Here is a 114,232-nt window from a genome sequence, read left to right on the forward strand (position 1 = left end):
GAACCAAGTTCAGGAGGAGCGTTTCGAATAGCGTTGTGCCTTGTGGGATGAACAGGGCCGCACCCGCAACAGGGGCGGCCGGCCCCGAAGTTACACCGAGGCGTTTTATCAGCCCTCCGGGCGCAAAAGCTTGGTGTACAAGCAGGGCGACCACGGCTTCCACGGGGGAGGCTGAGGGAGGGTGTTCGTCGAAGGTGTGGTCGAAGAGCGTGGGGTTGTTCCCGCTCGCCAGCTCCGGAAGCAGCTTGGTCCACGGGGATGGTTCGTGGTCGGGCAGGTCTGGCACCTGGTAGAACGGTGTAGTTGCTGAGAAGAGGTCGAACCGGCCCGCCCACCGCTGAAAGTAGGAGTCGAGGGCGTCCCGCGGAAAGCGGCCAACCTTGTGGAGGTCCAGGATGGCATCGGGCGCAGCGGGGCCGCTGAGGGCCCGGTGAAGTACCGCAAGCAGGAGCCGGTGAAGCGCGGCCTCAGCCAGAGGACTCGCAGGGCCGATGCGCTCGAGCTCGTGTGCACGTAAGAGCGCTTCGCGGATCCCTACATGCCCCCGGCCTCCAGCGTATGTGACCGGGATCCACTCCTGGTTGAGCAGGTCGAAGGACGGCACACATCCCACCTGCCCGCTCAAACGTTCGACGCGTTCAGTTTAGCACGAGTCACCAGCGCTTTCGTAGACCACTCCCAGCTCCGGGTCCAGCCGCAGAACCAGGGAGCCCACGGCCGCCTGGCCATTTTGCAGCGCCAAGGGCCTTAGGTTACGCAACAGAGGGTGGCTCTGCCAAGCCGGGGGGATCTGCAGGGCGCGAAGAGCACGGTAGACCCGCCAGCCGCTCAGCCGCACCGATCTCATAAAGATCCGCTCGGCCCACGCGTCCGTCGGAGTGCGCTCCAAGTCCAGGAAGTCGCCGTCGGGATTGAGCGCGAACCGGTCCCCCACTCGGTGAAGCAGGACGACCCCTACAGAGGGCTCTCCGTAGCGTGTTAGGGGGAACTGGGTGTCTTGTTCCTCTTCGTCCTCCAGCTTCATCGCTCCCAAGCGATCCTGGGGGGTTCCGAGCAGGGACATACCGTCCCGGACCGCTAACCCATGAGCCCATTGTCTTTGTTTCTCGATCTCTCGCTTGAAGTCCCTGCGGGCCAGTTCCATCTCTGACGCCACCTGGGTTGGGCAGTCCAAAGGGCCATCGCCGTAGACCAGCTCCACCAGGCGCTCGATCTCCGTGGGCAGCGCCAACGAGGATCTCCCTTTCAGCAGTACCCAGGTGCGCAACAACAGGTAGCGTGAGTACACCCGGTCCCAGCTTTCCAAGTCTGGAGAAGCCTCTGCCAGTCCGGCCACGTAGAGCCGAGGCACCTGGTGCGGCTCGGGGCGGCGCCGCTCCCCGGCCTTCACAGGATCGAACCGGTGCAGCCGGCCCGCCCGCTGTAGGACCAGATCCACGGGAGCCAGGTCGGTGAGCATTGCGTCGAAGTCAAGGTCCAGACTTTGCTCCACCACCTGGGTTGCGATCAGGATCGCCCTACGGGGCCTGGACAGCTGCCGGTACCCCTCCCTGCCGAAGAGCCGGAGAACCAGCGCCTCCCGCGCCTGCCGCTCCTCGGACGGATACCGGGCGTGGAAGAGGTACACTTCAAGGCTTCCGACGCGCTTGCCCACGGGTACGTTCCCCGCCCAGATGGGTTCTCCATGGCCCACAAACTCGTAGGCGCGCTGCGCTCGATCCACCGTGTTGACGACGCACGCTACGCAGCCGCCCATCCCCGCAAGCCGCTCGGCCGCGGAGACCACACAGTCGATTCCTTTGGGGATTCCGCGAACCTCCACTGTCCGCTCCCAGTCGCTGGCGGGGATCGCTACGGCCCTGGCCACTTCGCGGGGCCGGGCCACCAGAATGCGAGGATACGGCGCCTCCACTTCCGGAACTTCAGCTCCGTATGCCCGAACCAGGGCCGCCCGCCGGTCCCTAGGCAGGGTGGCGCTCATGAGGATGACGGACGACGCCTGGCGCCCGAGCCAACCCAAGAGAGTTTCGATCAGGGAGGAGGTGTACGTGTCGTACGCGTGGACCTCGTCCAGAACCACCGTACGGTTGCCCAGGCCGAAGAGCCGGACGAAGTGGTGCCGGACCTTGAGCACACCCAGGAGCGCTTGGTCCACGGTCCCCACCCCGTACTCGGACAGCATGGCGCGCTTTTTGTGGGTGAACCACTCCGCGGCGTAGATTCCCTCTTCCGGCGCCTCGGCGACGCGTTCAGGGCGCAGCGCTTGGTACTCCCGACTCAAGAGCGCGGTGCCGTGCTGCAGTTGGAGATCCAGGGGGCGCCCACCGAAGCACCGAAGGAATTCCAGCACCCGTGGGAACATCCCGTTGCCCGTCGCCATGGTAGGCAGCGCCACGTACATGCCGCGGTGCCCCGATGCTCTCTGAAGGAGAAGGTGCGCATAAAAGGCCGCTTCTGTCTTGCCCGAGCCCATGGGCGCCTCCACCACGATGAGCGCGGGGCCAGAAACGCCAGTAAGCGCATCTATCACGGCTTGTTGTACAGAGTTCGGGCGAAAGCCAAAGAGAGATTCGAAGGAGACGGTACCCTGAGTGAGAGGGGTTCTAGATGTCCAACCGATGTCGTCCAGGGCTAACCGGGCCAGCGACCGGGATTGCTTGAGATAGGCCCGCAAATCCGATAGGTCCCTGCCGTAGGGGAAGTGTGTGGGGCTGGAAGCGATCCAGTCGCTGAGACTGGTGAGAGCCATGAGGGCAAGCGCGGCCTCTTCCGGGAAAAAGGAGAGTGCTGCGGGAACTTCCGCGTCCAATGCCGTGAAGAGATCGCCAAGCAATGCGTTGCGGGCGTCTTCCCAGTCGTGATCGCCGACAACCTGGGGGTCCTGCACTTGCGCGATGTGTTCCTCCTCCGGGACGAATCCGTGGTGGGCACCGATGGCTCGCCCGACAGCTTCACTTACCCGGTTGTCTACGCCGCAACGTCGGAGCCAGGTGGCTAGCAATGCAAGACTTAGGGCCCCATGCGGGACATCCGGGCTTTCCCGAGGGAACCTGAGCCCGCCTTTAGCTACCCGTTCTCGACCCGCAGCCCACTTGGACTGAAACGTAGGTGTAGCCTTCCCTAGATCGTGGCTCGCTGCGAGCGCCGCGGTGAACGTCACCGCGTTTCCCTCATCCAAACCGAGAGCCCGCGCAAGCCGCCAGCGGGTGGTTGGTGGCTCCCGTTGCAGCACCTCCAGGACTACCCCTGCGACATCCAACATATGGCCGATTAGAGAATGAGGGGGATCGCCGCTCTTGGCCCACAACAAGTAGTGATAACGACCCGTTACCATCTACCCCAGTGTAAGCAGGCATAGGCAGGAACACCTGCTCGGGACACTAAAGCAATATGGCCGACCGCAGCTTGCACTCCTACCGAATACCCCCAAACCTCGGTTGGATCCAAGCTGAAACCTCCTTAGGAGCCGACAATCTTATTGGTCAATCCGAGCTCTTAGACTCGTCGCTAGACCTCTCCTTCCAGTTCGTCTGTCTCCCGTAAGCACAGACGTAACCCGGGTACTTGGTAGCCGCTCCGTACGAGCCACCACCGGCCCTCGCGCACCACGCAGGCTGCCGCGCCGCTCACGCCGATGGCCTCCATGCCGAGCACGCAGCAGACCGCCTCCGCGCTCAGTTCCCTGACGAGCCTGCGCGGCGCGGCCGTCCCGGGGAGCAGGGCGGTCGCCCCCGAGTTTGGCTGTAGTCTGGGCCGTATTCGGGTTGTCCGGCAGGCGAAGACAGGCACAGAAGCACGGGCTGAAACCCGCTCACACGCGCGCCGTACCCGCGCCCGCCCCCCGTGGACCGTGCGCCGCCCGCAGGGGGCTCCAGGCCCCCGCGCGTCGGGGGGAAGGGGAGTGCCATGCGCTGCCCTCCCCGGGTACCGTCGCTCGGGGCTCCTGGCGGCGGGGGTTGGGGGGGACCCCAAACACACCGGCCGCGGGACCCCCGGGTGCGCTGCCTGGAACCCGAGGACTTCAAGCGCGCCCTGGCCGCGCTGGAAGATCAGCCCAAGGTCCTCCACGCCGTGCTGTTCGCCGCCCTGACGGGCCTCCGCTGGGGCGAGCAGGTCGCCCTCCGCATCGAGGAGGACGTGGATTTCCGCCGCAACCGGCTGCGCATCAGCCGGGCCCTGTACCGCCGCACAGCACAGACCCCCAAGACCCCAGCAAGCGTCGGCGACGTGGAGATGTGCCCGACCGTGCGGCGGCTGCTCCAGGCGGTACCCTGGCGCGAGGGCTACGTCTTCTCCCCCGACGGGCGGACCCCCATCGGGGACGGGTCGTGGATCAAGCGCCAGTGGCGGAAGGCCCAGATCCGGGCTGGCATTCGCAGGCCCATTTCGTGGCACGACCTGCGGCACCAGTTCGTCAGCCTCCTCATCGCCAGCGGCCGCCACCCCAAGTACATCGCCAAGCAGGCCCGGCACGCCTCAGCGGGGTTCACCCTGGACCGCTACGGCGAGCTGTTCGAGACCATCCCGATCACCTCGGTCGAGTGGTGGGATGACCTGCTCTGGCCCCAGGGCTGCCCGTACGTCCCGTGGACACAATTTGGACACACCGACGACGCGGTGGGGGCGGAAACCCGCGTCCTGTCTGCATCAGCGCTGGTGGAGGCGGCGGGAATCGAACCCGCGTCCTGAGTGAATGAGGGCCAGGCGTCTACGAGCGTAGTCTGCGTTCTGGCTCTCGCGGCCGCCGGCTCCCGCAGACCGGATCCGCCGGCCGCCAGCCCGTTGTGATTCCCGACACGCGCCCCGGGCCAGGGCCCGTGCCGGTAGCCGGCTGGTGGCGCCTCACCCGGGCCGCCGGCGGTCCCGGGGAGACGTCGTCGCTACTTAAGCGGCGAGAGCGTACTGATGGTTGGCGTTTATCGCCATGCCAGTTGATTAACGAGGACCTGGCACCTCGGCTCGCAGCCTCGCTTCTTCCCACCCAGTCGAGACCGTTCGCCCCCAACGTCGGTCCTACGACCATCTCCAAGTATACCACAGGGGGAGCCCCGGAACCCCGGCCCACACCGCACCCATCATGCCATCACACCATCACAGGGCCCTGGCAGCGTGCACGTACCGCAGGCCCCACTCAGGCAGGGCGGGTGCGCAGCACGCAAAACGGACGAGCGGGACGTCGCCAGGACCACGGGACCCAGTCGCGCCCTCCGGGTGCCCACGCGGCGCAGGATGTGCCACGGTGGGGAGAGAAGCTGCGCTGACATGACGCAGGGACCGCCGCCACCATCTGCCGGCCGGCGACGTTCCCATGAGGACACCGGGGGCCACGGCAACACGGCACACCGGCCGCCCGCGCCGCCCAGCGGGGAACCCGCCCTCGGTGGACGCGCCCTCCAGCGCGCCCTCCAGGAAGTCGCCGCGCTGTTCCTGCGCCTGGGCGCCACCGCGTTCGGCGGCCCGGCCGCCCACATCGCCATGATGCGCGACGAGGTGGTGCGGCGCCGCCGGTGGCTGTCCGACCAGGAGTTCCTCGACCTGCTGGGGGCGACGAACCTGATCCCCGGGCCCAACTCGACGGAGATGGCGATCCACCTGGGCTACCGCCGGGCAGGCTGGCCGGGGCTGATCGTCGGCGGCGCGGCGTTCATCGCGCCGGCGATGCTGATCGTCATGGCGCTGGCCGCAGTCTACGTCCGGTACGGGGCCACGCCGCAGGCGACCTGGCTGTTGTATGGCGTCAAGCCGGTGATCATCGCCATCGTCGTGCAGGCCATCGCGGGCCTCGCGCGGACGGCGGTGCGGGAGCCGCTGCTGGCAGGAGCGGGCGCGGCGGCCCTTGCGCTCTACTTCGTCGGGATCGACGAGATCGCGTTGCTGGTCCTTGTGGGCCTGGCCGTGATGCTCTGGAGGAACGTCGGTCGCAGCGCGGTCCGCAGGCTGGTCTTGGGGATGGTGGCCGGGCTGGCGGTGCTGGCGGTCGGGGCGGCCGCCCTGGCGCCGACGGCGCTGGCTGCGGCGTCAGGGGCCGCGTCGTCGGTGCCGTTTACGGTCGGGCGTCTCGTCCTGGTGTTCCTCAAGATCGGCTCGGTCCTCTACGGCAGCGGGTACGTGCTCCTGGCCTTCCTGCGCGCGGACTTCGTCGAGCGGCTGGGCTGGCTGACCGACCAGCAGGTGCTGGAAGCGATCGCCGTGGGGCAGGTCACGCCGGGGCCCGTCTTCACCACGGCGACGTTCGTCGGCTACGTGCTGGGAGGCGTACCGGCCGCGGTCGCGGCCACGGTGGCGATCTTCCTCCCGGGCTTTGTGTTCGTCGCCGCCAGCCATCCCCTCATTCCCCGGCTGCGGCGCTCGCCCTGGGCCGGCGCGCTGCTGGACGGCGTGAACGTGGCGTCGCTGGCCCTGATGGCGGGCGTGGCATGGACTTTGGGGCGTGCTGCGATCACCGACGGCCTGACCGTTGCGCTTTCGGCCGCGTCGCTCGTGCTGCTGGGGCGCTCCCGCGTCAACGCGGCGTGGCTGGTTGCGGGAGGTGCGGCAGTAGGAGTTCTGAGCGGGCTTGGCAGGTAGGTGCGATGAGGTGTACCGGCCTGCGCGCACGGTGCAACGCGGGTCACGGCGACCAGCGCGGGGACCCCGAGCGTCCCGCGACGCGTGCGGCAACGGAGTTACCCTGCGCTCCCCGCTGCCCGGCGCAGGCGGTCCATCACCGCCCGCCCCAGCCCGCGCTCCTCGATCGCTTCGACCACGATGGCGTCGAGGCCGGCCTCGTCCAGCTCGCGCAGCTGCGCGAAGAGCCTGGCGGCCACGACGGCGGGATCGGCGCGCGGCCCCATCACGCGCACGACGGCGCCGGACGGGACGGCCGCCGCGTGTTCCTCGGTGACCATGACACCGACGCGCAGCCCGCGGTTCCACAGGTCGCGCACCGCCTCGGCCACCGCGTCCCCGAGCCGGTCGGGCGACGCGTCCACCAGCACGACGCGCGTACGAGGCGCGTAGTGCCGGTAGCGCGTGCCCGGCGCGCGCGCGAGCACCGGGGCGCCCGGCGGTGGCAGCGCCACCGGCCCGAGGAGATCGCGCAGGGTCTCGACGGCCACGCCGCCCGGCCGCAGCACCGACGGCGGCGAGGTCGTCAGGTCGAGCACCGTGGACTCCACGCCGACGGGTGTCGGGCCCCCGTCCAGCACGAGCTCGATCGCCTCGCCCAGGTCGGCCAGCACGTGCTGGGCCGTGGTGGGGCTGGGCCGGCCCGACCGGTTCGCGCTGGGCGCCGCGATGGGACAGCCGGCGGCGCGGATCAGGGCCAGCGCCACAGGGTGGGCGGGCATGCGCACGGCCACGGTCCCAAGGCCCCCGCGCGTCACCAGCGGCACCTGGGGCGCGGCCGGCAGCACCAGGGCGAGCGGCCCCGGCCACAATCGCGCCATCAGCAGGCGCGCCGCATCGGGGAGCGCGGCCGCCAGCCCCTCCACCTCGGCGGGATCGGCCACGTGCACGATCAGGGGGTTGTCGGCAGGCCGCCCCTTGGCGGCGAAGATCCGCTGCACCGCCTCGGGGTTCAGGGCATCGGCGCCCAGGCCGTAGACGGTCTCGGTGGGGAACGCCACCAGGCCGCCGGTGACGATCACCTCGGCGGCTTCGGCGATCGCGCCGGGGTCGGGTGCAGCGGGATCGACCGGCAGCAGCCGTGCCGGCATGGGTGCTACGCCGGGGCCCAGCGCAGTGCCGCCGCGGCGGCGCGCGCGCGCTCCAGGGCGTCGGCGGCGGAGGTCCCCAGCGCGGTGACGTGCCCCAGCTTGCGCCGCGGCCAGGACTCGGCTTTGCCGTAGAGGTGCAGGCTGACCAACGGATCGGCCAGGGCGTCCTCGACCCCGGTCAGGCGCACACGCCCGCGGTGCTCGCCCAGCAGGTTGACCATGGCGGCCGGCCGCAGCAGGTCGGGCGCCCCCAGCGGCAGACCACACACGGCGCGCACGTGCTGGGCGAACTGCGAGGTCGCGCACGCCTCGATGGTGTAGTGGCCCGAGTTGTGGGGCCGCGGCGCGAGCTCGTTGACCAGCACCTCGCCGCGTTCGAGCAGGAACAGCTCGACGGCCAGCACCCCGACCAGGTCCAGTGCGCTGGCGATCGACTCGGCCAGCCCCCGCGCGCGCGCGGCGACCGCCTCGGGCACGTCGGCGGGCACGCTCACCTCGTGGAGGATGCCGTCGCGGTGCACGGTGCGCGCCACGGGATACGTCACGACGGCACCGTCGGCATCCCGCGCCACGAGGACCGCCAGCTCGGCAACGAAGGGCACGACCCGTTCGACGACCAGCGGGCCCCGGGCGAACCCGAGCGCACCGGCTGCGCGCAGATCGTCCGGCTGCGCGATGCGCACCTGGCCGCGACCGTCGTAGCCCGCGTAGGGGATCTTCACCAGGCACGGCAGCCCCAGGGCGCCGATCGCCTCCTCGAGGGCAGCGGGCGACGCGGCCTCCCGCCAGGGCGCCACAGGGAACCCGTGGCGCGTCAGGAACGCCTTCTCGCGGCTGCGGTCCTGGCAGACGGCGAGCGTCGTCACGTCGGGCCGCACCGGACAACGCGCGGCGACGGCGCGCGCGGCGTCGAGTCCGACGTGCTCGACCTCGAACGTCACGACGTCGGCGCGCGCGGCGAGCGCCGCGTGCGCGTCGAGGTCGTCGAACGTGGCCACGAGGTGGTCGTCGGCGACCGCCGCAGCCGGCGCGTCGGGCGCGGGATCGAGCACCACCACGCGGTAGCCCATGCGGCGCGCATCCAGCGCCAGCATGCGCCCGAGCTGGCCACCGCCGACGATACCGAGCGTCGCCCCCGGGCCCAGGACGCCCTTCGCGGTCCGCGCGGCATCGTGCGCAGGGGCGCGGGTCATGCCCGGTCGGCCTCCCGGACCGCCTGCGCCTGTGCCCGGGCGTGCTCGCGCAGCCGTTCGCGCACCGTCGCGTCGCTGACGCCGAGGATGCGCGCGGCGAGCAGGGCGGCGTTGACGGCACCGGCCCGCCCGATGGCCACCGTGGCCACCGGGACGCCCCCGGGCATCTGCACGATGGAGAGCAGCGAGTCCAGGCCCTTGAGGTGCTCCGAGGGCACGGGGACCCCGATCACCGGCAGCACGGTCTTGGCAGCCGTCATACCGGGCAGGTGCGCCGCCCCGCCGGCGCCGGCGATGATGACCTTGAGCCCGCGTGCCTCGGCGGTCTGCGCGTACTCGAACATCCAGTCCGGGGTGCGGTGGGCGGAGACGATGCGCATCTCGTACGGGATCCCCAGCGCGGCGAGCACCTCCGCGGCGGCCTCCATCACCGGCCGGTCGGAGACACTGCCCATGATGATACCCACCTGGGGCGCGCCGGCCGGTGCGCTCATCGCGTCGCCCCGGCCGAGCGCCGCAGCGCCCGCTCGGCTTCGCGGCGGGCCTCGCGCGCGGCGACGGCCTCACGGCGGTCGTGGAGCTTCTTGCCGCGGGCGACAGCCAGCTCCACCTTGGCCAGGCCGCGGCGGAAGTACAGGCGCAACGGCACCAGCGTGTAGCCGCGTTCGGCGACCTTCGCGCGCAGGCGCGCGATCTCCCGACGGTGCAGCAGGAGCTTGCGCGGCCGCCGCGGCTCGTGGTTGAAGATGTTGCCGGCCTCGTAGGGAGGAATGTGCAGGTGGTGCAGCCAGACCTCTCCCTCCTGTACCCGCGCGAACGCCTCCTGCAAGGACACGCGCCCGGCGCGCAGCGACTTCACCTCGGTGCCCGTGAGCACCAGCCCGGCCTCCAGGGTCTCCTCGATGTGGTAGTCGTGACGGGCCCGCCGGTTGGTGGCGATCACCTGCTCGTCGCGCGGTTCAGGCATCGTGGGACACCCGCATCAGGGTGGCTTCGGCCTCGGCGACCACCGTCCCGTCGGCGGCCAACAACACCGCCCGGCCCTGGCGTACGCTGCCGCGGCGGCCCGTCTCCTCGGCCTCGACGCGCAGCGGCTGACCCGGCCGGGCCGGCCGGCGGTAGCGCACCTGCAGCCGCGCGGTGACCGTCGGGTCGCCCTCGGTGTAGCCCAGGGCGGCCATGGCGTCGTCCAGCACCGCGGCCAGGATACCGCCGTGGACCACGCCTGCGAACCCCACGTGCAGATCGCCCGGCGTGAACTCCCCCACGACCCGGGCGCCGGCTCGTGCGAACCGGACGCGCAGCCCGATGGGGTTGGCCGACCCGCAGACGAAGCACCGCGACGCATCCCGCATGGCGTCCACAGCATACCAGGCCGGCGCTGACGGCTGCCACCCATCGCGCCGCTGGCACCGCCGGCCCGCCGGTGGGCTGCGGCATCGGAGCCGACACCCTACAGCGGCCGTTCGAGGTAGAGGAACGCGCGCTCGAGGCCAAAGCCCAACCGCCGGAGGAATGCCCCGGCCACAGGGTCCAGCGCCCAGGCGGTCGCGTACGGCACGACCCCGCGCGCTGCCAGGGCGCTCAGCACCGAGGCGGCCAGCGCGCGCCCCACGCCCCGGCGCCGGTGCGTCTCGCGGACACCCACGGTCCACGCGGCGCGTCCTGCACCGACGTCGACCGCAGCAACGCCCACCACCATCCCGTCGCGCTCGGCCACGAAGGCGCGGCCCTCGCGCGCTGCCAGGGCTCTGTCGACGGTGGCGGCCTGCGCGCGGTCGTCGAAGAGCTCGGCGCACAGCCGCACCACGCGCTGTCGATCCTCAGGGGATGCCCGGCGCACCTGGTAGCCAGCGGGTGGGGCGACCGCCGGCCGCCGGGGGCCCCGGTAGCGGTAGACCAGCAGGGCGTTGGCGAAGCCCGCCTGGAGGGCCTGGGCTACGGCAAGGCCGACCGCGTTGTCCTCGGCGGCCCGCAGCAGCACCGTGTCCTGGCGCCCTGCTTGGAACCGGGCGACGAGAAGCGCGGCCAGCCGCGCCACCAGGCGCTCGCGGCGGGATGGCGGCATCTCGGCGAAGGTGGGCGCCAGCAACTCCTCGGCCAGCCACTGCCCGCGGGTGCGGCCGACGATGAGCAGGCCGGCCGGCTGTCGGTCGACTTCGACGACGCACACGTCCTTCTCCGCGTGGACGAACCAGACGTCCTGGGGGGCGGGCGGACCGTCGCGATCGAACGTGGGCAGGTAGCCGCTGGGGTACGCGACCTCGAGGAACGCGGCCAGCGCGGTGGCGTCGGCGGCGGTGGCAGGGCGCAGGGCCACGAGCACGGCCGGCTACTCCTTCCAGGGTACCTCGGGCGCGTCGCCCCACAGGCGCTCGAGGCGGTAGAAGGCGCGCGTCTCGGGCCCGAACACGTGGACGACCACGTCCCCGTAGTCGAGCAACACCCACTGCGACTCCTCATCGCCTTCGCGCATGGGCAGGCCCGGGACGTCCAGCGCCTCGACGATGGCGTCCACGATGGCCCGCAGCTGCACCCGGCTGGTGCCGGTGCAGATCACGAAGTAGTCCGTCACCAGCGTCTGCCCGCGCAGGTCGAGGATGACGATGTCCTCGGCGCGCTTGGCGTCGGCCGCCGCCGCCGCGCGGCGAGCCCGGGTGAGCGCCTGGTCTCCCTGGGGGCGACGGGCAGCCCGCCTAGCCACCAGCCGGGCTCCGGGGGATGGTGGGGCGCACGTACAGCTGGCGCTTGCGGATGTAGGCCTCGACGGCCTCGGGGACCAGGTAGGCGATCGGCCGTCCCTCCCGCACCCGGGCCCGGATGTCCGTGGACGAGATCGCCAGGGCGGGGATCTCCATCACCAGCACGTTGTCCAGCGTGCGGCCGGTGTTGTTGCTGCGCCGCAGGGTCTCCAGGTCGAGCGAGTAGCCGGGCCGGGTGGCGGCGATGAACCGGCACATTCCCAGCAGCTCCTCCGACTGCGCCCACTCACCCCGGAGGATCTGCAGGATGGCGTCGGCGCCCGTGATGTAGTAGATGTCGGCGTCGGGGTAGCGGGCCGCCAGCCCGCGGATCGTGTCGATGGTGTACGAGGCGCCGGGGCGGTCGATCTCGATCCGCGACGCGCTGAACGCCGGGTTCGAGACCGTCGCCAGGAAGGTCATCAGGTAGCGGTCCTCGGGATCGGTGACGTCGCGGGGGTCCTTGTGCGGCGGGTGCCGGTTGGGGACGAAGAGCACCTGATCGAGGCCGAACTGCACACGCGCTTCTTCGGCGGTCACCAGGTGCCCGTAGTGAATCGGGTCGAAGGTGCCGCCCATGACGCCGAGTTTGCTCACGCCGACCGGTCACACCTCCCCGCACGTCGCAGGCGCGCTTCACTTCTGGACCCCTGCAGGGGTCTCCTCCCGCCGCGCCGCGTCCAGCAGCGCTGCCGCAGCCTCCACGAGCGCCGGCACGCCCTCGCCCGTCGCGCCGGAGACCGGCAGCCCGTGCACCCCACGGGCCGCCAGCGCGGCGACCGCATCGTCGGCCCGCGCGCGTGCCTGGGGCAGGTCCACCTTGTTGAGGGCGACGATGGCCGGGCGCTGCGCCAGGCCGGGGTCGTACTGCGCCAACTCCCGCCGCACGGTCGCCAGCGCGTCCAGCGGATCCTCCGGCGCGGCCAGATCGACGACGTAGATGAGCACCCGCGTGCGGGCGACGTGCCGGAGGAACTGGATCCCGAGGCCCGCCCCCGCGTGGGCGCCCTCGATGAGACCGGGCAGGTCCGCGGCGACGAACCGTCGGCCGTCGGACAGCTCCACCACGCCCAGCACCGGCTGGAGGGTCGTGAACGGGTAGTCGCCCACCGCGGGCCTGGCCGCGGAGATCCTGCGCAGGAGCGTGGACTTGCCGGCGTTGGGCAGGCCCACCAGCCCCACGTCGGCCAGCAAGCGCAGTTCCAGCTCGACCCACCGCTCCTCGCCGGGCTCGCCGGGTTCGGCGATGCGGGGCGCGCGCCGCGTCGGCGTGGCGAACCGGGCGTTGCCGCGGCCGCCGCGGCCGCCGCGGGCCAGCACGGCCCGCTGGCCGTGCGCGACCAGATCGGCCAGCACCTCACCCGTCCGGGCATCGCGGACGATGGTGCCCACGGGGACACGGACCACCAGATCGGCGCCGCGGCGCCCCGTGCGACGGCCGCCTTCCCCGTGGCCGCCGTCGCCGGCGCGCAGATGCTGGCGGTACTTGAAGTCGACGAGCGTCGTCAACCCTTCATCGGCCACGGCGACGACGTCACCGCCCGCGCCGCCGTCGCCGCCATCGGGCCCGCCCTTGGGCACGAACTTCTCCCGCCGGAAGGCCACGCAGCCGCGGCCGCCGTCACCGCCTTTGACGTAGATCCGGGCCTGGTCGACCAGCACGGCGACGTGTCCACCTCACAAGCAAACGGCCCGGGCCGCACGGCCCGGGCCGGACGGATCCCCCACACGCGCGTCAGGCCGGGACAGGGTAGACGCTGACCTGTCGCCCGTCGCGGCCGCGGCGCTCGAACGCCACCACCCCGTCGACCAGCGCGAACAGCGTGTCGTCGCGCCCGCGGCCGACGTTGGCGCCCGGCCAGACCTTCGTGCCGCGCTGCCGGACCAGCACATGCCCGGCCCGCACCAGCTGGCCCGCGAACCGCTTGACCCCCAGACGCTTACTGTGGGAGTCGCGGCCGTTACGACTGCTGCCGGCACCCTTCTTCGATGCCATGGTGCTCCCTCCGTCCCGCCGTCAACGTGCGCGAGGTGGCGCGCCCTCCACCCCGGGCGGGCTACCCCGCGATCTTCTCGATGCGCACCTCCGTGAACGCCTGCCGGTGGCCGATCGTCCGCCGGTAGTGCGACTTGGCCTTGAACTTCACCACCGTGATCTTGGGCCCGCGCCCCTGCCGCACGACCCGGGCCTCGACCCGCGCACCGGCCACCACAGGCGTCCCGACGCGCACGGGCGGGCCGCCGATCAGCAGCACGCGGTCGAAGGTGACCATGGCGCCGGGCGCCGCGTCCAACCGCTCGACCCGCACCACGTCCCCTTCGCGCACGGTCAGCTGCTTGCCCCCTGTCTCGATGACCGCGTACACCTCGCACCTCCCGCGCCCACGCGCGCCGACACGCGGTCAGGCCCACTACCCCGCCAGGGACGGGAGCGGGCCTGACCGCCGTCATGGTAGCACGGGCGATCGCCGCCCGCAACCCGCGCTTCCTAGGAGCCGTTCCGCCCCAGGAACCGCCGCAGCACGCGGGCCACGAGCCCGTCCCGCCGGGGCGCGTGCTCTGCCGGGGTCGGCGCGGGTCCGGCGGCGCTGGCTGCGGCCAGCGCGCGCTCGTAGGCCGGGTCGCGCTCGGCCAGCGAGAGCACCTCGCCCGGCTCGCGGTCCATCCAGAACTGCATCCGCCGTGCGGCAGCCCCGGCCTCCAGGTCCTCGAGCCGGTCGCCCTCCAGCACGTTGAGGCGCTCGATGTGCAGCCCCTCGCGGCCCTTGACGCGCAGGCGGCGGCCGTGGGCTTCCTCCAGGGCCCGCAGCCAGCCCGCACCGTCGCGGAACAGCGCGCCGGCGACCTGGGGGTGGACCTCCACCAGGATCGCGGAGGCCGTACTGGTGCGGGCGAGCCGGCGCAGTTCGCGGCGGACCCGCATCGCCATCGTGTCGGGCGAGAGCACCCGGCCCCGGCCCTCGCAGTAGGGGCAGGGCATACGCATGATCTCCTCCAGGTCCTGGTAGACGCGCTTGCGGGTGATCTCCACCAGGCCCAGGGCGGTGAGGTCGATGACGTGCAGCTTGGCCCGGTCGCGCTGCGCGGCCGCCTGCAGGGCGTCGAGCACCTTCTGGCGGTGCTCTTCCTTCTCCATGTCGATGAAGTCGACCAGGATGATGCCGCCGATGTCGCGCAGCGCGATCTGGCGGACGATCTCGTCGACCGCCTCGAGGTTCGTCTTCAGGATGGTGCTGGCCAGGTCGGTCTTGCCCACGTACTTGCCCGTGTTCACGTCGATGACCGTCAGGGCCTCGGTGCGGTCGAAGACGATGGTGCCGCCGGACTTCAACCAGACCCGCCGTCGTAGCGCCCGGTCGATCTCCCGCTCGATGCCGAACTTCTCGAACACCCCCTCGGGCTCACGGTAGAGGACCAGCCGGTCCTTCAGGTGCGGGGCGAAGGAGCCCAGGAGGTCGGCGATGCGCGCGTACTCCTCGGCCGAGTCGACCACGAAGCGGTCGACCTCGTCGGTGAACAGGTCGCGCACGACCCGCCGGATGAGCCGCAGATCCTGGTAGATCAGGGCGGGCGCACGCTGCGTCCGTGCCCGCTCCAGCACCCGCTGCCACAGCTGCTGGAGGAACGCCACGTCGTCGGCCAGCATCTTCTCGGTGGCTCCCTCGGCGGCGGTGCGCACGATCACGCCCATGCCCTCGGGCCGCACGCGCTCGGCGAGCTGGCGCAGGCGCTTGCGCTCGGCCTCGCTGGTGATGCGCCGGCTGACGCCGACGTAGTTGACGGTGGGCATGAGCACCAGGTAGTGGGCGGGCAGGGCGAGGTACGTCGTCACCCGCGCGCCCTTGCTCCCCATGGGCTCCTTGGTCACCTGGACCAGGAGCTCCTGGCCCGGCCGCAGCCGCTCGGTGATCACCCCTTTGCCCAGCGGCGCCTCGAGCTCTTCCCCGTCGAGCCGCTGCGCGCGGATGTCGTCGACGTGCAGGAAGGCGTTGCGCTCGAGCCCGATGTCGATGAAGGCGGCCTCCATGCCGGGTAGGACGTTGGTCACCCTGCCCTTGTAGATGTTGCCGGCCACGGGCTCCGACCGTTCGATGAACAGGTTGACCAGCACGCCGTCCTCCAGGACGGCCACACGCACCTCGGCGTCCTCGATGTTGGCGATGATCTCCTTCATGCTCGACTCCTCACGGTCCCCGCCGGCAGCCTCCTGCCTGCCGGCGATCGTCATCCGCGCGCACCCCATGCCCGGGCCCGAATGCCCAGCAGCAGCCCCGTGGCGGCGAGCGTCGCGAGCAGCGAGGTGCCCCCGTAGCTGAGCAGCGGCAACGGGATCCCCGTGACCGGCAGCAGCCCCACCGTCATCCCGATGTTCACCACCACGTGAAAGCCCATCATGGCCCCGATGCCCGTCGCCATCAGCCCGCCCAGCCGGTCGCGCGCCCCGGCGGCGATGGCGAGCGCCCGCCAGATCCACACCCCGTAGAGCCCCAGCAGCACCGTGGCCCCGACGAACCCCAGCTCCTCGCCGACGACGGTGAAGATGAAGTCGGTGTGCTGCTCGGGGATGAAGCGCAGCACGTTCTGCGTGCCGGCGAACAGCCCCTTACCGAAGAGCTGGCCCGATCCCACCGCGATCTTGGCCTGAATGATCGCGTACCCGGCCCCGAGCGGGTCAGCGTACGGGTCGAGGAACGCCAGCAGCCGACGGCGCTGGTAGTCGTGCAACGCGCCCCAGAGCAGGGGCAGCAGCGCGGCGCCCCCGGCGGCGGCCGCGGCCAGATCGACGGGGCGCGCGCCAGCCACGTAGAGCATCGCGGCCAGGATGGCGAGCAGCACCAGGGCGGTACCCAGGTCGGGCTGGCGCACGATCAGCAGCGCGGGGACCGCCACGTGGACCGCATAGGGCACGAGCGCCCGCAGGCGCGGGAGGGTGCGCGCGGCGTCCAGGTGGCGGGCCAGCGTGACGATCACCACGAGCTTCGCCAGCTCCGACGGCTGGACGCTGCCGACCGGCCCCAGGGCGATCCAGCGCTGCGCGCCCAGGCGGCTGTCGCCCACCACGAGCACCGCCCCCAGCGCCAGCAGGGCCCCTGCGTACAGCAGGGGGGCCGCAGCCGCCAGCCGCCGGTAGTCGAGCCGCGCGGCCACCAGCAGCGCCACCGTCCCCACCGCCAGGTGCAGCGCCCGGCCCCGCACGAGCGCCGCCGCGCCCGGCGCGCCGTGCGTGGCCGACACGAGGACCACCACGCCGTAGGCCGCAAGCAGCACCGTCGCGGCGACCAGCGGCCAGTCGACGTCGCGCGTCCATGCCGCCCTCACGGCCGCGAGACCTCCCCCGTGGCCGCCAGGAGCGTCGGGGCTGCCGCAGCGAAGACGGCACGGGCGATGGGCGCGGCGGCGGCACCGCCGCGGCGGCCGTGCTCGACAAAGACCACCACCACCAGCGCCGGGCGATCGGCGGGCGCATATCCGGCAAACCACGCGTGGGGCAGGCCGCGGGGGTTCTCGGCGCTCCCGGTCTTGCCGGCGATCGCCAGACCGGGCACGGCCGCCGCCGCGCCCGTCCCGCCGTCCACGACCGCGCGCAACCCCTCGCGCAGCGTGCGCACCGCTGCCGCAGGCAGCGCGAGGCGCCCATCGATCCGCGGCGCGGGCTCGGCCAGCACCCGCCCGTCGGGGGCCACGATACGGCGCACCAGCCGCGGGCGCACCAGCACGCCGTCCGTGGCGACCGCCGCCATCATGCGCGCCACCTGGAGGGGCGTCACGAGCACCCACCCCTGGCCGATGCTCATGTTCAAGGTGTCGCCCGGATACCAGGGCTCCTTCCACACGCGCTGCTTCCACGCGGCGTTGGGCACCAGACCCGCGGCCTCGGCGGGCAGGTCGATGCCGGTCGGCTGGCCCAGGCCCAGCATGGTGGCGTACCGGTACAGCCGCGCCTCCCCGACGGCCTGGCCGAGCGTCCAGAACATCACGTTGCACGACACGGCGGTGCCGCGGATGAAGTTGACCGTGCCGTAGGCGGCCAGGTCGCGGAAGACCCACCGTCCCAGCCGCAGCGCGCCGGTGCAGTGGAAGACGGTGTCGCGCGTGGCCAGCCCCTCGGCCAGCGCGGCGAGCCCGGTGACGACCTTGAACACGGACCCTGGCTCGTAGGTGCCCTCGGTCGCCCGGTTCAGCAGCGGCAGCGCGCGGTCGGCAATCAGCCGGCGCCAGTTGGCCGCACTGATGCCCCCGGCGAACAGCGCCGGCGCGTAGGCCGGGTGACTGGCCAGGGCCAGCACGTCGCCGGTGCGCGGGTCCATGGCGACGACGGCGCCCGCCTGCGTCCCCAGCGCCTGTTCTGCCACCGCCTGGAGGTCGGCGTCGATGGCCAGGACCAGCGACTGCCCGGGCCGCGCCGCCTCGCGACCGAGCACGCGCACCGGCCGGCCCGCTGCGTCGACCTCCACCCGCAACCGGCCCGCGTGCCCGCGCAGCACGGCGTCGTACGTGCGCTCGATGCCGGTCTTGCCGATGAGGTCACCGGGGCGGTAGCCCGGACGGGTGCGCAGCTCTTCCTCGGTGATCTCCCCGAGGTACCCGACGAGGTGAGCGGCGTGCGTGCCCAGCGGGTAGTGGCGCACCGGCTCGGCCTGCACCACGACCCCGGGCAGGTCCAGGCGTTGCTCTTCGATCGTGATGACCGCGGCCTTGTCGGCGTCGCGCCGCAGCGGCACGGGCTCGAACGGCCGCTGCCGGCCGGCGGCGATGCGCGCTGTGATCTCCTGGGGCTCCAGCCCGACCAGCGGCGCGAGCCGCTCGGCCAGGCGCGCCGGCTCCCTGACCTCCATGGGGAGCACGCTGATGGTGAAGGCCGCCCGGCTCGTCACCAGCGGACGGCCCTTGCGGTCGTAGAGGACGCCGCGGGGCGCCGGTACCACGTAGTCGCGCAGCCGGTTCTGCTCCGACAGGCGAAGGTAGGCCGGCCCCTGAACGGCCTGCATCACCCACAGGCGCCCTTCAATGAGCAGCAGCAGCGCCAGGACCACGATGGTCAGACGCGCGGCACGCTGGCTCCACAGCGGCGGCGTCATCGCACTCCCCGAAACGGCAGCGCGCGGAGCGGGTAGCGGCGCCGACCAACGCGCTCGGCCCACTGCAGCACCGCATCCGCCGGCCGCACGAGCAGCGCGTTCGCTGCGGCGCCGGCGGACAGCTGCCAGGCGAGCTGCGACCACGGCAGCGGTCCGAGGCCGGCCGCCAGGACGACGCCAGCCCCCACGACCGTGCCCAGCACGGTCGCCCCACCGGCGGTCACCAGCAGCCCGGTCGGGTGGTCGACGTCGAGACCGGCCATCACGGACCCGGCGGCTGCCCCCACGACCAGGTAGACCACCACGTAGACGCCCAGCGGCCCGCCGGCCACCAGATCCCGCAGGTAGCCGGCCGCCGCGCCCACCACCGCCCCCTGCGCGACGCCGCGACGCACGCCCAGCGCGACGACCAACACCAGCAGCAGGTCCGGGGACGCGGGCAGCGGGAGTCGCGACAGCCACGCGCCATCGACCACGGTGGCCAGCGCCAGCAACCCGCCGAGCAGCAGCACCCGCATGCCCGCTACCGGTCGGGACCGCCCTCGACCAGGATGAGCACTTCCTCCACGTGATCCAGACGCACCGCCGGTTGGATCAGCGCCTCCTGGTACAGCGCCGCCTGCTCCCTGACCACGGAGACCACGGTACCCACCGGAATCCCGCGCGGGTACAGCCCGCCCTGTCCCGACGTCACGACGGTCTCGCCGAGCGGAATCTCCCGCTCGCGGGACACGTACTTGAGCCGAAGCAGCCCGTGCCCCTGGCCCTCCACCACCCCGGCCTCCCGCGACTGCTGCAGGATGACGCCCACGGCGCTGCGCGGGTCCGAGATGAGCAGCACCTGCGCGGTGCCGGACGTCACGGTCAGCACCCGGCCGACCAGGCCCTCGGCCGCCACCACCGGGTCGTTGCGACGCACGCCGTCCCGCGCGCCGCGGTCCACGAGCAGCACGGCGAACCACGCCCGGCTGTCACGGCCGATCACCCGCGCGCCCAACGCCCGTCCGGGCAGCTGCTGCCGAAACGCCAGCAGGCGCTCGAGCCGCCGCGTCGCCTGGGCCTGCTCGCGCAAGCGGCCCACCTCGCCGGAGAGCCGTTCGACCTCCTCCCGCAAGCGCGTGTTCTCTGCCCGCAGGCGGCCGATCTCCGTGTAGAGGCGCCAGAACCGCGCCACCGCGTCGGCCCCTCGGGCGAACACGCCCTGCACGGGCGCCAGCACGCCGAGCACGAGCGTGCCCAGGGGCCCGACGACGCGGCGGTCGGGCCGGCGGACCTGCGAGGTGAGCAGCACGATCGCCCCCAGCAGCAGCACGCCCACGACGAGCCAGCGCCGCCGCACGTCGTGCGCGCGCGTCAGGGTCGTGCGGTGCACCGTGGACGCCATGCGCCCCTCCGCCGCACTCCTCACCTGTCGTGGCTCACGACCGTTTGGAGGCGACCAGGACCTTCTTCAACACCTCGATCTCCTCCAGCGCGCGCCCGGTCCCCATCACGACCGCCGCCAGGGGGTCGTCGGTCACGGTCACGGGCATGCCCGTCTCCTCGGCCAGGAGCCGGTCCATCCCCCGCAGCAGCGCTCCGCCGCCGGCCAGCACGATGCCGCGCTCGAAGATGTCGGCGGCCAGTTCGGGCGGCGTTCGCTCCAGCGTCTGCTTGACGGCGTCGACGATCTGCTGCACGGGCTCGGCCATGGCCTCTCGGATCTCGGCGCTGGTCAGGCGCACGGTCCGCGGCAGGCCGGAGACGAGGTCGCGCCCCCGGATGTCTACGGCGCGCTCGTCGCGGTCGGGGAACGCCGAGCCGATGGCGATCTTGATCTCCTCGGCGGAGCGCTCACCGATGAGCAGGTTGTAGGCCCGCCGCGCGTACTGGATGATGGCCTCGTCCATCTCGTCGCCGCCCACGCGGATCGACCGGCTCGTCACGATGCCCCCCAGGGCGATCACCGCCACCTCGGTGGTCCCGCCGCCGATGTCGACCACCATGCTGCCCACCGGCTCGGAGACCGGCAGCCCGGCGCCGATGGCCGCGGCCATAGGTTCTTCGATCAGGTAGGCGTCGCGCGCGCCGGCCTGGATGGTGGCGTCGATCACCGCGCGCTTCTCGACCTCGGTGCACCCGGAGGGGATGCCCACCACGACCCGCGGGCGGATCCACATCCGGCCGTTGGCCGCGCGCCGGATGAAGTACGCCAGCATGGCGGCGGTGGTGTCGAAGTCGGCGATGACGCCGTCGCGCAATGGCCGGGTGGCCACGATATCGCCCGGCGTGCGGCCGAGCATGCGCTTGGCCTCTTCGCCCACGGCCAGCACCTGTCCGTCGTCCACCCGTTTGGCCACCACCGACGGCTCCCGCAGCACGATCCCCTGCCGGCGCACGTAGACCAGGGTGTTGGCCGTCCCCAGGTCCACCCCCATGTCCCGTCCGAACCTGCCCAGCAGCGCGTCCAGCATCCCCGCTCGCCTCCTGGCCGGTCACGCCGGCTCCATGCCGGCGCTGCGGCCCCTCAACCTCACCGTACCCAACTCGTGTCCGCCAGCACACCGCGCTCGCGCAGGCTGACGAAACGGCCGTCGCCGATGATGACGTGGTCGAGCACCGCGATCCCCACCACCTGGCCTGCCCGCTGCAGCCGGACCGTGATGCGCAGGTCGTCGTCGCTGGGCTCGGGCTCGCCCGACGGGTGGTTGTGAACCAGGATCACCGCGGCGGCGCTGCGGCGGATGGCCTCTTTGAAGACCTCGCGCGGGTGGATGGGGGCCGCGTCCAGGCCCCCGATCGCCACGGCGGCCACCTCCAGCACCTCGTGGCGGGTGTTCAGGAGCACCGCCTTGAAGTGCTCGCGATCCAGGTGTCGCATCTGCGGGCCGACCAGCGCCGCCACGTCGCGCGGCGTCCGGATCACCGGACGGCGCGCCGGGGGCATGGTGTGGACCCGGCGGCCCAACTCGAACGCGGCCACGAGCGCGCACGCGCGAGAGGGCCCGATCCCGCACTGCCGGGCGAGCTCCTCGGGCCTGGCCTGGCTCAGCGCCTCCAGCGACCCGAAGGTCCTCAGCAGGCCCGCCGCCAGCGTCGCGGCGCTCGCCCTGCGCGTGCCGGTGCCCAGCAGCACCGCCAGCAGCTCCGTTGAGGAGAGGCTGGCGGGGCCGGCCGCGAGCAACCGCTCACGCGGTCGCTCCTCCGGCGGCAACCCCTTGACGGATCCCCCACGGTCCACGGGCGCGCTCCGGGCGCAACGGCTGGGGATGCGCAGGCAGTGCCGGTACCGGACCGGGGGGCGCAGGGCAGCGCTACAGGGGCGGCACGCCCGCCGCCTCCAGCAGGCGTCCCAGCAGCGCCAGCGGGAGCCCGACGACGCCGAAGTAGTCTCCCTCGACCCGCTCCACGAACAGTGCCGCCCGGCCCTGGATGCCGTACGCTCCTGCTTTATCCATCGGTTCGCCGGTGGCGACGTAGCGGTGGATCTCGTCGCGCCGCAGCGGCCGGAAGACCACCCTGGTGGTCGAGGCGTCGACCAGCCAGACGCCGCGACGGGCATGCGCCACGGCCACCGCGGTGGTCACCTCGTGCGCCCGCCCGGAGAGACGGGACAGCATCGCGGCGGCGTCGTCCGGCGACGTCGGCTTGCCGAGCACCACGCCGTCGACGGCCACCATCGTGTCGGCGGCAACCACCACCGCATCCGGGTGCGCCGCGGCTGCCAGGCGCGCCTTGTCTTCCGCCCGCCGCTGCGCCTGCGCCCGGACGGCGCCGCGCGTCCATCGTCCACCGCCACCGTCCGGTCCCTCGGCGCTCACGCCCCAGAGCTCGGCCTCGGCCGCGCCTGTCCACACCCGAAAGGCCAGTCCGATCTGTCGGAGCAGCTCGGCCCGCCGCGGCGAGGCCGAAGCCAGCACCACCGGCGGCGACCCGGCTTGCGGCTGCGCACAACCGTCCACGCCAGCGTCAGTATACCGCCGGCACCGTACACCGACAACAACGCTGCGCACCAGGCGGGAGATCCATACCCGCCACCGCCGGTCACAGGCCCAGGCGTCCCTGGCCGGCTCGAGCGCCTACAGCAGGCGGTAGATCCACACCGCGACGACGACCCCCACCACCATGGCCAAGTTCAACCGGAGGACGCCGCCAAACGTCACCTGCACCACGCGGACGTTCACCGTGACCGGCGGGTCGATGCCCACCCGGACCTCCCGGGCCAGGAAACCCAGCACCGGGTATCCCGCCACGGCCTCGGCGATGACGCTGCCCAGCAGACCACCGAGGAGCAGGATCACGGTGAGCACCCACCAGGGGTTGCGGACGCGTCGGGCCACCCATCACCTCCGCCGGGCGGTCGGCACGCCCGGGAGCAGGAGCTCAGTCGACCAGCGCCTGCGCCGCCGGCACCCCGCGGGGTGCCACGAGCCGTGCCAGCCAGATGCTGACCTCGTAGAGCAGGTAGGTGGGCGCGGCCATGAGCAGTTGCGAGACCACGTCGGTCCCGGGGGTGAGGACCGCCGAGGCGACGACGATCGCCAGCAGGGCGTACCGCCGCCCGGCGGCGAGCGCCCCCGGGCTCACCAGGCCGAACCGCGCCAGGAACACGATGACCACGGGCAGCTGGAACACCACGCCGAACGCCACGATGAACGCCATCATGAAGGACAGCGCAGGCCCGATCGTCAACAGGGGCTGCAGGGTGGCCGTCTGGTAGCTGAGCAGCACCCGGGCGGCCACCGGCATGATCACGAACAGCCCGAACGCGGCGCCCAGCACGAAGAGCACCAGCGACGGCGGCAGCAGGCTCAGCACGACCTTCCGCTCGCTGTGGGTGAGCCCCACGGCCACGAACATCCAGAGCTGGTAGAGGATGACCGGCAGCCCGAGGAAGACGCCGATGAGAAGGGCGATCTTCAGGCGGATGACCAGCGCCTCCGGCGGCGCCGTGAAGTAGACCTGGTGGACCTGAAGCTGCCGCAGCAGGAAGTCGAGCACGTCGTCCACAAACACCCAGCCCAGCGCGGTGCCGCCGCCCAGGGCCGCAAAAGCCTTGAGGAGCCGCGAGCGCAGCTCCTCCAGGTGCTCGACAATGGTCATCGGTCGGTCTTCCATGACCATGGACGCGCGCGGCCGCAGCCGCCCGCCCGACCGCCTCGCTGGCGCCGGGGCTCACACACCGGGCTTGGTCGGTTGCGACTCCTTCTCGTCGTCCTCGCTCAGCGCCTTGCGGAACTCCTTGATGGTCTTGCCCGCCGCCGCGCCCAGCCCGGCCAGGCGGCTGGCGCCGAACAGCAGCAGCAGGATCAGGAGGATCACCAGCAGTTCCATGGGGCCGACGTTGCCGATCACTGCGGGCGCCACGTGTGGGTTCATCGTCGTCTCCCTCCGGTGCCCATTATAGACCCCGCGCGCTGCCGCGGCCACCGCCCCGCCGCAGGCCACGCAGCGTCCGCAGGAACTGCGCCAGACGTCCCACCAGGTCCAGGACACGATCGGGGCGCAGACGCCCGGGCAGCCGGCGCGCGCGGCGCCGCAGCGTCGCGACGCCGTCTTCGATGCGGGCGTGCAGGACCGCGATCTCCGCCGCGATCTCGGCGGGCGACCGCTCGTCGCGCCCCGTCGTCACGACTCCCGGTGGAAGAGGCCGCGCAGCCACCGCAGCTCCCCGCCGACCTGGGCGGCCCAGGCCGCCCGCCGCCGGCGCAGGCGTCGCACGCCCAGCGCGGCCAGGCCGGCGCTGGTGGCAGCCACGAGGACCAGCACCCCCAGCACCGCGAGCCAGGCGGGCAGCCACAAGGCCAGCACCAGGATCAGCACGACGACCGCCAGGACGGGCACGAGCACGGCCAGCACCAGTGCGGCGCCCGCCAGGAGGCCCGCGACAGCGAGATCGCGGCCGGTGGCGCGCACCTGCACCCGGAGCAGGTCCCGATAGGCCCGCAGCAGCCGCGCGGCGTCTGCGACGAGGCGGCGGAGCACCTCGACGGTGGGCTCGTGGGGATCCCGCGCAGCGGCCATCGCGCTAGTCTTTCGGGTGCGCCGGGAGTTCTCCTCCGGCGCGTCGACAGCCCGGGGGGACGGCGTGCAGCCGTCCCCCCGGGCCCGCTGCGGCGCGTGGACGCCGCGCTACTGCACGACCTTCAGGTCGCCGACCATCTCGGTGTGGTAGGTGCACTGCATCTTGTACGTCCCCGGCTGGTCGATCTTGACCTTGAACCGGCTCTCCTGCCCGGCGTTGACGGCCACGTCGGAGGTGATGTCGCCGCCGGGGACGCCCTGGATGACCAGGTTGTGCACCGTGGCGCCCTGGTTCGGGACCACGAACTCGTACTCGGCGCCAGCCTTGATCTCCACGGTCGCCGGCTCGTAGAGGTTGTCCTTCATGACGATGGTGATCGTCCCGCCCGCGGTGGGCGCAGCCGCCGTGGGCGCACCCGCGGTGGGCGCCGGCTGGGCCGGCTGCTGCGGCGCGCGACCGCCGCAGCCTGCCGCTACGACCGCGAGCACGAGGATCCCCATCCATGTCACTGCAGTGCGCATGCGTTCCGCTCCTTTCGGTGGAATGTCGACCGGCGCGGTGTGGTGTCCGTGCGGCCACGTGCTAGGGTACTGCGTTCCCCCCGGCGGGGCAAGGGGTGAGACACCCGGGCGCGGTCGTGACCTGCGACGCGCCGCGACACGCCCGCCGTGGACCGCACAGGCGCCCTGCGCATCCCGGACCGCCGTGTGCGCATCGCCCCGACGCACCAGCGGCGGCCGGATCGGCCCCGCGGGCCGGGGTGGTCAGCCGGTGGGCTCCAGGAGCACCTTCACGGCACGCTGCCCGCGCTTGTCGAGGGCGGTGGCCAGCGCCCGCCCCACGTGCCGCAGGGGGAACCGATGGGTCACGAGCGGTCGCAGGTCCACGCGCCCCGTGGCCAGCAGCTCCATGGCGAGCTCGATGGCCCGCACGGTGCGTCCCCCTGTGTGTTCCGTTGCGTAGAACGACGTTCCCACCACGCGCACCTCCCGCAGGTACAGCGGCGTCCAGTCCACGCCCCGCGGGGTGAAGGCGATGCCCACGCACACCACCGTGCCGCCGGCGCGGGTCAGGCGCAGGGCGTCGTCGAGGGCGCGGCTCGTGCCCGCGCACTCCAGCGTGACGTCGGCCCCGTCGGTGACCAGGGGGCGTCCGAGCAGTGGCTGCAGCAGCCGCGCGCCCACGAGCCCGGCCACCTCGTCGTAGAGCGCGCGCCCCCGGGACGTCAGCACCTGGTGCGCACCCAGCCGTGCGGCCAGCGCGGCCTGGTGGGGGTAGCGGGCCACCGCGACGATCCGCACCGCAGGCCGCAGCGCCCGCAGCGCGCCCACGGTCGCCAGCCCCATGGCGCCCGCGCCGATCACCAGCACCGTCCCGGCGTGCTCGGGCACGTGGCGGAGCACGGCGTGGACGGCGCACGCCAGCGGCTCGGCGAACACCGCCTGCTCGTCGGGCAGCGCGTCGGGCACCGGCACGAGCTGCGAGCGGTGGGCCACCATCAGCTCACCCCACGCGCCGCCCACGTCCCGGCAGAATCCCTGGCCGAACCCGGGCGGCAGCCGCCCGTCGGCGAACCGTGTGCAGAGGTTGTAGTCGCCGCGACGGCACGCCGGACACGGTGCGTCGAAGCCCCGCGGCAGGCACGGCAACAGCGGCTCCACCACGACACGCTGTCCCGGGGCCACGCCGGCCGCTGGCCCCGCGGTCGCCACCTCGCCGACGTTCTCGTGACCGACCACGCACGGGAACGACGCGTAGACGGAGGCCGAGGGGCTAGCGTCCTGGTGGACGAGGTGCAGGTCGGAGCCGCAGATGCCTGCCAGGCGCACGCGCACCGCCACCCAGTCGGGCCCGGGGGGGACGGGTGCGGGGATGTCGACCAGACGCACCGGGCTCAGGCGCACGAGGGCGGCGGGCGGCAGCCAGCGGCCCACGGCGCGGACGGCGAGGAACCGCGGGATGCTGAGGGACGCGACGACCGCCCTCATGCGAGGCCCGTATCACGCGCCGGCCAGGCGCGCTGCCGCGTCCACCACGTTGCGCATGAGCACGACGTTGGTCACGGCGCCCACCCCGCCGGGCACCGGCGTGATGGCCGCAGCCACGCGGCTGACCTCGGCGAAGGCCACGTCGCCGACCGTCTCACGCCGGGGTCGCCCACGCTCGTCCAGCACCGGCCGACCGTCGGCATCGGTCACCGGCCGCACGTTGATGCCCACGTCGACGACCACGGCACCGGGCCGCACCATGGGCCCGCGGATGAACTCGGCCCGGCCCGCCGCGACGATCAGGATCTCGGCGCGGCGCGTGTGCTCTTCCAGACGGCCCGCGCGGGACGTGAAGGAATGGACGGTGGTCGGCGTCGCGTGCCGTTCCAGCGCCAGGAAGTAGGCCGGACGGCCCACGCTCGGGCTGCGCCCCACGATCACCAGGTCCTTGCCGGCGAAGGCCGTGCGGGGGTCGAGCCCGCGCCGCGCGAAGTACCGGTCCAGCAGCACGAAGCACGCCAGCGGGGTGGCGGGCACGACCGCCGGCTGCCCCAGGGCCAGGCGCCCGGCGTTGAGCGGGTGCAGGCCGTCGACGTCCTTGGCGGGATCCAGCGCCAGGAACACCTCGGCTTCGGGCAGCGCCGGCGGCAGCGGCCGCAGGGGCAGGACGCCGTGCACCGTCGGGTCGGCCGCCAGCGCCCGCAGCCAGGCGCGGACGTCGTCCAGGGACACCTCGGCGGGCAGGGTGACGTCGCGATAGGCGATGCCGACCTCCGCGGCGACCCGCTCGACCTGGCGACGGTAGACCCGTGCGCCGGGGTCGTCGCCCACCTGCACCGTGACGAGCCCGGGCACCACGCCGCGCGCCCGCAGCGCAGCCACCTGCGCCCGGAGCTCGGCCTTGAGGTCCTCGGCGATCGCGACGCCGTCGATGATCTCGGCGGTGCTCATCCGATCCGCGCGTACGCCTCCTGCACCACCTGGGCGCGCGTGGCTGCCAGCGCGCCCAGCCGGGCCGCGACCTCGCCCCAGAGCCCGTCGTCGGCGTCACCGACCCCTGCCAGGTTGACGCGCACGTTGAGCGCCGCCGCGGCAGCCGCGGCCTCGGCCAGCACCGCCGCCGCCGCAGCATCGCTGAGCACCTGGGGGTTGCCCCGCGCGGCCGCTGTCTGCGACAGCGCTGCGACCTGGGCGCACAGCGCCACGACCTCGGCGGGCACCCGTGCGGCCTCGCGCAACGCCACCCGGGTCGCCTCGCGGCGCGCCGTGCGCTGGGCGTCGGTCTCGCGCGGCATGCGGTAGGCGTCCATCACGCGGCGGAAGGCCTCGGCGTCACGGTCGATGGCCGCCAGGAGCCGCGCGCGCAGCGCTGCGGCCTCGTCGCGGACCCGACGCATCTCGTCCTCGACCGCGGCGAACTTCTCCTTGCCCACGGTCAGGTTGGCGACCATCCCAACCAGCGCCGCCGCGAGCGCACCCGCCAGCGCCGCGGCTGCGCCGCCGCCCGGCTCGGGGGCGCTGGACGCCAGCCGCTCGAGGAACTGCTCGATGGACAACTCCGGATACATGTGCCCTCCTCACCGCCGGCTGCCCGTGTTGCCCGGGGCGCACCCGACAACGGACATCGTGGCCTGGCGCCGCCGGCACAGGCTCCCGGCGGCGACGCCCGCTGATCCCGCCCCGCGCCACGCTGCGCGACGCCCGCCTGCGGACGCCTTGCCGGCGCCATGAGGCGCCGGTACGCCGTGCGTGCGCCGCGCATGCCCCCGGGTCAGTCGCCCGGCACCCCCGCGGTCACCTGCAGCGCCGGCCGTCCCAGCCCCACGAGATGCTCGCGCACGGGCCCGGCTACGTGGAACGATCCCGCGACGCACACGACGTCCTGGGGCCCGGCCGCAGCGATGGCGGCGCCGGTCGCGGCTACCGGATCCTCCACCACGCGCACGTCCGCCACCTGCGGCCGGAAGGCCGCGGCCACGACCTCGGGCGACAGCGCCCGGGGATCGTCGGCACGCACCGCCCACACGGTGGCCGTGCGCGGCGCGACGACCCGGGCGATGCCAGCGAGGTCTTTGCTGCCCAGCAGTCCGATCACCAGGTGGACGCGGCGCCCGGGGAACACGTCGTCGAGGACCCGCCGCAGCGCGCGGAACGAGACGACGTTGTGCGCGACGTCGACGATGACGACCGGTTCGTCGCGCACCACCTCGACCCGGGCCGGCCATTGCAGCCCAACCAGGCCCGCGCGCACCGCCGCCTCGTCGACGGCGAGGCCCTCGTCCACCAGGGCCTCGGCGGCGGCCACCGCGCAGGCGGCGTTGAGGGCCTGGTGACGGCCCAGCAACGGCACGCGCAGGGCCGCGTAGCGGCCACGCCGACCCCAGACGTCCACGACGGTGCCGTCGCGCCCCACGTGCCGTGTGCGGTAGCGCACGTCGCGTCCCACGCGCACCAGCCGCGCGCCCAGCCGCGCCGCCCTGGCCTCAAGCACGCGGGCCGCCGCCGGCGCCTGCGGCACGGTCACCACGGCACGCCCTGGCCGCATGATGCCCGCGTCCTCGGCGGCGATCTGCGCCAGCCGGGTGCCGACGATCTCGGTGTGGTCGTAGTCGATGGTGGTGATCACCGCCAGGCGCGGGTCGAGCACGTTGGTGGCGTCCAGCCGGCCGCCGATCCCGACCTCGATCACGCCCAGGTCGACGCGGGCCTGCGCGAAAGCCAGGAACGCCATGGCGGCGGCGGCCTCGAAGTACGACGGGGGCCAGCCCGGGCCACCAACCCCGGCCTCCACCGCCGCGCGCACGCGCGCCGCCAGCGCCGCGACCGCCTTCGGCGGCAGCCACCGGCCGTCTACCTGGAAGCGCTCGCACAGGTCGACCAGATGGGGCTTGGTGTACAGACCCACCCGCCAGCCCGCCGCAGTGGCCATGGCCGCGAGCATCGCCGCCGTGGAGCCCTTGCCCTTCGTGCCGGCAACCAGCACCGCCGGGAAGCCCCGCTCCGGGTGCCCCAGCAGGGCGCACAGCGCGCGCATGCGATCCAGCTTCACCGCCCCGGTGGGCTGGCCGGGCGGCCGGTGCGTGAGCAGCCCGTAGAGGAAGGCGAGGGCCTCGGCGTACGTCATCGGGTGATCCCGCGCGGGCGGCCCGGTGGGCCGCCCTGCGCTCTCACGTCATGGGCACGCGCGTGAGCAGCCGCCCTTCGATCCGCGCGAGGATGTCGGGGATGCTGGGGCCGGTGATGGTGAGACCGTGGTTGCGCAAGCCCACCACCGCCCGGGTGGGGTCGGGGCTCTGGGCCACCAGCTCGGCCACCGCGCACGCCAGCTCGTAGGTGCCGCACGGGTACTGGATCTGGGTCGAGCGCACACCCTCCATCCAGGCGTGGACGTGGATGATGGCGCCCACGCCCGGATGGGCCGTGTAGATCATCCAGTGCTCGATGGCGTCCACCGAGACCCGGCGCGGCTCGACGTGGGGCGGGACGCTCAGCAGCATCACGTTGCGCGAGGGCTCGTAGCCTTTGACCATGAGGATGTCGCGGCCGATGGTCTTCAGGTTGCCCTTGTTCACGCCGCTCGCGCTCATCCAGAACCGGCGGGCGTCCTTGCGCACGCTGAGGTTGCCGTAGGAGAGCCCGCCGATGCCGAACAGGCGCTTGACGTGGGCCAGGTCGCGCGGGGGCAGCAGCTCCTCGATGGGAAACGCCGCGGGCAGCAACTTGAGCTCGTCCAGGCGCCGCCCCGCCTCGGCCAGCTGTCGGGTCAGCTCGTCGCCGTCCCACAGCTCGGGCTCCAGGTCGGGGTGGAACTCGTTGTTGATCACCAGCTGTGCCGAGGCCAGCGGGTACAGCCGCTCGAAGACCCGCGCGAAGAACGTCTCGTCGTCGGCGTCGTCGATGAGGAAGTAGCCCTGCTCGAGGGTGACCACCAGCGCGCGGGCACGGCCGGAGCCGTCGGGCACCAGGTAGATCACCATGTTGCCCAGGGTCCGCACCAGCAGCGGGTAGATCGCCGGCAGGACCTCGCCCTGGGGCTGCGGCCCCTCCACGATGGACACCACGAAGACGGCCTGCGCCTTGCGCCGGAAGGGCCGCGGTGCCTCGCGGGCGGCGAAGTGCAGGACGACGCGCGGCGATCGATCGGGCGTGGTCTCCTCCAACCCGCGAGCGCGCATCACGCGCTCGAGCCCGTCCGCGAACCACTGCTGCACGGGCGTGCGCGGGGTGCCAGAACGCGCAAAGGTCATCAGACGTTCCTCCGTGGTGTCAGTGCCATCGAGAGGCCGACCCCGCTCCCTACTGTAGCGCACCGCGCCCGGCAGCGGGGGCGGTCACCGCCCGCGGACACCACCCGCCGGGCGCGCCTGCCGTCGGGCCCGGCTGCGCGGCGCCGGCGCGACGTCTCCGACCGTTTCCGGGGTGCGCTCGGGGAACTCATCGCGCCCGCACCAGCACGAACGCTGTCAGCGCCTCCAGGCTGGCCCGTGCGGGGCCAGGCGGCAGCGGCTGCAGGGCCGCCACGGCCCGGTCCGCGTACGTGCGCGCAACCTCCAGCGCCTGCCGGACGCCGTCGTAGCGGTGGACGAGCGCCTGGAGGTCGGCAAGCCCGCCGGCCTCCCCGCGCACCAGCGCCCGGAGACGGTCGCGGTCACCGGGGGGCGCCGCGCGCAGCGCGGCGATCACGGGGAGCGTCGTCTTCCCCGTGTCGATGTCGCTCCCGATGGGCTTCCCCATAGCCTGCGGGTCGCCCACCAGGTCCAGCGCGTCGTCGGTGATCTGGAAGCACATCCCCCAGGCCAGGCCGAACGCCTCCAGCGCGTCGGCGACCGCGGGCCCGGCGCCGGCCACCAGCGCGCCTGCCCGGCAGGCCGCGGCGACCAGGCGTGCGGTCTTGCCCTCGATGATGCGGAAGTAGATGGCGTCGTCCTCGTAGGGCTCGCCCCCCACCTTGGTCGCCAGGATCTCCGCCTCGCTCATCGCCACCGCCGCCCGCGCGATCGTGGGCGCCACCTGCGGGTGCCGCATCCGGCTCACCAGGTCGAAGGCGGTGGCGAACAGGTAGTCGCCCAGCAGCACCGCCAGCTGGTTGCCCCACAGCACGTTGACGGTGGAGACGCCGCGGCGCAGGTCGGCGGCGTCGATGACGTCGTCGTGGATCAGCGAGGCGATGTGGATCAGCTCGACCGTGCCGGCCAGCCACAGGCGTTGCTCGTCGGCGCCGCCCGCCGCCGCGGCCGACAGCAGCGCCAGCGCCGGCCGGACCAGCTTCCCCCGCGCGGCCAGCACGTGCGCGACCAGCTCGCCCACGAACGGGTCGTCGCTGCGCAGCTCACGGTGCAGCAGCTCGTACAGCCTCTCGAGGTCGTCGGCGACGGGCCGATAGATCTCCTGCAGGTCGAGCGCCACGCTCATCGCGCCACCCGGATGGTCAGCGTCATGCCGGCCTCGCGGTGGCCGGGGATGCTGCAGTAGGCCACGTAGGTCCCCGGCTCGAGCTCGAACGCGACCGTCGCCTCCCCGCCGGGCGGCACACCCTCGATCTGGGCTCCGCGCACGCCGTCGACGACCAGGTTGTGCTCCACCAGCCCCTCGTTCTTGAGGCGCACCGCGATGCGTCCGGCCGCCACCGCCAGCGACGCGGGCGCAAACGCCCACTCGCGGGCCACCACGTCCACGACCGCCGGCGGCAGCGCTGGCGCGGCGCGCCGCACCCCGCACCCTGTCGCGACCAGCGCCACGACGGCAACCGCCACGACGCCAGGGAGTCCGGACCGCACAGACCGCCGCCGCGCCCCGAGGGGCTCAGGCTTCGGCGATGAGGCCGAACGAGGCCACGAACGCCAGCAGCAGGAAGAAGAACACGTAGAAGAGCAGGTACGCCAGCCAGACCCGCAGCGGGCGCTTCATGCCCCTCCCTCCTCCGCGGGCGCGCGCGCGGCCGCCGGACGTCGCGCCGGTCCCCCTGCGGCGGCGCCCGCGCCCAGCGCCTGCAGGCGCTCGACCATGGCTGCGACGTCGGCCAGGAACGCCTCGCGGTCGTGCAGCCCGTGGGCCAGCATCTGCAGGCGCTCGGCCGGCACCTTCCGCCGCGCCAGCCGCCGCTGCAGCTGGTCGATGCGCTCGCGCATCAGGTAGTTCCCTTCGCGGTTCAGGCAGTCCCCGTAGGGACACCCGACCACGAAGACGCCGTCGGCGCCCGCCTTGAGGGCGTCTTCCAGCCAGCCCGGGCGGATGAACCCCGAGCACGGGATGCGGATGAGCACCACCGACGGATACGCCAGCAACCGGCCGGCCCCATCGACCAGGTCGGCGGTCGCCACCGCCCAGTCGCACACGAAGCCCACGATCTTGGGCGCCGCGCCGCCGCGGACGGTCGCCGCCTGCGTGCTCATGCCCGCACCGCCTCCGCCACCGCCACCGCCTCCTGCACGCGGCGCGTCACGTCGGCCTCCAGCAGGCTCGGCAGCTCCAGGGCCTCGAAGGGGCATGCGCCGATGCAGATGCCGCACTCGACGCACCGCGAGTCGATCACCACCGCCAGCAGCTTCCGGCTGGCCGCCGCCCGCGACAGCCCGGGATGGGGCGAGGGCACCATCACGATGGCGTTGTACGGACAGTCGTAGTAGCACAGCTCGCAGCCCGTGCAGTTGCCGTCGATCACCTGCGCGACGCCCGCGTGCCGTACCCCCATCTCCTGCGGGGCCTCGCGCCCCAGGTACGGGATCACGAATCCCGCGCCCAGGGTGACCGCCACCAGCGCCACCACCAGGCCGGGCGGGAGCAGGCCCGCCAGCCAGAACGGCAGCAGGAAGAAGACGTCCAGCGGCATCGCCTCGGGCCGGGTCCCGGGCTGCGCGGGCGCGCCGCTGACCGCCGGGATCACCGCGGCGAGCAGGGTCACCAGCCCCAGGCTGACCAGCACCCAGGTGGCGGGCGGCCACACCTTGGGGTGCCGCAGGCGCACGTAGTGCCACCACAGCAGCACGTAGAGCAACGACGCCGGGCCCACGTGCAGCAGCAGGATGCGGGGCAGCGTGCCCTCCGACAGCCCGCGACCGCCCAGCAGCAGACTGGCCAGCCAGTCGCCCACCGCCGGGATGGCCCGCAGCATGTCGTCGAACAGCCCCAGCACCGCCAGGGCCCGCTCGTCCCACACCAGGATGTACCCGGTGGCGCCCACGAACCCGCCGAAGATCAACAGGAACATGCCCGAGATCCACGGGGAGTCGCGCGAGAACAGGTACCGGTCGGTGAACCAGTTGCGGAACAGGTGCAGCAGGGCCGCCACGATGAAGGCGTCGGCCGCGTACCGGTGGATGCCCCGGATCAGCCCGCCGTAGGGGACCTGCTCGGTGAGGTAGGCCACCGAGGGGTGGGCGCCGGTCAGGCTCGGCACGTAGTAGAAGAAGATGAAGATGCCCGAGAGGACCAGGATGAACAGGAACAGGTTGGCGAGCCCGCCCGTGTAGTAGAGCGGGTTCCAGTCCGACGGGTAGACGCGGTTGATGGCCACGTCCAGCCGGAGGGTGAAGCGTTGGAGGGCGGTCAGGGCTTTCCGGTACACAGTGGCCCCCTTACGGCACGGGCTTGACCCAGCGCCCGCGCAGGTCGTCTTCCGCCTCGGCGCGCCGCGGCCCGATCGTCCCCAGCTTGCGCAGCAGCAGCAGGATCAGCCCGTAGACGACGAAGAGCACGCCCAACGCGGCCCCGCCCAGCTGCCAGAACACCCGACGGTCGGGGCTGCCCATGGCCTCGCCGAGCACGATCAGGATCGCGCACGCCACGCCGATGGCGGCGAGGCCGACGATCCCCGTGGCGTACCTGCGGTGCTCCTCGGTCACGATACGTCAGCTCCTCCCGACGGGCGGCCCGCCCGGCGGTCCAGCCACCGGTCGAACAGCGGCATGGGCCGCCGGGTGCGTCCCGCCGCCCGGTCGGCGGCGTAGATGACGAACGCCAGGTAGCCCAAACTGATCCAGAAGGCGGCCATCCAGGCCAGCGCCGCCCCGGGCCCGTAGAGCCGGTGCCCCTCGAGCGCCGCCCGCACGCCCTGCCACAGGCGTGAGAAGCTCTCCACCGCCACGGCGAACGCCACCACCGACCCCAGCAGCCGGCCCACGGCCCCTAGTGCGCCGCCGCGCGCGCGGGCGCCGGCGGCGCCGCCTGCGCCTGGGCTGCGGCGCGCGCCTGCCGCCGCCGGTAGCGGATCTCCCAGACGAAGGCCAGGGAGAGCACGACGGTGGTGACGAGCAGCACCAGCGGCGGCTCGCGCTCGATCACGGCGATGTTGAACAGGATGAGCGCTGTGAAGACCAGGAAGTAGATCAGGGCCAGCAGCCCCACGACGAAGAAGAACGGGCGCTCCAGGGGCCGCCGGCCCTTGCTGCGGTCGAGGAACGGTACCAGCATGCCGAAGCCAATGAGCAGGCCCGGGCCCAGCCCGGCCCACAGCGGCGGCGTGTACTTCACGTACTGGTAGAGCGCCAGGAAGTACCAGTCGGAGAGGATCGGCAGGGGCGTCCGGTTCGGGTCGGCGCGGCGGCCCAGCTCCGCGGGCAGCGCCCACGAGATGTACACCAGCATGGCCGAGAACACCAGGATGGGGAAGAGCGACATGTTCAGGCGCTGACGCCGCGTGCGGTAGTAGAAGACCTCGATGACGATGAGCAGCACCAGCGAGATGCCGAAGTGCAGGGCGTAGAAGCGCGTCAGGGTGGCGGCGCCGATGGCCGGCCCGCCCAGGAACAGGTAGGCGATCATGGAGCCGAGGTTGAACCGCTCGCCGATGACCGGGATCTTGGCGGTGAGCTCGTCGAAGTACACCGGCACCGTGAGCACCGTCTTGGCCGCCCAGAACGCCCGCTGGTTCCAGATGAGCAGGTAGCCGGTGATCCCCGAGATCATGGCCAGGACCAACCCGGCGAACCCCCACATCCAGCTCAGCTCGCCGGGGCGCTTGTACTCCCCCAGGAAGTACATGCGGTAGATGCGCAGGATGATGCAGAGGATCACGCCGTCGGCCGCGTACTTGTGCACGCCGCGGATCAGCCATCCCAGCGGCACCGCGTGCTGGATGTGCAGGATGGAGTTGTACGCGCCCTCGGGGGTGGGCTCGTACCAGAACATGAGCAGGATCCCGCTGACCACCGTAACGAGCCAGAAGTAGTAGAGCATCGGCCCCAGCAGGTAGAAGGGGTTGGCCTGCCGGGTGACCAGCGTCTCGTCGAACAGGTCCAGCCGGCTGCGACGGTCCCGGTACCACTCACGCAGGTTGTCCCAGACCCTGGCCATCGGTCCTCGTCACGGTGGTGCGGATTGAGGCTACGCGATCCCGCCCGGCTCGACGCGCCGCACCAGCACCCGGTCGCCTTCGATGGTGTAGAAGAACGTGCGCGGCGGCCGCGGGGCCGGGCCGGAGAGCACCCGGCCCGGCATCTCGGGGTCGGCCGGGTCGTAGATGCTGAGGTGGCACGGGCAGCCCATGAGCGCGTGCTGGCGCTCCCTGGGCGGCACGTAGCCGCCGTAGCCGGCGGTGATCTCGCGCCAGTCCTGCACGAAGTTGTAGATGCAGCCCAGGTGCGGGCAGATCCGCGAGAACACGATGATCTCGCTCTCGGTGAACTGCGGCGTCTCACCCGTGGCGCGCACCCAGTCCCACGGCATGCGGATCTTGGCCGGCAGGCGGATCGCCACGCCGGGGACCGAGGCGCTGCGGAACCCCTCGGGCGTGTACTGGGGGTACTTCTGAGTGTAGACGAAGTACTTGAAGTCCCAGGGCTTCTGCAACTCGGCCAGGGTGGCCGCCACGACCGGCTCGCCGGCCGGCGGGTCGTGCCTGGTGGGCTGCAGCACGTCGAAGGGGTCCACGTTGGGCTTGAGGAACCGCAGCAGCGGCGAGGCGAACGCCACGAGCCCCGCTGCCAGCGGCAGGGACGCCGCGGCGCGCAGGAAGCGCCGACGATCCATGGCACGGTCGTGCGCCATCAGCAGGTCACCGTCTCCAGCATACACAGCCGCCGTCCAGCCCGGGAAGTGGGATGGCGGCCGGACCCGCCGCGGGCCTCACGGCTGCTGTCCGCGCGGCGGTGCGTACTCGTACATGAACGTCCGCACGTAGTCCACCAGCGCCCAGATCTCGTCCTCCTCCAGCCGGCCCCGGTACCCGGGCATCAGGCCGCGCCCGTCGGCGATCCGCTGGAAGAGCTCGGTGGGCTTGCGGGCCGCCAGGAAGTTGGCGTCGGTGAAGATCCCGGCGCCGACCCCTTCGCGCCAGCCCCACACCCGCGCCGCCATCTCCTCGGACAGCCGGCCACCGCGCCCGTCCCCGGCGGGACCGTGGCAGTCGGCGCAGGTGGCGGTGCGGCCCCCGCCGATCTCCAGCGCCCGCGTCTGGTAGATCTCGCGGCCGCGCGCGATCGCCTGCGGCGTGGTGGAGAACGTCCAGGCGTAGAAGAGCACGTCCCAGATCTGCTCGTCGGTGAGGGTCGCCGGCCCCTTGTTGGCCCCGTAGGCCGGTTTCCGCCCGAAGGCCGGCATGGCCGTGTGGGGCCTGCCGAGCTTGATCGTCTCGAAGAGCACCCACGGGGCGTTCAGGCGCATGGCGATCTGGTTGTGGAAGTTGGCGGGCCGGGACGGGATCTTCTCACCGCGAATCTGGATGCCCCACAGCGCGAAGAAGTCGGTGAGCGGGTTCTTGTGCGGCGAGGTGAGGCCGGCGGCCGCAGGCCCGTCGCCAAACCCCTCGTCTCCGTGGCAGACGGCGCAGACGCGCTCGAAGGTGGCCCGCCCGCGCGCGGCCGACGGCTTGAACGCCGGCTTGCCCTCCACCAGCGGCCGCAGCACCGGCTGCTGCCCCAAGCCAGCACCGACCGTCGCCGCCTCGCCGCGTACGCGCACGGTGGGCTGGCATCCGGCAGCGACCACGGCGACGGCGACGATCGCGGGGAGCACGCGCAGCGCGGTCGTCAGCGAGCGAACAGGTGTCATCGTCAACGGCAGGAACGATTCCACGCCCCCGGGGCAACTCCTCCCCGGCGCGCGAGGACGTCCGGGCGCCTGTCGTCAGGTCTGCCGCCGTAACGCCCACGTCAGGCCCACCAGGAGCACGCCCGCCAGCGCCGCCGCCGCTGCAGGCGCGGGCCATCGCCGCAGCGGCGGCACGCCCACCACGCGCAACGCGAGGTCGCCCGGGGGCACCGCCCTGGCCCAGGCCCGCGTGTACCGGCCACCATCCATGTCGACGTCGGGTGCCGGCCGGAACTGCGGCGAGCGCACCTCGGCCGGGGCGGTGACGAACACCACTGCCCGATCGACCGGCAGCCGCACCCGGCGATCCAGGGACACCGTGCCGGCGCCCGCCACCGCGTAGCTGAACGACAGCTGGTGAGCGCCCGGGCGCACGACGAGTCGGTCCCGGATCTCGCCGGATGCGGTGCGCGGCCGGTCGAAGCCGGCATGATACGCGACGTACCGGGCCGTCGGCGGCAGGGGCACGGCGACGTCGCCCAGGAACGTACGGGTGGTGGCGTTGCGCAGGTGCACCACCTCCGAGACCCGCACGTAGCCGGCGTGCACCTCGACCGCCACCCCAAGCAACGCCACGCGCAGCGGCACGTCGGGCGCCGCGTCGTACACCGTGAGGGCCACGTGGACCGGACCACCGGCCACGACCGCGTGGACCGCGTACGGTACTCCCTGATGGTTTGCCTGGATCAGGTAGCGGCCGTCGGGCAGCCCGCGAAACGCGAAGCGGCCGGCGGCGTCGGTGCGCGCGTCGGACGTGGGCTGAGCCCCCGTGCTGCCGATGGACACCAGGGTGACTTCCTGCCCGGCGGCCGGCCGGCCGCTCGTGCCGTTGCGCACGATCCCGGTGACCGCCCCGGCGCCGCCATCGACCGCGGACGACGTCGCGAGCACGGTCCCACGCACCGTCGCCGGCCAGACCGGCCCGGTCCAGACCGCGAGTATCATCCCGACCGCAGCGATCGCCGTGGCCGCGGCGCGCGCCGGCTGCGACGGCCGCCACCTGGACCTGTGTGCGCGCCCCGGCGCCGCGGGCGCACCGGTCTCGCATGCCTGGCGGACCCACGGTCGGGCGCCTGTCACGGTACGGCCTCCTCGCGCCGCGACGCCCCGTCCAGCTGCCGCAGCCGTGCGCCGTCCTCCTCCAGCGCCGCGGGCGGCGCGAGGTCGTCGGCATCGCTCGACGTGACGGGCCGGTCGAGCTCGCGCTCGGCGAGGGCGCGCAGCGTGGGCGCGTCGGCCTGGCCGGCGCGCGCGTCGTCGACTGCCCGCGTCCTGCGGCGCGCAACGGGCGCCAGGAGGTACCACGCGAGCGCTGCGGCCACCAGGAACACGAGCGCGTCGGGCAGGCCGATGCCGCTCACGGCGCCCCTACCGCGGGCGATGGGGCCGGCTCGCCCACCGGGAGCACGCGCGCCTGCCGGCGCCGCTCTGGCAGCGCCGCCAGCAGCGCGCCGGCGGCCAGCACCGCCCCGCCGGCCCACAGCCACGATACCAGCGGGTGGATCAGCACCCGCAGCGTGGCCCGACCGTCCGGCGTCCAGTCGGCCAGGATCGCGTAGAGATCCTCGCGCGGCGAGGACCTGATCGCCACCTCGTGCATCGGCTGCTCCTGCGCCCGGTAGAACAGCCGGCGGGGACGCAGGACGCCCAGGTCCCGGGCGCCCCGCCACACCCGCACCTCCGCTTCCACCACGTCGATCCCAGGGCGCTGCGCGCCAGCCAGCCCCCGAAACTCGAAGAGATATGCACCGAGCTGAAACCGTTCGCCGGGAGCCACCGTGGCCTGTTGCTGCGTGGCGAAGGCGCTGCTGCCCGCGATGCCCGCCAGCATGAGCACGACGCCGAGGTGGGCAGCGTAGCCGCCGTACCGACGGCGGTTGTGCCAGAGCAGCTGCCCCAGCGCGGTGAGCACAGGCTCGCCGCGGGCGGCACGTACCCGCACGCCGCGGACGAGCTCCAGCCCGATCGTCGCCAGGACGAACAGCGCCAGGACGAAGACCCCCAGCGCCACCGGGGCCCGGACGCCCGCCGCGGCGAGGATCCCGCCGCCGGCGGCGGCGACGGCCGCCGGCCAGGCGAAGGTCCGCACCAGCTGTTCACGGGAGGCGCGTCGCCAGGGCAGGAGCGGCCCGATGGCCATGAGCAGCAGCAGGGCCAGCGCGATGGGCGTCAGCACGCGGTTGAAGTACGGTGGGCCCACCGTACTCCGCACGCCCTCCAGGGCTTCCGTCACGGCCGGGAAGACCGTGCCCACGAAGACCACGGCGGTCGCGGCCACCAGCAGCAGGTTGTTGGCCAGGAAGGCCGTCTCGCGGCTGAGCACGGCCTCGATGGTCGCCGGGCGGCGCAGCTGATCCCACCGCCAGGCCAGCAGGCCGAAGCCGGCCAGCAGGACCACCGCCAGGAAGCCCAGGAACGCGGGGCCGACGGCCGACAGCGCGAACGCGTGCACCGACGCGATCACGCCGCTGCGCACCAGGAACGTGCCAAACAGCGTCAACGCGAAGGCCAGGATGACCAGCGCGACGTTCCACGTGGCCAGCAGCCCGCGCCGCTCCTGCACCTGGATCGAGTGGAGGAACGCCGTGGCCACCAGCCACGGCATGAGCGCCGCGTTCTCCACCGGATCCCATGCCCAGTAGCCGCCCCAGCCCAGCACCACGTACGACCACTTGGCGCCAAACAGCAGCCCCAGCGAGAGGAAGATCCAGCCCACCAGCACCCAGCGGCGCGCCAGCACCACCCACGTGTCGTCCAGACGGCCGGTGACCAGCGCGGCGACCACGATGGCGAACGGCACGGTCATGCCCACGAACCCCAGGTAGAGCGTCGGGGGGTGCGCGGCCATCCACGGGTTGCGCAACAGCGGGTTCAGCCCCTGCCCGTCGGGCGGCGGGGGCACCAGGCGCGCGAACGGGTCGCTGGCCCACGCCAGCATCCCCGAGAAGAACAGCGCCACGGCCAGGAGCACCACGGTCGCCGGCGCTTGCAGCGCCGGATGCGCGCGCAGCGCGCGCACGCCGGCCACCAGGTAGCCGGCCAGCACGAGGGCCCACAGCAGGAGGGCACCGTCGTGGCCGCCCCAGAACGCGGTGATCGTGTAGAACAGCGGCTGGGTCGACTCGCTGGCCACCGCGACGAACCGCACCGAGAAGTCACGCTGCACGAGCGCCGTCCACAGGGCTGCCGCGGCCAGCGCCACGAGCAGCGCCCACGCCACCGCCGCGCGGCGCCCGGCTTCCAGCAGCCCCTCGTGCCGCCGCCGGATGCCCAGGACGGTGACGAGGATGCCGTAGGCCGCGGTGACCACAGCGGCCAGCACGGCGAACCGGCCGATCTCACCCGCCACGTCCGCTCCACCCTGCTCCCGAACGCCCGCGCGATGCCAGGGCGTGGTCGAGGCGCTCCAGTTCACCGACCAGTCGCCAGAGCGCGATGCCCACGACGAGCCAGCCAACCCCCAACAGCAGTACGAGGCTCACCGCGCTCACGAGCGCTCTCTGGCCCCCCGCGCGTCCTGCGGCGTGCTCTCGATGCGGGCACGCGCGCGCTGTCCGCCGGGTGCACACCATCGCCTGCTGCCGCGCACCGGCCGTGACCCGCTGACCCCCGATGGCGCGTGCCGTCCGGCCATCGCCCTAGCGCTCCGGGTACCGCTCCCTGTACTCGGTCGGGTGCGTCGAGATCACCTGCGTCGCCTGGAAGATCCGCCCCTCGACCAGACGCCCTTCGACGAGCACCTGCCGGCCCTCGGCGAACAGGTCCGGGAGCACCCCGGCAAAGGTCACGCGGTAGGCGGTGGTGCCATCGGTCAGCGTGAACTGGACCTGCCCCGCGCTCCTGGCCACGGATCCCGGCTGCACGGTCCCGGCCAGCCGCACCCGCGCCCGGTGGAGGTCGGGACGGCCGGCGAACTCACCGGGCGTCAGGTAGTACACGGTGGCCGAGCGCACCCCCTGGTAGGCAGCCAGGGCCAGCGCGGCCACGACCAGCGCTCCGGCGACCGCGAGTTTCCGCCTGGGACTCATGGGGATCACCGCTCGCGTGCGTCGCGGAGCACCGGCACGCCCTCGTTGGCTGACGGACGCGACGCGTCGACCAGTTCACGCACGAGGCGCTGCCGGGCGAACAGCGTCAGCACGTAGCAGCCCACCCCGACGACCACCGCCAGGTAGGCCAGCACCACGAAGATCATCCGCGGCCTCCCGGCGCCGGCACGCCGCGCACCGCCGCGCTGCCCACCGGCGGTTGTGGCCTCTGCAGCGCCAGCATCCTGCCGACGCCCGGCGCTCCCCGGGGCGACCCTGTCGTCGCGGCTGCCACCACGGGCTCCTCCCCCATCACCCTGCGGACTCCAGGGCCTCGACGGCGGCCGCCAGCGCCCGCTCCTGCCGGACCCGCACGCGCAGCAGCGCCGCCGCCAGCACGAGGAAGGCCACGGTGTTGGCCACGAGCGGCGCCAGCATGCTCGCAGGCAGCGCTGGCCCCTCGGGACGGAACACGGTGGCCTGGGGATGGAGCGTGCGCAGCCAGACCACCGACCAGTGGATGAGCGGCACGTCCAGCAGCCCCACGATGCCGAGCACGGCGGCGGCCCGCGCGCCGCGCTCGCCCGGCGCCCACGCCCGCAGCGCCAGGTAGCCGACGTAGACGAACCAGAGGACGAGCGTGGTCGTCAGGCGCGCGTCCCACGTCCACCACACCCCCCACACCGGTCGGCCCCACAGCGCGCCCGTCACCAACGTCAGCGTGATGAACAGCACGGCGAGTTCCGCGGCCGCCAGGGCCAGCCGGTCCCAGGCGGGGTCGCGCCGACGCAGGAAGAGGCCGCTGGCCAGCCCCACCACGCCCAGGGCCAGGTAGGCGACGAGCACGCTGGGCACGTGCACGTACATGATGCGCTGCGGAACACCCTGGATCGCTTCCTCGGGCGCCAGCAGGAGCGCCGAGGCCGCGCCCACCAGGACCAGTGCCACGCCGAGGGTCAGCAGCAGCCGCACACGCGCGCTCCCGGCTGGACGGGCACGGTCATTCCTCGACGAGGTGATCGAACAACAGCACGCTGGCTGCGCCAACGAGCATAGCAAAGGCCCCCAGCACCTGCAATTGCGGTGCCACCGCCGCCAGCGGCGCGCCCTCGAGGAGCTCCGCCGTCGCCGCGGTGGCGGCCGCAAGCACCGGCACGGCCACGGGCAGCAGCAACACCGGCAGCAGCGCCTCGCGCACCCGGGCCAGCGTCACCAGCCCGCCGAACAGCGCGCCCGCCGCGGCCAGCCCGGCGCCGCCTGTGACCAGCACCGGCGCCAGCCGCCACGCGTGCCGCCCCACCGCCTCGCTGGAGAGCACGGCGAACGCCGGCACCGACACCACCTGCACCACCGTGAGCGCGGCCCAGCTGGCGAGAGCCTTGGCCAGCACCACGACGCCGGCGTCCACCGGCGCCAGGCGCAGGGCCAGCAGCTGATCCCGCTCCACCGCGAACAGGCGCGCAAAACCCAGCGCGGCGGCAAACGTGTACGTCACCCACATGGCTGCGGCCGCCGCCCGCGGCGCGCTCCCCAGCCCGGACAGCACCACCACCAGCAGCAACGCCAGCAGGGCCATGGCCCCGGTGAGCTCGCGCGTCCGCCACTCCACGCGCAGGTCCTTCGCCACGAGCAGCCAGAGCTCTCTCACGCCAGCGCCTCCCGGAACCACGCCGCGAGCGCGGCGTCGTCCAGTGCCGCCGCGGGCTCGACCACCGCCACCCGGCCTCCCCGCAGCACCGCCGCCCGGTCGGCCAGGGCGCGCGCCTGCGCGGGATCGTGGGTGGCGAAGATCACCGTGCGGCTCGCGCCGATCGCGCGCAGCGTCGCCGCCAGGCGCGCCGCCGCCTCCAGGTCGAGGCCGGTGAACGGCTCGTCCAGCAGCAACAGCACCGGATCGTGCAGCAGCGCCCGCGCCAGGTCCACCTGCTGGCGCTGTCCGCGGGAGAGCACGCGGGCCCGCCGCGTGCGCAGGGCACCCAGGCCCAACGCCTCCAGCACCTCGGCCGCCCGCGCCGACGGCAGCCCGTAGAGCCCCGCGAAGAAGCGCAGGTTCTCTTCCACGGTGAGGCCATCGTAGAGGAGCGACTCGTGCGGGACCAGCGCGAGCCGCCGCCGCACGCTGGCCGCGGGCGCGTCCGGGTCCCCGAACCAGACGACCGTGCCGCGGGTGGGCCGCAGCACCGATGCGAGGATGCGCAGCAGGGTGGACTTGCCCGCGCCGTTGGCGCCCAGCACCGCCACCGTCTCGCCGGTCCGCACGCGCAGGTCCACCCCGCGCAGGACGGGGCGGTGGTCGAACGCCCTGGCCACGCCTGCGGCCTCCACCGCGTAGGCCGGGCCGTGCGCCCTCACACGCGCCTCAGCCGCGGGTGGGGCCGGCGGCGTCGGTCTCCAGCAGGTCCACCAGGCGTTCCACGGCCTCCACGGGGAAGAGCACGAACGGGTAGGTCCGCGCCGTGGTGACCTCCGCATCCCGGGCGAGACGGTCGAGCCGCCGCAGCGCGTCCTGCACGGCGGCCACGCGGTCGGCCACCTGCACCTGCAGGATCGTGTTGATCTCGCGGATGCGCGCCGTGGCCTGCCGCCGCTCGCGCCGTGTGCGTGCCTCGCCACGGTCCAGCCGACGGATCAGCGCCCACTTCTCCTCCACCAACGCGCGGTGCGGCCCGTCGTGCGCGGGGAGGAAGCGGTCGGGGTTGTGCCGCAGGTCGAGCAGCAGCCGGTGCAACCTGCGCCGCTCGTCGGCCGCCTGCCCGGCGTCGGCGAACGGCAACCAGAGCGTGGCGGTCACCGTCGCGTACGGCGGGGGCGCGATGCCGAAGAAGGCGCGCGCGATCGCGTCGGTGGCCCGGTCGTAGCGCCCGCCCCCCAGCCCGTGGACGAACAGATCCGCCACGCCCAGCCGCACGAAGGCGGTGAGCGTCATCGCGCGGGGCCGGATGGGCAGCGCGGCGAACGCCGCGTCGTCGGGGTCGTCGGGGATCCGGCCGACCGGGACGTCGCCCGCCAGCAGGCGGCCCGTGGCCACCTCCACCAGCAGCGGCCGGCGCCGGCCCTCCTGCACGATCCAGAACGGCGTCTCGACCCTGCGGTCGTCGACCAGCAGGTCGGGAAACGGCTGCGCCGTCGTCCGCACCCCGTAGTGCTCGCGATACGCGGCCAGCTGCGCGTTGTGCACCTGTGCGAAGCGCCGCGCCTCGCGCACGATGGCCCAGCAGAACCGGCGGAAGGCCCCGGTCCGGTGCAGATGGGACACGGGCAGGTCGACGTAGGGCCGCGGGCCTTCCAGCGTGCGGCGTGCCCAGGTCACCGCACCGGCCAGCCCGCCGCTCGCTGGCGGCGGCGGGAGCGCCCGCGCCCGCTCCCAGCCGGCCAGCACCTCGGGCGCGTCGAGCGTCCGCACCCGGTCATCGATCTCGGCCAGGAAGGCGCGCCAGGCGTCCGGCGACGGCGCCGGCATCGCCTCGACCGGGACGTCGGGGTCTGCCCGGGCGAGCACCACCTGGGTGCGCACCAGTCGCCCGTCGGCCATCGCGGGCACGTCGGCGGCGACCACCTCGAGCGCGTCGGTGTCCACGACGCAGTGGAGGCCTACCCTGCCGGGGGGGACGAGCCGGCTCATGGCGAGCACCTTGATCCAGATGCCGGGGTGCACGAACACCGGCTGGTGCCCGGTGGCCAGGAGCAGGTCGGCCTCGGTCGCCGCGTCCGGGGAGCCGGCAGACGCCACCGCAACGCCCAGGCTGCGCGTGTAGGCCCACGCCAGGGCCAGCGTCTCGGCCCGGGCCTGCCGCCGCCACGCGTGCAGGGCCACCTCCCCGATGGGCACGGTCGCCGCGGCCAGCCGGTCGCGCGCGTCGCGGGCGAGGGCGAGCCACGCGCGAAACGGCGGTGCGGCCACCGCCGCCGGCGAGGTCGCCGGGATCTCCAGGTCGAGCGCCGGCCAGGACGCGGAGGTCGCCATCAGATCAGCCCGTCCCAGCGCGCCACGCCGATCACCTCGCGGCACGCGAAGGGTTCGCCGAACGGGCGGCCGATGAGCTGGCCGTAGTACGCGCACGCCGTGCGGATGGCGTCCAGGATCCAGCTGGTCCCGCGGGCGTCGTTGAACTGCGAGGCGTAGGCGGCCACGGCCGCCATCTTCGTGTCCATGTAGGGCGTGATGTCCACCACGAACGCCGGCTGCACGTGCAGCCGGTAGTGGGTGCTGAAGAAATGGTACACCCGGGCCGGGTAGTGCGGCTCGCCGCGCATGTCGGTCTTGGTCAGCTTCGCCCAGAAACGCGCCGCCTCGCCGATGGCGCATGCGGCCACGTGGTCGGGATGCGCGTCGACCCAGTAGGGCAGGCACAGCACGTCGGGCCGCACCTCGCGGATCACCTCGGCCAGCGCCCGCCGCGCCTCCAGCGTCGCTTCCAGCGCCCGGTTCGGAAAGTCCAGCGTGATACGGCGCACGCCCAGCACCCGGGCCGCCTCTGCCGCCTCCTGGGCCCGGCGCTCCGGGGTGCCCATGGGCGTGGGCTCGCCGTTGGTCAGGTCACAGATCACCACCTCGTGGCCCTGGACCCGGAGCAGGCCGATGGTGCCGCCCATGCCGATCTCCACGTCGTCGGGATGCGGCCCTACGGCGAGGACACGAGCCACCGGCGCACCTCCTGCTCGAGGACCCTGTGGTAGTACTGCCGGCGCACCTCGACGTCGTCGAGCCCGCCCCAGAACCGGCGGTGCGGGTTCTTGTAGATCCGCGGCACGGCCAGCTCCACCACGCGCAACCGGTGCGCCGCCGCCTGGATCCACACCTGCAGGGGCAGCCCGTAGGACGGCTCGTCGAGCTGGAAGAGGCGCAGGGCCGTGGCGCGGTAGGCCTTGAAGCCGCAGAACGCGTCGGTCAACGGGTAGCCGGTGAGCGCCCGCAGCCGCGCGGTCATCTCGGCGTTGAGCGCCCGCCGGTCCGGCGGTGGCGGGTCGCCGCCCGCCGCGGGGTCCAGGTACCGGCTCCCCGAGACGATGTCCGCGTCGGCCAGCGCCGCGAGGAACTGCGGGATCTGCCGCGGCTCGTGCTGGGCGTCGCAGTCGATGGTGACCACGGCCTCGTACCGCTGGGCCAGGGCGTAGGCGAACCCGTCGATCAGCGACTGCCCGTAGCCCTGGTTGCGCGGATGGCGCAGGACGGCCAGGTCGGGATGCGCCCGCAGGATCTCCGGCGACCGGTCGGTGGACCCGTCGTCCACCACCAGCACGTCCGCTTGCGGCGCCGCGGCGCGGACCTCCGCCAGTACCTGCGGCAGCGTGGCTTCCTCGTTGTACAGCGGCAGGACGATCAGCGTACGTCGCATCGCTGCATGTCAACGCCCGACGCGCCAGTGGGATTCCCGAAGACGGCACCCGGACTCAGAGCAGCTTCGAGCCGTTGATCACCAGCTTGAAGTCGCAGCCCAGGAAGGCGGCGGCGCGCCGGCACATGAGCATCCGCCCCAGGAAGATCTCGAAGTACTCCATCACCTGGGAGATGGCCGTATCGATCGTCAGCTCCAGCGTCACCGTCTTGCTCTTCTCGTCCACCCGCAGGAAGGAGTGCTGCACGGCGTAGTTGACCCGGTCGTGGATGTCGAAGGTCTGGGGCTCGGGGTTGCGCACGCGGGTGCGGTGCACGTCGGACTTGTCGGCCAGGATCACCGCCGCGCCCACGGCGCTGATCGGCTCCCCATGGGCCTCCTCGTGGTTGCCGATGGCGCCCATGACCACGGCCCGCTCGTCGGCGGGCATGCCCAGCCGCTGCAGGATCCGGTCGGCCAGCACGGCGCCCGTGTGCTCGTGGTTCTGCCGGCTGACCAGGTTGCCGATGTCGTGGAGGTAGGCGGCAATGGCCGCCAGCTGCACCGTGCGCTCGTCGTGGCCCAGGCGGCGCAAGACGTTGGCCGCGATGTTCGCCGTGAGGGTGGCGTGGCGGCCACCGTGCTCCGTGTACCCGATGACCCCCAGGGACTCGTTGGCCTTCTGGATGAACGCCTCGACCTCGGGGTCCCGCTTGACGTCGTCGAGGGTGGGCCCGGGAGTCGCCGCGCCCATCACTCCTCGGCCTTCTCGCTGCGCGACCGCACGTAGCTCACCGCGCCGCGGTCCGCCTTCACCCGCACGTTGGGCGCCAGGTCCAGGGTCAGGACGTCGTCCTTGATGTCGGCGATCGTCGCGTGCAGCCCGCCGATGGTGACCACGCGGTCGCCCCGCTTCAGGGCGTTCAGCATCTCACGCCGCTTGCGCTGCTGCACCCGCTGCGGCCGGATCATCAGCAGGTAGATCAGCGCGAAGAACAGGACGTAGATGGCGATCAGCGGGATCTGCGACTGCTGGGTCTGCAACAGTGGCGGCATCGGTCCTCCTCATGGTCGCAATGGCTGCGTCCGGCGCACAGAGTTTACCCGTCGGGCCGGCCGTCTCCTGCCCGCCCCGGCGGCTGAGCCCGTCTACCAGGCGCTCCGATAGCGCGCCAGCACCGCCGCCTGCCAGGAGGCGTACGTGCCCGCCGCGATGGCCGCCCGGGCCTGCCCCACGAGCCGCTGGAGGAAGAAGACGTTGTGGTACGTGGCGAGCCGGGGCCCCAGCATCTCGTCGGCCGCAAACAGGTGCCGCAGGTACGCGCGGGTGGTGCGGGCGCAGACCCGGCAAGGGCAGTCGGGATCCGGCGGCGCCAGGTCCGTGCGGAAGGCCGCGTTGCGCAGGTTGAGGCGGCCGGTCGCCGTGAAGACCACGCCGGTGCGGGCCACCCGGGTGGGCAGCGCGCAGTCGAAGAGGTCGACGCCCCGCGCAATCCCCGCCAGCAGGGCGGGCACGGAGCCCACACCCATGAGGTAGCGCGGCCGCGCCGCCGGCAGCGCGGCCACCGTGGCCTCCAGCAGCTCGTACATCAGGTCGGCCGGTTCGCCGACGGACAGCCCCCCGATGGCGTACCCGGGGAAGTCCAGGGCGGCCAGCCGGCGCGCGGCCTCGACCCGCAGCGCCGGGCTGAACGCTCCCTGGACGATGCCAAACAGCAGCCCCGCACCCGCGTGATGGGCCCGGGACCGCTCGGCCCAGCGCAGGGTGCGCTCCAGGGCCGCGCGGTCCTCGCCAGGCGGCGCAGGGTAGCCCAGCAGGTGGTCCAGGGGCATGAGCACGTCCGCGCCCAGCCGCTGCTGGATCTCCACGACCAGCTCGGGCGTGAAGCGGTGCGTGCTCCCGTCGATGGGCGACTGGAACGTCACGCCATCGTCGTCCACACGCCGCATGCGGGCCAGGCTGAACACCTGGTAGCCGCCGCTGTCGGTGAGGATCGGCCCCGGCCACCCCATGAAGGCGTGGAGGCCGCCGGCGCGCTCGACCACGGCGACGCCGGGACGCAGGTAGAGGTGGAAGGCGTTGGCCAGGATCATCTGGGCGCCCGCCTCGGCCACTTCCTCGGGCGTCAGGGCCTTGACCGTGCCGTTGGTGCCCACCGGCATGAAGGCCGGCGTGTCCACGGCGCCGTGGGCCGTGTGCAGGCGTCCCAGCCGCGGCCCGCCGGGACGGGGCTCGTGCAGCACCTCGAAGACCATCACGGGTAGATGCCGCGCACCGCCAGGGCGTCGGCGACGCGCTGGACCGCCCGCTGCAGCGCGGCCTGCCGCAGGTCCAGGCCGCTGGCGCGGGCGGTCGCGACGACCTGGTGCAGGGCCTGCACCATCAGCCGCTCCAGCCGTCGGTTGATCTCGGCCTCGTCCCAGAAGAACGCCTGGAGGTCCTGGACCCACTCGAAGTACGAGACGACCACGCCTCCGGCGTTGGCGAGGATGTCGGGCACCACCACGACGCCGTTACGGGCCAGCACCGCGTCGGCCTCGGGCGTCGTGGGGCCGTTGGCGCCCTCGACGATCATGCGCGCGCGAACGCGGCCGGCGTTGGCCGCGGTGATCTGCCCTTCCAGCGCGGCGGGCACCAGGATCGTCACCGGCAGCTCCAGCAACTCGGCGTTGCTGATGGACGCCGCGCCGGGGAAGCCCACCACCGAGCCCGTGGCCGCCGCGTGCTGTGCCACCGCGGCGATGTCGAGTCCGCGGTCGGCGTAGATGCCGCCCCGGACGTCGCTGACGGCTACCACGCGACAGCCCGCCTCCTGCAGCAGGCGCGCGGCCACCGATCCAACGTTCCCGAACCCCTGCACCGCGACCGTGGCGCCCTCCCAGGGGAGGCCGAACAGGCGCGCGGCCTCCCGGGCGACGAGCATCACCCCGCGGCCGGTGGCCTCCGCGCGCCCCACCGACCCGCCGATGACCACCGGCTTGCCGGTGACCACGGCGGGGATCGAGTGGCCGCGGTGCATGCTGTAGGTGTCCATGATCCACGCCATCACCTGGGCGTTGGTGCCGACGTCGGGCGCCGGGATGTCGCCGTGGGGATGCATGACGACCGAGATCTCGGCCGCGTACCGTCGGGTCAGGCGCTCGAGCTCCCCGCGCGACAGGGTGTGCGGGTCGACGACGACGCCGCCCTTCGCTCCGCCGTAGGGCAGGTTCATGAGCGAGCACTTCCACGTCATCCACATGGCCAGGGCCCGTACCTCGTTGAGGGACACCGCGGGATGGTACCGGATGCCCCCCTTGGTGGGGCCGAGCACCAGGCTGTGGTGCACGCGGTATCCCACAAAGACCCGCACCGACCCATCGTCCATCTTCACGGGGAAGGTGACCGTCAGCTCCCGCTCCGGCACCATCAGGTACTGCTGGATGCCCCGCTTCAGGCCCAGGCGCTGCGCAACCTGCACGAACTGGCGCAGCGCCATCGCCCACGGATCGTCGACAGCCGCTGCGACCGTCACGGGGTCTGCGTCGATCGGCACGAGCGTCCTCCGCTATCGCGAGCGCGCACACGCGTCCGCAGCGCCCAGCGTGCGCCGTCGGTGGTCCGCACGTCGCACATGCCCGCAGAAACGCAGACCACCGACGTCGCCCTCGGTGACTATTCGACACGGACCTATTCGACACGCCCGCGGCGGTTCCGTGGTGGTCGCCCGGGTGCGCCGGGACGGCGGCGTGCACCAGCGGGATGCCCCGTCCCATCGTCCTGTGTCTCCCGTGGCTGGCTGCCGGGTGCGGTGCTGGTCGGCCGCCTGGAGGCCCTGTCCCGTGCCCGGGTTCAGATGGATCCGAAACACCCTGACATCCCGTTGTCGGGTACCGGCCTCGTCGCTACAATGGCGACGAACGACCCCATGCCGAAGGAGGGCCGCATGGCCGAGCAGCCAGCTTCCCCGCAGCAGCCGGCGTCAGGCACCGCACCGTCGCGCGAGGAGAAGATCGCCGCCCTGCGGGCCAAGGTCGAGGCGATGAAGGCGGCCCGGGCCGCGGCAGCGGGCGGCCAGCCGACCACCGCGGCGGCACCGGCGGCCACCGTCGAGGTCCCCGTCTCCTCGCTGAACCCCGGAGGCCGGCCCGGCGCCCCGCCCAAGACCGCGACGATCGAGGCCCTCGGCACGGTCAACCACAGCGTCGAGCTGCGGGCCGCGGCTACCGAGGACGACAACATCAAGAAGTTGCTCGGCGGACTGGGCGCGTACCAGAACCCCCTGCGGGGCGGCGTCTGGCAGCTCGACTACCGCTACTACGCCGAGGCGTGCCGGCGCCTGGAAGCCGCGGGCTACACGATCAGCGAGCGCGACTACCTCGGACGGCCGCTCAAGGAGTGGCAGCCCGCCGCGCGCGGGTGGACCCGCGTGCGGCCGGCCTAGTCAGACGATCAGCATCGCGTCGCCGAACGAGTAGAACCGGTAGCGGGCGCGGATCGCCTCGTCGTACGCGCGGAGGATCACCTCGCGCCCGGCGAACGCGCACACCAGCATGAGCAGGGTCGTGCGCGGCAGGTGGAAGTTGGTGACGAGGGCCTCCACGGCTCTGAACCGGTGCCCCGGCGCGATGAACAGCTCGGTCCAGCCCTCACCCGGCCGCACCTGGCCATCGGTGTCGACCGCGGTCTCCAGCGCCCGCACCGTGGACGTGCCCACGGCCACGAGCCGGCCCCGGCGTCCGTTGATGGCCGAGGCGGCAGCGGGGGACAGCGTGTAGTACTCCGGGTGCATCCGGTGGCTCGCCACGTCGGCGGCGGCGACCCGCTGGAACGTCCCCAGGCCGATGTGCAGGGTGAGTGCCACCACCGCGATCCCCTGCGCCTGCAGGCTTGCCAGCAGCGCCGGCGTGAAGTGCAGGCCGGCGGTGGGTGCGGCCACCGCTCCGTCGGCGCGCGCGTACACCGTCTGGTATTCCTCCGGGGACACCAGCGGCTGGTGGATGTACGGCGGCAGGGGCGGCTCGCCGTACCGCCGCATCAGCGCGGCCAGGTCGTCACCGGCGGCCGCGCGCACCAGGCGCCGGCCATCGGGCAGCCGCTCGCCCACGACGACCGGGTGCCCGCCGACGTGCACCACCGACCCCGGCGGGAGCCGCCGGCCCGGTCGCACCAGCGCTTCCCACGCGGCGTGGTCTGCAGTGGGACGCAGCAACAGCAACTCCACGGCCCCACCCGTGGGCCGGTGGCCGCGCAGCCGGGCCGGGAGCACACGGGTGTCGTTGACCACCAGCACGTCGCCCGCACGCAGGTAGTCGCCGATCTCGCAGAACGTCCGGTGGGCCAGGGCCCCGGTGGCGCGGTCGACGACCAGCAAGCGCGCTGCGTCACGGGGCACCGCCGGGCGTTGCGCGATCAGCTCCGGCGGCAGCGCGTAGTCGAACTCCTCCAGTCGCATACCGCGCGGGCGCTGCGAGACCGTCAGGGCACGGTCCCGATGGTCACGCCGGTGTAGTAGTACCGCAGGATGTCCGGGTAGTCGCGGCCCTGGAGAGCCTGGCCGCGCGCGCCCCACTGGCTCATGCCCACCCCGTGCCCGGCGCCGCGGCCGCTGAACTCCACGACGCCATCACCCGCCGGCTGCACGGTGAACAGCGTGCTGCGCAGCACGCCAACCCCCAGGAGCGCGCGGAAGTCGACACCGCGCACGTCCGTGGCCCCGGTCGCGGCGTGCAGACGGACCAGCAGCGCGCGGCCCGACGGGCTCGTCGCCGCCACCTCGATCCGCTGCAACCCCGCCACCGTCTTGCCCGCGCGCTGGAGCCGCGCTTCGAGGGCGCCCAGGTCCGCACGCACCGTCCAGCGGGAGGTCGGCGACTCCTGCGCGTACGGATCGGGCACGCCCCGCAGGTAGGGCTGCGCCGTGCCCCACACGTACTCGCTGCTCTCGGTGGCGCCGCCCGAGTCGCTGTGGTAGGCGGCGAACACCGGGCGTCCCTCGTACAGCATCACCAGGCCGCGCGTCGCGTCCACCGCCGCCGTCGTGCGCGGGTCCTCAGCCGCCACGCCGCCGTAGACCTGCGAGTCGGTGGTGGCCCGCACGTCGTAGCCCTCGGCGGCGAAGCGCCCCGCCCAGTAGAGGGCCAGCGACCGGGCGGCGATCGCCTGCGCGCGCAGCGCGGCCGGCGGCCAGCGCGGATCCATCTCGCTGCGAACCACGCCGTACAGGTACTCTTCCAGGTCGACCTCGTTGATCACGGCCAGCCCGCCCTGGAGGGCGCGGCGCAGCTCCAGCACGCCCCGGTACGGCCGCCCGTTGACCTGCAAGAAGCCGCTGCGGGGGACCAGCCGCACCGGGGCGGCGTAGACCACCCCGCCCAGGTCGATGCCCTGGGCGACGGCTCGTGTCTGCACGCGGCCGCCTTCTGCCGTCTCGCGCCGACCGGTGGGCAGCTCAACGATGTCGAACGGCCCCTCGGCGCCGATCGTCGCCGCGTCCACGGCAGGCAGCAACCCCACCCGGACGACCGTGCCGCTGGCGGGCTGCGCCGCAGCCGGTCCCTCCGCAAGACCACCTGCGCTTGCCGCGACGACCAGCGCCAGGCACATCCAGACGCCGGGAGACGCCCGGCCGGGCACAGCGATGTTCAGCGCATCGATGATCCGGCGCACCCACACGCCAGGGGACGCGCGACGGCGCGCGGTGGCCCGCCGCGCGCGCGGATGCCCCCACCACCGACCAGAGAGACGACGGCGCACAGCCGGCATGGGCTGAGGCGCTACCGGCGGAAGAGCAGGTTGAGCAGCACCGTCAGCAGCACGCTGACCAGGATCATGGTGCCAATGGGCACGTAGACGGTGAGGTGGGGCCGCTGGATGACGATGTCGCCCGGGACCCTTGGCAGGCGCGGCAGCAGCGTGAACGCCAGCCCGGCCACCACCAGTACCACGCCCACGACCACCAGCACGCGGCCCAGCGAGGCGAACGGGGTCAGCTCGTCCATAGGCTCCCCTGCTGGCCCGAGGTCCGCAGGGCCTCGGGCGGCTCCAGGCCGAGGTGCGCGTACGCTGCCGCGGTGGCGCGGCGGCCACTGGGCGTGCGCACGATCAACCCGGCCTTGAGCAGGAAGGGTTCCACCACCTCCTCCAGCGTCTCGACGTCCTCGTGCAGGGAGGCTGCCAGGGCCTCGATCCCGGCGGGCCCACCCTGGTAGGTCTGGATCAGGGTGCGCAGCAGTTCGCGGTCCAGGGCATCGAGCCCCAGGTGGTCGACGCCCTCGAACTCCAGCGCCTCGCGCGCGACCGCCAGGGTGATGACGCCCCCGGCGCGCACCTGGGCGAAGTCACGCACGCGCCGCAGCAACCGGTTGGCGATCCGGGGCGTGCCCCGCGACCGCCGGGCGATCTCCACGGCGCCGTCGGGCTCGATCGGCACCTGGAGGATCTGTGCCGACCGCTGCACGATGCGCGTGAGCTCGTCCACCGCGAAGAAGTCCAGGTGGTGGAGGATCCCAAAGCGCTCGCGCAACGGCGACGAGAGCAGCCCCGCCCGGGTGGTGGCCCCGATCAGCGTGAACGGCCGCAGCCGGTAGCGCAGCGTGCGGGCGTGCTGGCCGCGGTCGAGCACGAAGTTCACGCAGAAGTCCTCCATGGCCGGGTAGAGCAGCTCCTCCACGCTGCGGGACAGGCGGTGGATCTCGTCGATGAAGAGCACGTCGCCGGCGTTGAGGTTGGTCAGGATGCCCATCAGGTCGCCCCCGCGCTCGAGCGCCGGCCCGCTGGTGGTCACGAGCTCGGCCCCCATCTCGTGGGCGATGACCCCTGCCAGCGTGGTCTTGCCCAGCCCGGGCGGGCCGTGGAGCAGGACGTGGTCGACCGCCTCGCCCCGGGCCCGGGCCGCCTCGATGCTGATGCGCAGGCCCTCGATGACGCGCTGCTGGCCGATGCACTCGTCCAGGGTCTGCGGGCGCAGGCTGCGGAGCACCTGCTCCTCCTCGACGCTCTGCGGGTCGAGCCGGTGTCGCGTCACGCCGTCGCCTCCCGCTGGAGCCGGTAGACTTCCTGGAACAGGGCCTCGGCCGAGTCGAGGTGGGGCGCCCGGCGGAGCGCTTCGTTCACCATGCGGCGGGCCTCCGCCAGGCGGTGCCCGAGCTGGCGCGTCAGCACCTGGACGACCTCCTCCTTGAAGTCGGCCGGCGCCGGCTGCGGCGGGACCTCCTCCCGCAACAGGGCGTACTTCCCCATTTTCCCGTGCAGCGCCGCCACCACCTTCTCCGCCGTGCGGCTGCCGATGCCGGGCAGCCGCCGCAGGAAGGCCACGTCGCGGCGCTCGATGGCATCGGCGATCTCGTGCACCGGCCGGACCATGGCGCGCACGGCCTTGGTCGGCCCCAGTCCCTCGACGGTCAGGAAGCGCTCGAAGAACTCCTGCTCGACTTCCCGCAGGAACCCGACCAGTACGGGCCTGGGCTGGTTGGGCGTGGCCTGGTAGGACACGAAGAGCTCCACCTCGACGTCGTCGCCCGCGGGCAGCTGGGCCTCCACCACCGGGGGCAGGGCCACCTCGTAGCCCACCCCGCCGGCGTCGACCAGGATCGTCCCGTCGCGCCGGCGGCGCACGCGGCCGCGCAGGTACCCGATCATCGGCTCATCCGCGGATCGCCCCGAGCCGCAGCAGTCCTGTGTACGCCAGGGCCAGCGCGTCGGCCGCGTGGCCGTTGCGGATCGCGCCCACCCGCAGCAGGCGGCGCAGTGCGGTCTGCACCTGCGCCTTGCTCGCCCGTCCCGAGCCCGTCACGGCGTACTTGACGGCGGCCGGCGCCAGGGCCACCGTGCGGACTCCCGCCGCCGCCGCGGCGGCGCAGAGCACGCCACGGACGTGCCCGAGCACGACGGCCGTCCGCGGGAACCGCGCGTGCGCGAAAACGTCCTCGAGCACGAGGAGCTCGGGGCGCAGGTCGCGCAGCAGCGCCTCGACGTCGCGGTGGAGCTGGAGCAGCCGGGCGCCCAGGTCGCGTCCTGCGGTGGCCAGCACGCCCGTCTCCACCACCACCGGCTGGCCCGCCTCGGCCCGCAGCGCCGCGTAGCCGGTGGCCCGCAGGCCGGGGTCGCACCCCAGGACGACGCCGCCGTGGGACGAAAATGGCGCAACGGCGACGAAGGTGCGACGGAGCGGCGGCGCCAGCGTCATCGGGTCCGCAGGGAGGCTACGACACGCCCGTCAACCTACCTGCTGCAGGATCTCGTCCGGGATGTCGAAGTTGGCGTACACGTGCTGGACGTCGTCCAGGTCCTCCAGCGCCTCCAGCAGGCGCAGTACCGCCTGGGCGTCCTTGCCCTCCACCCGCACCGTGGTCTTGGGCGTCATGCGGATCTCGGCAGCCGTCACCGCCAGGCCGCGCTCGGCCAGCGCCTGCTTCACGCGGAACGTCTCCTCGGGCCGGGTGATGATCTCGAACCCCTCGTCGGTGGCGCGCACGTCTTCCCCGCCGACCTCCATGGCGGCCAGCAGCACGTCGTCCTCGGTGAGGCCGTTGCGCGCGACGACCACGGTGCCGTGCCGCTCGAACATCCACGCCACCGACCCACCCAGGTTGCCGCCGTGGCGGCTGAAGACCGCGCGGACCTCGCCGGCGGTCCGGTTGCGGTTGTCGGTGAGGGCCTCCACCAGCACCGCCACACCCCCGGGCGCGAAGCCCTCGTAGTAGACGGTCTCGTAGTGGGTCCCGGCCAGCTCGCCGGCACCACGCTGGATCGCCCGCTGGATGTTGTCGTTGGGCATGCCCGCGTCGCGGGCGCGTTCGATGGCGGCGCGCAACCGCGCGTTGGCCTCGGGGTTGCTCCCGCCTTCCTTGGCCGCCACGCTGATCTCCCGCGAGATCTTGCTGAACAGCTTGCCGCGCACCAGGTCCATCTTCTGCTTCTTGATGCGGATGTTGTGCCACTTGGAATGGCCGGACATGGACTCCCACCTCCGCCGCCGGGATGACCGACAGCCCGTTCCGCTCTCTATGCTACCGCATCCTCCCCGATGGACGCACGGCCGGCCCGCGGGCGCACGCCGCTGCCGGTCCGGGCCCGGGACGGCGCCGGGACGCCGCCACGGCCGCGCTGCCGTGGACCCGAATGGCGCGCAGCGCGCCGCTCAGGGAAGGCCGACCAGCACCGAGCGGGACGCGCGCGCGCCGGAGAGGGCCAGGGCCGAGACGGTGACGACGTAGCGCGTGCCGGGGGAACGGACGGCGGGCGTGAACTCGTAGCTGAACCGACCGGCGGCGTCGGTCTGCATGGACACTTCCACGAGCTTCTGCAGACCGCCGTCGGTCCGCGCCGCCACCGCGATGGTCACCATGGCGCCGGGCGCCGACGTGCCGGCGATGACGAAGGGCGGAGTCAGGGGCTCGCCCTCGCGCGGCTGGAGGACGACCAGCGGCGCGGCCTCGGCGCCGGGCTGCTCCGGCGGTGGCTCGCTGTGCGACGGCGCGGACGCCCGGGTGAAAACCTCGCGGCGCGGGTGCGGGCACGCCGGGGTGGCCAGCTGCCACGAACCCGCGCACACCGTCGTCACCACCACGCCCTCGGGCGGCGTCCAGTCGTCGGGCGGATGGGGCTGCGTCGCCGGCTTCATGAACGCCGCCCAGATCTCGGCCGGCAGGCCCCCGCCCACGACCCGCCGCATGGGGGTGTTGTCGTCGTTGCCGACCCAGACCGCGGTGGACAGGTAGGGGGTGTACCCGACGAACCAGGCGTTGCGGTAGTCGTCGGTCGTGCCGGTCTTGCCCGCCGCGGGACGGCCGATGGCCGCGGCGCGGCCGGTGCCCCGTTCGATGACGCCCTTGAGGAGGTCGGTCATCACGTACGCCACGTCGGGCTCCAGGGCCAGCTCGCGGCGCGGCCGGTGCTCTTCCAGCACCTTGCCGCGGGCGTCGGTGACCTTCAGGATCGCCAGCGGGTGCACCCGCAATCCGCCGTTCGCCAGCGCGGCGAACGCCGCGCTCATCTCCAGGGGCGTGACGTCGGCCGACCCCAGGGCAAGCGAGAGCACCGGCTCAAGCCGGCTCTCGATCCCCATCTTCCGGGCGGTCTCCACCACCGCGGCGGGTCCCAGTTCGGCGATCATGCGCGCGGCAGGCACGTTGATCGACTGCTCCAGCGCCCGGCGCAGCGTCACCGGCCCGGAGAACTTCCCGTCGTAGTTCTTCGGAGTCCACGGCGGGGCACCGGGGATGCGGTAGGTGACGGGGGCGTCCTCCAGGATGCGAGTGGGGGGGATCCCGCGGGCGATGGCCGTGGTGTACACGAAAACTTTGAACGCCGACCCCGGCTGGCGGCGCGCCTGCCAGGCGCGGTTGAACTGCGAGCGGGCGAAGTCGGCGCCCCCGATCATGGCGCGGATCGCGCCGGTGCGCGGATCGAGGGCGACCAGGGCTGCCTGCGTGGCGTTCAGGCGCCGCCGCGCCGCGGCCTCCAGGCCGCGGCGCACGGCCTGCTCGGCCAGGGCCTGGAGGCGGGGATCGAGCGTGGTGTACACCTGCAGTCCGCCCTTGTAGACCAGGTCCTCGCCGTAGGTCTCCAGCAGCCTGGTGAGGATGAACGAGACGAAGTAGGGCGCGCGGATGCCGACGAGCCCGGCGTTGGACGCCGGCGCCAGCTGGATCGGCGCGGCGCGCGCCGCGGCGGCCTGCGCCGGGGTGATGTAGCCCAGCTGCACCATGCGCTGCAGCACCAGCGCCTGACGCGCCCTGGCCAGCGCCAGGTTGCGGTAGGGTGAGTAGACCGACGGCGCACGGATCAGGCCGGCCAGGAGGGCCGCCTCGGCCAGCGTGAGGTCCCGGGCCGACTTCCCGAAGTAGACCTGGGCCGCCATCTCCACGCCGTACGCGCCCTGCCCGAAGTAGACCAGGTTGAGGTAGCGTTCCAGGATCTCGTCCTTGGTGAGACGCCGTTCGATCTCGACGGCCAGCAGCATCTCGGCGACCTTACGGGAGAAGGCCCGCTCCTGGCTGAGGAAGAGGTTGCGGGCCAGCTGCTGGGTGATGGTGCTCCCGCCCTCCACCACCTGCCCCTCCCGCAGGTTGCGCCACACCGCCCGGGCGATGCCGCGCGGGTCGACGCCCCGGTGGGCGTAGAACCGCTCGTCCTCGATGGCGATCACGGCCTGCTGCAGCGTCAGGGGGATCGCGGCCAGCGGCACGATGCGCCGGTTCTCGCGGTACAGGGAGGCGATCAGCTCGCCGTTCTCGGCGTAGATGCGCGTGGTCTGACTGGGCGGCGCGTAGAGCCGGGAGACGTCGTGGACCTGGCGCCCGACCGCCACCGCCACGCCCAGCGCCACGCCGCCGCCGACCAGCGCCACGGCGCCGATCAGTGCCAGCACCACGAGCACAGCCGTCCAGGACAGGCGCCAGGCACGGGCGGGACGGCGAGCACGGAGGCGGGAACGGCCAGGACGCGGCATGCACCACCTGGGCCCCGCCGAACGCGGGGCGACGATTTATTCTAGCATATTTCCCTCTCGTTCCCCCTCTCGCCTCCGTCGGACCCCCTCGTGCCTCCGTCGGGCCCCTCGTGCCTCCGTCGGGACCGGGGTGACGAGCATGCGGGGCCATCCCGGCCATCCCGAGAGCGCGCTTGACCGGCGCGCGGCGGCGTGTTACGGTCCTCTCGATTTCCGGCACGTCGTCAGAGGAGTCGATGCCCGAGCCCGCCCGCGCCGCCCTGGAGCCGTCCCGTCGCCCGGTCGTCGTGAAGGTCGGTACCACCACGCTGTGCGGCGACGGCCTGGGGCCGCGTCCCGACCGGCTGCGAGCCATCACCGACCAGCTGGCCCGCCTGCACCGCGCCGGGCGCCCGGTGCTCCTCGTCACCTCCGGGGCCATCGCCACCGGCGCAGGGGTGCTGGGCCTGCCCCGGCCGGCGTCCATGCCCGAGCGGCAGGCGCTGGCCGCGGTGGGCCAGCCTGTGCTGATGCGCGAGTACGCTCGCCACTTCGGGCGCGCCGGCGTCGCCGTCGCCCAGGTGCTGCTCACCGCCGACGACCTGGCGGTGCGGCGGCGGTACCTCAACGCCCGCAACACGGTGGCGGCGCTGCTGCGGCGGCGCATCGTGCCCATCGTCAACGAGAACGACACCGTGGCCACCGAGGAGATCCGCATCGGCGACAACGACACGCTGTCGGCGCAGGTGGCGATCCTGGTGGGCGCCGAGCTGCTGTGCATCCTCTCCGACGTGGACGGCCTCTACACCGGCGACCCCCGGCGGGATCCAACGGCCCGCCGCATTCCCGAGGTCACGGCCATCACGGCCGAGATCGAACGGCTGGCGCGCCGGACGCCGTCGCCACTCGGCACCGGCGGGATGGCCACCAAGCTGACCGCCGCGCGCCTGGCCACCGCTGCGGGGTGCACCGTGGTCGTCGCCGACGGCCGCACGCCGCGGGTGCTCGAACGCGTGCTGGCCGGCGAGCGGTTGGGGACCTGGTTCCTGCCCGCAGCGCGCGCGGTCGCGGGCCGGAAGCGATGGCTGGTGGCCAGTGCGCGCGTCCGCGGCCGGCTCGTGGTCGACGAGGGCGCGGCGGCGGCGCTGCGCGAGCGCGGGCGCAGCCTCCTGCCCTCGGGGATCCGCGAAGTCCACGGTACCTTCAGCGCCGGCGACCTGGTCGCGGTGCTCGATCCCAGCGGACGGGAGATCGCCCGGGGCATCGTGGCGCACGATCGGGCGGTGCTCGAGCAGGTCCGCGGCCGACGCAGCCACGACGTCGCCCACCTGGTCGGCGGGCGGATCGAGGTCATCCACCGGGACAACCTCGTCCTCTCGGGGTGATGGTCGCCATGCGCGTACCGATGCCAGCCAGGGTGGCCCCCGGCGGGGGCGTCAGGCGGACCCGCGCACGCGCGGCTCGTCCAGGTCCCCAACGCCCGCGGGGCGCCCACACCGATGGCGAGCGCCACGCGGGCACCCGGGCGTGGAGGAGCACTCGTGGTCGTTGACGTCACCCATGTGGACACCATCGTGGCGCGGGCGCGCGCAGCGGCGACGGCGATGCGCGTGCTGCCCCGCGCCGCCAAGGACGCCGCGCTGCTGCGGCTGGCCGACCTGCTGGAAGCCCACGCCGCGCGACTGCTGGACGCCAACGCCGCCGACGTGGCCGACGCCATCGCCGCGGGGCAGCGGGCAGCGCTGGTGGACCGGCTGCGCCTGACCCCCGAGCGCATCGCCGCCATGGCCCGCAGCGTCCGGGCGGTCGCGGCCCTGCCGGATCCGGTGGGCGAGGTCGTCGAGATGCGCGAGCGGCCCAACGGCATGCGCGTGGGCCGCATGCGCACGCCCATCGGCGTCATCCTCATGATCTACGAGGCGCGCCCCAACGTCACCGTCGACGCGGCCGTCCTGTGCCTCAAGGCCGGCAACGCGGCCATCCTGCGGGGTGGCCGCGAGGCGTCGCGCTCCAACGCGGTGCTGGGCGACCTGCTGGCTGGCATCGGGCTGCCCGACGGCGCCGTGCAGGTGATCGCCCACTCCGACCACGACGTGGTGACCGCGCTGCTCCAGGCGGACGGCATCGACCTGTGCATCCCCCGGGGCAGCGAACGGCTGATCCGCACGGTCGTCGCCCACGCCCGCATGCCCGTGCTGAAGCACTTCAAGGGCGTCTGCCACCTCTTCGTGGACCGCGACGCCGACCTGGCGATGGCCGTGCGCCTGACCGTCAACGCCAAGGCACAACGGCCCAGCGTGTGCAACGCGCTGGAGACGCTGCTGGTGGACGCGCCGGTGGCCGAGGCCTTCCTGCCACAGGCCCTGGCGGCGCTGGCCGCAGCCGGGGTCGAGGTGCGGGCCGACGACCGGGCGCGCGCCATCGCCGCCCGCGCCGGGGACCCGGCCGCCGCCCGCGTGCGTCCCGCCACCGACGAGGACTGGGCGACCGAGCACCTCGACTACATCCTGAACGTGCGCGTGGTGGACGGTCTGGAGGAGGCGCTGGCCCACATCCAGCGCTACAGCACCGGCCTCGCCGACGCCATCGTCACCCGCGACCAGCGGCGCGCGCAGCGCTTCCTGGCCGCCGTGGACAGCGCTGCGGTGCTGGTCAACGCGTCGACACGGCTGGTCGACGGCGGCGAGTTCGGGCTGGGCGCCGAGATTGGCATCAGCACAGACCGCATCGGCCCCCGCGGGCCCATGGGGCCTGCGGAGCTGACCTCGCTCAAGTGGGTGGTGCTCGGCAGCGGCCAGATCCGGGAGTGAGGTGCGCGCGCTGGCGCTCGACGTGCAGCGCCGACCCGCCGTCGCCCTCGGGACACCTCAGGGTCGCCGACCGCCTGCGGCGTCTACCGCCGCGCCAGCACCCCCGTCGTCCACTCCAGCGGATCGACGAGGACGCCGTGGACGCGCAGGCTCCAGTGCAGGTGCGGGCCGGTACTGAGCCCGGTGCTGCCCACGCGCCCGAGGAGGTCGCCCGCACGCACCGGCTGGCCGGCCCGCACCGTGATCGCCGAGAGGTGCAGGTAGGTCGTGAAGACGCCAACCCCGTGGTCGACGACGACCGTCTGCCCGCCCAGCGGCAGCGGCTCGGCCAGCGTCACCACGCCGCGCTGCGCGGCGGCCACCGGCGTGCCCTCGTCGGCGCGGAAGTCCACGCCCAGGTGATAACCCGCCGGCACGCCGTTGTAGACGCTGCGCACGCCGTAGTTCGACGTCACCGGGCCGTCCACGGGCAGGCGGAAGGGACCGTCCCACTGGGGCGCGGGCAGCGGGCGCGCCGTCGCCTCCGCGATCTTGCGCCGCTCCAGGGCCACCAGCGCCGGGTCCAGCAGCCGCGGCGGCACGCGCAGCCGCCGGACGCCGAACGTGCCGGCGCGGACCCGCACGGTGCGGGTCAGCACGACGCGCCGCCCGCCGCGGTCCAGGGAGACCCGCAGCGTCAGCGGTCCCGTTGGCGTGAGCGGGCTCGTGCCCAGAAACGCCTCATACCCGTCCCGGTTGGCGAACATCGGCACGCGGCGGCCACCGCCCTCGAGCAGTGGCGGCACCGAGGGTGTGGCGTGCAGGCGCACGCGCACCGTCTGCCCCTGCACCAGGACCGCCGCGCTGACCTCGAGCAGCGGTCGGCCGGTCGCAGGTAGGGCAGGGGCGACGACGAGCGCCCAGAGGAAGACCACGACCGTCACGGGGCGCAGGGGCCATTGCTGCGCGGCTCTTGTCCGGCGGTCGCCGCCTCTTGGCTGTGGGGGCAATCCTCGCACCTTCACCAGCGCAGCAGGGTGCAAGGGTAGTACGGCCATTTCCGCCGCTGAGCAGGTGGCCGCAGCCCTCGCGCGCACGCCGGAGGAAAGTTCCCCGCCCGACTGCCCGCGGCCTGCTGGCGGCGTAGGCCCGCGCCCAGGGCATCCTGCGACCGGCTCTACACCTCAGCCAAAGAGATCAGGCGTCACCGACGCGTCGGTCGGCGCGCACCTCCCTGGAGACCCCGCAGGGAGCCACCGACGGTGGCGGGCACCTCCCAGGAGACCTTGCAGGAAACCACCGACGTTTGACGCTCATCCGTAGAGGCTCGGCAGCACGTCACCGACGGTGGCGCGCATCTCCGCCAAGACGCAGCAGGGGGCCACCGGCGCCGGTGCGAACCTCCGTGGCACCACGCACGCACGCCGGCGCTCGAGGATCTGCGTCCCAGCGGTGACAGGCACCGCCCAGCAACCGGGTGGGCCCGGCACCTGCGCCGGCGGTCGACGATCACGTGAGGAGGCACCCATGGCACCGATCAGGCTGTCACCCGAGCTCAAGGAGTACGTCGCAAAGACCTACACGGCGTTCGCCACCGCCGATCCCGCCACGACCCGCGGCGTGATCCGGGTCGCCACCGCGCTGGTGGACGGTCAGCGCTCCGAAGCGACGCTCGAGGGGCACCGCGTCGTCTGCGACGAGCCCGTCGAGCGTGCGGGCACGGACCAGGGGCCGTCCCCGCTCCAGTACTTCCTGGCGTCGCTGGGGTTCTGAGAGGGCGTTCAGTTCGCCCGTGTGGCGGCGCTGCGCGAGCTCACCCTGGAGAAGCTGGAGTTCCACATCCGCGGCTACCTGGACCGGCGCGGCGGACGGGTACCGGACGTCCCCAATCTCGGCTTCGAGGAGATTCGCTACGAGGTCCACCTCGAGAGCCCGGACCCTGCGGCGCGCATCCAGGCGCTGGTGGAGGAAGCCGAGCGGCACTGCTACGTCCTGAACACGTTGCGGCGTGCGGTCAGGCTCCGGGCGCGGGTCGTGCTGAACGGCGCGTTGCTGATGGAGGCAGAGTCGACGCCCTGACCCTACACGCGCACCCACGGGCGGCACCTTGCGCATTCCCCGGGGAGCGTCAGGCCGAGGACGAAACCGTACCTCCACTACAGCCTGAAGGCGGCGAAGAGGGAGCCCCCGGGGAGCATCGGCCGAGGTAGGAGGACGTCCCAGGGCGTTCTCGAATTTATCCCTACAAAACTGGTCCGTGGGCCAGGAAATTGCCATGCGGACTCTAGCGGCACTGCTGCTGCTGATTCCCGCGGCGTCGCAAGCGGCCGGGCCAGTCCTCGCGCAATCCACCGTTCCACAGGCACAGCACCTCTTCGAAGAAGCCCGCCAGGCGTATGCCGAAGGCGCCGTGCACAAAGCGACCGACCTCTATCGCAAGGCGATCGACGCCGATCCACGGTTCGTCGAGGCCTACCTCAAGCTCGGCGAACTGCTGGCCGCCCTAGGCTCCTAGTCGTCGGAGAGGTGATGCAGATGATCTGGTCGAGGCGGACGTGCGCCGGAGCCTTCCTGAGCATCCTCTTGATGTTTCTCATCCCCGCTCAGGTAACAGGATATGTGGCTGCACAATCGCCTCCGCCCTTCGAGGCGGTGATCGGGACCCTGAATTCCAAGGAAACCGGCCCGCCGGGCACGGCGTTCATGTTCGTTCTCCGCCAAACGCAGCCACCACCGATGGGAGGGATCGTCATCACCGTTCGCGGACCGTCCGCGTGGAACCAAGGGGCTCCTCTGGAACTCCGCTCGCGTCAGTTCGGCCTCGCGGGCGACTGGTTCTGGTTCTCCTGGATGGACCGCGTCGCCGCCGTCACCGGGGACTACGTAGTAGAGGCCGCAATCGACGGTACGACCCGCCGTGTGCGTACGTCAGTCGACGCTACGAAGCTACTCCAACGGCCCAGGGACATCACCCTCGAGAGCGCTGGTAGGACCGAGGTCCGAGTTTCGTGGGCCGTGGTTCCGGAAGCGGTCACCTACTACGCCTTACTGACCAGGATTGACACAGGAGGGTTCTGGACCGGCGTCACTGGCTGGTACACGAAAGGAACCTCAGTAACGTTCCCTGCCCTCAACCTCCGACCCGGGCTGGAACACCTCGTCGAGCTGGTGGCCATCACGGCAGACATCACATCCATCACGCCGCCTCCGCGGATTCCAGACGAACTACGAGTTTCGTGGAGCACCTCTCCGAGGTTCAGAGTCACGTCGGCCGGTGTCCTGCGAACGAGACATCTCCAGGCTGACGGTTTGCGAACAGGAAACCGCGCCGACACTACTCTTAATTGAGGTCTGGAACGACCATCGTGGCGATCGAACTGCAACACGTTGACGATCGCTCTTGCACGGGATGGCGGTTACGGTCGATCGAAGGGAAAACCGCCAGCCGAAGGCTTCGATCAGAGGTGGGAGACATGGCGATGAGTCGGCTGAGAAGAGGTGACGGCCGGCTGCTGAAAAGTCTCTCCTTTGCCATCTTCGTGGCCATGCTGCTCGGATTCCTCACCATCCCAAGCAGCGTCGCGCAGGAGAGCGACTATCGTATAGAACCGGGCCGGCGTGTCGGTAAGTGGGAACTCAGGAAGCCTCTTCGCGCCTACGGGTTAGGGCGACCGAGTTACCGATGGGAAGGCCGGACAGCGGAGGGCGTACCCTATTACGACGCCTACGTTTTCCACCTACAACGAGCCAACATCGAGTGGGAGTTCCACGCATGCAAGAGCAACGAAACCGTGATCGCAGTCTTTGTGCGCGTGCTCGCTTCTGATGCACCCTCCGAGGAAGCTCTGAAGTACAAGACCAGGGAAGGTATCGGTATCGGCACATCCGAGATTGACGTCGTTCGCCTGCTTGGCAATCCGCGAAGTCGTTGGGAGTGGAAGGAGACTCACGAACTCATCGCCCGTGCCTGGGGCCTTCCCGATGTTGTGCACGAAGTGTCAATCGTATCACTGAATTACCCCGGTCTGCATGTGCGGATCAACCGGGCCGATCGCAAGGTGATCGGCATCGGTGTCAGCGACGGCAATACGGACCGATCCTGCCGGCAGGCTGACCTTGCAGGTTCAGGAACGGCGCATCGAACAACCGCCCCGCCACTTCCCTCCTGCCCCGCCCCAACGGCACTCCCGCCCGGAGTTTCACTGAGGTCCTTGGCACAGGCACGTGGAGTTCTGATCGGAGCCGCAGTAAATGACCGAGCGCTGGCTCGCGACGAAACGTACAGGCAGGTGCTGGCCCGGGAGTTCAACGTCGTGGTACCAGAGGGTGTCATGAAGCTCGGTGCCCTGCGGCCCGAGAGGGACCGGTACGACTTCGGGCGAGCTGACGCCCTGGTGAGCTTTGCCGAGAACAACGTGATGCAGGTCAAGGGTCACGTGCTCGTCTGGTTTCAGGCGTTGCCACCGTGGGTAGTGCATGCGAACCTCGCGCGGAATGAACTGATCGCGCTCATGAAAGAACACATCACGACGGTCGTCAGTCGCTACAAAGGTAGGGTTCGATATTGGGACGTCGTCGCCGAGGCCCTGCGTCACAATGGGACCCTTCGTAACGACATCTGGAGACGCGGCATCGGGCCGGAGTACCTTGAGCTAGCATTTCGGTGGGCGCAAGAAGCTGACTCCGAAGCTCAACTTTTTTATGAAGAAGCTGGCGGGGAAGGACTTGGGGTCAAATCGGACGGGGTCTACGAGCTAATCCAAGGGCTTCTCCGCCGGGGAGTGCCAGTCCATGGGGTGGGCCTGCAGATGCACGTTAGTGTGGATGATTACCCGGCACCAGAGGATGTTGCGGCGAACATCCGTCGCCTTGCTGCGCTTGGTGTGGAGGTCCACATCTCGGAGATGGACGTGAGAATCCCCTTGCCCGTAACAGAGCAAAAACTGCAGGCGCAAGCCTGTATCTATCGCGCCATGCTGGAGATCTGTTTGTCTTCGCCGAATTGCAAATCTTTCGTGCTCTGGGGTTTCACTGACAAGTACTCCTGGATTCCTGAATTCTTTCCCGGCACGGGTTCCGCGCTGATATTCGACGAGTTATATCGACCGAAGCCGGCCTACAACGCGCTGATGGATGTACTCATGAAACGCTGACTTCAGTAACTCACTCACCCTCAAACAAGATTGGGCACTACGGGACGCAGGAAGAGCCGAGAGGGAGTTGGACACAGGGCCAGGAGGTGAAGCGGGGTGAGGGGCGTCGCGCTCTTTCTTCTGGTCTGCACGTTGTCGGCTGGGTGGGCCGTCCGGATCCAGGCTCAAGAGGAGGGGAAGTACCTGGTGGGCGATGGCCGCCTCGGTCCGTGGCGGCTGGGGATCTCCGAGCAGGATCTTCTGAAGGAGTTCTCATCTCGATTTGGAAGCGGCTTCAGGATCGACCCACCGTTCAATCACAGGCTTCCCGGAGCGGCAAAGGCCTACTTCTGGAGAACCGCCGGCTTTCAGTTCGTCGCGTACGAAGGCAAGGTCGTCTCGATCGCGATCTGGCGCAGGTACACTGATCCGACCCCCAACGCCGAGCTGATGAGGTACAAGACGAAGGAAGGCATTGGTATCGGGGTCCCCCTCTCCACTGCGTCTGTGAGGGCTCGGCAGAGGCGGTCGGCTCAGCGCCGGTGCAATGGTACGCGGTGGTTGGGCGGGCTAGCCGCGAGGCCACCATGCCCGAGGGTGGCCGAGAGCAGGTTGACACCTTGCGGATGGACTGGAGGGGACATGGAAAGCCCTCCGTGGTCTTGACAGGCCACACGCCGCTCGATCGGGTGAAGACACGACTGTTCGTCCTTGCCGTCGACCTCGATGACAACGGGGTGTACGACCTTCAGGTAGAGGTGACGCCACCCGGGACGTTCTATTGGACGGTTTCCTACCGATACCAGGATGCTGCGCTTCGATTGGAGTTCTCGGCTCTTCTCGAACGGTGGCGGAGCAGACTGGCTCTCCAGATGGTTGAGGGATTCTATAGCTCTGAGTACTTCTTCCACCACGGCCCAGAGTTCGTTGCGGCCGATCCGGTGAGGCGAGCATGCCCATGAGTTTCAGAGAGCGTTCCGCCGTCTGAGACAGCCGCTGAGGCCCTCGAAAACGCCAGCAGGGACGGCGGCTGAAACCAGCGTCCCTGCGACCTCTACGCCTGGTGGAGACGAGCGGACTCGAACCGCCGACCCCCTCGTTGCGAACGAGGTGCTCTCCCAGCTGAGCTACGTCCCCACGACCAGGCCCATTATACGAAGTGGCGCAACGCGGCGCAACGGGCGGGGCGCCACGCTGGCATCCTGCGCGCGTGTCATGCTGCGCGGTGGCGACATGCCTCCACCGGTGCCGTGCGCGGCCGCCGTGCCGTGCCCTAGCAGCACGCCCCGCGCGCATGCCCTGCGGTGTGCCCGGGGGTTGGTACTGACTCCTTGCCCCGCTCGTGAATCCGCGCCCGTGCCGTGCGGTGTGACGGCAGTATGCCCCCGCACGCCCTACAACCGGACAGAGACCGGCACGACCGGGTCGTCCAGCACCACGGTGGGCCGGCGCGCGAGGTAGAGCACCAGGTCCACCACGTCCTCGGGAGCCAGCAGCCGCGCAGGGTCGAACGCCGGGGTGGCGGCCCAGCGCATGGGCGTGTCCATCGGCCCGGGCGCCAGGCAGACCACGCGGATGCCCCGCGGGCGCACCTCCTGCGCCAGCGCGCGCGAGAACCCGATCACCGCGGCCTTGGCGGCTGCGTACACCGCGACGTCGGGCGCGCCGGTCAGTGCCACCCGCGAGGCGACGTTCACGATCAGGCCGGTGCCGGCGGCCAGCATCGGGCGCAGCGCTGCCCGGTTGGTGAGAAACACCGCCCGCGCGTTCATGGCGAGCACGTGCTCCCACTCGGCCAGCGTGACCTCGGGCAGCGGCTTGATCAACGCCGCGCCCGCACACACCAGCAACAGGTCCAGCCGCCCGGCGACGGCGAGCGCGGTCTCGACGATCCGCGCCGCCCCCGCCTCGTCGGCGGCGTCGGCGGCCACCGCCGTGGCCTGGCCCCCGGCGCGCTCGATCGCGGCTGCGACCTCCTGGACCTCGCTTCGCGTCCGGCTGGCCGCCACCACGTGCGCGCCCGCCGCCCCCAGCGCCAGGGCAGCGGCACGCCCCAGGCCGCGACCGGCGCCGGCGATGGCAACCCCCTGGCCCGTCAGCATCCCGCGCGTGCCCTCTGCCCTCTGGAGGGTCTCGTGCGGGTGCAGACCATGCGCAGTCTGACTCATCAGCACCCCGCGCCTCTCCTCTGCCATGCCGGAATAGTGCGCCACCCAACCGGTCCGGCCCTCTCGACGAGCTCGCCCCCGGCGGGGTGCGCGCCCGCGCGTCCTGCCGTTCGCCACCTGCCTCGTTGCGGCCGATCCCGCCCGCAGGTACCGTGAGAGTGAGCGATGCCCGACGATCCCAACCAGTACTCGTTGCCGTTCCGCGTACGCTACGAGGAGTGCGGGCCCGGCGGCGCGCTGCGGGCGGCAGTCTGCCTGCGGTACGTCCAGGAGCTGGCCTTCGCCCACTCGGCGGCCCTGGGCTTTCCGCTGGCCTGGTACGAGACCCACCGACGGTTCTGGCTCGTGCGGCGTGTGCAGCTGGTGGTCGAGGCACCGGCGGGCTACGGGGAGGACCTGATTGCCACGACCCAGGTGCTGGGGATGCGCCGGGTGCTCGCGCGGCGGCGGAACACGATCCGCCGTGCGGCCGACGGCGCGCCCGTGGCCACTGTGGTCATGGACTGGATCTTCACCGCCGATGGCAGTGCGCCGGTGCGTGTGGCTGCGCCCCTCGTTGCGGCGTTCCCGGCGCTGGGCCGGACCATCACCGCGACGCCGTTGCCCGAGCCCGCGGTCCCTGCGGGCGCGCAGTGGACCGCACGCCGCATCCGGCTGGGCGACCTGGACGCGATGGGCCATGCCAACAACGCGGTCTACGTCGACCTGCTGGACGACGCCCTCTGGCGGGCAGGGGCCGGCGCCGTACTGCAACAGTACCCGCGCACCTACGAGTTGCAGTTCCACGTGGCGGCGCGGGCCGACGAGGCGTTGCGCGAGGCGCTCTGGGAAGACGCCGACGGCTGGCACTACCGGCTGGAAGCGGTTGCCGGCGGCCTGCGGGCCCACGGCCGCCTGCGCGTGGGGAGTCCGTAGGTGGCGAACGGGCTCCGGATTGACTCTCCCACGGCCGCCTGGGCGCGAGTGGCCCGCCGCCGCCAGTGTCGCCGCGCGCGGGTTACGGCCACGGCCGCCTGCGCGCAGGCGGCCCCTTGACCGGCCGCGTGTCCGCTACAGGCCGAGCAGACGGACCGCGTTCCCGCCCAGGATCGCCGCCCGCTCCGCCTCGCCGACCGGCAGGGCGCGCAGACTCTCGAGCATCTGCGGGATGCTGCCGATCTGGTGCGGGTAGTCGCTGCCCGCGAGCAGGCGGTCGGTGCCGGCGAACTGCACCGCCAGCGCCAGCGCCCGCGGGTCGAAGTTGACCGTGTCGTAGTAGAAGTGTGCGCGCAGGTAGTCGCTGGGGGGCCGGGAGATGTGCGCCCGGCACTCGCGGAACGCGCGGTACCCGCGGTCGAGGCGCTCGGCCAGGTAGGGGATAGCGCCTCCCAGGTGGCTGGCCACCCACCGGACGCGCGGGAAGCGCGCGAGCACGCCGGCGAAGACCAGGTGTGCCGCCGCCAGCGTGGTGTCGAAGGGGAATCCCACCAGGGGCGCGAGCCAGTAGGCGGTCATGGCCTCGACGCCGACCGGCGCCGCGGGGTGGATGTACAGGACGGCGCCATGCGCATCGGCCACCTCGTAGATCGGCCAGAAGCGCGCGTCGGCCAGGGGCACGCCGTTGACGTTCGCGAAGAGCATCGCGCCCGGGAAGCCCAGGTGCGTCAGGCAGCGCTCCAGCTCGCGGGCGGCGGCGTCTGGTGCGTTCAGCGGCAGGGTCGCCAGCGCGCTGAAGCGGTGCCGGCGCGCGGTGGTGATCTCGGCGAACGCGTCGTTGACGAGCGCCGCCAGGGCGACCGCCCGGGGTGGATCCTCGACGTGCGTGCCCGGTGTGGTCAGCGTCAGCACCTGCCGATCGACGCCGTGCTGTGCCAGCACCTCCTCGCGGTAGACGATGTCCCGGTGGCCCCGCACGGCCACGTTGTAGTCCCCAGGGTAGTGGAGGCACGGGTTGCCCGCACCGTCCACCGTGACGCGCACGGCACCCGGACGGACCATCAGCGCATCGAGGTAGGCCGGCGGGTAGAAGTGGTTGTGGACGTCGACGACCGGCATGGATGCCCTCCACAGGCCCCGGGCGCGGCCCCGAGGCCAGCATAACCTCTCCACGGAGCAGTTCCCCAAAGGAACAGCTTCCGCAGGGAGCCATTCCCGCAGGGAGCCATTCCCGCAGGGAGCCATTCCCGCAGGGAGCCGTCCCCCAGGGAGCAGTTTCCACGACGGCGGCTTGATGCCTCCGGCCCGCAGGGCAGCCGGTCGGCGGCAAACCACGCGCGCCGGGGCGGCGATGGCGCCGCACGGCGGGCGGACACCGGCACGGCGCGCTGTGCCCTGCAGGAATCCAGATGGCGAGGCGTAACTGCCCTTGCATGTCCACATTGGGGGGATGAAGGATGCTGGCGGGGGTCGAGCGCGGCTGTCTGGTACTGACCGACATCACCGGGTATACCGAGTACCTCACCGGCACCGAACTCGCTCACGCCCAGGACGTGTTGGCCGACCTCATGAGCACGATCGTGAACGCCCTCCGACCGCCCCTGCGCCTGGCCAAGCTCGAGGGCGACGCGGCGTTCGCCTACACTCCCGCGGGTCGGCTCGACGGCCCGACGATGTTGGACCTCGTGGAGCACTGCTACTTTCGCTTTCGCCGTCGTCTCCGCGACATCCGTCAGGCCACGACCTGTCAGTGCAACGCCTGCCGCCAGATGCCGCTGCTGGACCTGAAAGTCTTTGTCCACGACGGCGAGTTCGTGCGGCACCGGGTGGCCGGCCGGGAAGAGCTCGCCGGCGCTGACGTGATCCTGCTCCACCGCCTGCTGAAGAACACCGTCGCCGAGGTGCTGAGCCTGCAGGGCTACGCGCTGTTCACCGAGGCGTGCGTGCGGACCATGGAGGTCGACCCTGCGGCGGCGGGCATGCGCGAGCACGTGGAGACCTACGAGCACCTCGGCCCCGTGCGGACGTTCGTCCACGACCTCCACGCGCGCTGGGCCGAGGAGCAGGAGCGCCGGCGGGTCTACATCGGGACAGGCCGGGCCGACGTCGAGCTGCCGTTCGACCTGCCGGCGGCACCGCCGGTGGCCTGGGACTACCTGACCTCTCCCAGCAAGCGCATCCGCTACCAGCCCGACACCGACCGCCTCGACCAGCAGAATCCCCGCGGGCGCCGCGGGCCGGGTACCACGAATCACTGTGCCCACGGCCACCAGGTCATCGTCGAGGAGATCCTCGACTGGCGCCCCTTTGACTACTTCACGATCCGCTTTGCGGTGATGGACGTCCCGCTGGAGGAGACCGTGGAGTTGACGCCCCTGGGGGACGGCACCCGGGTGACCCTGCGGACCCGGGGGCCGCGGGGGAAGAGCGCCCGCCAGGTCTGGGCATCGATGCAGGAGCAGTACGCGGAGTTCATGAGCAGGGTCTACGCGCAGCTGGCAGCGGTCCTGCGCGAGGATGCCGCAGCGCAGGCCAGGGCGTCTGGAGTCGATCAGTAACCAGCGCGCTGGCCCGGGTGGCCGGCCAACGGAAGGCGGGCGCGTCAGGTGACCGCCCGGTCCACACGCCCGGGCGATTGCAGCCCGAACTCTTCCGGCAATAGTCTAGCCCGGAGACGCCAAAAGCCAGTGGTCTTGCAACCCGGGCGCCCGGGCGAGAGCCCGCCTGCGCGCGTCCCTGCGAGCGTTACTGGCTCCGACCTGTCGCGTTGACGCAGGTCGTTCCGCCGCCCGCGAGCCTGTTATTGCCGGCCCCGGGAGCCGGCCGAACGGAGCGCTGACTTGATCGCGGCGCCGCAGTTCGTGCAGTGCAGGCTGGCCGAGCGCAGGAGAATCCCGCAGCGGGGGCACTCGGTCACGACCGGCGCCCCACACTGCGGGCACTCCCGGGGTGCCGCCCGGAGATCCTCGAGCGGCGCAGCGTACGTGCATTCGACTCTCGTACAGATCGCATAAACCGCTCGCGAGGACGCTTGGCGCCTCCACTCTTGTTCGCCCTCTGGCTCCACGGCTCTTCACCCGCCCGTCTCCGGCCCAAGACTGGGTCCTAGTGAAGTATATACTGACCTCACCAGGCAGGAATAGCGTAACTATACGAAGAAACCCGATCCTGGAGCCCCGAGCTACAACCCCATACCAGCGAGGAGGGCAAACCATGAAGGGAACCCTGCGTCTCGTCGCGGCGGCGATCGCCGCTGCGTTGTTGGTGCTTGGCACGACTGCGGTCGGCACCACCACGAACCCGGCTCCGGTAATGAAGGTGGCCGACGGGGACATGGGGGGCGGCCTGTAGGGTCGACCCGCTGGCAGGGGGCAGAGGGATCAAGGCCAACCCACCCAAACCGATGCCTGGCAAGGTATCATGAGGGGCTCTCTTGCCGGTTGCCTCACTCGGGCGGGGTGTGGTAAATTCAGTACACCATGGCTAAACCATCTTCTGCCCCCTCCATTTCCCGTAAGGGTGGGTGGCCGTACCGTTTCGGTCAGCGCCTGCGGGCTGCGCGTCATCGCGCCGGTCTGAGCCAGGAGCAGCTGGCCGCCCCAGACCTGACCAAGGGCTTCGTTAGCCTCCTCGAGAGCGGACGGTCCTACCCCTCGGTCGAAACGTTGCTGGCGTTCGCCCGGCGGATGCGAACCTCCGTGGGCGCGCTGCTGTTCGACGTCGACGACCTGCGCATCGAGACAGCGTACAACCTGCTGCACCTGGCGTGGGTCTCGGACTACGAATCGCGAAGCGCGGATATCCTCCATCTCGTTGCCGCTGCGGAGCTAGTCGCGCCGGATCTGCCGGCGGACCTACGCGTGCGAGCGCACCTGGTGCGGGCGCGCGTGGCCGTGGCGGCCGGACGGCTCGAGGAGGCGGCCGAACATGCGGCGCGGGCCGTGGCCCTCGCAGAGGAGCGTGGCCTGCAGGGATCGCTGGGCGCGGCCCTGGCTGTGCGCGGCGCGATAGAGGAGCGGCAAGGCGACTACGTGCGGGCGCTCAGGACGCAGGAATCCGCCATTAACGCGTTGCGCCGCGCAAAGACCCTGGAGTCGGAAGAGGGCGTCTGGGCGCTCCTCTCGCTTGGCGTCGCCCGCTGGCGCATGGGCGATCTCGATGCGTCAGAGGCAGCCAACCGGCAGGCGCTGGCCATTGCCACCAGGCTGGACCTGCCCAGGCTGCGCGGCCGCGCGCTGAACAACCTCGGGCTGCTGGCGTGGAACCGGGGCGAGCTCGACCGCGCCGTCGAGCTGTACAGCCAAGCCTATGCCGTGCTGGAGACGACCGAGGACCTGTTCGAGATCGGCCGGGTCCTGAACAACCTGGGGCTCGTGCGGCGCATCCAGGGGCTCTACGACGAGGCGCTGGCGGTGCTCACCAAGGCCCTGCGCATTCGCGAGCGCCAGGGTGACCTGCGCGGCCTCGCGGCGACTCGCGACGAGCTCGCGCGGGTGTACCTGGCCCTCGGCCAGCTCGAGCAGGCCGCCGAGGCAGCGGAACGCGCTCTGGGCGATGCCCGCGCCGTGGGCGACCGCGGTCGAGAGGCCGTGACGCTGGTGACGCTGGGCAGGGTGCGGCGGGCGCAGCAACGGCCGGACGAGGCGGCACATATCCTGCGTACGGCCCTCGCGCTGCTGCTCGACCTGCAGATGGTCCCGGAGGCCGCCGCGGCTGCCACGGAACTCGGGCTCCTGCTCAAGGAAACCGGGCAGACCGCAGAGGCCGCCGAGGTCCTGGCGCACGCGGTCAGGCTCGGTGGTGCCACGCCCGTATCGACGCGAGGCGTCGGGGGACTGGACGGGGCGGCGCTCGCCCGACACGACTTGTAGACGGGCGTCGCGACGCCGCGGTCGTCGCGGCCGTCCGCGCAGTGGGCTCTCCGGACCACCCGTCCCGCCAACCCGGTAACCGCGACCTGGAGGCCGCCTGGGCCTACCACAACGCCACGAAGCACACCTATCACAGCGTGCGCGTGGGTCCCCGCGGCCTGGACTGGGACAACCAGCCCATCCCCTACAAGATCTACACCACGCTCGAGCCCCTACCGCTGCCGCGCGACCTCCCGCTGCCGCACACGCCCGCTCTCGAAGCGATCGCCTCTCGCCTCCCCGATGCCGGCATGCCCGGGGCGTCCGTCCCCGACCTGCCGACGCTGGCGAGCGTGCTGTTCCTGTCGGCGGGCATCACCCGGCGGCTGCGGCTACCCGACGGCAGTACCATGCCGTTCCGCGCTGCCGCCTGCACCGGCGCGTTGTACCACATCGAGCTCTACGTCGTCTGCGGCGACCTGCCCGGCCTGGCCGCGGGCGTCTACCATTTCAGCGTCCATGACTTCGCCCTGCGTCGGCTCCGGGCAGGTGACTGGCGCCCGACGCTTGTGGCGGCCACGGCGCAGGAGCCCGCCATCGCCAGGGCGCCCGCGATCGTCGTGTGCACGACCACCTTCTGGCGGAACGCGTGGAAGTACCGGGACCGCGCGTACCGCCACGCGTTCTGGGACTGCGGGACGATTCTCGCCAACCTGCTGGCGGTGGCCGCTGGCGCCGGGCTGCCGGCGCGGGTGGTGTGCGGCTTCGTCGACGGCGACGTCAACCGCCTGCTCGACCTGGACACCCACCGGGAGGTGGCCATCGTGCTGGTGGCCCTGGGCCGGGAGAGCGCGCCGCCGGGCGTGCGCGCCACCACCGGGGATGCCGACGGGCTACCACCCCCACCACCGCTTGGCCTGCCGACGGCGCCCCTCTCCGCACGCGAGGTGGACTATCCGGCGATCCGCGCGATGCACGCGGCCTCGTCGCTGACCGCAGCAGAGGAGGTGCGCGCGTGGCGCGGGACGCCGCCGGCTGCCTCCCCGCCGCCGACGGGCCCGCTGGTGCCGCTTCGCCCGCTGCCCGCGGACGCATGGCCGCAGGACAGCATCACGCGGGTCATCCGCCGGCGCGGCTCGAGTCGCCGTTTCCAGCGGGCGGCGATCACGTTCGCGGAGCTGTCCACCGTATTGGAACGCGCCACCGGCGGCGTCCCGGCCGACTTCCTCGAGCCTGCCGACGGTACCCCGACGCTGGTGGACGTGTACCTCATCGCGCACGCTGTCGATGGCCTGTCCCCGGGGGCCTACGTGCTGCACCGCCAACGGCACGCCCTCGAACTGCTCCGGCCCGGCGCGTTCCGGCGCCAGGCCGGCTACCTGGCCCTCGAGCAACCCCTGGCCGCCGACGCCAGCGTCAACGTCTACTGCCTGGCCGACCTCTCGCCGATCCTGGCACGCTTTGGCAACCGTGGGTACCGGGCGGCCCAGCTCGAGGCAGGGATCACCGGCGGCAGGATCTACCTCGCCGCGTACGCGCTGGGGCTGGGCGCTACCGGGCTGACGTTCTACGACGACGACGTCACCGCGTTTTTCTCGCCGCACGCGGCAGGCAAGAGCGTCCTGTTCCTCACCGCCGTGGGACATCCAGTCCGGCGCGCTCGCTGATCCTCAAAGCGACGGCGCTCGTCCAACGCGTCGGTGGCGCCCGGAGTCGGCCGCCCTTCGAAAGGCGCGGGCATGCCCAGCAGGGTCAGGCCGCAGGCCGTCAGGGCTGGTCGGAGGGCTCGGTGCCGAGCGGCGCCGGCTGCCCGGGCCACGTGGCGCGCGGGTCGGGCAGGGGGGCGAGCAGACGCTCCAGCGTCGGCCGCAGCGGCTCCAGCCGCGGCGGCAACGACAGACGCACACCGAGACGGTCGGGCGACTCGTCGACCGTGAACCCCGGGCCGCGCGTGGCGATCTCGAACAGCACACCGCTGGGCTCGCGGAAGTAGATCGAGCGGAAGTAGTAGCGGTCGATGACCGGCGTTGGCTGTCCGCCGGCCTCGCGCACGCGGCGCCCCCAGGCCGCGTGCTCCTCGTCCAGCGCGCACCAGGCCACGTGGTGCACGGTCCCCGCGCCGCTCCTGCCCGGACGCGCCATCCGATCATAGACGTAGAACGCCCCGCGCAGCGCGCCCCGCACCTCGAAGCCGCCCTGGGGGCGTAGCGTGAACCCGAGCCGCTCCAGGAACCGCTGGCTTCCGTCGGGGTCGGCCGCGTAGGCTCGTACACCGGCGAACCCCCGCAGCGCCACGGCCGCGGGCACCTCGGGGTGCACGGCCACCAGCGGTGCGTCGTTGGTGTCGTCGAGCACCAGCTCGTGCTCCAGCCCCTCGGGGTCGGCAAACCGCAGCGTCTCCTCGTCGCGCTCGGCCGCCAGGCCCTCGCGGGTCACCCGGTGCTCCCAGAAGTCGAGGGCCTTCCGCGAGGCCACGCGCCAGACAATGCGGTGCACCATGCCGGCCCCGGCGACACCCCGCGCCACGCCGGGATACTCGAAGAACGTCAGGTCGGCGCCGGGGTGGCCGTGCTCGTCGCCGTAGAACAGGTGGTACGCCGTGGGGTCGTCCTGGTTCACCGACTTCTTCAGGAGCCGCAGGCCAAGCACCCGCGTGTAGAAGTCGAGGTTGCGTCGGGCATCGGCCGTAATGGCCGTGACGTGGTGTAGACCGTGGAGCGTCATGAGTCCCCTCCCGCAGGCTCCGCGCTACCTGCGTCAACCACGCGACGGCATCGGGTATTCCGCACCGACGGGCCTGCCCCGCCCATGGGCTGGCGCCCCCACCCTTCCACCGCTTGCCCTGCGAGACGCCTGGCGCTGCACGCGGCGTGGTGGGCGCAGGGAGATGGCGCGCGCCGCGGCGAAAGCCAAAGCGCAGGAGGCGATGCCATGGACGATGCCATGCTGGAGGACGCGGACCGACAGATCGTCGCGGACCTCTACCTGACGCGCGCGGGGCTGGACGTCGTGGAAGACCTCGTTGAGCGCTTCGGCCCGCGCTTTGGCGGGAGCGAGCAGGAACGGCAGGCGGCGCACTACATCCGCGAGCGGTTCGCCCGGCTGGGTGTGGACCGCGCCGAGACGGAGCGGTTCACCTGCCACGGGTGGACACGGCGGGAGACCCGGCTCACGGTGCTGGCGCCCGTCGAACGTGAGCTGCCGTGCATCGCCCTGCCGTTCTGCCCGGCCGGCGAGATCGCGAGCACGCTGGTCTACCTCGGGGATGGCGACCCGCAGGCCTACGTGGTACGCCGCGACGAGGTGCGGGGCGCCATCGCCATGGTGACCACCGCCCAACCGCGTTTCTTCCCCCGGCCCATGCACCGGTGCGAGAAGCTCGGGCGGGCGCTGGCCCAGGGGGCGGTGGGGTTGATCTGGATGCGGGGCGAGCCCGGCGGGCTGCCCGAAACCGGCTCGGCGCGCTTCGGCCATCCCTGCGAGGTCCCGGCGATCGGCGTCTCGTACGAGACCGGCCAGGAACTGGTCCGGCTGAGCCGACGCGGCCCCGTGCGCGTCCGCATCACGTCGACCAACGAGAACCACCCGGTGGAGTCCTTCAACGTCGTGGCCGAGTTTCGGGGGCAGCAGCAGCCCGACGAGATCGTCCTCCTCGGCGCCCACTACGACGGGCACGACATCAGCCAGGCGGCCATGGACAACGCCACGGGCGTGGCGCTCATGCTGGAGGTGGCGCGGGCGCTGGCACCGCACCGGGCGCGCCTGCGGCGGACCGTGCGGTTCGTCGCCTTCGCCCAGGAGGAGATGGGGCTGCTCGGGGCCCACGCCTACGCGCGGCGCCACCGGGACGAGGGGTTGCGGTTCATGCTGAACCTCGATGGCGCCGGGCGGGGCCTGCACGCTACGTTCCAGCTCCAGGGGTGGCCCGAGGCCATCCGGTGGTTCCGCGGGCTGTTCGACGAGATGCACGAGTCCGACGTCGCCGTCGGGGACCAGATCGGCCTGTACTCGGACATGTTCCCCTTTGCCGTCCGGGGCATTCCTGCAGCCACCTGGAGCTCGCAGTCGGCACCCCCCTCCCCTGCCGCGACTCGCGGATACGGGCACACGGCCATGGACTCGCTGGACAAGGTGGCGCCCCGGCCCCTGCAGCTCGAGGCGATCCGCGTGGCGCGGCTGGTACTGCGGCTGGCGACGGTGGACGCGATCCCGCTGGCGCGGAAGACCCCAGAGGAGATGGCGCGAACCCTGGAGGCGCTCGGGCTGGACGAGGTACTGCGCTACGAGGGCAGGCCCCTACCCGTGGATTGACCCAGGGGACGCCCGCGCGTGGTGACTCCCGGCCCGCGTCGCTGGACACAACCCGCCGGGCCGCGTGGATTGACCCGGGGCGAGGTCCGCGCGTGGTGGCAGATGAGCTCTGCGCCGGGGATGGCGGCGCCTGCGACGACCGCGGCGGCGGAGAGGGATTGGCCCTGCACCCGGGAATGGCCGCACGGCGCAAGGGCCTGAAGGAGGCTGCGGTCGGACTAACCCTGCACCCGGGGGATGGGCTCGTCTGGCCCGTAGGCCCGCCCATCGAGCACGCGCCACACCGCCAGGTCTGTCGCCCGCCGGTCGGCCTCGGCGGTGATGCGCTCGCCAGCGACCACGGCGATGGCCGGCAGGCCGGTGGCCCGGTGCAGCACCTGCGCGCGCTCCGCCGCGCGCTGCACGTCGCCCACGTCGATGGTGGTGGACACCTCGACCAGCAGGTAGGTCTCGGTCTCGCGCTCGCGCAGGCGCCCGGTGACCACCACGTCGGCCCAGAGCACCTGCTCGCGCTCCGCGGCCGACACGGCGCCTCGACGTTCGGCGGCATCGACCAGGCGGGCCAGTTCCTCGTTGGATACGAGCCGCGGCTCCCGCACCAGCCGCTGGAAGTAGGCGGCCGCATGCTCGCGGTAGCGCCGCTCGAGATCGGCTCCTCGCAGCGCGGCCACCTGCTGGTCGGTGCGCACCTGGGCTTCGGCCAGCCGCGCCACAGTCTCCTCCAGCCGGACCAGCCGCTCTTCGGTGTGCACCTGCGCCTCGGCCAGCCGCACCACCATCTCTTCCAGTCGCGTCAGGCGCTCCTCGGTGCGCACCTGCGCCTCGGCCAGCCGCACCACCATCTCTTCCAGTCGCGTCAGGCGCTCCTCGGTGCGCACCTGCGCCTCGGCCAGCCGCACCACCGTCTCCTCCAGTCGCGTCAGGCGCTCCTCGGTGCGCACCTGGGCCTCGGCTAGGCGGAGCACTGCGCCCGTCAGCCGTTCGAGCAGCTCTTCGAGGCGGCCGACCCGCCGGTCTAGCGCCATAACCCCTTCATTATATCGTCTGGAACCAAGCGGCTGTGCGGCCCGGCAGGTGTCGGAATGCGCTGCTGGTGGGCCCTGGTGGACTCGAACCACCGACCTCACCCTTATCAGGGGTGCGCTCTCACCACCTGAGCTAAGGGCCCGATGCACCCTCAGTATACCGGGAACCGCCCAACCCGGGCAACGGCCGTTGTGTCGGGCGTCATGCTCGTTCACTTTGCCGCGCCCGTTCTTAGCCCCGCGGGCGCGGGCACGGGTTCCTCGCGCACTGCCAGGAGCAACCCGCACGCCGCAGCCTGGCAGAGCGCCACGAGCAGCCACGCCGGCGCATACGCGCCCGCGGTATCTACGATCCACCCGAACAGCGGCGAACTCACCAGCGTGCCGAGGTAGATCACGGTCAGCGAAAGGCCCAGGCCGGTGGCGGCGCGCACCGCGCCGGCCCGCTCCAGCACCATGGTCACGGCCAGCCCGTTCCAGCCCGCGAGGAACGTGCCGCCCAGCAGGGCGGCCGCTGCCGCCAGGTCTGCGCCTACCGGCTGCGGCAGACGCACCAGCGCCAGCACCACCCCGATCCCGCCGGCAGCAACGAAGAGCAGCACCGGTCTGCGACGACCGCCAGTCACACGGTCGGAGACCAAGCCCCAGAGCAGGCGTGCGCCGACGCCGCCGAGGTGCACCAGGGCCAGCAGCCTGCCGGCAGCCGACGGTGCCCAGCCGTGCTCATCCACCAGGTACAGCGGCAGGTATCCTTGCAGCGTGAACTGTCCCACGACCAGCGCCGTGGACGCCAGCGTGAGGTACCGGAAGGTGCGATCGGCGATGAGCGTCCGCAGGGCGTCCAGGCTGGACCCCACCGCCGCGCGCGGGGCCGGGTCGCGCGGCAGCGCCGCGCAACACAGCCCGCATACCGCGCAGATCGCTCCGAGGACGCCGAGCGCCAGCCGCCAGCCGCCGGCGGCACTCAGCGCTGGTACCAGCAGCGCTGCGGCCGCGCCACCCAACGACAGCCCGGACTGCCGCACCCCGACAGCGACGCCGCGCGCGGTGGGCGGGAAGTAGCGCGTGACGACCTTGCTGCCGCCGATGTGGCCGCTGGGAAACCCGACCCCGGCCAGCGCCAGCGCGCCCAGGACAATCCCGTAGGATGGGGCCGTGGCCGCCAGCAGGGCGGCCACGCCGACGGTGAGGCCACCGCCGATCAGGATCCTGCGCTCGCCCCACCAGTCGGCCGCCACCCCGAGCGGCACGTACATGAGGAGGCTGCCGACGTCGATCATGGCCAGCAGCACCCCGACCTGCACCAGCGTGAGACCGAGGTCGGCGCGGACGAACGGCGCCAGCGCGGGCAGGCCGAAGCGTACCATGGTGAGGCCGACCTGCTGGAGCGTGACCAGTCCCAGCGTGAGGAGGGACCGGGACGCGGAAACGGTCACGAACGGTTTTCGCGGTGGGTCGGGGTGCTGCGCCCGACCGCGCCGCAGTTCCGATGGAATCAGGACGCCGCCGCCGCGGGCGCTGCCGCCGCGAAGTCGCGACGAGCCTGGTCGAGCAGTGCCGGATCGCCCAGGACGTCGTACGCCGTCAGGGCCATCGCCTTGGCAGCGGCCAGCATCGCCGCGAACCCTTTCGGCGAGACGGCGGCCTCGCGGAACGCCACGGAGTGCCCCGGCAGGTCCTTGGGCCCGATGGACACGTAGGGGTGGATCGCCGGGATCACCTGGCTGACGTCACCCATGTCGGTGGAGCCCAGGCGCGGGCGCTCCGGCGGCTCGTCCTGGGCGATGCCCAGCCGCTCCAGGTGGCGCACGAACGTCTGGGCGAGCGCGCGGTTGGGCCGGATGGCGTCGTAGCCCTTGCGCACCGTATGCTCGAGCGTGGCGCCGGTGGCCAGCGCCGCGCCCCGGGCGCAGGCGATCACCTTCTCGAGCACCTCGCGGGCGTACGCCGCGTCGGCGGCCCGACAGGTGAAGATGGCCTCGGCACGATCGGGAATGATGTTGGGCGCGGCCCCACCGTACGTGATGATGCCATGGACCCGGGCGTCGTCGCGCAGCTGCTGGCGCAACAGGCCGATGGCGGTGAAGGTCTGGATCAGCGCGTCCAGGGCGTTGACGCCCTCGTAGGGCGCGGCCGCCGCGTGCGCGGCCTTGCCCGTAAACGCGATCGTCAGCCGGTACGACGCCAGCGACGGCCGCTCGGCGAGCGTGTACCCTGCGGGGTGGAACATCATGGCCGCGTCCACGCCGGCGAACACGCCGCGCTCGAGCATGATCACCTTCCCGCCGCCCCCTTCCTCGGCGGGCGTGCCCAGCACCAGCACCGCGCCGGGCAGCGCGTCGCGCACCGCCGCCAGGCCGATGCCGGCCCCCACGGCGGCGCAGGCGATCAAGTTGTGACCGCAGGCGTGTCCGAGCTCGGGCAGCGCATCGTACTCGGCCAGGATCGCCACGGTGGGGCCGGAGCGCGTCCCGCGTACCTCGGCGCGAAACGCGGTCTCGAGTCCCGCGATGCCGCGCTCGACGGCAAAGCCGTAGCGCGCCAGCGTCTCGGTCAGCCACGCGGCGGCCTGGTGCTCGTTGAAGGCGGTCTCCGGGTGGGCATGGATGCGGCGCGAGAGCGCAACGAGTTCGTCAGCGGCCGCGTCGATGGCGGCCGTGATGCGGTCATGCATGGCCTCGGGGATCCTCCGCGTCGGCGATACTCGGTACAGGCATCTGCGGCGGGCTTCGTCGTCGATCCCGTGGCGTCCTGCCCGGCCACCTGGCCAACGATGACGGTCGCTCAAACCAGGCGCAGGCGCGCAAAGCGGCGAGGGCCCACCTGCACCACGATTCCGTCTCGGATCTCGACGGTGGCGTGGACGTCGTGGACGCGGATGCCGTCGACCGCGACCCCGCCCTGGCTGATCAGCCGCCGCGCCTCGTTGTGGCTCTCGGCGAGGCCAGTCAGCACCAGCAGCCGGGCGAGCCGGATCCGTCCGCCCGGCGCGTCCTCGGGCGCCAGCCCGACCTCACCACCTTCCCCTCCGACGAGATCGTCACGGCCAGCCCGGGCCTCGCGGTCGGAGACCTCCGGCGTCTCAACAGAAGCCGGTACGATGCGGGTGGCCTCGACATGCCGCTCTGCCACCTCCGCCCGGAGCCGGAGACGGATCTCCGGCATCTCCTCAGGCACTGCCTTCTGCACGTGCACCCGGTCGAACGCCGCCTCGGCTGCGGCTGCCGCCTGGGGCCCGTGCCAGAGCTCGACGATGGCCCGGGCGAGCCGCCGCTTGGCGTCCCGGGGATGCACCGTGCCCGCCGCAAGCCCCTCGACGATCCCCCGCACCTCGTCCAGGGGGATCTCGGTGCAGAACTCGAAGTACGTGGGCATCAGGGCGTCGGGGATCGACATCACCTTGCCGTACATCTGCGCGGGCGGCTCGGTGATCCCGATGTAGTTGCCCAGCGACTTGCTCATCTTCTCGACGCCGTCGGTCCCGGGCAGCAGCGGGGTCAGCACCACCACCTGGGGGGGCTGCCCCACCTCGCGCTGCAGCTCGCGTCCCATGAGGTTGTTGAACTTCTGGTCGGTGCCGCCCAGCTCGACGTCGGCCTCGATGGCCACCGAGTCGTAAGCCTGGCACAGCGGGTAGAGCAGCTCGTGCAGGTAGACGGGCACGCCGCCGCGCAGGCGGGCGGCGAAGTCGTCGCGCTCGAGGATCCGCGCCACCGTGACCTTGGCGCCGAGGCGAATGACGTCCGCGAAGGTCAGAGGCGCCAGCCACTGGCTGTTGAAGACGACGCGCGTGCGGTGCGGGTCGAGGATCCGGCTGTACTGCTCGCGGTAGGTGGCGGCGCTGGCCTCGATCTCCTCGGGCCGCAGCATCGGCCGCGTCTGCTTCTTGCCCGTGGGATCGCCGATCAGGGCCGTGAAGTCCCCGATCACCAGGATCGCCTCGTGACCCAGGTCCTGGAACTGGCGCAGCTTGCGCAGGACGATGGCGTGGCCGATGTGCAGGTCGGGCGCCGAGGGGTCGAGCCCCAGCTTCACCCGCAGCGGCCGGCCTTCGCGTAGCTTGGCCAGCAGATCCTCCTCGCTGATGATCTCGACGACCCCGCGGCGCAACCGCGCCAGCTGCTCTTCCGGCGACAGTCCTCCCATCACACCCTCCACAACCGCCAGGCGCACCGCCGGCGCCACCCGGCGCCCGCACCGGTCCCGGCAGCGGTCTCCAGCGGTAGCCTACTCCGGCGTTGTCGCCGACACCAGCGTCACCACCGTCGCGCCCTCGTCCCCCTCCCCGCGGCCACCCAGGCGAAAGCGCCGCACGTGGGGGTGCCCGCGCAGGAACTGGTGCAGCGCGGCCCGCAACCGCCCGGTGCCCTTGCCGTGGACGATCGTGACGGCCGGCAGGTTGGCCCGCACGGCCTCGTCGAGGTACCGGTCGACCTGCGCGAGCGCATCGTCGACGACGAGGCCCCGCACGTCCAGCGACAGCGGCACGGCGGGCGGCGGTGGCGCGATCACCTGCGCCGCCGGGCGCAGGTCGGCGGCGGGCTCCTGCGGCCGCCGCAGCACGGCGCGAGGCACCCGGGTGCGCAGGGCCCCCACCTCGACCTCGACCTCGTCGTGGGCGTCGGGGCCAGCACGCACGATGCCCACCGCGCCAAGCGGCGTCACCAGGACGGGTTGCCCGACCTCGAGGGCCTCGGGCGGCGTGCCCGATCCTGCGGCCGCGGCGTCGACCGGCAGCGCGGCCAGCACCGCGCGCAGACGGTCCCGCGCGGCCCGGGCCGCCGCCTCGGTGCGCGCCGCTCGCGCCTGGGCCAGGATGTCCTCGACCTCCCGTCGTGCCGCCGCGACCAGGGCCTCCACGGCCTGCCGCGCCTCGGCCAGCCGTTGCCGGCGCGCGGCCTGCAGGCGATCGGCCTCCTCCTGGACCCGCGCCGCCGCCTCTTCGGCCCGCCGGCGCGCCTCAGCGGCCGCCGCGCGGTCACGTTCAGCCGCCGCACGGTCGCGCGTGAGGTCCTCCAGCACGCGCTCGATGGCCACCTGCTCGGGCGCCAGGTACGCCCGGGCCTGCGCGACCACGTCGGGATCGAGGCCGAGGCGCTGGGCGACGATGAGGGCGTTGCTGCGGCCGGGCAAGCCCAGGCGCAGCCGGAACGTGGGCTGCAGCGTCTCGACGTCGAACTCCACCGAGGCGTTCTCGATCCCCTCGTGCAGCGAGGCCAGCATCTTCAGCTCGTTGTAGTGGGTCGTCACCACCGTGCAGACGCCCCGGCGGTGCAGGGTCTCGATGATCGCACGCGCCAGGGCCACCCCCTCGGTGGGATCGGTGCCGGCCCCCACCTCGTCCAGCAGCACCAGCGCCGGCGGGGCCACCCGGCGCAGGATCTCGACGATGGCACCCATGTGCGCCGAGAACGTCGAGAGGTTCTGCGCGATGGACTGCTCGTCGCCGATGTCGGCATGGACCTGCCGGAAGACGGCCACCCGGCTGCCCTCGGCGGCGGGGATGGCGAGCCCGGCCTGGGCCATGAGCACCAGCAGCCCGATGGTCTTCAGGGTGACCGTCTTGCCGCCGGTGTTGGGCCCGGTGATCACCAGGGTGCGGAAGCGCGCCCCGAGCTCGACGTCCACGGGCACCACGCCGGCCTCGCCGCGGGTCCATGCCAGGATCGGGTGGCGGGCCGCGCGCAGCTGCACGACCCCGTCGTCGGCGACCGCGGGCAGCACCGCCCGCAGGCGGGCGGCCAGCGCGGCCTTGGCGTTGAGCACGTCGAACGCGGCCAGCACCTCGACGTTGACGGCAAGCGCCCGGGCGTGCGCGCCCACCTGTGCCGAGAGCCGGGCCAGAATGCGGGCGACCTCGGCCGCCGCCGCCGCCGCCAGTTCCCGGCGCCGGTTGCCCAGCGGTACGACCGCCAGGGGCTCCATGAACACCGTGGCGCCGCTGCTGCTGACGTCGTGGACCAGGCCCGGGAACTGCTGACGGTGCTCGGCCTTGACCGGCACCACGAAACGATCGCCGCGGGTGGTGATCAACGGCTCCTGCAGCAACCGGCTGACGGCGGGGTCGCGCACCAGCGCGTCCAGCGTCGTGCGCAACCGGCGCTCCACCTCCCGCTGCTCGGCACGCACACGTTGCAACTGCGGCGAGGCCTCGTCGCGAACCTGCCCGCGCTCGTCGAGGGCACGCCGCAGCTCGGCCACCAGGTCGGACAGCAGTTGCAACCGCGCGCCCTCGGCCGCCAGGCGCGGCGCGCGCGCGTGGTGGCGCTGCAGGAACTGGTGCACGGCGCGGGTGACCTCCAGGGTCTGCGCCACGTCCAGCAGCTCCTCGGGCTCGAGCACGGCCCCCACCGCCGCGCGCTGTGCGGCGGCGCGCACGTCGCGGGCGCCCCGCACCGGGATCTCGGCCTCGGTGGCCAGCGCGACGGCTTCGGCGGTCTGCGCCAGGAGGGCGCGTACCTCCTCGAGGTCATCGACAGGCGCCAGCGCCAGCGCGCGCTCGCGCCCCATGGAGGTCACGGTGAGGCCCGCCAGGGTCTCCTGGACCCAGGGGAACTCCAGGACGCGCAGCGTCCGCGCGTCGGCCGGCGTGCTCATGCGGGAACCGCGTCGCCGGCGGCGAGCAGGGTCAGCACCGCCGGGGCCACGTCGGTGATGGCGCGCACACCGCGAAACGCCGCCCGCCCCGGCCCCACGACCAGCACGGGCACCGGGTTCGTCGTGTGCTGCGGCGAGCGCGCGTCTTCCAGGTTACCGTGATCGCTGGTGACGACCACGGTGGTGGCGGCGTGGCGTGCCTCCAGCACGCCGGCCAGCAGGTCGTCCACCATGCCCACGACCTCGTCCGCCGAGAGCCCCCCGCGGCCGTGCGCGGTCAGGTCCGTCAGGAAGAACTCGAAGAAGACGAGGTCGTAGCCGGCGGCCAGGCGCGCCAGGCACCGACCGCTTGCGCGCGGCGTGGTGACGGGCACGGCGTGGCCCCACGCCCGCAGCCGCGCGTTGGTGAGATCGTGGAAGACCGCCCGGCCCTCCCGAAGGTCGTCCACCGACCGGAGGGGCACGCCGGCTGCCTGGGCGGCGAACGTCACGGCGGCCATGCGCAGACGCCGCGTGGCGATCGCCGCGAAGTACTCGGGGCTGTAGGCGTTGGCCAAGGCCACGCGCCGTCCGCGCCGCACCAGCCGGGCGAACAGGCTGTGCGTACGGAGCAGGGCCCGCAGGCCCGCGGTGGGGTAGGCGGTGACGTGCCGGCCCTCGATGGCCGGCGCGTTGAGGCCGCACAGCAGGGCGGTCTGTCCCGTGGCGCTCTGCGGCAGGCCCGGCACGCCCAGCTGCGCGTCGGCGGCCAGGAGCAGCGCACCGTCACGCTCGACGCCCCCGGGCGCGACCAGGGGGCCGCCGAGCACCTGCTGCAGCACGGGCGTCCCGGCCCGCGCCAGCGGGTTCGTGGCAGGGTCGTTGGGCCCCAGGCCGACGCCGTCGAGGAAACAGAACAGCACAGACACGGCTCACCGCCCCGGCCCAGGACCGTCGGCCGCCCACTGGACGCTCGCGCCAGACACGCGCATGGGCATGCCTTCATTATAGGCGGGGAAACGGTCGCGAGAGCGCCGGCGATCCCGCAAGCCCAAAGCGCCACGGGCGGTCATGCGCCGCTGCCACCCCGACCCGCGGCCCTGCCAGCACCGCGCCGCGACGGCGTCCGCCGGCGGCCAGGTAGAGCGGCGGCGCGGTGAGGTCGGCGCCGTTGTGACGGCGGTCGACGCCAAAGGCCCGGGTGAGCCTGGCCGGGCCTGCGGCCAGGCGCGCCGCCGGCACCGCCGGACCGACGCCGCGCAGGCGTCGCATCCGCGCCTCCCCTTCGATCGGCTCGACGGCGCGCAGCAGCACCGCGCCGGGGACGCCCGGCCCTCCCGTGACCACGTTCAGACACCAGTGCATGCCGTAGGTGAAGTACACGTAGGCCACCCCGGGCGGGCCGTACATGATGGTGCTGCGGGCGGTCTGGCGATAGGCATGGCTGGCCGGATCGTCCGGCCCGCGGTAGGCCTCGGTCTCGACGATGCGCCCGACCAGGCGGCCCTGGGGCGTCTCGTGCACCAGCAGACACCCCAGCAGCGCCCGCGCCACGACCACCGCGTCCCGCGCGAAGAACCGGCGCGGCAGCGGACGGTAGGGCGCCGGCCGGGTCCGGCGTCGGCTCACGCCCGGCGGCGGCGGGAGGCCGCCGGGCGGCGCAGGACGTCCTTGAGCGTCGTCAGGGGCAGCGTGTTCAGCACGTCCCGGGCCTCGAGCCAGCCGCGCCGGGCCATGCTCACGCCGAACACCATGTGCCGCAGGTGACCCACCTGGTGAGCGTCGGTGCTGATCACGAAGCGGGCCCCGCGCTCGCGGGCCATCCGCACGTGGGTGTCGTTGAGGTCGAGCCGCTCCGGGGCGGCGTTGATCTCCAGGGCGGTGCCGGTGCGCACCGCAGCCGCCACAACCGCCTCCAGATCGACGTCGTACGGTTCCCGCTGCCCCAGCAGGCGCCCGGTCGGATGCCCCAGCACGTGGACGCGTCCGGTCTCCAGGGCGCGCACGATGCGGCGGGTCATCTGCTCGCGGGGCATGGTGAGCCGGGAGTGCACCGAGGCCACCACCACGTCGAGCTCGGCCAGCACGTCGTCGTCGTAATCCAGCCGGCCATCGGCCAAGATGTCGCACTCGGTGCCGATCAGCACCGCGATGCCCAGCCGGTCCGAGAGCCGCCGGACCTCGGCGGCATGGCGCCGGAGCTCGTCGGGCGGGACGCCGCCGACGAACTTCAGCGACTGCGAGTGGTCGGTGATGCAGACGTACTCGTACCCCAGCGTCTTCGCCGCCTGGGCCATGGTCTCGGCGCTCTCGGCACCGTCGGACCACTTCGTGTGGACGTGCAGGTCGCCGCGAATCGCCTCCAGCTCGATGAGCGCGGGCAGGCGGCCGGCCTCGGCGGCCTCGAGCTCGCCCTGGTCCTCGCGCAGCTCCGGGGGGATCCAGGGCAGCCCCACCGCGCGGTAGACCTCCTCCTCGGTGCGCCCCGCCACGCGGTGCGCGCCGCGCCAGACGCCGTACTCGTTCACCTTGAGCCCCGCCCGCACGGCACGCTCGCGGAGCTTCACGTTGTGCTCCTTGCTGCCCGTGAAGTACTGCAGCGCGGCGCCGTAGGCGGCCGGCTCCACCACGCGCAGGTCGGCCTGGATGCCTGCGTCGAGGATGACGCTGGACCGGGTGGGGCCGTGGGCGAGCACCTGGGCCACCTGGGGCGCGCGCACGAACGCGTCCATGACCGCCTCGGGCTTCCGGCTGGTCACCAGGATGTCGATGTCCCCGACGGTCTCCTTGCGCCGGCGCAGGCTGCCGGCCACGGCGATCTCCTGCAGCCCCGGCGTCCGCCGCAGGTAGGCCACGAGGTCCTCGGCCAGCGGCAGCACGATCCCCAGCGGCCGGCGGGCCGCCGACCGGCGCAGCACGGCGATCCCCTTCAGGATGTTCTCCTCGGTCTTGGGTCCCATGCGGGGAAGCGTGCGGAGCTTCCCGGCCCGGGCCGCCGCCTCGAGCTCATCGACCGTGGTGATGCCGAGCTTCTGGTAGAGCAGCAGAGCGGTCTTGGGGCCCACCTCGGGCACGGTCATGAGCGTGGTCAGGCCGGGCGGCAGCGTCCGGGCCAGGTCCTCGTAGGCCTGGATCGTGCCGGTCCGCAAGAACTCCTCGACCTTCTCGGCGATGCTCTGGCCGACGCCGGGGATCTTCGTCAGCTCGCCGCGGGCCGCCACCTCCGCGATGTCCTCGGTGAGGCTCTCGATGGCGCGGGCCGCCCGGCGATAGGCGTTGATGCGGAAGATCTGCTCGCCCTTGATCTCCAGCAGGTCCGCGATCTGCTGCAACCGCTGGGCGACTGCGCGGTTCTGCATGCGCCACCCCACCCGGGCGCGGGGCGCGGCGCCGCCCCGCGCGTGCCCCTACAGCCGATGACCCGCCCCCACCGGGACCAGCGGCACCGGGCTGCGCGCGCGCAGGGCCTCGATGGTCACGCGCTGCGCCTGCGCCAGCGGGCGGACCAGCAGCGACCGCTCGACGTCCCGCATGCCCCCCTCCCCGAGCGGCGAGGCGAGGAAGAGCCCCGCCAGCGCCATACCCCACGCCGCCGCCTTCACCAGGCCCACCAGCGCGCCCAGGACCTGGCCGGTCACCTCGGGCCGCGCCGCACCCCCCACGACGCTGAAGAGCACCAGCAGCAGCCCGTAGATCACCGCGACGACGAACGCGAACGCCGTCGTGCGCGCCCAGTCCCGCGGGAGGTCGCGCACCAGCCCCATCAGGGCGCTCGCCAGCGGATCGACCACCGCCGGCACCAGCACGCAGGCTCCCACGTAGGCGACCAGCACGGCGACCGCGCCGAACGCCGCGGTGGCGGCGCCCTTGAGCAGCCCCTGCAGCACGAACCACAGCGCGAGCGCGACGACGATCCAATCGAGGTACGTCATGCGGGCTCGCCTCCTCGTGCGCTCACCCGCGGATCGTCACGGGCAGGCGGGCGGGGAGGGTGACCGTCAGACGTCGCATGACCTCCTCCACCTCCTCGCCGGTCAACGTGCGATCGGGCGCGCGCAACGTCAGCGCGTAGGCCAGGTTCCGCGTCCCCGGCGCCAGCGGGGGCCCCGTGTACACGTCGAAGAGTTCGACAGCCTCCAGCCATTCTCCCACGACCTCCCGCAGCGCCGCTTCCACGACGGCATGGGGCAGCGTCACCGGCGCGACCACGGCCACGTCGCGGCGCACCGCGGGGTGGCGCGGTGGGGCCACGAACCGTGGGTGCAGCATGGCGCGATCGAGCAGCGCCTCGAGGTCGAGCTCGGCCACGTAGGTGCGGCCGGGGAGGTCGAACCGCGCGGCGACGTCGGGGTGCAGCTCGCCGGCGACGCCCAGCGCGGTGCCGTCGAGCAGCAGGCGGGCGGCCCGGTAGGGGTGCAGCCAGGCCGGCCCACCCGCGTGCACTTCCAAACGCCCGGCGTGCAGCTCCCGCACCAGCGTCTCGAGGACGCCGGTCAGGTGGTAGAAGGTGACCGCGCGCTCGGCCTCCGGGACCTGCCAGTCGCGCACCAACCAGCGTCCCCGCAGGAGCAGCGCCAGGGCGCGGCGTTCCGCGATGGCGTCCCCGGCTCGCCGGAACACCCTGCCGATCTCGAACAGGTGGATCGCCGGCTGCCGGCGGCTGGCGTTGATCCGGGCAGCCTCCAGCAAGCCGGGCAGCAGGCAGGAGCGCAGATGGGTATGGTCGGCGACCAGCGGGTTCTCGATGGGCACCAGCTGGCACCATGGGTCGTCGGGCGCCACGCCCAGGCGCTCCACCAGCCGCGGATGCACCAGCGACACGGTCATCGCCTCGGTGAGCCCGGCCCGGATCAAGATGTCGCGCGCCGTGACCTCCGCCTCCAGGCGGGCACTGCGCCGCCCCTGCGCCAGCGCTTCCACGGGCATCGTCTCGGGAATGCGCTCGTAGCCCCAGTGCCGCGCGACTTCTTCGATCAGGTCCTCCTCGCGCTCCAGGTCGCGCCGGCCGACGGGCGGGACGGCGAGGATCGTCGGACCGCTCTCTGCCGGGCCGGGCGTGACCGCCAGGCCCAGGCGCGTGAGGATCTCCACGACCTCCTCGGCCGGCACCTCTGCCCCGAGCACCCGGCGGACGCGCGCCAGGCGTAGCCGGATCGCCGGCCGGGCGACCGGCGCGGGGTAGGCGTCGACCGCACCCCGCAGCACCCGCCCACCGCTCAGCGCGGCGATCAGGCCGGCAGCCCGGCGCGCCGCGCGGGGCGTCAGCTCCGGGTCGATCCCCCGCTCGAAGCGCGCCGACGCTTCGGTCCGCAGGCCCAGGCGCCGGCTGGTCCGCCGCACGCTGGCGGGCGCGAACGCGGCGGCCTCCAGGAGCACGGTCGAGGTCGCGGCCGTGATCTCGGTCTGCGCGCCGCCCATGATGCCCGCCAGGGCCACCGGCCGATGCGCGTCGGCGATGACCAGCATCTGGGGGTCGAGCCGGCGCTCGATGCCGTCGAGCGTGGTGAGCACCTCACCGTCGCGGGCGCGCCGCACGACGATGCGGCTGCCGAGCAGCCGGGCCAGGTCGAAGGCGTGCAGGGGCTGGCCCCATTCCAGCATCACGTAGTTGGTGACGTCGACGACGTTGTTGACGGGCCGCACGCCCGCCGCCTCCAGGCGCGCCGCGAGCCACTGGGGCGAGGGGCCGACGTGCACGTCCGCGATCACGTGGGCGATGTACCGGGCGCACAACTCGGGCTCGACGATCTCGACCGCGGCCCGGTCCGCTGCCGGCGGGTCGTGCTCCTGCACCGCGTCGTCGGGCAGCCGCACCGGGCGGCGGGCCCAGGCCGCCAGCTCGCGGGCGATGCCGAGCAGGCTCAGCAGGTCTGGCCGGTTCGAGGCGATCTCCAGGTCGAGCACGACGCTGCCACGATCGTCGACGTCCACACGGTCCACGCCCAGCCCGAGCATCGGGAGCCGCTCGACCAGGACCTCGGCGCCCTCGGGCAGGTCGACGTAGTCGCGCAGCCAGTCCAGCGGGACCCGCATCAGAACTGCTCCAGCATCCGCAGGTCGTTCTCCCAGAACAGGCGGATGTCGGGAATGCCATAGCGCACCATCGCCGGCCGGTCGATGCCCAGCCCGAAAGCGAACGCGGTGTAGCGCTCCGGGTCGATGCCCGCCAGCTCCAGCACGCGCGGGTGGAACATCCCGCACCCGCCCAGCTCGAGCCAGCGGCCTTCGAAGGTGACGGCCAGCTCGGCGCTGGGTTCCGTGAACGGAAAGTAGCTGGGCTGGAAGCGGGTGCGCGCCTGCGGGCCGAACATCTCCCGGGCGAAGGCGGCCAGCACGCCCTTCAGGTCCGCGAACGTGATGCCCTCGCCGACCATGAAGCCGTCCACCTGATGGAAGACCGGCATGTGGGTCGCGTCCATGGCGTCGCGCCGGTAGCACCGCCCGAAGGTCAGGATGCGCATGGGCGGGCGGCGCTCCAGCATCACGCGGACGTCCACCGCCGTGGTCTGGGTGCGCAGCAGCCGGTCGCCACCGAGGTAGAAGGTGTCCTGGGTATCGCGTGCGGGATGGTCGGCGGGCATGTTCAGGCGCTCGAAGTTGAACTCCTCGGTCTCGACCTCCGGCCCCTCGACGACCTCGAAGCCGAGCCCGATGAAGATCCGTTCGATCTCCTCCAGCGTGCGACGGAGCACGTGCCGCCGGCCCAGCGGTCCCCGACGACCTGGCAGGGTCACGTCCAGGGCTTCGGCGGCCAGCTGGGCAGCGGTCGCCTGCCCGGCGAGCGCCGCGCGCCGGGCGGCCAGGGCCGCGTCCAGCCGGGCGCGGGCCGCGTTGAGACGCGCCCCGGCGGTGGCCCGCTGCTCCGGAGGCAGTGCGGGCAGCAGCTTCATCAGCGCGGCCAGCCGGCCGCGCCGCCCCAGCACCTCGCGGCGCAGGGCCTCCAGCGCGTCGGGCGTCTGCGCGGCGTCCAGGCGTGCCAGCGCGTCCGCTACCAGCCGGTCGAGCTCGTCGAGCTGCTCGTCGATCCGCATGCCCGTGGCCTCCCCAAACAGCGACGGCGCCCTCGCCCGCAGGGGCGAAAGCGCCGCTTCCGCGATACCACCCTTCTTCGACCAGACCGGCAGGCCCGGTCCTCTGGTCCCGGTTACGGCGGGAATCCGGCCAGGCCTACTGGCACCCCGAGGCGTTCAGCCCGGCGGCTCCGGAGGGAACTTCCCGACATCTGCGCTCGAGAGGGCTCGCAGTCGATGGCCCTCCCTCCCTGCTCCCAGACCCATCCGGGACGAGGCAGGCTGCCGGTACTCGCTCCGTCATCGCCGACGGTCTTCAGTTGAGCGAGAGCCAGCGGTCCAGCGCCACACGCGCCGCGTAGCGGTAGCCCAGATACGCCCACACCGATCCGGTGGCCACGAAGAGCTGCCAGCAGAACTCGGCCGACCAGCGCGGCATCGTCTGTGCCCCCGCGTGCGCCCGTTGTCGCGCCAGCAGCCCGCCGCCGCGTTCGCTCCAGCGTAGGACCGCCGCGCGACGGCGCGAGTATAGCACAGCGTCGTCGGACGACGCAAGCAAACCGGTCCCGCAGCACTACCCACCTCCGTGCCCGCGCACGCGCCGTGCGACCTCGTAGAGCAGCAGCCCGGCGGCCACCGCGACGTTCAGCGACTCCACCGGGCCATAGAGGGGAATGCGCACCAGCTGGCCCATGTCCGGCCAGCTCGGATGCGGACCGGACGTCTCGTTCCCCACGACGATCACCAGCGGGGGCTGCCAGGGCACCTCGGTGTAGACGAGCGTGCCGCGCGGGTCGGCGATGTAGATCGCGGGGCGCGCAGCGCGCAGGAACTCCTGCAGGCGCGCGCGGCCGATCTGGACCATGGGCAGGGCGAAGGCGGCGCCCATGGTGGCCCGCAGCGCCTTGGGGGCGAACGGGTCGGCCGTGCCTTCGGTGGTGGCGAAGGCCGTGGCGCCCGCCGCCACGGCGGTGCGCACCATGGTGCCCACGTTCCCGGGATCCTGCACGCGGTCGGCCACCAGCAGGACCAGCTCGGGCTCGCGGACGAGCTCGAACTCGGGCCGTGGCCGCGGCGTGCGGCCGATGGCCACCAGGCCCTGGCTCGTGGTGACCTCGCTGGCGGCCTGCACCACGCGGGCGGTCGCCTGGTAGACCGGGATGCCGGCCTCCCGCAGGCGCGCTACCGCCCGGTGCGTCGCCGAGAGGGCCGCTTCCGGCGCGAACAGCGCCGCCTCCAGGGGCGCGCCGGCGTCGAGCGCCGCCTCGATCAGGCGCGGGCCGTCGAGGAGGATGCGGCCGTCCCGGTCGGGGTGGCGGTGCGCGGCCAGGCGCTTGCATGTCTGGACCAGCGGGTGGTGCGTCGAGCTGATCCGCGGCGGCGTCACAGGCTGGACTCGAGCTTGCTGAGCTGGCGGTTCTCGCCCACGACCACCAGCACGTCCCCGGCGCGCAGCACCGTCTCCGCGGGCGGCGAGATCAACAGCTGCCCGTCCCGACGGATCAACAGCACGCTGACCCCGAACCGGCCGCGCAGGTCGAGGTCGCGGAGCGTGCGGCCCTCGAGGCGGGTCGAGACGCTGATCTCCTCGATGGAGAACGTCGGGGAGACTTCCAGGTAGTCGACCAGGCTGGGCGACGACAGGAGGTGCGCGACGCGCACCCCCATCTCCTTTTCGGGGCGCACGATGAGGTCGGCCCCCACCTTCTCGAGCACGCGCGCCTGGAGGTCGTCCACCGCCTTGGCGACCACCTTCTTGCACCCCAGCTCCTTGAGCACCAGGGTGGTGAGGATGCTCTCCTGGATGTAGTTCCCGATGGCCACCACCACGGCATCGAAGTTGGTGATGCCCACCCCGCGCAGCGCCTCGGCGTCGGTGGCGTCGAGCTGGACGGCGTGCGTCACTTCCTCTGCCACCCGGCGCAGCCGCTCCTCGTCCTTGTCCATGGCCAGCACCCGATGGCCCAGCTGCTGCAGCGTCACCGCCACGCTCCGGCCAAAGCGCCCCATGCCGATCACTGCGAACTCTGCCATGGTATTCCCCCACGCCCTACCGGCGGCGCGCGCTTCCCTGGGTGCCTCCAGGTGTCCCGGGCGCGCCCGCTCGCAGTCTCATTGCCCGGTCATTGCCGCCGTCCACGGCACGTCGCGGCCCGCGCCCCGTGCTAGCCGACGTAGAGCCGTTCCTCGGGGTAGCGGATCCGCACCGGCCGTTCCCGGCGCGTCAGCCCGAACGCCAGCGTCAGCAGCCCCACGCGACCCGTGAACATGGTCACCATGATGATAGCGCGCCCCAGCGGCGACAGGTGGGGGGTCAGCCCTGTGCTGAGGCCCACCGTGCCGAACGCCGACGTCACCTCGAAGAGGCTGGGCAGCAGGTCGGCGCCCTCGACGCGGGTCAGCACCACGGCCATGGTGAACACGAACGCCACGCCCAGCAGCGCCAGGGTGACGGCCTTGTTGATCACGAACGTCGGCAGGCGCCGCCGGAAGAGCACGGGGTCCGGCGAGCCGCGGATCGTGCTGACGATCACCGCCAGGGGCACCAGGAAGGTGGTGGTCTTGATCCCGCCACCCGTGCCGCCGGGCGACGCCCCGATGAACATCAGCGCCACCAGCAGCATCAACGTCGGCTGCGTCAGCGCCCCGACCTCCACGGTGCTGAACCCGGCCGTGCGGGGGGTGACCGCCTGGAAGACGGCCGCGAGCACCCGCCCCGGCCACGGCAGGGTCCCCAGCGTCCTGGGGTTGGCGTGCTCCAGCGCGAGGATGGCCAGCGTGCCCCCGCCGATCAGCACCGCCGTGGTCAGCAGCACCGCCTTGGAGTGGAAGGACAGCCGCCGCGCCAGCAGGTCGAAGTGCACCACGAAGCCCAGGCCGCCGGCCACGACGAGCGCGGCCACCACCAGCGAGACGACGGGATCGGCGACATATGCCGTGAGGCTCCGGAAGCCGCCCATCAGGTCGAAGCCCGCGTTGTTGAAGGCGGACACGCTGTGGAACAGCCCGAGGTAGGCCGCCCGCCCCAGGGACGTCTCGGCGGCGAAGCGCAGGGTCAACAGGACGGCCCCGACGGCCTCGACCGCCAGGGCGAGGACCACGATGCGGCGCGTGAACCGGACGACCCCGCCCACCTGGTAGAGCCCGTGGGCCTCGGTGAGGATGATCCGCTCCCGCAGCCCGATACGCCAGCCCAGCAGCAGCGCCAGCAGGGCCCACGAGGTCATGTACCCGAAGCCACCGATCTGGATCAGCGCCAGGATGACCAGCTCGCCGAAGGTCGAGTAGTGGTCGGCGGTGTCCACGACCACGAGGCCGGTCACGCACACGGCGGAGTTGGCGGTGAACAGCGCCGTGAAGAAGGGCGTGGGGCGCCCGTCCTCGGACGCGATGGGCAGGCTCAACAGCACGCCGCCCAGCACGATGACGCTGGCGAAGCCGACCAGGAGCGACTGTGCGGGGCTCAGCGTCAGACGCAGCGCCCGCGACGGTCGCGGGACTGCCAGCGAACGCGCCATCGGCCGGGTCGCGGGACGCCACGGGCGCCCCGGGAACCGCTATCCCCCCAGGTGGGCCTTCGCCTGGGCGACCAGGGCGTCGAACGCCGCCTTGTCGCGCACCGCCAGATCGGCGAGGATCTTCCGATCGACGGCCACCCCGGCGCGGCGGAGCCCGTTGATGAGCCGGCTGTACGAGAGCCCCTGCGCCCGCGCCGCCGCGTTGATGCGCACGATCCACAGGCTGCGGAACTCCCGCTTGCGCAGCCGGCGGTCGATGCGGGCGCGCGCCAGGGCGCGGGTCGTGTACTGCTTGGCCAGCTTGTACCAGCGGCTCTTCGCCCCGCGGTACCCGCGCGCCAGCTTCAGGATCTTCTTGTGGCGTCGCCGAACGGTGACGCCGCGCTTCACCCGTGCCATCGTCGTCTCACCTTCCCGTGCGACGGTGCGGACGTCGTAGGGGCGCCGGCTGCAGGGCCGCCCCGCGCCCTAGATACCGGGCAGGAGCCGCCGCACGCGCGGCGCGTCGGCCGCGTGGACGAGCCGGCGCTCGCGCAGTGAACGCTTCCGCTTGGGGCGCTTCTTGACCTTCAGGTGCCCGCCGTGTTGACGGCCCCGGGTCAGCGCGCCGGTGCCGGTGACACCGATCCGTTTGGCCGTGCCCTGGTGCGTCTTGCGCTTCGCCACCGCTCGCTCCCGCCTGCCTCACGCCTTCTTGGGGCTGAGGATCATGATCATGTTGCGTCCTTCCAGGGTGGGCATCCGCTCGACGACGCCCACGTCACCCACCTGCGCGGCAAGCCGTCGCAGCAGGTCCTCCCCGACCTTGGGGTGCGCCATCTCCCGGCCCCGAAACCACATGGCGACGCGCACCTTGTGGCCCTCCCGGAGGAACTCGTGCACCTGCCGGACCTTCACCTGGAAGTCGTGCTCGCCGATCTTGGGGCTCATGCGCATGCCCTTGAGGTCGCCACCCCGCGCCTTGCGGTGCGCGTCTCGTTCGCGCTTGCTCTGCTCGTACTTGTACCGCCCGAAGTCCATGATCTTGCACACGGGCGGGGTGGCGGTCGGCGCGACCTCCACCAGGTCCAGGTTGTACTCCTGCGCCTTGGCCAGGGCATCGCGCGTGGGCAGAATTCCCAGTTGCTCGCCGTTGGGCCCGATCAGTCGTACCTCCCGGGCCCGAATGCGCTCGTTCACCCGTATCTCGCGGTCGATGCCCGTCGCCCTCCCGGGTTCCCGTCGGCGCCCCGACGGGATGGTGAAAAACTCAAACGGGGACGGCCGATGCCATCCCCGCAGGAGCGGTGCGCGCCGCGGCCACCCGAGGCGCACCCTCGGGGCGCTCGGGTGAGAAGCGGATGGCTTCTACTTCAGGCCGCACAACCGGGCGGAGTATAGCATTGGCGGGGGACGCCGTCAACGCGCGGGGGCCTGCCTTGCGCTGCCCCATGGAGCCGGGGGCGTCGCGTGGGCCGCCCCGGCAGCACCCGCGCAACCCTGCCTCACGGTCCGGGCCGAGGCAGGCGGCCTCACGTTCGGGCCCGCCGGCTCCAACGGCGCGCATCCTGTGGGCACCGCAGGGCGCCGGGGCCCCGGCCGTGGGCGCACGCCCTGCGCGGGCATTGCACCTGCTCCCCAGATCGGCCCGGGACGGATGGCGCAGAGGAATCGTGCGCCGGGCGCACCGAAGAGAGGAACGCGATGGACGATGGTGCGCTGGTCCGGACAGCGTCGGCGGGGCTGCTGGCCGCTGCCGGCCGGGCGGTCCTGGCGTGGCTGGCGGACGTGGGCCGCGCCGTGGGCATGCTGGCGCACGCGTTCCGCTGGGTGCGACGTGGCCACCTGGAACTCGGCGAGACGATCGTCCAGCTCAAGCGCATCGGCTGGGACTCGACCTTCATCGTGCTGGTCACGGGAGTGTTCGCCGGGATGGTGCTGGCCTACCAGACCTCGGGGGTCTTCCTCAAGTTCGGCGCGCAGGGCTTCGTGGGCGGCCTGGTGGGGGTGTCGCTGGCGCGCGAGGCAGGCCCGGTCTTCACCGCGATGGTCATCGCTGGCCGGGTCGGCGCGGGGATCGCGGCCGAGCTGGGCACCATGACGGTTACCGAGCAGGTGGACGCCCTGCGCGCCCTCGCCACGGATCCCGTGCGGTTCCTGGTCGTGCCCCGCCTGGTGGCCGCCGCCGTGGCCCTGCCCATTCTCACCATGTTCGCCGAGGTCGTGGGAGCCATCGGCGGCTCGGTGGTGGCGGTGGCGGCTGGGATCCCGTCGGGATCGTTCTGGGCGTCGCTGCGGCAGTTCACGTGGACGTGGGACCTCTACGCCGGGCTGGTGAAGTCGGTGTGCTTCGGGCTCATCATCGCCGCCGTGGGCGCGTATCGGGGCCTGTCCGCCACAGGCGGTGCGGAAGGCGTCGGCCGTGCGGCCACCGGCGCGGTGGTCGCGTCCATCGTGCTCATCATGGCCTTCAACTACTTCCTGAACCAGGTGCTCTTCCGGGTGCGGTAGCGCGATGGCCGAGGCTCACCTCCGGACCCCCCAGCCCCCCGCAGACGAGGCGATCGTGGTGGTGCGCGACGTGTGGAAGCGCTTCGGGACCACGCAGGCGCTGGCCGGCGTCAGCCTGGAGGTGCGCCGCGGGCAGGTGCAGGTCATCATGGGTCCCAGCGGGTGCGGCAAGAGCGTCCTCCTCAAGCATCTGGTGGGACTGCTGCGGCCCGACCGCGGCACGATCCACGTCTTCGGCCAGCCCGTGCACGCCCTGCCGGACGAGGACCTGGACGCGCTGCGCATGCGGGTGGGCGTCGTCTTCCAGTCGGCTGCGCTCTTCGACTCGATGACCGTGGCGGAGAACGTGGCCTTCCCCTTGCGCCGCCACCGGCGCCTCGCCGGGCAGGCGCTCCGGGCCCGAGTCGACGAGCTGCTGGCCCTGGTGGGCCTGACGGGTGCCGGGGAGCTGCTGCCGGCGCAGCTGTCAGGTGGCATGCGCAAGCGCGTGGGCATCGCCCGGGCTCTGGCGCTGGCGCCCGACCTGCTGCTCTACGACGAACCCACCGGCGGCCTCGACCCGATCACCGCGCGGACGGTGGACGAGCTGATCCTGCGCCTGCGGGCCGACCTGGGCACCACTGCCGTCGTGGTGACCCACGACCTGGCGAGCGCCTTCCGGCTGGCCGACGAGCTCGCGGTCATGGACGCCGGGCGGTTGGTCGCCGCAGGCACGCCCGCAGCGATCCGGGCATCGGCCCACCCGTTCGTGCAGCGGTTTCTGGCCTCGGGCGCCGAGGTGGTGTCCGCATGAGTCCCGAAGCGAAGGTCGGACTGCTCGCGGTTCTGCTCTTCGTCGCCGCGCTGGCGGGCGCCGTGGTCTTCTTGGCGGGCGGGCCCGGCGAGTTGCTCGAGCCGCGCTACGTGATCCGCCTGCGCGTGAACACCGCCGGCGGGATGGTCGAGGGCGCGCCCGTGCAGCTGGCCGGCGTCCGCATCGGCGAGGTGCGGTCGATCGCCCTGACGCCGGCCGGTCAGGCGGAGATCGTGCTGCGCATCAGGGCGCGGTTTGCGATTCCCCAGGGATCGCGCTTCGCCATCGGCACCACGGGCCTGCTCGGCGAGCGGTTCGTGACGATCACGCCGGGCCCGCCGACGGCGCCGCCGCTGCCGCCCGGGAGCATCGTGGTCGGACAGGAGCCGTTCACGGTCGAGGACGTGGTGGCCCGTGTGGTCGCCGTCGCCCGCCAGGCCGAGGACGCGCTCCAGCAGATCACCCGTCTGGTCGGCGATCCGGCACTGCGCGGGGCGCTGGCCGAGGCGGCGGAGAACGTCCGCGAGGCCACGGCGGTCATGCGCCGGGTGGCCGAGACCACCAACCGCATGGCGCGGTCCCTGGAGCGCACGGCCAGCGAGGACGTGCCCGCCATCGCCGCCGGCGCACGCGCCACGGTCGACGACCTGGCCGCCGCGACCCGCGACCTGCGTGCCCTGGCGCGAGACGTGGCCGCAGGCGGCCAGACCGCGCAGCAGGTGCGCGAGACGGTGGCCGCCGTGCGCCGCGCGGCCCAGGGCATCGACCGGATGGTGCAAGACCTGCAGGGCGTCATCAACGAGCCGCAGGTGCAGCAGGTGCGGGCCTCGCTGCACGAGGCCCAGGCAGCCGTCACCGAGGCGCGGCAGGCGGTGGGGGAGGCCCGGGCGCTGATCCGGCGGGCCGACCAGGTGGTCGAGCGCGTCCATCGCGTCATCCCCGACCGGCTCGAGCTCCCGGACCTGCGCACCAGCTATCGCCTGCAGTACGAGCTGTGGTACACCACGCGGCTGGGCCACGACATCACGTTCACGCTGCTCCCGGACGCGCCCCGGCGGTACATCTTCACGTGGCGGGACGTGGGACAGGCAAACCGCGTCGGCCTGCAGGTGGGCCAGTGGCTCCAGCGGCCGCCGGTCTTCCTGCGCTATGGCCTGGTGGACTCCCAGCTGGGCGCCGGCGTGGACTACGGGACGCCGCCGGGTCCCGTCTACTCCCTGGACCTCTCCAACCTCAACCGGCTCACCCTGAACCTCTACGCGTCCTACTTCTTCCAGCGCGACTGGGGCATCACGCTGCGGGCCACCGACCTGCTGCAGACGTCCACCTTCGGCCTGGGCTACTTCCGCCGGTTCTGAGCACGGGGCCAGTGCGCCGCCGTGGGCGTGGCCGGCGCGCCGTCCTGCCAGTTCCCCTCGCCCCCGTGCACGGTCGCATACCCACGACAGCACGAAAGGGAGCACCGCGCCTTCGCCGGCAGGAGCCCCTGCGGCAGAGAGACCTCGCATACCCTCGACAACACGGGAAAAGAAAGAGAGCACCGCGCCTGCAGTGCTCCCTTGCCATTCGCAAGGCAGCCAGCGGGGTTACTTGCCCTTCTTCTTGGCCGCCTTCTTCGCCTTCTTGGCCATCGAGGTCGCCTCCTTTCGCACACGTGACGGTTCCCCGTCGTCGACGTGTACATTCGCGACGCCGCGACGATTTCCTCCTGCGGTACCGCACCGGCGCGTGACGTCCGAAGAGCACATACCCAGCGCGGCGTCCGTCTAGTCGTCGGGCGCCGGCGTCAGACGCCCAGCACGGCGCGGAAGGCGTCCACCACCACCGGCACGTCGTCGAGCCCCACGTGCCGGTGCGTCACCAGCCGCAGGCGCGTGGGGCCCAGCACGCTCACCCGCACGCCCAGCTCGCGCAGCCGGACGGCGACCTGGCGCGCATCGCGGCCAGGCACCTCGCAGCGGACGATGTTGGTCTGCACGCGATCCAGGTCGACGACGACGCCGTCCACGGCCGCCAGGGCCTCGGCCAGCGCACGGGCGGTCCGGTGATCGTCAGCGAGCCGGTCGACCATCTGCTCGAGCGCCACGATCCCGGCGGCAGCCAGCACCCCGGCCTGCCGCATACCGCCGCCCAGCATCTTGCGGTAGCGGCGGGCGACGGCGATGACCTCGGCGTCGCCGCACAGCAGCGCCCCGGCAGGCGCCGAGAGCCCCTTGGACAGGCACAGCGTCACGGTGTCGGCGGCGGCCGCCAGCCGGGCAGCGGGCACGCCCAACGCCACGGCGGCGTTGAAGAGCCGGGCACCGTCGAGGTGGAAGCGCAGCCCGGCGCGATGCGCGGCCGCCCCTAAGTCGTCGGTCTCTTCGGGCGTGGCGACGGTCCCGCCGTGGCGGTTGTGGGTGTTCTCCAACGACACCAACCGGGCCGGCGCGTGGTGGGGATCGGGCGGGCGCAGCGCCGCCTCGAGCTGCGCGGCGGTGATGACCCCGCGGTCGGTGGGGATCGGCCGCGGGATGGTGCCCGCCAGCGCCCCGAGGCCGCCCGCCTCCATGTTGTACAGGTGGGCGTCGGCCTCGACGATCACCTCGTCGCCCTTCTGGGTCTGGCTCAGCACGGCCACGGCGTTCACCATGGTGGCTGTCGGCATGAAGACCGCTGCGGCCTTGCCCGTGCGCGCCGCGGCCAGCGCTTCCAGCGCGTTGACCGTGGGATCCTCCCCGTAGACGTCGTCGCCCACCTCGGCCCGGGCCATCGCCTCGCGCATCACCTCCGTCGGCTGGGTGACGGTGTCGCTGCGCAGGTCGATGACGCGGTCCACGGCCGCCTGCGGGCGCGAGAGTTCAGCCTTCATCGGACCCGCGGGCGGCCGCGTACAGGCCGATGCCCCGATTGGCGAGCGCCCCTCCGGCGACAGCCATGACGATCAGCAGGACGCCCTTGATCGCCAGGGTCACCAGCGCCGGGCCCGGCTCGGCCGCCTGCCCGGCTGCGGTGACCCGGCCCAGGACACCGGAGGCCACCACGTCGCGGTACGCCATGACGAAGACGGCCACCAGGAACGCCGCGCCCAGGAGGAACACGGCGAGTCCCAGCCACTTCGCCGGTGGGTCGTCTACGGTTCTGCGCATCTCCCTCCCTGCCTTTCCCGGCCCCTCGCCGTCGACCTCCGGCCGCACCCCGGCACCCGCCCGGCGGGTGCAGCGGGAACCAGCCCGCCGAGCCGTCGGCCTGCCACGTCATCCCGGCGCCCCGCGGGTGCACCGGAAGCCGTCTGCCTAGCCGTGCGCGCCGGAGAGCGCCCGGGCGCACGGACACGTCCGCTCCGCGGGGATCGCCGCGATGATCGCTGTCAGCAGGTCGCGCAGCCGGCCGAGGTTGGCAGCAAACGTCTTGAGAACCTCCTCGGCCGTCACCGGGGTCGCGGTGGGGTCGCCTTCCACCCCCACGTCGTAGTCGGTGATGAGCGAGATGTTCAGGTAGCACAGTTCCAGCTCGCGCGCCAGCACCACCTCAGGGTACTGGGTCATGTTGATGACCTCCCAGCCGGCAGCGCGAAACCAGCGGCTCTCAGCGCGCGTGGAGAAGCGCGGGCCCTGCACCACCACCACCGTGCCGGAGGGGTGCGCCGGCAGCCCCAGGCGCTGGGCGGCCTCCCACGCGATCGCGCGCAGCTGCGGACAGTACGGATCGGCCAGGCTCACGTGGATCGTCTCGGGCCCGTCGTAGAACGTATCCTTGCGCCCGGTGGTGCGGTCCACGAACTGGTCGCACAGCACGAACTCCCCCGGGCGCACGTGGGGTTGCAGGCTGCCCGCAGCGCACGGCCCCAGCAGGCGCGTGACACCCAGCTGTTTCATGGCCGCCACGTTGGCGCGGTAGTTGATAGCATGGGGCGGGTACTGGTGCCGGCGGCCGTGGCGGGGCAGGAACGCCACCCGACGTCCGGCGAGCTCGCCCACGGTCACCACGTCGCTGGGTGGACCATAGGGCGTCTCCACGGCGATCTCCTGCGCCCCCTCCAGGAGCGAGTAGAACCCCGAGCCGCCGAAGACCCCGATCTCCGCCTGGGCCACCGCACCACCCCCACAGCGCCACACACGAATCGGCCCGGCGTCGCCGGGCCGCACGGCTCACTCCACGGGCTCTGTCGGGGAGTTCGTCGGCGCGCCGGTCCAGTCCTCCCCCAGGCCCAGCGCGGCTGCCAGCGCGGGCAGCACGCGGGCCGCGTCGTCGCAGACGACGACCGCTGCGCGGTGATCGTAGGGCGTGGGGTCGCGGTTCACGATGAGCAGCGCCCCGCCCGCATCCAGGGTCTCCTGGGGCAGGGAGGCGGCAGGCATGACCTGGAGCGACGATCCCACGACGAGCATCAGGTCCGCGGCGCGCGCGAGCGCCGTCGCCGCCTCCCACGCGTCCGCGGGCAGCAGATCTTCGAACAGCACCACGTTGGGCTTGAGCACCGCGCCGCACCGGTCGCACCGGGGGAGCCGGTCCTGGTCCAGGGCCGCCACCACCACGGCGATGGGCCACAGCCCCCCGCAGCGCGGGCAGACCGCCTCCCGCAGGTTGCCGTGCAGTTCGACGACCCGCGCCGACCCCGCGGCCTGGTGGAGCCCGTCGACGTTCTGCGTGATGACGGCCCGCAGCCGGCCCGCGCGTTCCAACGCCGCCAGGGCGCGGTGGGCGGCGTTGGGCGCGGCGTGGCGCAGCCGGTCCAGCCGCTCGCGGTAGAACCGGTAGAACCGCCGGGGATCGCGTTCGAACGCCGACCGCGACGCCACGGTCGTCGGATCGACCGTGGCCCACAGGCCCTGGGGTGAGCGGAAGTCCGGCAGCCCCGACGGCGTGCTGATCCCCGCGCCGGTGAACGCCACGGCCGCGCGCGCATCACGGAGCAGGGCCACTGCCTTGTGCAACGTGTCTGCGTTCGTGGTCACGCCGGCGGTTCGTCGTCGCGCTGACGCCGCAGCCGTGCGATGTAGAGCCGGGCGGCCGCCTCCATGGAGGCCGCGCGGGCTGCGGCCTCCGCCGGCTCGTCGATGCGCCAGCGGTCCGCCGCGTCGTACTCCGCGTCCTCGGCCACCACCTCGGGCGGTGGCGTCCGCCGCACCAGGGCCACCACCGCCGCTGCCAGACGCACCGCCTGCTGCTCGATGGCCGGCACCCGCCGCAAGGTCACCTCGGCGAGGAACGCCGCAAGCCCCACGACGGCCAGCGCGGGCCACGCCGGCTGCGGGCGACGCGTCGGCCGTCCAGGGGGCGCCAGTGCCTCGGCGGGTTGGCTCACGATCCGCGCGCCGGCCGTCTCGACGATCTGCGAGAACAGCGCGCGGTTGAGACCGACCTGGCGGAGCTCGGGCGAGTAGGGAATGGCCACGGCGCGCGCCGTCCGGCCCACGGGCCGCGCCCCGTCGAAGGCCGCGACGGTCACCACGTAGGCGCCGGGCCCCGGCAGGGGCAGCGACGCCTCGTACCAGCCCGGCTGGGTCTGCTCGAGCTGCACGCGCACGGTCGGCGCGCCCTCCCCGGCCAGGATGGCCTGCGCCGCCCAGGTCACGATCGGCGTGCCATCCGCGGCCCGCGCGTCCAGGACCACGCGCACGCGGCTCCCGTCGGTGTCCACGTGCGCGTCCAGCGGGCCCGTCGTGGCGGCCGCCGCCCAGCGCACCAGTTGCGACCAGAACCGGGGGGTGGCCGACCACGCGCTCCACTCGGCCGTCCAGCGAAAGCGCGCGTCGGTGGTCACCGCTACGGCACGGCCGAGCCCATACGCCCACAGCGCGACCAGCGGATCGTCCTGGTGCGAGAGCACCGCGACGTCCGCGGCGGGCTTGGGCGCGGTGGCCAGATACCCGCGCAGCGGCGGCAGGCTCCTGATGCCCGCCAGCGCCGCGGGCGCGCCCACCAGGCGCGGGGTGAACCGCTCCTCGATGACGGAGGCCCGCGTGGCGAGCATCGCCTCGGCGGTCAGGATCTGTGGGATGCTGTAGAGGTCGCGGGCCACGTAGGCGCGCCCCCGCCCCCAGGCGGCGATGTTCCGCATGATCTCGACGTCGGCGTCGCGGCCGATGGCCACGGTGCTGACGGTCATCCGCTCGTCGGCCATCGACGTGGTCAGGGTGCGGAAGTCGCCCGGATCGGTCTGCCCGTCGGAGAGCACGATCACGTGCTTTACCCTGGCCTCTGCCCGGCGCAGGGCGTCGCGCGCCGCAACCAGTGCCGGGTAGAGGTTGGTCCCACCGCCGGCCCTGATGCGGGCTACCGCGTCCAGGATCTCGGCGCGTCGCGCGGCTGGCGTCAGTCCCACCAGCCAGCGCGGCTGCTGGTCGAACGCGATCACCCCCACCAGGTCTCGCTCGCCGAGCAGGTCGATCACCGACTGGGCGGTCTCCTTGGCGAGTTCCACCTTGGCCAGCTCGGGGCCGAAGGCGCCCATGCTCCCCGAGGCGTCCAGCACCAGCACGATCGCCATGGATGGCATGGCCAGCCGGTGGCGCACGTCCATGCTGACCGGGAGGGCCTCCTCCAGGGGCGTGTCGGCGTAGCCGCCGATGCCGAACGACTGCTGGCCCGCCACCGCGACCAGCCCACCGCCGGCGCCCACGTAGTCGCGCAGCGCCATCATCTGCTGCGGGGTCAGGCGATACGCGGGGACGTCGTCCAGGACCACGGCCGCGACTTCCTGGTAGGCGTCGGGCGAGGTGGGCAGCTGCGTGGGGATGACGCGCCGCACCTCGAACCCCTGCCCGCTCAGCAGGTCGGCCAGCGGCCCCGGTGGATCGCCGGCGTAGAGGACGAACGGCCGGCCCTGCACGGTCGCCAGGGCGAAGGCCCGGTTGTTCGCGGGCTCGCCGTCGGGCTCGGCGTCCACCGCGGCGTCGATGCGCAGCAGGCCGGTCCGGGTCGTCACCGGCTCCAGCTCGACCTGGGTGCGGCCCGGGGGCACCTGCAGCTCGCGCACCAGCAACACCGTGTCCCCGCCGCGGACGCGCAGCGTCGCGTGGGCAGGGGCTGTGGCGCGCAGCGTGACCGCGACGGGGATGCGCTCGCCCAGGGCCACGACCGGCGGGACGCGCACCTCCTCCACGAGCACGTCCGGACCGGGCGCGGACGCCACCGGGACGAGCGCGAGCTCCACGCCGCGGGCGCGCGCGGCGTCCAGGGCCGGCGGCAGGTCGCCGGCCGTGGCGTTGCCGTCGGTGAGCAGCACGATCCGGCCGCGGTGTCCTTCGGGGATCGCGGCCAGGGCGCGCTCGATGGCCGCTGCGATGTTCGTCCCGTCAGGACGCGGGCGCGAGGCCAGGGCGAGCCGCGGCTCGGCGGACGGCGCCTCTTCGAGAACGGCGTCGGCGCCAAACGTCACCAGGCCGACGCGGTGGTGGGGGCCTGCCTGGGCGCGCACCGCGTCCAGAAACGCGCGGATCGTCCGGGTGCCGTCGGGTCCGATGCTCTCGGAACGGTCGACCGCCAGCACGACGGTGACCTCAGGGGTGGCCGTCAGCAGTTCCAGCCCGCCTGCGGCCAGGGCCAGGGCGACGACGGCAGCCACCCGCAGCGCCACCAGGTGGCGCCGGGGCCTGCGGCGGCGCGCTGCGAGCACGATCACGGGCAGGACGAGCAGCGCCGCCAACAGCGTGGGGGCGGCGAAGCGAATCACCGGGCCCCCCTTCGCAGGCGCGCCTGCCCGACCAGCCCGTGGCGTGGCAGCGAGCGGATCCACACCACCCACTCCAGCCCCAGCAGCACCGCGGTCAGCGCCAGCAGCGACGGTACCAGACTCACCTGCGCCACCTGCGGGCTCCCCGGCGAGGTCGCCGGGGGCGCCGGTGGCGGCGCGGCGGCCACGGCGCTCTCACGGGCGTCCACGGCCGCCACGACCCACACACGCTCCCAGCCGCCCGTGCGCACCCGCCAGGCCCCCACGCGGTCGAGCGGCGGCAACACGAACCGGCCGTCGCGGGCCTCGAGATCGATGGCCTGGCCGTCGGGAGCCACCAGGCGCGCCTGTGTCCATGGACCGGCCGGCAGCACCGGCTGCGTGCCCGCGCCCACTTGCCCCCCACCGGTGAGCCACTCGAGCGCGTTGGCCACCAGCACCGGGAACGCAGGGTGCACGGCCAGGTCGGCAACCGACGGGTCGAAGGTCAGCAGCACCACCCGCAGTCCCGCGCCGTCGAACGCCCACACCAGGGGCGTCTCACCCTCGATCAACACCGCACCGCCGTGCGGACGCACAGCCAGGGCCTCGGGCACCCGCGCGCCGCGCAGGTCCACCAGTCGCACGACCGGGTGCGTGGACGCCACCGTCTGCACAGCCTGCGGGCCGGCCACGCCTGTGACCTGCAGGGGCAGGTTGGGCGCGACGCTGCCCACCAGCAGGTAGGCGCCCGGCGGCAGCGGCGCGGGCACGGGCACGCGGTCCAGCACGATCACCGATGCTCTGCCCCACTGGTCGGGCGACGCCTCGCGGGCGTGCTCCACCCCGCCGGTCGGTGCGGCAGCCAGCGCCGCGGCCAGGATGGGACTGCCCTCGCCGACGACCAGCACCCGGGGCCGCCCCGCGGTTCCTGCCACGAGCGCTGCGCGGTCGTCCGCAGCCAGCACGTCGGCCCCCTCCAGGGCGGCCGTCACGACGCCCGAGGTCTGCCCGAGGTCCACCAGGACCGTGCGGGGCGCGCCCGGGGTAAGCTGCACCCGGTGCGTCCCCAGCACCCGAGTGCCCGCACGAACGACCAGCTGCCGCTCGGCGGGCGCGCCGAACGCCTCCAGGCGCACCATGAGGTACGTGCGCCCGCCCGGACCGGTGCGCGCCCGCACGGCGGTGATCCCTGCGTTGGGCCCGCCGCGGCCCACCCGGTGCCACACGACGCCGGGTGTGCCCGGCGGCGTGTCGCTGAAGAGGTGCACGACAGGCGGGCGGCCGCCAGCGCGCATGCTGGCGGCCAGCGCCACCGCCTCGTCCACGCCGCCGGTGGTATCGGTCGCGCGCACGCCGTCGATGGCCGCGCGGGCCGCAGCCCGGTCGGTGGTGAACTCCAGCAGCAACCGCGATCGTCCTGCCGCGCTCACCACTGCGGCCGGCTGTCGGGGGCCCAGCCCGGCCAGCACCGCCAGGGCCGCCGACCGCGCGGCTGCCAGGCGCGACGGCGCGACGTCGGTGGCCTGCATGCTGGCCGTGGCGTCGAGCACCAGCACGACCGCGTCACCGGCGAAGCCACGCAGCGCCACCAGCGGCCGGGCCAGGGCCAGGATCACTGCGGCGATAGCGAGCACCTGGAGGAGCAGGAGGATGCTGCGTTCCAGCCGGCGCACCGGCAGGCGCGCCACGAGGTCACGGGTCGCGCGCTCCCACAGGAGCGTGCTGGAGACCACGCGGGGCTCCCGGCGCGCGCGCAACAGGTAGAGCAGCACGACCAGCGGGATCAGCAGCAGGCCCCACAGCGCCGCGGGCGCGCCCAGCACCATCAGGCGATCAACCCCCCCACCCGCAGGTAGCGCAGCACCAGGTCGTCGAACGGCACGGACGTGGTCGCGCGCAGGTACTCCACCTGGTGGCGCAGGCAGAACTGCTCGATCTCGGCGAGGTACCGGTCGCGCGCCCGCCCGTAGGCGTCCAGCGCGGCGCCGTCCAGCGTGATCTCCACGGCGCGGCCGGTCTCGCTGTCCACCAGGCGCAGGTCGCCTTCCAGCCGGGGGTGCAACTCCTCGTCGGCCAGCAGGTGGATGACGTAAGGCTCGAAGCGGTGGTAGTGGGCCAGGCGCAGCCCGTCGGCGAACCCGCCGGGCAGCAGCAGGTCTGAGATGACCACCAGCACGCCACGCCGCCGCGTGCGCAGGGCGTACGCGCGCAGGGCCGCCGCCAGGTCGCTGGGGCCTTCGGCGACGAGTCCGGCCAGGAACTGGAACAGGACCAGCGCACCGCCTCGGCCCCGCCGTGGCGCCAGCACGCGCACGGGCCGGTCGGCGAAGGCCACTGCGCCGACGCGGTCCAGGTTGGCCAGCCCGATGTAGCCGAGCGCCGCCGCCACCCGCGCCGCGTACTGGAGCTTGGGTGGCTGCCCCCAACCCATGGAGCGGCTGACGTCGACGAACAGGTGGACGGTGATGTCCTCTTCCTCGCTGAAGAGCTTGACGAACAGGCGGTCCAGGCGCGAGAAGATGTTCCAGTCGATGTACCGGAAGTCGTCGCCCACCTGGTACGATCGATAGTCGGCGAACTCGACCCCCCGGCCCAGAGTGCCGCTGCGCCGCTCGCCGCGCAGGCCACTCCGGTAGAGCCGGCGCGAGAGCAAGGTGAGGCGCTCCAGCCGCGCGATGAACTCGGGCTCGAGGAGCAGGGGGGCCGTCGCCATCGCCGCCCGCGGGTCAGTAGGGCACCGACGCCGCCGGGGACGCCGGCACCTCGTCCAGGGTGGCGCGGATGACCTCGTCGGGGTCGATGCCCTCGGCCTCGGCCTCGAAGTTCAGGATCACCCGATGGCGCAGCGCGGCCAGAGCCAGGGCCCGCACGTCGTCGGTGCTGACGTTGACCCGCCCATCGACGAGCGCCCGCACCTTGCCCGCCAGCAGCAGCGCCTGCGCGCCGCGCGGACTGGCACCGTAGCGCACGTACCGGCGGACCATGGCGCTGGCCGCCTCGTCGCGCGGGTGGGTGGCGCGCACCAGCCGCGCCACGTATCGCTTGACGTGCTCGGCGACGGCCACCTCGCGGGCCAGCGCCTGCATGGCGCGGATCACGGCCGCGGAGGCCACCACCCGCACCGGGGGCGGCGCGGGGCCCGTGGTCCGGTCCATGATCTCCACCAAGTCGTCCACCCCGGGGAACTCTACCTTCAGCTTGAACAGGAACCGGTCGACCTGCGCCTCGGGCAGCGGATACGTGCCTTCCATCTCGATGGGGTTCTGCGTGGCCAGGACCAGGAACGGTTCCTCCAGCGGATAGGGGCCGCCTGGCGCCGTGACGGTGCGCTCCTGCATGGCCTCCAGCAGCGCCGACTGGGTCTTGGGCGTGGCCCGGTTGATCTCGTCGGCCAGCACGATCTGCGAGAAGATCGGCCCACGCTGGAACTCGAAGAACCGCCGTCCGTCGGCGTCCTGGTGGATGACGTTGGTGCCGATGATGTCGGCGGGCATGAGGTCCGGCGTGAACTGGATTCGTGAGTAGCGGAGGTCGAGCGCGGCCGCCAGCGTCTTCACCAGCAAGGTCTTGCCCAGCCCCGGGACGCCCTCCAGCAGCACGTGCCCGTTGGCGAGCAGCGCGATCAACACGTGCTCGACCAGGGCCTCGTGCCCCACGATGACCCTGTGGATCTCCTCCCGCAGCGCCGTGTAGGTGCGGCGAAACGTCGCGGCGTCCATCGGTCGTCCCTCCTCCGTGCTCCCTCCGCCCTGGACTGAGCGTGGCCTGAGGGCCCCTCGACGTCCTCCCTCGGGCGGACACCTCGTCCGCGGCCGGGCAGCGTGCTCAGCGCTGCGCGGCCAGAGCCTCGAAGTACCGGCGGACGATCTCCCGGTATTCGGGCGGAATGCGCCAGCGGGCCATGTACCGGTCGGCCTCGGCGCGCGCCGCCCGCAGGGCCGGCCCCTGGGGCGCGCGGACCTGGGCGGCGCGCCCCGGTCCGAGCAGGTCCGAGGTCGTCACGCGGCCCTCGCCCTGCAGTCCGCGCAGGCGGGACGTCTGCTTGTCGGCCGTCAGCCGCGGGGTGCGTTCGCCGAGTTTCTCGGCCGGTGCGCCCTGGCCCGGCGTCGTGCCCTGGTTGGGCCCGGGCGGCGGTGGCACCCCGTCGGGCAGCTGGCTCTCCTGGGGCGGCCGCGTCCCCGGCGCGACCGGATCGGGGTGCGCCGCAGCCTGCGGCGCCTGCTCGGGGTCGTCGACCGGCACCGGCCGGCCGCGGGCGATCTGCTCCGACGACCGCCGGAGGTCGCGCTGCGCCTGCTGCAGGCCCTCCTCGTCGGCCAGCATCGCGCGCAGGTCCTCGAGGTCCGTGGCGCTCTGGTGCAGTGTGCGTCGCGCCGCGGCGACGTTGCCGGCGTCGAGCTGGCGCTGGGCCTCGGCGGCCTGCGTGCGGGCGCGCGCCGGCACGTCGCCCTCATCGCCACCCCCGGCCAGCGCGGCGAGTTCCTGGAGCAGCGCCCGTCGTTCCTCGGGCGACCGGCTCTGGGCGAGACGCTCGGCGATCTCCCGGATCTGCCGCAACGTGCGCTCCGCTGCGGCGCGGCGCCGAAACAGCTCCGCGGGCCGGTCGGTCGGCGCCGGCGCCTGCCCGGCCAGCTCCGCCGTCCGGCGCTGCACCTGCCGGCGCGCGGCCTCCACCTGCCTGGCCAGGGCCTCGAGCCGCGCGAGCGCGTCCTGGCGCTCCACCCGCTCGCGTTGCAGGCTCTGACCCAGCGCGCGCAGCGACGGCGCGAATCGCCGCGTCACCCGCGCCCGGTCCAGCCGCGCCTGCTCCTCCAGCATCTGGGCGCGATGCTCCAGCCGTCTGCCCTCGCGGCGGATCGTCTCCACGACCGCGCGCGCCGGGGTACCGGGCACCGTGCGGCCTGCCAGCAACACCTCTGCCGCGGCAGCCAGCAGCGCGACCGCCACCGCCAGGGCCATCAGCCCGGGCGGCCGTACCGGCAGCCCCTGCCGCAGGTCCAGCGCCGCAGCCGCGCTGGCCGCGTCGGCGATCACCGCGTCGGTGAGGGCCGTGGGCTGGTGCCGGCCCGTCAGTACCTCCACGGCCGTAGCCAGCCGGTCGGCGCACCCGAAGCGCAGGTCCACCACCTGGGCGGTCAGGTGCGGGGAAGGACGCCACAGGCGCGCCAGCAGCCCGGCGAGTAGCGTCCCCGCGGCGAGCCCGCCCGCGGCGAGCGGACCCACGGGTACGGCGAGCGGCACGACCGTGCGCGCGAGCGCCAGCAGGAGGGCGAGGCCGGCCGTGGCCACGGCGACCCTGCCGCCCCACTGCCACGCGCGGCGTGCGGCCAGCCGCCGCCGCGCCTGCTCGACGACGTCCCGGACGACTTCAGGCTCCATCGCGCACTCCCCCGTATCGGTGCCGCGCGGTCACGGTCAGGATGAGCCGGTCTCGGCGCGCGCGGCGCGCACGTGCGTGCCGATTGCGAGCGCGCCGACCCCTGCCAGCGCGGCGTAGCAGGCCGCCACCACCAGCGCTGTCGCGGGTCCGCCG

116 protein-coding genes, 2 tRNA genes, 1 other RNA gene and 1 pseudogene (2 of these 120 running past the window's edge) are annotated in these 114,232 nt (G+C 72.8%); 21 read left to right on the plus strand and 99 right to left on the minus strand.

Annotation, left to right across the window (positions count from 1 at the left end):
- Nucleotides 1-604 carry the start of a type I-E CRISPR-associated protein Cse1/CasA gene (casA, locus tag QN157_13285; protein MDR7556564.1) on the minus strand. Its footprint begins 857 nt before the window's first position, so 604 of the gene's 1,461 nt are visible here — the first part of the coding sequence; it begins with the start codon at nt 602-604; its stop codon lies off the left edge, out of view.
- Nucleotides 605-643: 39 nt separating this feature from the next.
- Nucleotides 644-3,334 (minus strand): CRISPR-associated helicase Cas3', encoded by a 2,691-nt coding sequence (gene cas3 / locus QN157_13290; protein MDR7556565.1) that lies wholly within the window; start codon nt 3,332-3,334, stop codon nt 644-646.
- 662 nt (nt 3,335-3,996) lie between these two features.
- On the opposite strand from cas3, the gene QN157_13295 reads away from it, so the two are divergent.
- Entirely contained in the window at nt 3,997-4,689 is a 693-nt protein-coding gene (locus QN157_13295) for a site-specific integrase (protein ID MDR7556566.1), read from the plus strand.
- On the opposite strand, the gene ssrA is transcribed toward QN157_13295, so the two are convergent.
- Nucleotides 4,655-5,003, minus strand: a transfer-messenger RNA (tmRNA) gene (ssrA, locus tag QN157_13300). The two genes, QN157_13295 and ssrA, sit on opposite strands and share 35 nt — an antisense overlap.
- A gap of 259 nt (nt 5,004-5,262) precedes the next feature.
- Between ssrA and chrA the strand changes: the two genes are divergently transcribed.
- Nucleotides 5,263-6,567 carry a chromate efflux transporter gene (gene chrA / locus QN157_13305; protein MDR7556567.1) on the plus strand — a complete coding sequence of 435 codons (1,305 nt, stop codon included), beginning with the start codon at nt 5,263-5,265 and terminating at the stop codon, nt 6,565-6,567.
- Between the two features lie 98 nt (nt 6,568-6,665).
- Here the strand turns inward: chrA and QN157_13310 are convergent, their stop codons facing one another.
- The 54 genes from QN157_13310 to QN157_13575 all read right to left on the minus strand — a co-directional run bounded on the left by QN157_13310 (nt 6,666) and on the right by QN157_13575 (nt 50,549).
- Entirely contained in the window at nt 6,666-7,697 is a 1,032-nt protein-coding gene (locus QN157_13310) for an L-threonylcarbamoyladenylate synthase (GenBank protein MDR7556568.1), read from the minus strand.
- Nucleotides 7,698-7,702: 5 nt separating this feature from the next.
- Nucleotides 7,703-8,890, minus strand: a complete 1,188-nt coding sequence (locus QN157_13315) for a 5-(carboxyamino)imidazole ribonucleotide synthase (protein ID MDR7556569.1) — start codon at nt 8,888-8,890, stop codon at nt 7,703-7,705.
- Nucleotides 8,887-9,384: a 5-(carboxyamino)imidazole ribonucleotide mutase gene (gene purE, locus QN157_13320; GenBank protein ID MDR7556570.1), complete on the minus strand. Its 498-nt coding sequence runs from the start codon at nt 9,382-9,384 to the stop codon at nt 8,887-8,889. Before purE ends, QN157_13315 begins: the two co-directional genes overlap by 4 nt.
- Nucleotides 9,381-9,857, minus strand: a complete 477-nt coding sequence (gene smpB / locus QN157_13325; protein ID MDR7556571.1) for an SsrA-binding protein SmpB — start codon at nt 9,855-9,857, stop codon at nt 9,381-9,383. The genes purE and smpB overlap by 4 nt, the downstream gene beginning before the upstream one ends.
- Nucleotides 9,850-10,245: a PaaI family thioesterase gene (locus QN157_13330; GenBank protein ID MDR7556572.1), complete on the minus strand. Its 396-nt coding sequence runs from the start codon at nt 10,243-10,245 to the stop codon at nt 9,850-9,852. The genes smpB and QN157_13330 overlap by 8 nt, the downstream gene beginning before the upstream one ends.
- 98 nt (nt 10,246-10,343) lie before the next feature.
- A complete protein-coding gene (locus QN157_13335) occupies nt 10,344-11,216 on the minus strand; it encodes a GNAT family N-acetyltransferase (GenBank protein ID MDR7556573.1) in 873 nt (290 codons plus the stop codon).
- 6 nt (nt 11,217-11,222) lie between these two features.
- Complete coding sequence (gene rsfS, locus QN157_13340; protein MDR7556574.1) at nt 11,223-11,594, minus strand: ribosome silencing factor; 372 nt, start codon at nt 11,592-11,594, stop codon at nt 11,223-11,225.
- Nucleotides 11,587-12,228: a nicotinate-nucleotide adenylyltransferase gene (gene nadD / locus QN157_13345; protein ID MDR7556575.1), complete on the minus strand. Its 642-nt coding sequence runs from the start codon at nt 12,226-12,228 to the stop codon at nt 11,587-11,589. Before nadD ends, rsfS begins: the two co-directional genes overlap by 8 nt.
- Before the next feature lie 39 nt (nt 12,229-12,267).
- The gene (obgE, locus tag QN157_13350; GenBank protein ID MDR7556576.1) at nt 12,268-13,293 is read right to left on the minus strand and encodes a GTPase ObgE; all 1,026 of its coding nucleotides are present in this window, start codon (nt 13,291-13,293) and stop codon (nt 12,268-12,270) included.
- Between the two features lie 73 nt (nt 13,294-13,366).
- A complete protein-coding gene (gene rpmA / locus QN157_13355; GenBank protein ID MDR7556577.1) occupies nt 13,367-13,627 on the minus strand; it encodes a 50S ribosomal protein L27 in 261 nt (86 codons plus the stop codon).
- Between the two features lie 61 nt (nt 13,628-13,688).
- On the minus strand, nt 13,689-13,997 hold the full coding sequence (gene rplU, locus QN157_13360) for a 50S ribosomal protein L21 (GenBank protein MDR7556578.1): 309 nt from the start codon (nt 13,995-13,997) through the stop codon (nt 13,689-13,691).
- Nucleotides 13,998-14,119: 122 nt separating this feature from the next.
- The gene (locus QN157_13365) at nt 14,120-15,859 is read right to left on the minus strand and encodes an Rne/Rng family ribonuclease (protein MDR7556579.1); all 1,740 of its coding nucleotides are present in this window, start codon (nt 15,857-15,859) and stop codon (nt 14,120-14,122) included.
- Entirely contained in the window at nt 15,856-16,950 is a 1,095-nt protein-coding gene (rodA, locus tag QN157_13370) for a rod shape-determining protein RodA (GenBank protein MDR7556580.1), read from the minus strand. The genes QN157_13365 and rodA overlap by 4 nt, the downstream gene beginning before the upstream one ends.
- Entirely contained in the window at nt 16,947-18,710 is a 1,764-nt protein-coding gene (gene mrdA / locus QN157_13375) for a penicillin-binding protein 2 (protein ID MDR7556581.1), read from the minus strand. The genes rodA and mrdA overlap by 4 nt, the downstream gene beginning before the upstream one ends.
- Nucleotides 18,707-19,228 (minus strand): rod shape-determining protein MreD, encoded by a 522-nt coding sequence (gene mreD / locus QN157_13380; GenBank protein ID MDR7556582.1) that lies wholly within the window; start codon nt 19,226-19,228, stop codon nt 18,707-18,709. The genes mrdA and mreD overlap by 4 nt, the downstream gene beginning before the upstream one ends.
- 5 nt (nt 19,229-19,233) lie before the next feature.
- The gene (mreC, locus tag QN157_13385; protein MDR7556583.1) at nt 19,234-20,094 is read right to left on the minus strand and encodes a rod shape-determining protein MreC; all 861 of its coding nucleotides are present in this window, start codon (nt 20,092-20,094) and stop codon (nt 19,234-19,236) included.
- 34 nt (nt 20,095-20,128) lie between these two features.
- On the minus strand, nt 20,129-21,163 hold the full coding sequence (locus tag QN157_13390) for a rod shape-determining protein (protein MDR7556584.1): 1,035 nt from the start codon (nt 21,161-21,163) through the stop codon (nt 20,129-20,131).
- A 59-nt stretch (nt 21,164-21,222) separates the two neighbouring features.
- Nucleotides 21,223-21,930, minus strand: coding sequence for a DNA repair protein RadC (gene radC / locus QN157_13395; GenBank protein MDR7556585.1), 708 nt, complete (start codon nt 21,928-21,930; stop codon nt 21,223-21,225).
- Nucleotides 21,931-22,003: 73 nt separating this feature from the next.
- A complete protein-coding gene (locus QN157_13400; protein ID MDR7556586.1) occupies nt 22,004-22,612 on the minus strand; it encodes a Maf family protein in 609 nt (202 codons plus the stop codon).
- A 156-nt stretch (nt 22,613-22,768) separates the two neighbouring features.
- On the minus strand, nt 22,769-23,029 hold the full coding sequence (locus QN157_13405) for a DUF4321 domain-containing protein (protein ID MDR7556587.1): 261 nt from the start codon (nt 23,027-23,029) through the stop codon (nt 22,769-22,771).
- Between the two features lie 43 nt (nt 23,030-23,072).
- Nucleotides 23,073-23,792 carry a twin-arginine translocase subunit TatC gene (gene tatC, locus QN157_13410; protein MDR7556588.1) on the minus strand — a complete coding sequence of 240 codons (720 nt, stop codon included), beginning with the start codon at nt 23,790-23,792 and terminating at the stop codon, nt 23,073-23,075.
- Between the two features lie 72 nt (nt 23,793-23,864).
- A complete protein-coding gene (gene tatA / locus QN157_13415) occupies nt 23,865-24,044 on the minus strand; it encodes a twin-arginine translocase TatA/TatE family subunit (GenBank protein ID MDR7556589.1) in 180 nt (59 codons plus the stop codon).
- 46 nt (nt 24,045-24,090) lie between these two features.
- Entirely contained in the window at nt 24,091-24,321 is a 231-nt protein-coding gene (locus tag QN157_13420; protein MDR7556590.1) for a hypothetical protein, read from the minus strand.
- Nucleotides 24,318-24,713, minus strand: a complete 396-nt coding sequence (locus tag QN157_13425; protein ID MDR7556591.1) for a phage holin family protein — start codon at nt 24,711-24,713, stop codon at nt 24,318-24,320. Before QN157_13425 ends, QN157_13420 begins: the two co-directional genes overlap by 4 nt.
- A 108-nt stretch (nt 24,714-24,821) precedes the next feature.
- A complete protein-coding gene (locus QN157_13430) occupies nt 24,822-25,235 on the minus strand; it encodes a cupredoxin domain-containing protein (GenBank protein ID MDR7556592.1) in 414 nt (137 codons plus the stop codon).
- Between the two features lie 243 nt (nt 25,236-25,478).
- A complete protein-coding gene (locus QN157_13435) occupies nt 25,479-26,702 on the minus strand; it encodes an alcohol dehydrogenase catalytic domain-containing protein (GenBank protein MDR7556593.1) in 1,224 nt (407 codons plus the stop codon).
- A gap of 12 nt (nt 26,703-26,714) precedes the next feature.
- Entirely contained in the window at nt 26,715-27,653 is a 939-nt protein-coding gene (locus QN157_13440) for a bifunctional 5,10-methylenetetrahydrofolate dehydrogenase/5,10-methenyltetrahydrofolate cyclohydrolase (protein ID MDR7556594.1), read from the minus strand.
- Nucleotides 27,650-28,270 carry a cyclodeaminase/cyclohydrolase family protein gene (locus QN157_13445; GenBank protein ID MDR7556595.1) on the minus strand — a complete coding sequence of 207 codons (621 nt, stop codon included), beginning with the start codon at nt 28,268-28,270 and terminating at the stop codon, nt 27,650-27,652. The genes QN157_13440 and QN157_13445 overlap by 4 nt, the downstream gene beginning before the upstream one ends.
- Nucleotides 28,271-28,473: 203 nt before the next feature.
- Nucleotides 28,474-29,826, minus strand: coding sequence for a Mur ligase family protein (locus QN157_13450; GenBank protein ID MDR7556596.1), 1,353 nt, complete (start codon nt 29,824-29,826; stop codon nt 28,474-28,476).
- A gap of 43 nt (nt 29,827-29,869) precedes the next feature.
- Complete coding sequence (locus QN157_13455; protein MDR7556597.1) at nt 29,870-30,949, minus strand: class II aldolase/adducin family protein; 1,080 nt, start codon at nt 30,947-30,949, stop codon at nt 29,870-29,872.
- A gap of 187 nt (nt 30,950-31,136) precedes the next feature.
- Entirely contained in the window at nt 31,137-32,114 is a 978-nt protein-coding gene (locus QN157_13460) for a polyprenyl synthetase family protein (GenBank protein MDR7556598.1), read from the minus strand.
- A complete protein-coding gene (locus tag QN157_13465) occupies nt 32,111-32,455 on the minus strand; it encodes a cupredoxin domain-containing protein (protein ID MDR7556599.1) in 345 nt (114 codons plus the stop codon). The genes QN157_13460 and QN157_13465 overlap by 4 nt, the downstream gene beginning before the upstream one ends.
- Before the next feature lie 150 nt (nt 32,456-32,605).
- Nucleotides 32,606-33,094 (minus strand): hydrogenase iron-sulfur subunit, encoded by a 489-nt coding sequence (locus tag QN157_13470; GenBank protein ID MDR7556600.1) that lies wholly within the window; start codon nt 33,092-33,094, stop codon nt 32,606-32,608.
- A complete protein-coding gene (locus tag QN157_13475; GenBank protein ID MDR7556601.1) occupies nt 33,091-34,266 on the minus strand; it encodes a cytochrome b N-terminal domain-containing protein in 1,176 nt (391 codons plus the stop codon). The genes QN157_13470 and QN157_13475 overlap by 4 nt, the downstream gene beginning before the upstream one ends.
- A gap of 10 nt (nt 34,267-34,276) precedes the next feature.
- Nucleotides 34,277-34,543 carry a hypothetical protein gene (locus tag QN157_13480; protein MDR7556602.1) on the minus strand — a complete coding sequence of 89 codons (267 nt, stop codon included), beginning with the start codon at nt 34,541-34,543 and terminating at the stop codon, nt 34,277-34,279.
- Nucleotides 34,540-34,821: a hypothetical protein gene (locus tag QN157_13485; protein ID MDR7556603.1), complete on the minus strand. Its 282-nt coding sequence runs from the start codon at nt 34,819-34,821 to the stop codon at nt 34,540-34,542. Before QN157_13485 ends, QN157_13480 begins: the two co-directional genes overlap by 4 nt.
- Before the next feature lie 5 nt (nt 34,822-34,826).
- A complete protein-coding gene (locus QN157_13490) occupies nt 34,827-35,993 on the minus strand; it encodes a cytochrome b N-terminal domain-containing protein (GenBank protein MDR7556604.1) in 1,167 nt (388 codons plus the stop codon).
- Between the two features lie 30 nt (nt 35,994-36,023).
- Entirely contained in the window at nt 36,024-36,686 is a 663-nt protein-coding gene (locus QN157_13495) for a ubiquinol-cytochrome c reductase iron-sulfur subunit (GenBank protein MDR7556605.1), read from the minus strand.
- Nucleotides 36,687-36,764: 78 nt separating this feature from the next.
- Nucleotides 36,765-37,712 carry a c-type cytochrome gene (locus tag QN157_13500; GenBank protein ID MDR7556606.1) on the minus strand — a complete coding sequence of 316 codons (948 nt, stop codon included), beginning with the start codon at nt 37,710-37,712 and terminating at the stop codon, nt 36,765-36,767.
- A gap of 51 nt (nt 37,713-37,763) precedes the next feature.
- Nucleotides 37,764-38,672: a carboxypeptidase-like regulatory domain-containing protein gene (locus tag QN157_13505; GenBank protein ID MDR7556607.1), complete on the minus strand. Its 909-nt coding sequence runs from the start codon at nt 38,670-38,672 to the stop codon at nt 37,764-37,766.
- A 131-nt stretch (nt 38,673-38,803) separates the two neighbouring features.
- Complete coding sequence (locus QN157_13510; protein MDR7556608.1) at nt 38,804-39,088, minus strand: hypothetical protein; 285 nt, start codon at nt 39,086-39,088, stop codon at nt 38,804-38,806.
- Nucleotides 39,085-41,076, minus strand: a complete 1,992-nt coding sequence (locus QN157_13515) for a heme lyase CcmF/NrfE family subunit (protein MDR7556609.1) — start codon at nt 41,074-41,076, stop codon at nt 39,085-39,087. The genes QN157_13510 and QN157_13515 overlap by 4 nt, the downstream gene beginning before the upstream one ends.
- Nucleotides 41,077-41,365: 289 nt before the next feature.
- On the minus strand, nt 41,366-41,755 hold the full coding sequence (locus tag QN157_13520) for a cytochrome c maturation protein CcmE (GenBank protein MDR7556610.1): 390 nt from the start codon (nt 41,753-41,755) through the stop codon (nt 41,366-41,368).
- 5 nt (nt 41,756-41,760) lie between these two features.
- Entirely contained in the window at nt 41,761-41,922 is a 162-nt protein-coding gene (locus tag QN157_13525; protein MDR7556611.1) for a hypothetical protein, read from the minus strand.
- A gap of 145 nt (nt 41,923-42,067) precedes the next feature.
- On the minus strand, nt 42,068-42,727 hold the full coding sequence (gene ccsA, locus QN157_13530; GenBank protein MDR7556612.1) for a cytochrome c biogenesis protein CcsA: 660 nt from the start codon (nt 42,725-42,727) through the stop codon (nt 42,068-42,070).
- A 28-nt stretch (nt 42,728-42,755) separates the two neighbouring features.
- Entirely contained in the window at nt 42,756-43,403 is a 648-nt protein-coding gene (locus QN157_13535; GenBank protein MDR7556613.1) for a heme exporter protein CcmB, read from the minus strand.
- On the minus strand, nt 43,400-44,107 hold the full coding sequence (locus tag QN157_13540; protein ID MDR7556614.1) for an ABC transporter ATP-binding protein: 708 nt from the start codon (nt 44,105-44,107) through the stop codon (nt 43,400-43,402). Before QN157_13540 ends, QN157_13535 begins: the two co-directional genes overlap by 4 nt.
- A 7-nt stretch (nt 44,108-44,114) precedes the next feature.
- The gene (locus QN157_13545; GenBank protein ID MDR7556615.1) at nt 44,115-45,719 is read right to left on the minus strand and encodes a hypothetical protein; all 1,605 of its coding nucleotides are present in this window, start codon (nt 45,717-45,719) and stop codon (nt 44,115-44,117) included.
- Entirely contained in the window at nt 45,719-46,399 is a 681-nt protein-coding gene (gene bshB1, locus QN157_13550; protein ID MDR7556616.1) for a bacillithiol biosynthesis deacetylase BshB1, read from the minus strand. Before bshB1 ends, QN157_13545 begins: the two co-directional genes overlap by 1 nt.
- Complete coding sequence (locus QN157_13555) at nt 46,378-47,091, minus strand: glycosyltransferase family 2 protein (GenBank protein MDR7556617.1); 714 nt, start codon at nt 47,089-47,091, stop codon at nt 46,378-46,380. Before QN157_13555 ends, bshB1 begins: the two co-directional genes overlap by 22 nt.
- Nucleotides 47,092-47,146: 55 nt before the next feature.
- Nucleotides 47,147-47,824 carry an HD domain-containing protein gene (locus QN157_13560; protein ID MDR7556618.1) on the minus strand — a complete coding sequence of 226 codons (678 nt, stop codon included), beginning with the start codon at nt 47,822-47,824 and terminating at the stop codon, nt 47,147-47,149.
- Nucleotides 47,824-48,126 (minus strand): preprotein translocase subunit YajC, encoded by a 303-nt coding sequence (gene yajC, locus QN157_13565; protein ID MDR7556619.1) that lies wholly within the window; start codon nt 48,124-48,126, stop codon nt 47,824-47,826. The genes QN157_13560 and yajC overlap by 1 nt, the downstream gene beginning before the upstream one ends.
- A 93-nt stretch (nt 48,127-48,219) precedes the next feature.
- Nucleotides 48,220-49,326 (minus strand): tRNA guanosine(34) transglycosylase Tgt, encoded by a 1,107-nt coding sequence (gene tgt / locus QN157_13570; GenBank protein ID MDR7556620.1) that lies wholly within the window; start codon nt 49,324-49,326, stop codon nt 48,220-48,222.
- Nucleotides 49,326-50,549, minus strand: coding sequence for a Glu/Leu/Phe/Val dehydrogenase (locus QN157_13575; protein MDR7556621.1), 1,224 nt, complete (start codon nt 50,547-50,549; stop codon nt 49,326-49,328). The genes tgt and QN157_13575 overlap by 1 nt, the downstream gene beginning before the upstream one ends.
- Before the next feature lie 447 nt (nt 50,550-50,996).
- Between QN157_13575 and QN157_13580 the strand changes: the two genes are divergently transcribed.
- Nucleotides 50,997-51,494 (plus strand): hypothetical protein, encoded by a 498-nt coding sequence (locus QN157_13580; GenBank protein MDR7556622.1) that lies wholly within the window; start codon nt 50,997-50,999, stop codon nt 51,492-51,494.
- Here QN157_13580 and queA read toward each other — a convergent pair whose 3' ends face one another.
- The 8 genes from queA to QN157_13620 form a co-directional block, all read right to left on the minus strand.
- A complete protein-coding gene (queA, locus tag QN157_13585; GenBank protein MDR7556623.1) occupies nt 51,495-52,505 on the minus strand; it encodes a tRNA preQ1(34) S-adenosylmethionine ribosyltransferase-isomerase QueA in 1,011 nt (336 codons plus the stop codon).
- A gap of 23 nt (nt 52,506-52,528) precedes the next feature.
- The gene (locus tag QN157_13590) at nt 52,529-53,719 is read right to left on the minus strand and encodes a SpoIID/LytB domain-containing protein (GenBank protein ID MDR7556624.1); all 1,191 of its coding nucleotides are present in this window, start codon (nt 53,717-53,719) and stop codon (nt 52,529-52,531) included.
- 107 nt (nt 53,720-53,826) lie between these two features.
- Nucleotides 53,827-54,051, minus strand: a complete 225-nt coding sequence (locus tag QN157_13595; GenBank protein ID MDR7556625.1) for a DUF2905 family protein — start codon at nt 54,049-54,051, stop codon at nt 53,827-53,829.
- Nucleotides 54,039-55,076 (minus strand): Holliday junction branch migration DNA helicase RuvB, encoded by a 1,038-nt coding sequence (ruvB, locus tag QN157_13600; protein MDR7556626.1) that lies wholly within the window; start codon nt 55,074-55,076, stop codon nt 54,039-54,041. The genes QN157_13595 and ruvB overlap by 13 nt, the downstream gene beginning before the upstream one ends.
- Complete coding sequence (gene ruvA / locus QN157_13605; protein MDR7556627.1) at nt 55,073-55,690, minus strand: Holliday junction branch migration protein RuvA; 618 nt, start codon at nt 55,688-55,690, stop codon at nt 55,073-55,075. The genes ruvB and ruvA overlap by 4 nt, the downstream gene beginning before the upstream one ends.
- Nucleotides 55,691-55,694: 4 nt before the next feature.
- Complete coding sequence (locus QN157_13610) at nt 55,695-56,237, minus strand: crossover junction endodeoxyribonuclease RuvC (protein ID MDR7556628.1); 543 nt, start codon at nt 56,235-56,237, stop codon at nt 55,695-55,697.
- Between the two features lie 30 nt (nt 56,238-56,267).
- The gene (locus tag QN157_13615) at nt 56,268-57,008 is read right to left on the minus strand and encodes a YebC/PmpR family DNA-binding transcriptional regulator (GenBank protein MDR7556629.1); all 741 of its coding nucleotides are present in this window, start codon (nt 57,006-57,008) and stop codon (nt 56,268-56,270) included.
- 183 nt (nt 57,009-57,191) lie between these two features.
- Nucleotides 57,192-59,426: a penicillin-binding protein 1A gene (locus QN157_13620; GenBank protein ID MDR7556630.1), complete on the minus strand. Its 2,235-nt coding sequence runs from the start codon at nt 59,424-59,426 to the stop codon at nt 57,192-57,194.
- Nucleotides 59,427-59,740: 314 nt separating this feature from the next.
- Between QN157_13620 and proB the strand changes: the two genes are divergently transcribed.
- Nucleotides 59,741-60,868, plus strand: a complete 1,128-nt coding sequence (proB, locus tag QN157_13625) for a glutamate 5-kinase (protein MDR7556631.1) — start codon at nt 59,741-59,743, stop codon at nt 60,866-60,868.
- A 156-nt stretch (nt 60,869-61,024) separates the two neighbouring features.
- Nucleotides 61,025-62,293, plus strand: coding sequence for a glutamate-5-semialdehyde dehydrogenase (locus tag QN157_13630; GenBank protein ID MDR7556632.1), 1,269 nt, complete (start codon nt 61,025-61,027; stop codon nt 62,291-62,293).
- A gap of 83 nt (nt 62,294-62,376) precedes the next feature.
- On the opposite strand, the gene QN157_13635 is transcribed toward QN157_13630, so the two are convergent.
- On the minus strand, nt 62,377-63,216 hold the full coding sequence (locus tag QN157_13635) for a M23 family metallopeptidase (GenBank protein ID MDR7556633.1): 840 nt from the start codon (nt 63,214-63,216) through the stop codon (nt 62,377-62,379).
- Nucleotides 63,217-63,799: 583 nt separating this feature from the next.
- Here QN157_13635 and QN157_13640 point away from each other — a divergent pair.
- The 7 genes and pseudogenes from QN157_13640 to QN157_13670 all read left to right on the plus strand — a co-directional run bounded on the left by QN157_13640 (nt 63,800) and on the right by QN157_13670 (nt 68,366).
- Complete coding sequence (locus QN157_13640; GenBank protein ID MDR7556634.1) at nt 63,800-64,045, plus strand: hypothetical protein; 246 nt, start codon at nt 63,800-63,802, stop codon at nt 64,043-64,045.
- Nucleotides 64,046-64,063: 18 nt separating this feature from the next.
- Nucleotides 64,064-64,351, plus strand: a pseudogene (locus tag QN157_13645) (OsmC family protein).
- A gap of 196 nt (nt 64,352-64,547) precedes the next feature.
- Nucleotides 64,548-64,787, plus strand: coding sequence for a tetratricopeptide repeat protein (locus tag QN157_13650; GenBank protein ID MDR7556635.1), 240 nt, complete (start codon nt 64,548-64,550; stop codon nt 64,785-64,787).
- 14 nt (nt 64,788-64,801) lie between these two features.
- Nucleotides 64,802-65,620 carry a fibronectin type III domain-containing protein gene (locus QN157_13655; GenBank protein ID MDR7556636.1) on the plus strand — a complete coding sequence of 273 codons (819 nt, stop codon included), beginning with the start codon at nt 64,802-64,804 and terminating at the stop codon, nt 65,618-65,620.
- A 17-nt stretch (nt 65,621-65,637) separates the two neighbouring features.
- Nucleotides 65,638-67,425, plus strand: coding sequence for an endo-1,4-beta-xylanase (locus QN157_13660; GenBank protein MDR7556637.1), 1,788 nt, complete (start codon nt 65,638-65,640; stop codon nt 67,423-67,425).
- A gap of 96 nt (nt 67,426-67,521) precedes the next feature.
- Nucleotides 67,522-68,070, plus strand: coding sequence for a hypothetical protein (locus QN157_13665; GenBank protein MDR7556638.1), 549 nt, complete (start codon nt 67,522-67,524; stop codon nt 68,068-68,070).
- A 23-nt stretch (nt 68,071-68,093) separates the two neighbouring features.
- Nucleotides 68,094-68,366, plus strand: a complete 273-nt coding sequence (locus QN157_13670; GenBank protein ID MDR7556639.1) for a hypothetical protein — start codon at nt 68,094-68,096, stop codon at nt 68,364-68,366.
- Nucleotides 68,367-68,465: 99 nt separating this feature from the next.
- Here the strand turns inward: QN157_13670 and QN157_13675 are convergent.
- Both QN157_13675 and QN157_13680 read right to left on the minus strand, forming a co-directional pair.
- Nucleotides 68,466-68,541 (minus strand) — tRNA-Ala (locus QN157_13675).
- Between the two features lie 257 nt (nt 68,542-68,798).
- On the minus strand, nt 68,799-69,572 hold the full coding sequence (locus QN157_13680) for an SDR family NAD(P)-dependent oxidoreductase (GenBank protein ID MDR7556640.1): 774 nt from the start codon (nt 69,570-69,572) through the stop codon (nt 68,799-68,801).
- A 165-nt stretch (nt 69,573-69,737) separates the two neighbouring features.
- Here QN157_13680 and QN157_13685 point away from each other — a divergent pair, with 165 nt between their 5' ends.
- Nucleotides 69,738-70,487 (plus strand): acyl-[acyl-carrier-protein] thioesterase, encoded by a 750-nt coding sequence (locus QN157_13685; protein MDR7556641.1) that lies wholly within the window; start codon nt 69,738-69,740, stop codon nt 70,485-70,487.
- 135 nt (nt 70,488-70,622) lie between these two features.
- On the opposite strand, the gene QN157_13690 is transcribed toward QN157_13685, so the two are convergent.
- On the minus strand, nt 70,623-71,606 hold the full coding sequence (locus QN157_13690) for an amidohydrolase family protein (protein ID MDR7556642.1): 984 nt from the start codon (nt 71,604-71,606) through the stop codon (nt 70,623-70,625).
- Between the two features lie 338 nt (nt 71,607-71,944).
- Between QN157_13690 and QN157_13695 the strand changes: the two genes are divergently transcribed.
- The 4 genes from QN157_13695 (at nt 71,945) to QN157_13710 (ending at nt 77,004) form a co-directional block, all read left to right on the plus strand.
- Nucleotides 71,945-73,045, plus strand: coding sequence for a DUF2652 domain-containing protein (locus QN157_13695; GenBank protein ID MDR7556643.1), 1,101 nt, complete (start codon nt 71,945-71,947; stop codon nt 73,043-73,045).
- A 655-nt stretch (nt 73,046-73,700) separates the two neighbouring features.
- Entirely contained in the window at nt 73,701-73,838 is a 138-nt protein-coding gene (locus tag QN157_13700) for a hypothetical protein (GenBank protein MDR7556644.1), read from the plus strand.
- Between the two features lie 347 nt (nt 73,839-74,185).
- Nucleotides 74,186-75,358 carry a tetratricopeptide repeat protein gene (locus tag QN157_13705; GenBank protein MDR7556645.1) on the plus strand — a complete coding sequence of 391 codons (1,173 nt, stop codon included), beginning with the start codon at nt 74,186-74,188 and terminating at the stop codon, nt 75,356-75,358.
- A gap of 41 nt (nt 75,359-75,399) precedes the next feature.
- Nucleotides 75,400-77,004, plus strand: a complete 1,605-nt coding sequence (locus tag QN157_13710; protein MDR7556646.1) for a SagB/ThcOx family dehydrogenase — start codon at nt 75,400-75,402, stop codon at nt 77,002-77,004.
- A 100-nt stretch (nt 77,005-77,104) separates the two neighbouring features.
- Here the strand turns inward: QN157_13710 and QN157_13715 are convergent, their stop codons facing one another.
- A complete protein-coding gene (locus QN157_13715) occupies nt 77,105-78,061 on the minus strand; it encodes a VOC family protein (protein ID MDR7556647.1) in 957 nt (318 codons plus the stop codon).
- Between the two features lie 207 nt (nt 78,062-78,268).
- Between QN157_13715 and QN157_13720 the strand changes: the two genes are divergently transcribed.
- Nucleotides 78,269-79,648 (plus strand): M20/M25/M40 family metallo-hydrolase, encoded by a 1,380-nt coding sequence (locus QN157_13720; protein MDR7556648.1) that lies wholly within the window; start codon nt 78,269-78,271, stop codon nt 79,646-79,648.
- A 218-nt stretch (nt 79,649-79,866) separates the two neighbouring features.
- Here the strand turns inward: QN157_13720 and QN157_13725 are convergent, their stop codons facing one another.
- From QN157_13725 to infC, 19 genes are all read right to left on the minus strand, one after another.
- On the minus strand, nt 79,867-80,673 hold the full coding sequence (locus QN157_13725; protein MDR7556649.1) for a hypothetical protein: 807 nt from the start codon (nt 80,671-80,673) through the stop codon (nt 79,867-79,869).
- Nucleotides 80,674-80,739: 66 nt separating this feature from the next.
- Nucleotides 80,740-80,816, minus strand: a tRNA-Ile gene (locus QN157_13730).
- Nucleotides 80,817-80,885: 69 nt separating this feature from the next.
- Complete coding sequence (locus QN157_13735; GenBank protein ID MDR7556650.1) at nt 80,886-82,109, minus strand: MFS transporter; 1,224 nt, start codon at nt 82,107-82,109, stop codon at nt 80,886-80,888.
- A gap of 59 nt (nt 82,110-82,168) precedes the next feature.
- A complete protein-coding gene (locus QN157_13740) occupies nt 82,169-83,347 on the minus strand; it encodes a M20 family metallopeptidase (protein ID MDR7556651.1) in 1,179 nt (392 codons plus the stop codon).
- A gap of 110 nt (nt 83,348-83,457) precedes the next feature.
- A complete protein-coding gene (tyrS, locus tag QN157_13745) occupies nt 83,458-84,819 on the minus strand; it encodes a tyrosine--tRNA ligase (GenBank protein ID MDR7556652.1) in 1,362 nt (453 codons plus the stop codon).
- Between the two features lie 81 nt (nt 84,820-84,900).
- A complete protein-coding gene (locus QN157_13750; GenBank protein ID MDR7556653.1) occupies nt 84,901-87,270 on the minus strand; it encodes an endonuclease MutS2 in 2,370 nt (789 codons plus the stop codon).
- The gene (locus tag QN157_13755) at nt 87,267-88,178 is read right to left on the minus strand and encodes a metalloenzyme (GenBank protein MDR7556654.1); all 912 of its coding nucleotides are present in this window, start codon (nt 88,176-88,178) and stop codon (nt 87,267-87,269) included. The genes QN157_13750 and QN157_13755 overlap by 4 nt, the downstream gene beginning before the upstream one ends.
- Before the next feature lie 76 nt (nt 88,179-88,254).
- Nucleotides 88,255-88,878: a DNA-3-methyladenine glycosylase gene (locus QN157_13760; protein MDR7556655.1), complete on the minus strand. Its 624-nt coding sequence runs from the start codon at nt 88,876-88,878 to the stop codon at nt 88,255-88,257.
- Complete coding sequence (gene polX, locus QN157_13765) at nt 88,875-90,608, minus strand: DNA polymerase/3'-5' exonuclease PolX (GenBank protein ID MDR7556656.1); 1,734 nt, start codon at nt 90,606-90,608, stop codon at nt 88,875-88,877. Before polX ends, QN157_13760 begins: the two co-directional genes overlap by 4 nt.
- A gap of 48 nt (nt 90,609-90,656) precedes the next feature.
- Entirely contained in the window at nt 90,657-91,181 is a 525-nt protein-coding gene (locus QN157_13770) for a CvpA family protein (protein ID MDR7556657.1), read from the minus strand.
- A gap of 22 nt (nt 91,182-91,203) precedes the next feature.
- Complete coding sequence (gene pheT / locus QN157_13775) at nt 91,204-93,282, minus strand: phenylalanine--tRNA ligase subunit beta (protein MDR7556658.1); 2,079 nt, start codon at nt 93,280-93,282, stop codon at nt 91,204-91,206.
- The gene (gene pheS, locus QN157_13780) at nt 93,282-94,280 is read right to left on the minus strand and encodes a phenylalanine--tRNA ligase subunit alpha (GenBank protein MDR7556659.1); all 999 of its coding nucleotides are present in this window, start codon (nt 94,278-94,280) and stop codon (nt 93,282-93,284) included. Before pheS ends, pheT begins: the two co-directional genes overlap by 1 nt.
- A 295-nt stretch (nt 94,281-94,575) precedes the next feature.
- Nucleotides 94,576-94,698 carry a hypothetical protein gene (locus tag QN157_13785; protein ID MDR7556660.1) on the minus strand — a complete coding sequence of 41 codons (123 nt, stop codon included), beginning with the start codon at nt 94,696-94,698 and terminating at the stop codon, nt 94,576-94,578.
- Between the two features lie 135 nt (nt 94,699-94,833).
- Entirely contained in the window at nt 94,834-95,646 is an 813-nt protein-coding gene (locus QN157_13790) for an RNA methyltransferase (protein MDR7556661.1), read from the minus strand.
- Nucleotides 95,643-96,293 (minus strand): TrkA family potassium uptake protein, encoded by a 651-nt coding sequence (locus QN157_13795; protein MDR7556662.1) that lies wholly within the window; start codon nt 96,291-96,293, stop codon nt 95,643-95,645. Before QN157_13795 ends, QN157_13790 begins: the two co-directional genes overlap by 4 nt.
- A gap of 131 nt (nt 96,294-96,424) precedes the next feature.
- On the minus strand, nt 96,425-97,777 hold the full coding sequence (locus QN157_13800; GenBank protein ID MDR7556663.1) for a potassium transporter TrkG: 1,353 nt from the start codon (nt 97,775-97,777) through the stop codon (nt 96,425-96,427).
- A gap of 39 nt (nt 97,778-97,816) precedes the next feature.
- The gene (rplT, locus tag QN157_13805) at nt 97,817-98,176 is read right to left on the minus strand and encodes a 50S ribosomal protein L20 (protein MDR7556664.1); all 360 of its coding nucleotides are present in this window, start codon (nt 98,174-98,176) and stop codon (nt 97,817-97,819) included.
- A gap of 69 nt (nt 98,177-98,245) precedes the next feature.
- On the minus strand, nt 98,246-98,443 hold the full coding sequence (gene rpmI / locus QN157_13810; protein ID MDR7556665.1) for a 50S ribosomal protein L35: 198 nt from the start codon (nt 98,441-98,443) through the stop codon (nt 98,246-98,248).
- An 18-nt stretch (nt 98,444-98,461) separates the two neighbouring features.
- Complete coding sequence (gene infC, locus QN157_13815; protein MDR7556666.1) at nt 98,462-98,956, minus strand: translation initiation factor IF-3; 495 nt, start codon at nt 98,954-98,956, stop codon at nt 98,462-98,464.
- A 504-nt stretch (nt 98,957-99,460) separates the two neighbouring features.
- On the opposite strand from infC, the gene QN157_13820 reads away from it, so the two are divergent.
- The 3 genes from QN157_13820 to QN157_13830 are packed head-to-tail and all read left to right on the plus strand — an operon-like array spanning nt 99,461 to nt 102,418.
- Nucleotides 99,461-100,267: an ABC transporter permease gene (locus tag QN157_13820; protein MDR7556667.1), complete on the plus strand. Its 807-nt coding sequence runs from the start codon at nt 99,461-99,463 to the stop codon at nt 100,265-100,267.
- Between the two features lie 4 nt (nt 100,268-100,271).
- Nucleotides 100,272-101,060, plus strand: coding sequence for an ATP-binding cassette domain-containing protein (locus QN157_13825; protein MDR7556668.1), 789 nt, complete (start codon nt 100,272-100,274; stop codon nt 101,058-101,060).
- Nucleotides 101,057-102,418 (plus strand): MlaD family protein, encoded by a 1,362-nt coding sequence (locus QN157_13830; protein ID MDR7556669.1) that lies wholly within the window; start codon nt 101,057-101,059, stop codon nt 102,416-102,418. Before QN157_13825 ends, QN157_13830 begins: the two co-directional genes overlap by 4 nt.
- A 428-nt stretch (nt 102,419-102,846) precedes the next feature.
- On the opposite strand, the gene ltaE is transcribed toward QN157_13830, so the two are convergent.
- From ltaE to QN157_13880, 10 genes are all read right to left on the minus strand, one after another.
- The gene (gene ltaE / locus QN157_13835) at nt 102,847-103,911 is read right to left on the minus strand and encodes a low-specificity L-threonine aldolase (GenBank protein MDR7556670.1); all 1,065 of its coding nucleotides are present in this window, start codon (nt 103,909-103,911) and stop codon (nt 102,847-102,849) included.
- Nucleotides 103,901-104,188 (minus strand): hypothetical protein, encoded by a 288-nt coding sequence (locus QN157_13840; protein MDR7556671.1) that lies wholly within the window; start codon nt 104,186-104,188, stop codon nt 103,901-103,903. Before QN157_13840 ends, ltaE begins: the two co-directional genes overlap by 11 nt.
- Before the next feature lie 147 nt (nt 104,189-104,335).
- On the minus strand, nt 104,336-105,133 hold the full coding sequence (locus tag QN157_13845; GenBank protein MDR7556672.1) for an S-methyl-5'-thioadenosine phosphorylase: 798 nt from the start codon (nt 105,131-105,133) through the stop codon (nt 104,336-104,338).
- A 57-nt stretch (nt 105,134-105,190) separates the two neighbouring features.
- Nucleotides 105,191-105,997 (minus strand): NAD-dependent protein deacylase, encoded by an 807-nt coding sequence (locus QN157_13850; protein MDR7556673.1) that lies wholly within the window; start codon nt 105,995-105,997, stop codon nt 105,191-105,193.
- On the minus strand, nt 105,994-108,717 hold the full coding sequence (locus QN157_13855) for a VWA domain-containing protein (protein MDR7556674.1): 2,724 nt from the start codon (nt 108,715-108,717) through the stop codon (nt 105,994-105,996). The genes QN157_13850 and QN157_13855 overlap by 4 nt, the downstream gene beginning before the upstream one ends.
- Entirely contained in the window at nt 108,714-110,525 is a 1,812-nt protein-coding gene (locus tag QN157_13860) for a VWA domain-containing protein (GenBank protein MDR7556675.1), read from the minus strand. Before QN157_13860 ends, QN157_13855 begins: the two co-directional genes overlap by 4 nt.
- Nucleotides 110,525-111,412, minus strand: a complete 888-nt coding sequence (locus tag QN157_13865) for a DUF58 domain-containing protein (protein MDR7556676.1) — start codon at nt 111,410-111,412, stop codon at nt 110,525-110,527. Before QN157_13865 ends, QN157_13860 begins: the two co-directional genes overlap by 1 nt.
- Before the next feature lie 13 nt (nt 111,413-111,425).
- The gene (locus QN157_13870) at nt 111,426-112,418 is read right to left on the minus strand and encodes a MoxR family ATPase (GenBank protein ID MDR7556677.1); all 993 of its coding nucleotides are present in this window, start codon (nt 112,416-112,418) and stop codon (nt 111,426-111,428) included.
- Between the two features lie 106 nt (nt 112,419-112,524).
- Nucleotides 112,525-114,078 (minus strand): hypothetical protein, encoded by a 1,554-nt coding sequence (locus QN157_13875; protein ID MDR7556678.1) that lies wholly within the window; start codon nt 114,076-114,078, stop codon nt 112,525-112,527.
- A gap of 36 nt (nt 114,079-114,114) precedes the next feature.
- Nucleotides 114,115-114,232: the final stretch of a hypothetical protein gene (locus QN157_13880; protein MDR7556679.1), read on the minus strand. Its footprint extends 593 nt past the window's final position; 118 of the gene's 711 nt are visible here — the last part of the coding sequence; its start codon lies off the right edge, out of view — the gene reads right to left on this strand; the stop codon is at nt 114,115-114,117.

The sequence above is a fragment of the Armatimonadota bacterium genome (assembly GCA_031459855.1).
Lineage (GTDB): Bacteria > Sysuimicrobiota > Sysuimicrobiia > Sysuimicrobiales > Humicultoraceae > Fervidifonticultor > Fervidifonticultor primus.

Coding starts and splice junctions, on each gene's coding strand:
- cas3 (MDR7556565.1), bottom strand. CDS start 3,334: ATGGTAACGGGTCGTTATCACTACTTGTTGTGGGCCAAGAGCGGCGAT.
- chrA (MDR7556567.1), top strand. CDS start 5,263: ATGACGCAGGGACCGCCGCCACCATCTGCCGGCCGGCGACGTTCCCAT.
- QN157_13310 (MDR7556568.1), bottom strand. CDS start 7,697: ATGCCGGCACGGCTGCTGCCGGTCGATCCCGCTGCACCCGACCCCGGC.
- QN157_13315 (MDR7556569.1), bottom strand. CDS start 8,890: ATGACCCGCGCCCCTGCGCACGATGCCGCGCGGACCGCGAAGGGCGTC.
- purE (MDR7556570.1), bottom strand. CDS start 9,384: ATGAGCGCACCGGCCGGCGCGCCCCAGGTGGGTATCATCATGGGCAGT.
- smpB (MDR7556571.1), bottom strand. CDS start 9,857: ATGCCTGAACCGCGCGACGAGCAGGTGATCGCCACCAACCGGCGGGCC.
- QN157_13330 (MDR7556572.1), bottom strand. CDS start 10,245: ATGCGGGATGCGTCGCGGTGCTTCGTCTGCGGGTCGGCCAACCCCATC.
- rpmA (MDR7556577.1), bottom strand. CDS start 13,627: ATGGCATCGAAGAAGGGTGCCGGCAGCAGTCGTAACGGCCGCGACTCC.
- QN157_13365 (MDR7556579.1), bottom strand. CDS start 15,859: ATGACGATCGCCGGCAGGCAGGAGGCTGCCGGCGGGGACCGTGAGGAG.
- mrdA (MDR7556581.1), bottom strand. CDS start 18,710: ATGACGCCGCCGCTGTGGAGCCAGCGTGCCGCGCGTCTGACCATCGTG.
- mreD (MDR7556582.1), bottom strand. CDS start 19,228: ATGCGGGTGCTGCTGCTCGGCGGGTTGCTGGCGCTGGCCACCGTGGTC.
- mreC (MDR7556583.1), bottom strand. CDS start 20,094: ATGGCGTCCACGGTGCACCGCACGACCCTGACGCGCGCGCACGACGTG.
- QN157_13390 (MDR7556584.1), bottom strand. CDS start 21,163: ATGCTGGACGCGCTGCTGGGCAGGTTCGGACGGGACATGGGGGTGGAC.
- tatC (MDR7556588.1), bottom strand. CDS start 23,792: ATGACCATTGTCGAGCACCTGGAGGAGCTGCGCTCGCGGCTCCTCAAG.
- QN157_13425 (MDR7556591.1), bottom strand. CDS start 24,713: ATGGCCGCTGCGCGGGATCCCCACGAGCCCACCGTCGAGGTGCTCCGC.
- QN157_13430 (MDR7556592.1), bottom strand. CDS start 25,235: ATGCGCACTGCAGTGACATGGATGGGGATCCTCGTGCTCGCGGTCGTA.
- QN157_13435 (MDR7556593.1), bottom strand. CDS start 26,702: ATGAGGGCGGTCGTCGCGTCCCTCAGCATCCCGCGGTTCCTCGCCGTC.
- QN157_13440 (MDR7556594.1), bottom strand. CDS start 27,653: ATGAGCACCGCCGAGATCATCGACGGCGTCGCGATCGCCGAGGACCTC.
- QN157_13445 (MDR7556595.1), bottom strand. CDS start 28,270: ATGTATCCGGAGTTGTCCATCGAGCAGTTCCTCGAGCGGCTGGCGTCC.
- QN157_13450 (MDR7556596.1), bottom strand. CDS start 29,826: ATGACGTACGCCGAGGCCCTCGCCTTCCTCTACGGGCTGCTCACGCAC.
- QN157_13455 (MDR7556597.1), bottom strand. CDS start 30,949: ATGACCTTTGCGCGTTCTGGCACCCCGCGCACGCCCGTGCAGCAGTGG.
- QN157_13460 (MDR7556598.1), bottom strand. CDS start 32,114: ATGAGCGTGGCGCTCGACCTGCAGGAGATCTATCGGCCCGTCGCCGAC.
- QN157_13470 (MDR7556600.1), bottom strand. CDS start 33,094: ATGAGCACGCAGGCGGCGACCGTCCGCGGCGGCGCGGCGCCCAAGATC.
- QN157_13490 (MDR7556604.1), bottom strand. CDS start 35,993: ATGGCCAGGGTCTGGGACAACCTGCGTGAGTGGTACCGGGACCGTCGC.
- QN157_13495 (MDR7556605.1), bottom strand. CDS start 36,686: ATGGCGCACGACCGTGCCATGGATCGTCGGCGCTTCCTGCGCGCCGCG.
- QN157_13505 (MDR7556607.1), bottom strand. CDS start 38,672: ATGATACTCGCGGTCTGGACCGGGCCGGTCTGGCCGGCGACGGTGCGT.
- QN157_13520 (MDR7556610.1), bottom strand. CDS start 41,755: ATGAGTCCCAGGCGGAAACTCGCGGTCGCCGGAGCGCTGGTCGTGGCC.
- QN157_13525 (MDR7556611.1), bottom strand. CDS start 41,922: ATGATCTTCGTGGTGCTGGCCTACCTGGCGGTGGTCGTCGGGGTGGGC.
- QN157_13545 (MDR7556615.1), bottom strand. CDS start 45,719: ATGGCGACCTCCGCGTCCTGGCCGGCGCTCGACCTGGAGATCCCGGCG.
- QN157_13555 (MDR7556617.1), bottom strand. CDS start 47,091: ATGCGACGTACGCTGATCGTCCTGCCGCTGTACAACGAGGAAGCCACG.
- QN157_13560 (MDR7556618.1), bottom strand. CDS start 47,824: ATGGGCGCGGCGACTCCCGGGCCCACCCTCGACGACGTCAAGCGGGAC.
- yajC (MDR7556619.1), bottom strand. CDS start 48,126: ATGCCGCCACTGTTGCAGACCCAGCAGTCGCAGATCCCGCTGATCGCC.
- tgt (MDR7556620.1), bottom strand. CDS start 49,326: ATGGTCTTCGAGGTGCTGCACGAGCCCCGTCCCGGCGGGCCGCGGCTG.
- QN157_13575 (MDR7556621.1), bottom strand. CDS start 50,549: ATGGCGCTGCGCCAGTTCGTGCAGGTTGCGCAGCGCCTGGGCCTGAAG.
- QN157_13580 (MDR7556622.1), top strand. CDS start 50,997: ATGGCCGAGCAGCCAGCTTCCCCGCAGCAGCCGGCGTCAGGCACCGCA.
- queA (MDR7556623.1), bottom strand. CDS start 52,505: ATGCGACTGGAGGAGTTCGACTACGCGCTGCCGCCGGAGCTGATCGCG.
- QN157_13595 (MDR7556625.1), bottom strand. CDS start 54,051: ATGGACGAGCTGACCCCGTTCGCCTCGCTGGGCCGCGTGCTGGTGGTC.
- ruvA (MDR7556627.1), bottom strand. CDS start 55,690: ATGATCGGGTACCTGCGCGGCCGCGTGCGCCGCCGGCGCGACGGGACG.
- QN157_13610 (MDR7556628.1), bottom strand. CDS start 56,237: ATGACGCTGGCGCCGCCGCTCCGTCGCACCTTCGTCGCCGTTGCGCCA.
- QN157_13615 (MDR7556629.1), bottom strand. CDS start 57,008: ATGTCCGGCCATTCCAAGTGGCACAACATCCGCATCAAGAAGCAGAAG.
- proB (MDR7556631.1), top strand. CDS start 59,741: ATGCCCGAGCCCGCCCGCGCCGCCCTGGAGCCGTCCCGTCGCCCGGTC.
- QN157_13640 (MDR7556634.1), top strand. CDS start 63,800: ATGGCACCGATCAGGCTGTCACCCGAGCTCAAGGAGTACGTCGCAAAG.
- QN157_13650 (MDR7556635.1), top strand. CDS start 64,548: ATGCGGACTCTAGCGGCACTGCTGCTGCTGATTCCCGCGGCGTCGCAA.
- QN157_13655 (MDR7556636.1), top strand. CDS start 64,802: ATGCAGATGATCTGGTCGAGGCGGACGTGCGCCGGAGCCTTCCTGAGC.
- QN157_13680 (MDR7556640.1), bottom strand. CDS start 69,572: ATGAGTCAGACTGCGCATGGTCTGCACCCGCACGAGACCCTCCAGAGG.
- QN157_13685 (MDR7556641.1), top strand. CDS start 69,738: ATGCCCGACGATCCCAACCAGTACTCGTTGCCGTTCCGCGTACGCTAC.
- QN157_13690 (MDR7556642.1), bottom strand. CDS start 71,606: ATGCCGGTCGTCGACGTCCACAACCACTTCTACCCGCCGGCCTACCTC.
- QN157_13695 (MDR7556643.1), top strand. CDS start 71,945: ATGCTGGCGGGGGTCGAGCGCGGCTGTCTGGTACTGACCGACATCACC.
- QN157_13700 (MDR7556644.1), top strand. CDS start 73,701: ATGAAGGGAACCCTGCGTCTCGTCGCGGCGGCGATCGCCGCTGCGTTG.
- QN157_13715 (MDR7556647.1), bottom strand. CDS start 78,061: ATGACGCTCCACGGTCTACACCACGTCACGGCCATTACGGCCGATGCC.
- QN157_13720 (MDR7556648.1), top strand. CDS start 78,269: ATGGACGATGCCATGCTGGAGGACGCGGACCGACAGATCGTCGCGGAC.
- QN157_13725 (MDR7556649.1), bottom strand. CDS start 80,673: ATGGCGCTAGACCGGCGGGTCGGCCGCCTCGAAGAGCTGCTCGAACGG.
- QN157_13740 (MDR7556651.1), bottom strand. CDS start 83,347: ATGCATGACCGCATCACGGCCGCCATCGACGCGGCCGCTGACGAACTC.
- tyrS (MDR7556652.1), bottom strand. CDS start 84,819: ATGGGAGGACTGTCGCCGGAAGAGCAGCTGGCGCGGTTGCGCCGCGGG.
- QN157_13750 (MDR7556653.1), bottom strand. CDS start 87,270: ATGAGCACGCCGGCCGACGCGCGGACGCTGCGCGTCCTGGAGTTCCCC.
- polX (MDR7556656.1), bottom strand. CDS start 90,608: ATGCAGAACCGCGCAGTCGCCCAGCGGTTGCAGCAGATCGCGGACCTG.
- QN157_13770 (MDR7556657.1), bottom strand. CDS start 91,181: ATGACGTACCTCGATTGGATCGTCGTCGCGCTCGCGCTGTGGTTCGTG.
- pheT (MDR7556658.1), bottom strand. CDS start 93,282: ATGCGGGTCCCGCTGGACTGGCTGCGCGACTACGTCGACCTGCCCGAG.
- pheS (MDR7556659.1), bottom strand. CDS start 94,280: ATGCGGATCGACGAGCAGCTCGACGAGCTCGACCGGCTGGTAGCGGAC.
- QN157_13785 (MDR7556660.1), bottom strand. CDS start 94,698: ATGCCGCGCTGGTCGGCCGAGTTCTGCTGGCAGCTCTTCGTGGCCACC.
- QN157_13795 (MDR7556662.1), bottom strand. CDS start 96,293: ATGGCAGAGTTCGCAGTGATCGGCATGGGGCGCTTTGGCCGGAGCGTG.
- QN157_13800 (MDR7556663.1), bottom strand. CDS start 97,777: ATGGCGCGTTCGCTGGCAGTCCCGCGACCGTCGCGGGCGCTGCGTCTG.
- rplT (MDR7556664.1), bottom strand. CDS start 98,176: ATGGCACGGGTGAAGCGCGGCGTCACCGTTCGGCGACGCCACAAGAAG.
- QN157_13820 (MDR7556667.1), top strand. CDS start 99,461: ATGGACGATGGTGCGCTGGTCCGGACAGCGTCGGCGGGGCTGCTGGCC.
- QN157_13825 (MDR7556668.1), top strand. CDS start 100,272: ATGGCCGAGGCTCACCTCCGGACCCCCCAGCCCCCCGCAGACGAGGCG.
- QN157_13830 (MDR7556669.1), top strand. CDS start 101,057: ATGAGTCCCGAAGCGAAGGTCGGACTGCTCGCGGTTCTGCTCTTCGTC.
- ltaE (MDR7556670.1), bottom strand. CDS start 103,911: ATGAAGGCTGAACTCTCGCGCCCGCAGGCGGCCGTGGACCGCGTCATC.
- QN157_13840 (MDR7556671.1), bottom strand. CDS start 104,188: ATGCGCAGAACCGTAGACGACCCACCGGCGAAGTGGCTGGGACTCGCC.
- QN157_13860 (MDR7556675.1), bottom strand. CDS start 110,525: ATGGTGCTGGGCGCGCCCGCGGCGCTGTGGGGCCTGCTGCTGATCCCG.
- QN157_13865 (MDR7556676.1), bottom strand. CDS start 111,412: ATGGCGACGGCCCCCCTGCTCCTCGAGCCCGAGTTCATCGCGCGGCTG.
- QN157_13870 (MDR7556677.1), bottom strand. CDS start 112,418: ATGGACGCCGCGACGTTTCGCCGCACCTACACGGCGCTGCGGGAGGAG.
- QN157_13875 (MDR7556678.1), bottom strand. CDS start 114,078: ATGGAGCCTGAAGTCGTCCGGGACGTCGTCGAGCAGGCGCGGCGGCGG.